The organism is Roseovarius sp. (assembly GCF_040219995.1).
Classification (GTDB): domain Bacteria; phylum Pseudomonadota; class Alphaproteobacteria; order Rhodobacterales; family Rhodobacteraceae; genus Roseovarius.
This window is the reverse complement of sequence record NZ_JAVJUC010000022.1, coordinates 1-110,064: the sequence shown is the minus strand read 5'-3', so window position 1 is coordinate 110,064 and position 110,064 is coordinate 1. Positions and strand designations below refer to the sequence as shown.

Genomic DNA, 110,064 nt, shown 5'->3' with positions numbered 1-110,064 from the left:
ATCGTGGCCTCGATATCGGCCACCGTCAGCACCAGATGATCCAGCCCGCTCACTTCAGGTCGCATCGTGATACGCCCTCCTCACACGATCTGCCCGCGGCACCGCCAAGCGTTCTCGAAAACGCTTGGCCAAGGCCCTACAAGGGCCTTGCCCCCGCTCACAATGATGCCTCCGGTCTGAACCCATCCGGGATGCGATCGACCCCGTCGAGCATCAGGTCGGCCATCACCTCGCCCAGTTTGGGGGCCATGCCGAACCCGATCTTGAAGCCGCCATTGGCGATGAACGCGCCCGCGTGCAGCGGATGCGCCCCCAGCATCGGCGCGCGCGAGCGTGTCCGGGGCCGCACCCCGGCCCAGCGCTCCAGCACCCGCGCGCCCGCAAGCACGGGCACCGCCGCGCAGGCCCGCGCAATCACCGCGTCCAGTTGCGCATCGGTGCTTGTGGCGTCGTCATAGTCGCGCTCCGAGGTCGAGCCGACGGCCGTGGTCCCGTCCTCATGCGGCACGATATGCACCGTATCGGCGAAGAGCTGCGGCAGGTCGCGCGCGTCGAAATCCAGCACCGCGCCCTGTCCCTTGACCCCGTTGCCCACCTGCCGGGAATGACCCGCGTTCAACGCCTCCAGCCCCGCGACGCCCGTGGCCCATAGCACCCGGCCCGCATCCGGCCCCTCGCGCAGCACCTCGCAGCCGCGCGCGCGCAGCGCCGCCACCAGCGCCGCACAGGCCCGGCGCGGTTGCAGGCGCGCGCTCAGCGTGTCGCGGATCACATACCCGGTGGGGCTCTCCGGGCACCACGCGCCGCCTGCCGCCTCCACGCGCCACTCCGCCTGCCCCTGCCACAGCGTCGCCGCGCTGGCCTCTCGCGCGCGGGCCAGCGCCAGCCCCGCCTCATCCATCACCGGCTGCACCCGGCCCAGCCGCGCATAGCCCGGCAAGACGCCCCCGGCCTCGGCCACCTCGGCCCAGAACGGCCCGGCCATGATCAGGCTCTCGAATTGAAACGCCTTCTTGTCGTTCCAGTTCTCGGGCACATGCGGGGCCAATGCGCCGACCACCCCGCCCGAGGCCCCGGCGCCGGGGCCGAACGGGTCGATCACCCGCACCCGCGCGCCCCGCCGCGCGCAGGCCCAGGCCACCGACAGCCCGAAAATACCTGCTCCCCTGACCGTGATATCGACCATTGCCAATCCCCTTGCCGCGCGCCATGGTCGCGCGCATTCGCCCCCCGTTCTAGAGGATCACCGCATGCAGGACCATCCCGCAGACCTTGCCTGGCGTGACGGCGATGTGCCGGTCTCGACCCGCTTCGACGATCCCTATTTCAGCCTCGAAAATGGCCTCGCCGAGACCCGCCATGTCTTTCTTGCGGGCAACGGCCTGCCCGCCCGGTTCCGCGACGGCTTTCATATCGCCGAACTGGGCTTCGGCACCGGGCTGAACCTGCTGGCGGCACTGGCGGCATGGCGCGCCGCTCAGGCCCCCGGACGGCTGCATTTCACCTCCTTCGAGGCCTTCCCGATGGCCCCTGATGACATGCGCCGCGCGCAAGGCCGCTTTGCAGAGCTTGCACCGCTGGCGGCGGATCTTGCCCCGCATTGGCAGGGCCAGGCGCAGGAAATCACCCTGCCGGACCTGCAATTCACGCTGATCACCGGCGATGCCCGCGATACGCTAAAGCCTTGGCCGGGCACGGCGGATGCGTGGTTTCTCGACGGCTTTTCCCCCGCCAAGAACCCCGAACTCTGGCAGCCCGACCTGATGACCGAGGTCGCCCACCACACGGCACCCGGCGGCACGGCGGCCACCTACACGGCCGCGGGTTTCGTGCGCCGGGGGCTTGAGGCGGCGGGGTTTTCTGTTACCCGTCAGGCGGGATATGGCCGCAAACGGCACATGACCGTGGCGGTGAAAGGCGAGGGATGACAGACCAGAATACCCGGCTCGGCATCTGGCTGATGGTGCTGACCACCTTCATCTTCGCGGTGCAGGATGGCATCTCGCGGCATCTGGCAGGCGAATACAACGTCTTCATGGTGGTGATGATCCGCTACTGGTTCTTCGCCGCCTTCGTCATGACCATCGCCGCGCGCAAGGCGGGCGGCCTGCGCAGCGCCGCCGCCACCTCGCAACCCCTGATGCAGGGCTTTCGCGCGGTGCTTCTGGTGGCAGAGATCTGCGTGATGATCTACGGCTTCACCCTTCTGGGGTTGGTCGAGAGCCACGCAGTCTTTGCCGCCTACCCGCTTCTCATCGCCGCCCTTTCAGGGCCGGTTCTGGGCGAAAGCGTGGGCTGGCGCAGATGGGCAGCAATCGCCGTCGGCTTCGTCGGCGTGACCATCATCCTCGAGCCCGGCTTCGGCGTGTTCCAGCCCGCGGCCATCATCCCCTTCATCGCGGCACTGATGTTCGCACTCTACGGCCTGCTCACCCGCTTTGTCGCCAGGCGCGACACGGCGGCCACCTCGTTCTTCTGGACCGGCACCGTGGGCTCGGTCGCGATGACGGCGGTCGGCGCGTGGTTCTGGGAACCGATGACCGGCCCCGACTGGGTCTGGATGGGGGCGCTCTGCATCACCGGCGCGGCGGGGCATTACACGTTGATCAAATGCTACGAGGTCGCCGAGGCCAGCGCGGTGCAGCCCTTCGCCTATCTGCAACTGGTCTTTGCCAGCACGCTCGGCATCCTGGTGTTTTCCGAGACCATCCGCCTCAACGTGGCGCTTGGCGCGGCGCTGATCGTGGGGGCGGGGCTCTTCACCCTCTGGCGGCAACGCCAAAAGGGCTAGGCCGCCCCACCCGCAGGCTTGACGAAATTTGCATCGCTGGCTAACCTTTTCCTGCGCGGTCACTTCATTACTCGCTCCCGCGCTTGATTTTGGACGAGTCCGGCCATTCAGGCCCGGGGATTTCGATGTGTTGAGCATAGGCGCACTCATGGCAGGTTTGCGAAAGGTCGGTGTCGCACCGGCCCTTCTGATCCTGCTGCTCAGCGTGCGCGTCGCCACCGCCGCCGCCGTCGACTGTCAGCACGAGCTGGCCGATGCCGCCCGCGCCGCCGAGCGCGCGCAAGAGGCGCTGCGCGTCGAGGCGCTGGCACTGGGTGGTGAGCTATGCCTCGTCGAGGACCATGCCGCAGAGCCCGGCCCGACTGAGGCCGCGCATGATCACGACGGCCCACATCTCAGCACGCCCTGCCCGTTCTTCAAATCACCCGCCGCGCTGACCGACATTGTGGTCGACCCGGCAGCGCGGATCGTCGCCTTTTCCTACATCACGGCGCGCACTGACGTGCCCTGCGCCGCCGCGCAGACCCCCTGCGCGGCCTACAGCCCGCGCGCACCGCCCCTGCCTGCCCAGGGATAACTGGCATGCGCGCCTGACGGGCCCACCCGTGCATCCGTTCCCCCACACAGGGACGGCATGCATCTCCAGCGGGACATCCGGTGCGGGGGGCTTTCCCCATTCAGGTTCTCGACCGCGACGCCCTCTCCAGCGGGCAGACGGACACAATCGAGAGCAGGGATGACCGGCCCGAACGGGCCCATGCCAGCCCCTTACGGCCAGATCACCCAATCCATTTTCACGAGGAATTCCGCAGGCGCCAGCCGGGCCACTCGCCTAGCCCCGCGCGCCCATCCGACGGACCCCAACAAAAGAGACCAAGACCATGACACAGGTTTTCCTGCGCGCAGGTGCATTCTGCGCGACCCTGACGCTTTGCTTTTCGACACTGCCCGCGACGGCGCACGAAGACGCGCCACCTGCCCCCGGCGACGGGCTGCGCGTCAGCGCGACCGACCTTCCACCGCTGCGCGCCGATGGTCACGCCCCGATCGGCGTGATGGGCGAACACCGCCACAAGACCGGCGAGGTGATGCTCTCCTATCGCTTCATGCACATGGACATGCAGGGCAATCTCATCGGCGACGACAATGTCAGCCCCGCCACCATCGCAACCACCGTGCCCAACCGCTTCTTCGGCGCGCCGGGCCAGCCGCCGACGCTGCGGATCGTGCCCACCGACATGCAGATGCAGATGCACATGTTCGGCGCGATGTACGCCCCCAATGACCGCATCACCCTGATGGCGATGCTGCCCTATGTCGAGAAGAAGATGGACCACATCACCTTTCAGGGCGGCGCGGGCACGAACGTTCTGGGCGGCTTTCGCACCTCCTCCGAGGGCTGGGGCGATCTCAAGGTGTCGGCCCTGATCGGCCTCGCCGAGCGCGGCAATCACAAATGGCACCTCAATTTTGGGGTCAGCCTGCCCACCGGCTCCACCTCCGAGCGCGGCACGATCCTCGCCCCCAATGGCGCCCGCCCCAATATCCGCCTGCCCTACGCGATGCAGATCGGATCGGGCACCTATGACCTGCTGCCGGGCATCACCTACAACGCCCGCTCGGGCAATACCGCTTGGGGCGCGCAACTGTCGGGCGTGATCCGCACCGGCAAGAACGAAGGCTACCGTTTGGGCCACGAGGCGCGGCTGACCGGCTGGGCCAGCATCCAGCCCAAGCCGTGGATCAGCCTCTCGGGACGGATCGAGGCCAAGACCGTCGGCGATATCAGCGGCCGCGATTCGCAAATCGCAGGCCCGGTGCAAACCGCCGACCCGGACAATTACGGCGGTGACACCATCACCCTCTTTGGCGGGGTGAACCTCGTCTCGCAGCGCGGTGCGCTGCGCGGCCATCGCCTCGCCGCCGAAATCGGCGTGCCGGTCTATCAGGACCTTAACGGCCCGCAGATGGAAACCGACTGGATCGCCTCACTCGGCTGGCAATACGCATTCTGAAGAACGGGGGGGCGCGGGGTTTCCCCGCGCCCCCCTGCGGCAAAACGGACCACGGGTCCGGCTTCGACTTCACAAATTCGTGATCATCCATATAACTGACCCGAACAAGTAACGGGCAGCTATGCGGACCATTCCCAAGATCTCGACCGCCTGGGCGCGCGGCGGCGTAGCGGTGCTTCTGGCGCTGGTGCTTGCCCTGCGGGTCGCGGCCCTGCCGATGGTGATGGCGGGCGGCGCCCCCGGCCCCGGCATGATGGCGATCTGCACCGGCACGGACATCATCTATATCCCCATCGGCGGCGACGGCCCGGCGGAACCGGGCGAGGGCACCGCCCACGATCCCTGCCCCGCCTTCGGGATCACCGCAGCGCTTGATCTGCCCGATCTCACCGTTCCGGCGCCCAGCGGGCGGCTGGTTGCGCGGATAGTCCGGCCCGGCCACCCCGCCCGCGTGACGCGGCCCACGGCACCCGCCCATCAGCCCCGCGCGCCCCCGATCGCCTGATCTGACCCTGACACCATCACGACAGATCACCGGGCCGCTCCTGCGCGCCCGTTCTCAAAGGACGACACAATGCTCAAACGAACCCTTGGCGCGGCTCTCGCCTGCGCCGGGCTGCTGGCCACCATGGCCACGGCCCAGACCATGCCAACGATGACCATGCAGACCGGCGGCAAGATGCCCCGGAGCCAGCACCATATGCACCATCACGGCCCCGTCGGCCTGCCGGGCCGCCACCAACTGCCCGAGGGCCGCGTGGTTCTGACCTACCGGCTGGGCGCGATGTCGATGGCGGGCATCCGCTCCGGCACCGATGATCTCGATGCCGCGACGCTGGTCACGACGGTGCCCAATGCCTTTGCCGGTATGCCCGGCCAGCCCCCCACCATCCGCATGGCCCCGGTCGAGATGACCGGCCAGATGCACATGCTGGGCGCGATGTACGGCGTCAGCGATCGCCTCACCTTGATGGGCATGCTGCCCTATATCCGCAAATCCATGACCATGCGCACCTATGCCGGTCCCACCGGCACCACGGTCCTCGGCCAGAACACTGCCAGCTCAGAGGGTCTCGGCGATCTCCGTCTCGGCGCGCTCTGGTCGCTGCACAAGGCCGGGCGCAGCCGCGCCGCGCTCGGCCTCGGGCTCAGCCTGCCCACCGGCTCGATCACCGAAACCGGCCAGATGCTCAGCCCGATGGGCACCACCCCCACCATGCGGCTCGCCTATTCGATGCAGCTTGGCTCGGGCACCTACGATCTGCATCCCAGCCTGACATGGGAGAGCGGGCGTGGTGCGATGAACTGGGGCGGGCAGCTGCGCGGCATCCTGCGGCTCGACCGCAATCACGCCGGGTATCGGCAGGGCCATGAGGCAGCCCTCACCGGCTGGCTCAGCTACCGCGCCGCGCCGTGGATCAGCTACTCGGGTCGGCTCGAATATCGCTATGCCGATCACATCCACGGGCGCGATCCGCGCATCATGGGGCCGTCACTCGGGGCCGATCCGCAGAATTACGGCGGGCGCTACGTGACGCTCTATGCCGGGGCCGACATCACACCCCGCAAGGGGCCGCTGAAAGGCCACCTGATCGGCTTTGAACTGGGTCTGCCGATCCATCAGGACCTCAACGGCGTGCAGTCCAAAACCGACTGGAGCTTCGCCCTCGCCTGGCGCAAGCCGTTCTAGAAAGGGGTGCGTAATGGCCTGGATCTGCCGTTGACGTGAGCCGCGCATCGACGGGCCGCGGTGCGGCGATCCAACATCAGATTTGTAGCGCTTTATATCAGCCAAGCCCGAAAAACATCCGCGCACAGAGCAGGTTGCAGCCAAATCGCCGTGCCGGGGGGCGGCCCGGCGATGCGCGGCGGGCTTCGCCCTTGTTCCGCGCAGGTGCTTCAATCTAACGTCAGCTTCAGGCCATTCCCACTCCATCACCCCCCATGACTGCGATCATACCCGTTGCGCGCCGGGCTCTGCCAGCCGCGCAACGCCCCCGCCACGGGCCGAAACACCTCGACCATCAGCGGGTAACACGCCGCCGCATCACTGGTATGTTCCGCCGAACAATCCCCGCCCGGGCAGGCACTCAACGCCCCCAAGAGGTCGATCTCGGCAAGGAACTCCAGATGATCGCCGGGCCGCACCGGGCTCGCCTTCATGAAATACTGCCCCGTATCGCGGGTGAACCCGGTGCACATGAAAACGTTGAGCACGTCATGCACATGCCCCTCCGCCTCGGCCAGCGACACCCCCAACTCATCGGCGACCGCGCGCGTCAGGTTGGAATGGCAGCAATGGTGATACTGCACGCCCGACAGCAGGTTGCCTGTATAGGGATCGCAACGCGTGCCGATCACGTCATGCACCGAGCCGCCGAAATCGTCGATTCCATACCACTCCAGCGTATCCGCGATGATCGTCGCCATGGCGCGCAGATGCGGAAAGGACGACCACAGCCGCTCGCCCCGCGTCACATGGGTGCCATGCAGCGCCCGCGTCTTGCCGGAATAGAACCGCTCCGACAGGTCATCCGCGTTCCACAGGTTGAGATCGCCCACCTGCGGCCCCTCGACGCTGCTGATCCGGAAAAACTCGCCCGCGCCCACGCGAAAGCAGGCCGCCTCACGCGGCGGCACCACCACCTCCGCAATCTTCTCCGCCCCCTCGCGCGCCGCTGCATAGAGCGCCAGTTCGGGCACCGGCAGTGTGTCATTGGGATAGCAGATCACGGGCGCCACGGCGCGGCGGGCGGCGGCATCGGCGGGGGCTTGGCTCATGGTGTCACGTCCTCTTGCGACCGGGGGCATGACAGACCTTCGGCGCGGTCCCGTCGGATGTAAAGACCTCCGCCCCGCAAGTCACGCAATGCCAGCGCCGCCGCAGATCGCAACCGCTCACCCGGTATTCCCGCCACCGGCACGCCCGCGTCGCGCGATTGGAAAAGATCAGCACGAGGATAAAGGCAACGATCAGCCCGACGACAACGATCATACGGTTCAGCCCTTGGCCATCGCCGCTACCATCTCGCCGAACTGGCTATAGCTGCGCGCCTGCGCTTCGGGAGAGGATCCCGCCGCCGGATGCCCCTCGGGCGCATCGGCATAATCGAAATTCACCCCCGTCCCCTCGACGATCCGGTTCATCATGTTAAAGAGCGCGCAGACCTGCACCGCCTCGTAAAGCGCGCCCTCCGACCAGCCCGCGTCATAGACGGCCCTAGCGTCCCGCTCCACCAGCTTGCTCGGCAGGGTGTTGAGCTTGGCCACATAGGCCAGCACCGGGCGCAGCCTGTCGTCCACCGGCGCGCTCTCCACATCCTCGATCAGCGCGTCGATCAGCGCGCTGTCGATCCCGAACACCTCGGCATAGGCACGATGCGCGCCTGCACAGAACGTGCAGGCATTGAGCGCCGAGACATAGGTGGCGATCAGTTCCCGCTCACCCACGCTCAATTCGCCCTCGCCGCGCAACAGCCCGTCGGTATACTCCATCAACGGGCGCACATTCTCGGGAAAACGCGCGTAGAGGTCCATCAGATGCGCGGGGTCGGGCAGGCTCGGCAATAGCGGCATATCAGTGTCTCCTGTGTTGCGCGTGATCCTCTGACATGGGGCGGCAAATGAAAACCCCGGTGCACGTCGCCGGGCGATCACATTGCGGTGCTGACGCGCACCGGCACGGCTTTCCCGGCGCGCGCGGGCATGACAAGATCAAGCGGAAACAGGGGACAGCGACAGAATGCAGATCACATCCGGCAGCACGGGCCGCGAGACCGACATCGCCGATCTCTTCAAGTCCACTTTCACTGCCTCCGAGGGCGCTGAGGAAGGCGCATCAATCGGCAGGCTCGCCCGCGACCTGATGACGACGACCGACGCGGATGACCTGCACGTCTTTACCGCCGACAATGGCGGCCTTGTCGGGGCCTGCATCTTCACCCGCCTGCGCCACGCGGGCGAGACGCGCCGCACCTGGCTGCTCTCACCCGTTGCCGTGGCCCCCGACCGGCAGGGTCAGGGCATTGGGCAAAAGATGATCACAGAGGCCCTCACGGCACTGCGCGCGGCGGGCGCAGAGGTCGCGGTGACCTATGGCGATCCCGCCTTTTACGGGCGGGTGGGCTTTGAGCCGGTCACGGTGCACGACCTGCCCGCCCCCTACCCGCTGTCGCAGCCCGAAGGCTGGCTCGCGCAATCACTGACCGGCCAGCCCCTCGCGCCGCTCACCGGGCGCGCCACCTGCGCCCCCGCGCTCAGCGACCCGACCTTCTGGTAAACGGCTCAGCCGTCGTAATAGGCGTACATCTGCTCCAGCACGCTCAGGGTCGGCGCCTCGGGCCGGTTCGCCGGGGCCTCGGGGGTGTAATAGGCCTCGACCCAATCGGGCAGCGCAGGGATCGGGGTCAGGGGTTTCTCGACCGGGTAAGCCATGGTCTTTTCTCCATATTTCGGACAAGGCAAAGATAATCCTCTGCGCTGCAGCGAAAAACCGACAAAGCTGCATTCTGGCCATGCAGGAATTGCAAGCCAACCGTCGCGGCGGACCCTGTCGCGCTCAGCCCGCCTGCTGCATCACCTCGACCGACAGGACGGTCGGCAGGTGTCGCGCAATCTCGCGCCAGCTTTCACCGGCATCGCCGCTCGCGAAAATGGACCCGGTATTGGTCCCGAAATAGACACCCGCCGGGCTGTCCTTGTCCACCGTCATGGCCTGTCGTAGCACGGTGAAATAACAGTTCTGCCCCGGCAGGCCGTCGCGCTTGTCCGCCCAGCTTTGCCCGCCATCAGTGGATTTCCAGACGGCGGCAGACGCATCGGGCGGATAGCGCCCGGCAATATCGCCATTGAGCGGCAGCACCCACAGCGTCTCGGGGTCGTCCGGATGCACCGCAATCGGAAAGCCGAAGGTCGAGGGCAGCCCCTCGGTGATGTCATGCCAGTTTCGCCCCCCGTCCGGGCTGCGATAAACGCCATGATGGTTCTGCTGATAGAGCAGGTCACGCCCCGCCGCTCGCACTAGGTTGTGGACGCAATGCCCGGTCTCGCCATCACGCGGCGCCGCCGGATGGGCGTGCTGCGCGCAGCCCTCCTCGTTGGACAAGCGGTTGCGCCGTTCCCATGTCGCACCATCGTCCTCGGTGGCAAAGACACCGGCGGCCGAAATGCCCAGCCACAGCTTGCCGGGGCGGTCCGGGTCGCTGACGATCGTATGAAGCACAAGCCCCGCCGCACCGGGGTTCCAACTGTCGCGCGACGGGTGGTTGCTCAGCCCATCGACACGCTCCCACCCCTGCCCGCCATCCCGGCTGGCAAACAGCGTGGCGGGCTTGGTCCCAGCATAAAGCGTGCCATGCGCATGATGCAGCGACCAGACCGCCGTGACCTCGCCGTCAAACGCCGCCTCGACCGGCTCCCAGCCGAACATCTCGGCCATTTGCGGATCGTTGGCGGCCCATTCATCGAACTGTCCGTTGGACAGCTTCGACAAACTCCAGCGCGCCCCGTCCTCCGACCGCCAGACCCCCGCGCCGTGCCAGTCGCCACCACCGGCGGCCCAGATACATCCGCTCTCCGGGTCGCCGATCACGTGGTTGATGGGCCAGCCGTCACAGAGCGGGCCTTCGACGGTCCAACTCTGCCTGCCGTCCCCGGATCGCAGAAGAAAGGCCCCCTTGGTGGTGCCAATCATGAGCGTCGTCGACATGACCCTGTCCCTCCCGTTTTGCGGCAGAGATTATCACAGGCACATCGTATTCCCCAAAACGCTTTCGAGGGTCGGCAGCCTCTTGCCGCCCCGGGCCGGGCGTCGCCGTCACACGTGCCGTTCGACCATCATCTTCTTGATCTCTGCAATCGCCTTGGCGGGGTTCAGGCCCTTGGGGCAGGTCTTGGTGCAGTTCATGATCGTGTGGCAGCGATAGAGCTTGAACGGATCCTCCAGATCGTCCAGCCGCTCGCCCGTCGCCTCATCGCGTGAATCGATGATCCAGCGATAGGCGTGCAGCAGCGCGGCCGGCCCCAGATACTTGTCGCCGTTCCACCAATAGGACGGGCAGGAGGTCGAGCAGCAGGCGCACATCACGCATTCATACAGCCCGTCCAGCTTTTCGCGGTCCTCGATCGACTGCTTCCATTCCTTCGCGGGCCGGTTGGTCTTGGTCTCCAGCCACGGCATGATGCTCTCATGCTGCGCATAGAAATGCGTGAGGTCGGGGATCAGATCCTTGACCACCGGCATATGCGGCAGCGGGTAGATCTTCACGTCGCCCTTGACCTCGTCCATCCCGTAGATGCACGCGAGCGTGTTGATCCCGTCGATATTCATCGCGCACGATCCGCAAATCCCCTCGCGGCAAGAGCGGCGAAAGGTCAGCGTCGGGTCGATCTTGTTCTTGATGTAAATGAGCGCATCCAGAACCATCGGCCCGCAATCGTCGAGATCGACGAAATAGGTATCGACGCGCGGGTTCTGCCCGTCATCGGGGTTCCAGCGATAGATCGTGAACTTGCGCATCGTGCCACCCGTCTCGGGCTTGGGCCAGGTTTTGCCCGTCACCATGCGCGAATTCTTGGGGAGTGTGAGTTGAACCATTTTCTACTCCTTTCAGCCGCCCAGCAGGGTCAGGCTATTTGCGGCGATGCATTGCACGGCCTCGGGGCGCTGTGCGATGCTGACAACCTCTTGTGCCACCTCGGGGGTCACCCCGGTGACACTCGCTCCGGCGATCCGGACAATCTCGCGGGCCGAGGCCGCATCGATGATGCAATCCGTGACAGGCGCGGCATTCACACCCGGAAACCGCTCTGCCACGACCGTGTTGACCACGCTCTTGGCCCGCTCACGCGCAATATCATCCGCCACCTGATTGGTCGCCTCGCAGGCTCCGAGGGCGACCACAGCCAGACATAGAAACGCGCGTCGGATCATTCTGTCAGTTGCCCTTGATGCAATAGCTCGAACCGCGAACAAAGATCGCGGCGTGCTTCGGGCACCGGCTGTAGCGACGCTCGACCCTCCGCTGCTCGCCCGAGGCAAAACGCGGCGTCGGGTTGCGGCCCAGCCGCTTGTCGGCGCATTCATTCACCCGGTCGGTCTGCGCCGGGCTCAGGTTCGGCCCCGGCACGATCCACGAGACCGTCTGCCCGCCGGGCGGCACCTCCGGCCATTCGGCGGCAAAGCGCGCCGCACCGCGCAGCCCCATCTCGTAGCGGCAATCCAGGATCGCCGCGCGTTGGTCGCGCACCGGGATATACCGGTTGGGATCGGCAAACGAGGCCGTGACGCTCGCAAGGCTCAGACCGAGACCGAGGACGGCGGAGATCACTCCCTTGGTAAAAATCCGCATCAGAATGTCCTTTCCTTCGGTGCAATCTTCTTGAGGCTGATGCCGCCCTGATCCTCGGGCGTGATCGGGTCCTCGATGATCGGGCGATAGCTCAGATCGACATCCGTCTCACCGATCCGCGCAATCGTGTGCACGCGCCAGGTCTCATCGTCGCGGGTGCTGAAATCCTCATGCGCATGCGCGCCCCGGCTTTCCTTGCGCGCCTCGGCACCAAAGATCGTCGACAGCGCACAGGGCATAAGGTTGGTCAGTTCCAGCGTCTCCATCAGGTCGCTGTTCCATACCAGGCTGCGGTCGGTGACCTTGATATCACCCATCTTGGCGGCCACACCCTTCATCTTCTCGACCCCGTCGGCCAGCGTCTTGGAGGTGCGGAAGACGGCGGCATCCGCCTGCATCGTCTTTTGCATCTCCAGCCGCAGATCGGCGGTCGGCACCGCGCCATCCGCATGGCGCAGCTTGTCAAAGCGATCAAGCGCGCGGTCCACCTCGGCCACATTGGTCGCAGGCACCGCACTCTCGGGGTCCACCACCTTGCCCGCCCGAATGGCCGCCGCACGACCGAACACCACCAGGTCGATCAGCGAATTCGAGCCCAGCCGGTTCGCCCCATGCACCGAGGCACAGGCCGCCTCGCCCACGGCCATCAGGCCGGGCACCACGGCGTGCGGATCGTCCTTGGTCGGGTTGATCACCTCGCCCCAGTAATTCGCCGGAATGCCGCCCATGTTGTAATGCACCGTGGGCAGCACAGGAATCGGCTCCTTGGTCACATCGACCCCGGCAAAGATCTTGGCGCTTTCGGAAATCCCCGGCAGGCGCAGGTTCAGCGCCTCGGGCGGCAGGTGGCTCAGGTTCAGGTGGATATGATCGCCCCCCGACCCGACACCGCGCCCTTCGCGGATTTCCATCGTCATGCAGCGGCTGACATAGTCGCGCGGGGCCAGATCCTTGTAGTTGGGCGCGTAGCGTTCCATGAACCGCTCACCCTCGGAGTTGGTGAGATACCCGCCCTCGCCGCGCGCGCCCTCGGTAATGAGGCAGCCCGCGCCGAAAATGCCGGTCGGGTGGAACTGCACGAATTCCATATCCTGAAGCGGCAGACCCGCCCGCGCCACCATGCCATTGCCGTCACCGGTGCAGGTATGCGCCGAGGTCGCCGAGAAATACGCCCGGCCATAGCCACCCGTCGCCAGCACCACCATCTTGGCGTTGAAGACATGCATCGTGCCATCGTCTAGTTTCCAGCAGACGACACCGGTGCACGCCCCATCGGTCATGATCAGGTCAATCGCGAAATACTCGATGTAGAACTCGGCCTTTTCCTTCAGGCTCTGGCCGTAAAGCGTGTGCAGGATCGCGTGGCCGGTCCGGTCGGCGGCGGCACAGGTGCGCTGCACCGGCGGGCCTTCACCAAACTCGGTCGTATGGCCGCCAAAGGGACGCTGATAGATCTTGCCTTCTTCGGTGCGCGAGAACGGCACACCGTAATGCTCCAACTCGTAAACCGCCTTGGGCGCCTCGCGCGCGAGATATTCCATCGCGTCGGTATCGCCCAGCCAGTCCGACCCCTTGACCGTGTCATACATATGCCACTGCCAGCTATCGGGCCCCATGTTGCCAAGGCTCGCCGCGATGCCACCCTGCGCGGCCACGGTATGCGAGCGGGTCGGGAACACCTTGGTCACGCAGGCGGTGCGCAGCCCCTGTTCGGCCATGCCGAGCGTGGCGCGCAGCCCGGCCCCACCGGCCCCCACGACCACGACGTCGTAATCATGCGTCTCGTATTCATAAGCAGCCATTTAATCAGTTCCTCACAGCGCAATCTTGGCGAGGGCGAAAAGCCCGGTGGCGATCATCCCGTAACTTAGAACGGTCACCGCGATAATCAGGGCCCGGCGCGTCATGCCATGGGCATAATCCTCGATCATCGTCTGCGCGCCGCCCGCGAAATGGCGCAGCCCGAAAAAGATCATCAGGCCGGTGAGGATCGCCATGCCGGGATGCGAAAAGGCGTCCAGCACCTCGGCGCGGTCCCCGCCGAGCGCGCGCCCGAAGGCGACCAGAAAGACCGGGGTGATGATCGCAAGGCCCACACCCGACATCTTCATGTACCAGAAATGCTCGGTTCCGGTGCCAGCGGCACCCTTGCCTTCGGCCCGTTTACGTGCGGTCAGATAACGCATCTTTCCCTCCTCAGACCAGAAACAGCGTGATGACGGTCAACACGACCGAGCCGATGATGCAGCCCCAGCCCAGCTTTTCCGCCGTGGGAATGTCGAGGCCCTTGCCCGCATCGAAATAGAAATGCCGCAGCCCCGCGAGATAGTGATACCAGATCGCCCAGAGCGACAGCGTCATCACCAGATCGCCAAACCATGAGGTCAGCACGGCATTTGCCATCGCGAAATAGTCATCCGAGGTCGAGGCCGCGAGTAGCCACCACACAATCAAAAGCGCCGCCACGACGAGCGCGTTCCCGGTGATCCGCGTCAGGATCGAGGTGATCGAGGTCAGCTGCGGGCGGTAGACCTGCAAATGCGGGGACAGTGGGCGTTCTACCTGTTCGGTGCGGGCCAGATCGGTTTCGGCCATGGAGAACCTCCTTTACAGATGGCGGCGGCGCATGCGCCGGCTCAAGCTGCCCCTGTTTTGAAACTTTTTCAGGGCGCTGTCACCTGTCACGAAGTAGAATTCCTGACAATCAGGGCAATTCGCCGCAAAAACTTTGGCTTTGTGATCACATCATTTATCGTGTGATCACAATTTCCAGATGATGTATGCCCAACAAAACGCGCCGCCACACTGAGTCTTATCCCCAAACCCAGAGACTGCCTGCAAGTCACACTCCTCAAAGCGTTGATTTTGTGATCACAAGACATCAGCCGACAAGAAAAAGCCCGATCCGTCGCCGGACCGGGCCATTCAAACTCTCTGCCAGAGCCCTCAGTGAAGCTTGGCTTCGACCTCGGCGATGCCGTTGTCGATCAGCGTATTGCCCTCGGCGGCGGTCATCTGCTTGGCGATCACGTCGCGCGCGGCGGCCACGGCGACATTCACCGCCTGATCCCGCACATCCCGGATCGCCCGCGCCTCGGCGCTCTTGATCTGGTCTTCGGCGGCCTGCAAACGGCGCGCGATCGAGGCCTTGATGTCATCCTTGGCCTCGGCGGCGGCCTGATTTGCCTCCTCCTTGGCCTGGGCGATGATGCGATCGGCCTGGTCCTGCACTTCCTTCTGCTTGCGCTCATAGCTCGCCAGCAGGGTCTGTGCCTCCTCGCGCAGCGCACGCGCCTCGTCGAGTTCGGACTTGATGCCCTCCGCCCGCTCGTCCAGCTTCTTGCCGATCAGCCCCGGCACCTTCATATAGGTCAGGAAGCCGACGAACAGCAGGAACGCCAGCAGCACCACGAAATCGGTGTTGCTCAGCGAAAAGAACGGCCCCGACGCGGCCAGCGCCGGGCTGGCGATCCCGGATGCGGCGACGGTCAGTGTCAGCTTGCGCATGGCTCTCATCCTTTCATCCGGGCGTTGATCGCAGCGGTGACACTGCGGCCATCGGCCTTGCCACCCATGGCCGAGACGATCTCGGCAGCCGTGTCCTTGGCCACCTCGCGCACGCTCTCCATGGCACTTTCACGGATCTCCGCAAGCTTCTTCTCGCCCTCGGCGGTCCGCTCCGCGATCTCGGCATCGGCCTCTTCATTGGCCTTGTCGAGATCGGCTTTGATCTCGGCCTTGGTCTCGGCGATGATCTTCTGCGCCTCGGCACGGGCATCGGCCAGCGCCTTGTTATACGCTTCCTCGGCCTCGACGGCCTTGGCCTTGAGGTCTTCGGCAGCGGCAAGATCGTTGGTGATCGTCCCCTGACGCTCGGCCAGCACTGCCGCGATGCGCGGCAAGGCCACGCGCGACAGGATGAAGTAGATCACGACCAGTGACACCAACAGCCAGAAGATCTGGTTGGAGAATGTCGTGATATCGAGCTGAGGCAAGCCCGTTGCGGCTTCGGCCCCTTGCGTTTCGCTCGCCATGTCGTCCTCCCTGGGGAATGTTCCGGTTACACCGGAAGGCGGCGCATCGCCGCCCTCCGGCCGTAAGGATCAGATACCCGTAAGGCTCAGACGGCGAACATCAGCAGAAGCGCGATGAGGAACGAGAAGATCCCCAGGGCTTCGGCGAATGCGATGCCGATGAACAGCGTCGCGGTCTGACCGGCGGCAGCCGACGGATTGCGCAGCGCGCCCGCGAGGAAGTTGCCGGCCACGTGGCCCACACCGATTGCGGCAGCACCCGAACCGATGCCTGCGAGGCCTGCACCGATGAATTGACCCAGTTGTGCGATATCGCCTTCCATGAGATGTCTCCTTACGTTGGAATTGGCATTGCTAGGTTAGTCGTGAGGCGGGCGAACCCGCCGTCGTCTGGTTGTTCGATGAGTGGGGGATGCCCACAGTTACCCTCAGTGATGCGGATGCAGCGCGTCCTTGAGATAGACGCAGGTGAGGATGGTAAAGACATAGGCCTGGATGAAGGACACCAGCACTTCGAGCCCGTACATCGCCGACACCGCGAGGATCGACAGCGGGGCGATCATCGCCACCTGGCTGAAGCCCGCGAACACCTTGATCACGGCGTGACCGGCCATCATGTTGCCCGCCAGACGAATGGAGTGGCTGACCGGGCGCACGAAGTAGGAAATCAACTCGATGATCGCCAGAATGGGCCGCAGTGCCAGCGGCGCGGAACTGACCCAGAAGAGGCTCAGGAAGGCCGCGCCGTTCTTGACGAAACCGAGGATCGTCACCGTCAGGAACACCATCATCGCCAGCACCGCCGTCACGGCGATATGGCTGGTGGTGGTGAACGCCATCGGCAAGAGCCCGAGGAAGTTGGCAAACACGATGAACATGAACAGCGTCATGATATAGGGGAAAAAGACCAGCGCTTCCTTGCCCGCCACATCCTCGACCATCTTGCGCACGAAATCATAGGCCAGTTCGGCCACCGACTGCATCCGCGACGGGATCGTGGCGCGGCCCGAGGTGCCCATGACCAGCAGCGCAAAGATCGCGAGGATCGTGATCGCCATCCACAGCGTCGCATTGGTCAGCGTGAACATCCCCACTTGGCCGTCACCAAAGAGCGGCTTGACCAGGAACTGATCCATCGGGTGGAATTCCATGCCGCCTTCGGCCCCCTGCGCTTCAGTCGCCATCCTTGTCCCTCTCTTCCGCGCCCGTCTTGGGCGTCATCGCGTCCTTTTGGATCTCCTCGGCGCTGCGCATCATCGTCTTTACGCCGGCCGCGAGGCCCAGAAATGTGAATATGACAAGGAATATCGGAATGGTGCCGAAAAGCTGATCCAAACCGTATCCCATGCCAAAGCCGATCAGCAGACCGGCCACCAGTTCGATCACCATCCGCCAGGCAAGCTGCGCCTGAGAATAATGCTCTTCCTGATGGGGCTTCGGCGCATCCTTGCCTTTGAGCTTTGCAATCCTCGCTTCCAGCTTTGCCAGTCGCTCGCTCTGCTCGGGATCGGTCACGCGGGGCCCCTTCGATATGTTGCGCCTTTGCTATGGCGCAGGGGGCCATGAGTCAAGCACCATACGCGCCAGCGCATCTCAGGCTCAAGCCATTGTTTTAATGAGTATTTTTGCCATAAAGAAACAGCAGTGTCCTTCTGCCGCAACCGCCCCACCGGACCAATGGGGCGGTTTGCCCATATTCAACTTTTCGGTTGAGTATCAGCGCACCACGAAAACCGAGCACTGTGCATGCTGCGCGATATAGCCGCCATGCGAGCTGAAGATATGCTCCAGAAAGCCGGGCTTGTGGCTGGCCATGATCACCAGATCGGCCCCGGTCTTGTCGATCGCCTTCATCAGTTCCGCAGTGGTCTCGACCGCCGGATCATGCGCCATCAGCGGATCGGCCTTGACGGTGACGCCGTATTTCTCGCGCAGCTCATCCGCAAAGCCCTGCAGGCGGTCGCCGAATTCCTGCGGCGTGTGTCCCAACTCGCCGGGCAATTCACCGCCCACGCTGACCACGTCGATCGACGCGCCATGGCGCTTGGCCATGTCACCGGCCACATCGAGCGCCTTGCCCAACGTGTCCTTGTGAACCAGATCGACGGGAACCATGATTTTGGAGAACATATTCTTTCCTTTCGCGTTTCCTTGGATCGCTTTTTGAGCCTAACGGCACCAGCCTGACACTGCTTTGTCCCAGATCAAACCCCTTTTCCGGCCAAAAAACCCGGAAAAACGGCGCATTTGCGATGCGTCCACCCGCGATGGCCGTTGACGCGCGGGGCGCGCTCGGGCTTATGAGCGGCATGGACAAGGCCACCGCCCTCGACACCGTTTTCGCCGCCCTCGCCGATCCCACCCGGCGGGCGATCCTGTCGATGCTGCTCGAGGATGACATGGCCGTCACCGATGTGGCCGAACCGTTCGAGATGAGCCTCGCCGCGATTTCCAAGCATCTCGGCATCCTCAGCCGCGCCGGTCTGATCAGCCAGGAGCGGCGCGGCCGCGTGGTCTGGTGCAGGCTGGAGCCCGACGCGCTGCGCGACGCCTCGATCTGGATGCAGGGCTTCGGCCAGTTCGAGGCGGTGCATCTCGACGCGTTCGAGCGGTTCCTGCGCACGGAACTGCCCGATGACACCTGACGCCCGCAGCCTCCCCGAGGCGCAGATCACTTATATCAAGCAGGCCACCCTCCTGCCGATGCCCGGCGCGCAGGACCGCGCCTGCGGCATACTGGACGCGGACGGCGCCCCAGTACACGCCGCGCGCACCCTGCTTTCGGCCAGCCGCTTTACCCCCGATCCGACACCGTCCGAAACACCGGCCACCCACCTGCCCGGCCGCTGGCTCTTTGCCGGGGTCGGGCGGCATCATTTCGGGCATTTCCTGCTCGAAGCGCTCCCGCGGCTCTGGGCGCTCGACCACCTGAGCACCCGGCCCGACGGCATCGCGCTCATCCCGATGGCCGGGCGCGACATCGCCGCCGTGCTGCGCCGCCGCCTCGGCCCGCTGCTGGACATTCTCGGGCAGCACCTGCCGGTGCATCTGGTGGAAACCCCGGTGCAGGTCGACGAGGCGATCATCCCCTCACAAGGCTTCGGCCACCTGCACTGGACTCACGGCACCCCCGAGGCGCGCAGCTACATGCGCACGCATCTCTGCGCCGCCGTGCCCGCCGACGGCCCCGAAAAGCTCTATGTCTCACGCCGCAGGCTCAAGACCCCGGCGCAACAGGTCCCGCATGAGCAACAGATCGAACGCTGGATGTCCCATGCGGGGTTCACCATCTTTCACCCCGAACGCCACACCGTCACCGAACAGATCGCCCGCTACCGCGCCGCGCGCGTCATCGTCGGCCCCGACGGCTCAGCCTTTCATCTCGCGCCCTTCGTGATGCAGCCCGGCACCCGCGTCGGCCTCATTCAGCGCCGCACCCGCCAGCACGTGTTCGACGCCATCGCCCGCCAGATCACGCAGATGGGCGAGGCCGATCTATGGACCAGCGCCGCGCTCTCGCACCTGACGGACACCCCGGATGACAGCACCCTGCCCCCCGAACTGCACCGGTTGCGCGCCGACTTGCGCGCAGGCGGCTTCATCTGAGCACGGCTACTCCACCTGCCAGCCGCTCGCCCGCTCCTTGAGAAACGTGAGGAACGCCTGCACCTTGGTGGTGCGATGCAAATCCATATGCGTGACCAGCCACAGCGGCGCCGCCCATTCCGGCTTGGGCTCCATCACCTGAACCAGCCCCGGCACCTCGGCGGCCTGCAACACCGAGGTGAACCCGATCCCCGCCCCCGCAAGGATCGCGTTGCGCTGCGCATGCACGTCGCCGGAACGGAACACGATATTCTCGCCCGGCACATTATCCTGCAACCAGCGGTGAAACGGTGCGCGCGTCTTGGGGTCATCCGCCCCGATAAAGCGATGTTGCCCGAACTCCCCGCAGCCCTTGGGCAGGCCGTGCCGGGCGGCGTAACCCTCACTGGCATAGAGCGTGAACTGCTGCTGAAAGAACGGCTGCACCACGTTGTCGGGCTGATCCGGCACCGCGCCTGCCCGGATCGCCACATGCGCCTCGCCATATTCCAGCCGAAAGAGGCGATCGCCGGTCAGGTAGCGCACCACCAGATCGGGATAGCCCTGCTGAAACTCCGCCAGCACCGGGGCCAGAAGATGGCTCAAGCCGCCGATCGAGGTCACCACCAATTCGCCCGACACATCATTGCCGCGCCCCTTGATCCGCCCGGCCAGTTGGTTGAACTGATCGTCGGTGGCCTGCGCCACGCGCAACAGGTCATCGCCCGCCTCGGTCGGCGTGTAACCGCGCGCATGCCGCTGAAAAAGCTTCACCCCCAGCCGCTCCTCAAGCGCGTCAATATGGCGGATGACGGTGGCATGATGCACGCCCAGCACCTCCGCCGCCCCGCTCACCGTGCCCACGCGCGCCACGTTATAGGCGGTCCGCACCTCATCCCAATTGTCCATCACCGCCCGCATCCTTGCGCCCTGTGCATCCCTCAACATGAGAGGCCGCATTCAATCTATACGTTCGCGCGCGAACTACAACAGCCCTCCCCGCCCGCTTGACTCGCCCGCCCCGCGCGCGTAAACGCCACCCCAACACCCCGGAAGCCGCATGCTTCCGGTCCCGGGCGCGGTCCGGGATCGCCCCCCGTCAGCGCGTTGCGCCCACGGGGGCGTTTATCGTTTGAACCGTTGCCCCTATATCGGGTGACAGACAGGAACCGGCGAAGGAGCCCGAGTGATGTTTGAAAATCTGTCCGAACGCCTCTCCGGCGTCCTCGACCGGCTGACCAAGCAGGGCGCGCTTTCCGAAGAGGACGTCAAGACCGCCCTGCGCGAGGTGCGCGTCGCGCTGCTGGAGGCCGACGTCTCGCTGCCCGTCGCCCGCGAGTTCATCAAAAAGGTCGAATCGCAGGCCACCGGTCAGGCGGTCACCAAATCGGTGACGCCGGGCCAGCAGGTCGTCAAGATCGTCCATGACGCCCTGATCGAGACGCTGCGCGGCAGCGAAGACCCCGGCGCACTCAAGATCGACAACCCGCCCGCGCCGATCCTGATGGTCGGCCTGCAGGGCTCGGGCAAGACCACCACCACCGCCAAGCTTGCAAAGCGCCTGAAAGAGCGCGACGGCAAAAAGGTGCTGATGGCCTCGCTCGACGTCAACCGCCCGGCGGCGATGGAACAGCTGGCCATTCTCGGCCAGCAGATCGGCGTCGACACCCTGCCCATCGTCAAGGGCGAAGACCCGGTCGCCATCGCCAAACGCGCCAAGACGCAGGCCTCCCTGGGCGGCTATGACGTCTACATGCTCGACACGGCGGGCCGCTTGCATATCGACGCTGACCTGATCGCACAGGCGGCAGCGGTGCGCGACGTCGCCAATCCGCGCGAAACCCTGCTCGTCGTCGATGGCCTCACAGGTCAGGATGCCGTCAACGTCGCCACCGAATTCGATGACAAGATCGGCGTCTCCGGCGTCGTCCTCACCCGGATGGATGGCGACGGGCGCGGCGGTGCCGCCCTCTCGATGCGCGCCGTCACCGGCAAGCCGATCCGTTTCGTGGGCCTCGGCGAAAAGATGGACGCCATCGAGACGTTTGAGCCCGAGCGCATCGCCGGTCGCATCCTCGGCATGGGCGACATCGTGGCGCTGGTGGAAAAGGCGCAGGAAACCATCGAGGCCGAACAGGCCGAACGCATGATGCGCCGGATGCAGAAGGGTCAGTTCAACATGAACGACCTGCGCAGCCAGCTTGAGCAGATGCAGAAGATGGGCGGCATGCAAGGCCTGATGGGGATGATGCCCGGCATGGGCAAGATGGCGAAACAGGTGCAGGAGTCGGGCTTTGACGACAAGATGATCCTGCGCCAGATCGCCCTCATCCAGTCGATGACGAAAAAAGAACGCGCCAATCCCGCCCTGTTACAGGCCAGCCGCAAGAAACGTATCGCGCGGGGCGCGGGGCAAGAGGTGTCCGATCTCAACAAGCTTCTGAAGATGCACCGGCAGATGGCCGACATGATGAAGAAGATGGGCAAGATGGGCAAAGGCGGCATGCTCAAGCAAGCCATGTCAGGCATGTTCGGCAAGGGCGGCATGCCCGACATGAACGACCCCAAGGCAATGGAAGAGGCCGCCAAGGCCATGGGCGGCAAGCTGCCCGGCGGAATGGGCGGCGGCATGGGCCTGCCCCCCGGCCTCTCCGGTTTCGGCAAGAAGAAGTGATCCAATGACTTCATCTTGCCAAAAATACTCGATTATCCCGGAGGCCCGCCCATGAGCCTCACGCAAGCCCCTGTGCTCGACAGCACCCACCTCATCCTGCGTGGGCCTGAACCGCGCGACTTCGAGCCGCTCGCGGCCTTCTTCGCCGATCCCGACCGCGCCTGGGGCTTTGGCGGGGCCGAGACGCGCCCCGACGCCTGGCGCTGGTGGGCCTGCAATATCGGCCACTGGCATATCCATGGCTACGGCTATTTCACGATCGAGGACAAGGCCACCGGCGCGCCCGCAGGAATCTGCGGCATCTGGAACCCCGAAGGCTGGCCCGAACCGGAACTGGGCTGGGTCGTGTTCGAGGGTTTCGAGGGGCGCGGCATCGCCCATGAGGCCGCGCTGCGCGCCCGCCGTTACGCCTACGAGGATCTGGGGTTCACCACGCTCACCTCCAACATCCTGCCGGGCAACACCCGCTCCGTCGCCTTGGCCGAACGCCTCGGCGCATGGTTCGAGCGCGAATATGAGAACGTCTCGATGGGCCGCGACATGCTCTACCGCCACCCCGGTCCCGACGCCGCCACCGACACCGCCCTTGGCCGCGACGATGACGGCTCGGTCGAAGCCTACGCATGAGCAACTATCCCGACATCCCGGTGATCGAGACCCGCCGCCTCGTGCTGCGCGGCCCCGAGGCCGGGGACTATCCCGATTTCAAGGCGACCTTCGCCTCCTACCGTTCGCGTTTCATGGGCGGGCCGCTCAACGGCTACGAGGCGTGGATGCTCTACGCCGCCGAGATCGGCCATTGGGCGGTGCGCGGCTTCGGCATGTGGATGATCCACGACAAGCTGACGGACGAGACCTACGGCATGGCCGGGGGTTGGTTCCCCGCCAAATGGCCCGAGCGCGAGATTGCCTGGATCATCTGGCCCGACAAGGCCGGTCGCGGCTATGCACTTGAGGCCACCCACGCCGTGCGCCGCCATTTCTACGAGCGGCAAGGCTGGGAGGGGGCGGTCAGCTATATCGACCCCAAGAACCTCGACAGCATCCGCCTTGCCGAACGTCTCGGCTGCACCAAGGATCGCGAGGCAGCAACCATCGACGGCTCGGATGCGGTCTATCGCCACCCGTCCCCCTCCGCCGCCGCCTCGGGGCAGTTGCGCGACGGGATCGAGCTCGAGATCGCCCATTATTGCGACCCGATGTTCAAGCCGAAGGGGATGCCAATTGACTGACATGACCCTGACCCGCGCACCGACGCGATACCGACAGAATACCGACGTGATACAGCCCCGCATGTTCGCCGCCCGGGAGACCCGCCATGACCAATGACGCCACCCGCGCCGCCGCCCTTCTGGCCGAGCACCGCGAGAGCATCGACCGCCTCGACGCGATCCTCGTCTTCACCCTGGCCGAGCGGTTCAAGCACACCCAGGCGGTGGGCAAGCTCAAGGCCGAACACGACCTTCCCCCGTCCGATCCCGCGCGCGAAGCCGCGCAGATCGAGCGGCTCGAAGACCTGGCGAAATCCGCCGACCTCGACCCGGAATTCGCCCGTGAATTCCTCAACTTCATCATCGCCGAGGTGATCCGGCATCACCAGAAGCACCAGTCGTAGGGTGGGGTTCAACCCCACCAAACCCCCGCCATTAAAGGAGAATATCAAATGGCCATGAAAATCCGTCTCGCCCGTGGTGGCTCGAAAAAGCGCCCCTTCTATCGCATCGTTGCAGCGGACAGCCGCATGCCGCGCGATGGCCGCTTCATCGAGAAACTGGGCACCTACAACCCGCTCCTGCCCAAGGACAGCGAAGATCGCATCAAGATGGACGTGGAGCGCATCCAGCACTGGCTGGCGCAGGGCGCACAGCCCACCGACCGCATCAGCCGCATGCTCGAAAACGCAGGCGTGATCGCCAAGAAAGAACGCGCCAACCTGAAAAAGGCCGTGCCGGGCAAGAAAGCTCAGGACCGCGCCGAAGAGAAAGCCGCCAAGGCCGCCGCAGCAGCCGAAGCCGCGAACGCCCCTGCTGAAAAGGCTGCGGCCGAAGAGGCGACGGCAGAAGAGTAAAACAGGCAAGGCACTGGAATGTCAGAGTTTTCCAACGACTTCCAGACCAACCTGCGCGATCTCATGCGGTGGCGGCGCGACGTGCGCCGCTTCCGCACCGATCCCGTGGACGAGGCAATCCTGCGCGATTGCCTCGACGCGTTTCTGTTGGCCCCCTCCGTGGGCCTCAGCGAACCGTGGCGCGTGATCGAGGTGCAATCCCCCGCCGCCCGCGCCGCCGCCCTCGCCAATTTCAGCGCCGCCAACGCGCAGGCGCTCGACGGCTATGACGGCGAAAAGGCGCAGCTTTACAGCAACTTGAAACTCTCGGGCATGCAAGAGGCCCCGGTGCAACTGGCGGTCTGGTGCGATGACAGCACCGACAAGGGCGCGGGACTCGGGGCGGCCACCATGCCCGAAACCCGCCGCTATTCCGTGGTGGGCGCGATCACGCTCTTCTGGCTCACCGCCCGCGCAAAGGGCCTCGGTGTCGGCTGGGTGTCGATCCTTGACCCCGATCAACTGGCACATGATCTTGATATTCCAAGCGATTGGTCGCTCGTCGCCTATCTCTGCGTCGGCTGGCCCGAGGCCCGCAGCGACACACCCGAGCTGGAACAGGCCGGATGGGAGACACGCCGCCCCACCCTGCCAACGGAGACCCGCTGATGTGTGCCAACCCTTTGCATCGGCGTGATTTTCCCCTAGCCTGCAATGCAGGTCACAACCGTGAGAGAGCAGCATGAGCGACGATCACCGCATCTGCGTGGGGGCCATCGCCGGAGCCTTCGGCGTCAAGGGCGAATTGCGCCTCAAGAGCTTCACCGCCTCCCCCGAGGACATCGCCGACTATGCGCCACTCAGCACCGAGGACGGCAGCCGCAGCTTCGATCTGACCCTGACAGGCCAGACCAACAATGCCCTCACCGCGCGCTTTCCCGGCATAGCCACCAAAGAACAGGCCGACGCCCTGCGCGGCGTGCGGCTCTACGTGCCCCGCGACCGATTGCCAAGCCTGCCGGATGACGAGTTTTACCACGCCGACCTGATCGGGCTCGACGTGGTCGACACCGGGGGCACAGCGCTTGGCCGGGTCAAGGCGGTGCTCAACCACGGCGCGGCAGATCTCTTGGAAATCCACGGTCCCGGCCTCAAATCCACGGTGCTTTTGCCCTTCACCCGCGAGGCGGTGCCGACGGTCGATCTGGCGTCAGGCCGGATCGTCGCGGACCCGCCCGAGGGGCTGTTCTGAGCGATGCGCATCCTGCTCCACCCCGGTTTTCACAAGACCGGCACGTCGAGCCTGCAACGCGGCGCGACGGCGCAAATGGACATGCTCGGGTCACGTCTGCAACTGATGCTCACCCCCGACCTGATCGAGGCCGCCCGCGCCGCGCGGCACTATTCCGAGCGGCGGACGGATGAATATCTCGATCATTTTACCACGGAATTTCAACACGCTTTCGAGGCGCGGGACAGCAGCGATCGCCGGCCGCTCCTGATCAGTTCCGAGGTGCTGAGCGGGCATTTGCCGGGCCTGAGGGGCGTCAAGACCTACGCCGCCACCCCGATCCTTGCCCGCTCTGCAGTCAACATTCTGCACCGCTATTACGGCCCAGAGGCGCAGATCACCGTCTGGTTCACCACCCGCACGCCCGAGACGTGGCTGCGCAGCCTCTACTGGCAGAACCTGCGCGCGCAACGCCTGACCGAGGAGTTCGAGCCGTTTCGCGACCGCATGGCCCCCGCCGCCGATCATGCCCGAATCGTGGGCGAGGCACGCCGCTGCATCGGCTCTTTGGCACAAGTCGAGACTGACCGCATCGAAGACATCGGCCCCGAACCGCTCGGCCCGCTCGGCGCGGCATTACGGCACCTCGGCGTAACCACCGAAGGGCTGGGCGCCCTGCCCCAACACAACACGCAGCCCGAAAACGCGGCACGCGACTTTCTCGCGCTGAACCGCTCTGCCATGGGCGACAAGGCCCTGGCCGAGGCCAAGCGCAAGGTGCTGCGCCGCTACCGTCGCGCCGAGCAGTCCGATAGCTGAACCACGCAAAACCCCTTGCCTGCCCCCCGCACCAGAGGCTAAGCGGCAGCATCATGAGCGACACACCCAAATCCCACGGGCGCAAATCCATCCGCGCCACCCTGCAACCGCGAGAGCTGATCACCCCCACGCCGGAGCTTGCCCGCGCGTGGAAGGCGCAGGTGATCACCCTTCTGCCGCAGGCTTTCCCGGGTATCTTGGGTGAAAGCCTGACGGGCCGCGCGCTCAAGGACGGGCTGTGGTCGCTCACCCCGATCGACCTGCGCCCCTTTGGCGAGGGCAAGCACCGCAATGTCGATGACACGCCCGCAGGGGGCGGTGCGGGAATGGTCCTGCGCGCCGACGTGATGGGCCGCGCCATTGACCGCACGCAGGATAGCGCACCGCGCGGCGCGCCGCTCATTTACCTCAGCCCGCGCGGGCGGCGCTTCGATCAGGCCATGGCGCAGCGCCTCGCCCAAGGACCCGGCGTGACGCTGATCTGTGGTCGGTTCGAGGGGCTGGATGAGCGCGTGATCGAGCATTACGGGATCGAAGAGGTCTCCTTGGGCGATTTCGTGATGACCGGGGGAGAGATTGCGGCACAGGCCCTGATCGACGCCTGCGTGCGGCTCTTGCCAGGCGTTCTGGGCAATGCCGAGAGCGCCGTCGAGGAAAGCCATTCGAGCGGCCTTTTGGAACATCCGCACTACACCCGCCCCGCGGAATGGCAGGGCCGCCCGATCCCCGAAGTACTGACTTCGGGCGATCATGCGAAGGTGGCGGCGTGGCGGCGCGAGATGTCCGAACGCCTCACTGCCACCCGCCGTCCGGACCTCTGGGACCGTCACCTGAAATCGCGCCGCGACAAGGCTTGATCCGCCCCCCGATTGCGCCTATACACCGCGCAGTCTGGAATCGGCATCGCTGTTCCGGGCATGTTTCATATGGCACATCAGACCGCCCGGCCTTCTTCGGCCTTGAGGGGTGCCCGAAGAAACGACTGAACAAGACAAGGACGACCCTGATCTCTGGCGGGCGCACATGCGGACCCGGAAGAAGACCAAGAGCTCTGAGGGACGCAAACCACCTTTGCGGGGAAAACCGCAAGCAGATCAGGAGAATAGCGATGGATATTATCGCTCAGTTGGAGGCGGAACAGATCGCCTCGCTCGGGAAGACCATTCCCGATTTCAAGGCCGGCGACACGATCCGCGTCGGCTACAAGGTGACCGAAGGCACGCGCACCCGTGTGCAGAACTTCGAAGGCGTCTGCATCAGCCGTAACAACGGCAAGGGTATCGCAGGCTCGTTCACCGTCCGCAAGATTTCCTTTGGCGAAGGCGTGGAGCGCATGTTCCCGCTCTACTCGACCAATATCGAGCATATCGAGGTGGTGCGCCGTGGCCGCGTCCGCCGCGCCAAGCTCTACTACCTGCGCGCGCGCCGCGGCAAATCGGCCCGTATCGCGGAAGACACCCATTACAAGCCCCTCAAGGGCAAGTCGGCGTAAGGACTGGCAAGATGAAAAAAGAAATCCACCCCGATTACCACCTCATCGACGTCAAGCTGACCGATGGCACCGTCGTGCAGATGCGCTCGACCTACGGGGCCGAGGGCGACACGCTCTCGCTCGACATCGACCCCTCGGTGCACCCGGCCTGGACCGGCGGCTCCTCGCGTCTGATGGACACCGGCGGCCGCGTGTCGAAGTTCAAGAACAAGTATGCCGGCCTCGGCTTCTGAAACCACGGACAAGACGCACACAGATCACGCCGTCCTCCGTGGCGGCGTTTTCTTTTGGCTCGGGCCGCGCTTTACTTTTTGCTAAGGAATCGGCAGTATATTGATCATTCGAAAATTGTTTTCAGTCTGAGCACCGAAAACGTGACCCTGCGGAGCGCCAACTCTGCAGGGTCTTCTTTTTCAGGAACTCAAAGTCCCGTCAAAAGCCGGATGACCGTGACCAACAGCGTTCCCGCTGCAAGAAAGACCATCCATCTTCGAAAATTGCTTTCATTCAGCCTGATCACCTCCTTCTGCTGCAATGGATTGCAACAAAAGTACACCACCGGGCCGACGTGAAGGAAAGGTTAAAATACGTCGCAAATGCGCACGAAATTGCTCACGCCACCATGGCTTCGGCCTTCTTGAGGTCCACCGAGACAAGCTGACTGACCCCCTGCTCGGCCATGGTCACCCCGAAGAGCCGGTCCATCCGGCTCATCGTCACGGCGTGGTGGGTGATGATCAGGAACCGCGTCTCGGTGCGGCGGCACATTTCATCCAGCAGGTCGCAGAAGCGTGTCACGTTGGCGTCATCGAGCGGCGCGTCCACCTCGTCGAGCACGCAAATGGGTGCGGGATTGGCGAGGAATACCGCAAAGATCAGCGCCAATGCGGTCAGCGTCTGCTCGCCCCCCGACAACAGGCTCAGCGTCGACAGCTTCTTGCCCGGCGGCTGGCACATAATCTCGAGCCCCGCCTCCAGCGGGTCATCGCTCTCGACAAGCACGAGATTGGCCTCGCCACCGCCGAAGAGATGGCGGAACAGCAGCGTGAAATTGGAATTGACCTGCTCGAAGGCGGTCAGCAGACGCTCGCGCCCCTCGCGGTTGAGGCTGGCAATCCCGCCCCGCAGCGTCTTGATCGCCTCTTCCAGATCGGCCTTTTCCGTGACCAGCGTGTCATGCTCTTCCTGCACCTCTTTGGCATCCTCTTCGGCGCGCAGGTTCACCGCGCCGAGCGCGTCGCGTTGCCGTTTGAGACGGTTCACATCCCCCTCGATGGCGTCGGAGCCGGGCATGGTGTCAGGGTCGGCCCCAAGGCTTTCGAGCAGGGCGTCGGGCGTGGTGTCCATGGCCTCGCCAATCCGCTCGGCGGCCAGATCTCGGGTCTCGCGCGCGGCATCGACACGCGCCTCGGCGCGGGCGCGGGCCTCGCGGGCCTCCGACGCCTGCCGCTCGGCCTCGCGCTCATTGAGCCCGGCCTGCCGCGCCGCCCCTTCGGCGGTCGAGAGCGCATCGGCGGCCTGTGCCCGGCGCGCCTCGCTGCGGGTGATCTCTTCGCTCAGTTCCGCGCGCTTTGCGGCGAGGATCTCCGGCGTGGCACTCGCCTCGGCCAGTTCCGCCTCTGATGCATCCTTGCGCTCTGCCAGCTCAGCACTGCGTTTCTCGGCGGTCTCCAGCCGGTGTCGCCAACCGCTGATTTCCTTGGCGATTTCCTGGCTGCGGCGGGTCCGACGTTCTCCGTCGCGGCGCAACTCATCCGCTGCCGAGCGGCGCGCCATCATCGTCATGCGCGCGGCCTCGACGGTCATCTTGATGTCTTCGAGATCGGCGCGCGTGGCCTCCAGATCGCCCAGCCCGGAGAGCCCCTTTTCGGCCTCTGCCAGCCCCTTGCGCGCCGCCATCGCCTCTTCCTCGTGGCGCGTTACCGCGAGGCTCGAGGACTCGAGCCGCGATCCGGCAAGGTTGCTGTCGGCCTCGGCCCGGCTCAGGGCGCGATTGGCCTCGTTGACGGCGGCATCCGCTGCCCGGCGCGCCTCGCGCGCAGCACGGTCCTTTTCGGTGCAGGCTGCCAGTTGCTCACGCAGCGCCTCATGCGCGCGCATCGCCCCGTCGGCGCGCGCGGTGGCATGTTCCAGCTGCTGCTTCAACTCTTCCAGTCGGTTCAGTTGTTGCAGGCGGAGTGCCGCTGCCGAAGGCGCATCCTCGGCCCAGGCCCGAAACCCGTCCCACCGCCACAGATCACCCTCGGTGCTGACCAGCCGCTGACCGGGTTTCAGGAGCGGTTGCAAACGCGGCGCATCCTCGGCATCTACCAGACCGATCTGCGACATGCGGCGCGCCAGAACCTCGGGCACCGAGACGTGGTTGGTTAGCGCGGTGACCCCCTCGGGCAGGGGCTGCGGCGTCTGGTATCCCGGCAGAATGGTCCAGCCCGAGGGGCCATCGGCCTCGACCTCGGGCGCGCGCAGATCGTCGGCAAGCGCCGCACCAAGCGCTTTCTCGAAGCCCTGCTGCACCTGCAGGCGGTCCATGATCTGCCCGCCCTCGGCGGTGTCGCGCTCGACCAGTTTCGCCAGCGCCGTGACCTCGGCGCGCAGGGCGTTGACCTCGCCCTCGGCCTCGGACCGGGCCGCGCGGGCCTCGGCCTCGCGGGTCTGCGCCTCTGCGCGGGCCTCGTCGGCGGTGACAAGCGCGGCCTCGGCGGCCTCTGCTGCCGCCACCGCCTCGGCTTCGGCCTTGGCCGCCGCCGCCTGATCGGTCTCGGCCTTGCGCAGCGCCTCGCGCGATTGGCTCTGTGCCGCGCGGGCGCGTTCGGCCTCGGCCTCGCTCTTGGCCAGCGTCTTGCGGCAATCCTCGATCAGGCGCTGCGCCGATTGGTGCCGCGCCGAGAGCCGGGCCATGTCCTCTGTCATCTGGCTCAGATCGCTTTCGCGCTGCTGCAACACGCGGGCGGCGTCGCGCGCTTCCTCCTGCGCGGCCTCTAGGCGGGCCTCGTGCCCCTCGGCCCCCTTGGCCAGTTCCGCCGCCTCCCAGTCGAGGCGTTTGATCGTCTCGCCGGCATCGTGGTTGAGGCCGGTCTCACGCTCGATATCGCGGGCAAGCTGCGCGATGCGTCCCTCCAGCGTCTCGATCCGGTCGCGGGCATTGGCCTCTTGTTCCGACAGGGTGTCGCGCTGCACGGTCAGCCGTTGCAGGATCGCCCCCGCGATCGCCTCTTCCTCGCGCAGGGCGGGCAGGGCGTCGTCGGCCTTTGCACGGGCGCGGGCGGCAGCACGCGCCGCCGTTTCGGCGCGTGCTGCCGCCGTGGTGCGCTCGCGCAATTCCTCCTCGGCCCGCGCGCGTGCCTGATCCGCCTCTTTCCAGCGGCGATAAAGTAACAACCCCTCAGCCAGCCGCAATTCCTCGCCGATCTGGCGATAGCGCGCCGCCTGCTTGGCCTGCCGCGCCAGTTGCGCTAATTGCGCGGCCAGTTGTTCGACCACATCATCGACGCGGGTCAGATTGGTCTCCGCCGCGCGCAGCTTCAACTCCGCCTCGTGGCGGCGCTGGTAGAGTCCAGAAATCCCCGCCGCCTCTTCCAGAATACGCCGCCGCGATTTCGGCTTGGCGTTGATCAGTTCCGAGATCTGTCCCTGCCGGACCAGCGCGGGCGAATGCGCGCCGGTCGAGGCATCGGCAAAAAGCATCTGCACATCGCGCGCGCGCACATCCTTGGTGTTGACTTTATAGGCGCTGCCCACGTCACGGGTGATCCGGCGCACGATTTCCAGATGATCGGCATCGTTGAACCCGGCCGGGGCCAGCCGGTCGGAATTGTCGAGATGGATCACCACCTCGGCAAAATTGCGCGCCGGGCGCGTCGCAGCCCCGGCAAAGATCACGTCCTCCATCCCGCCGCCGCGCATCGCAGAGGGGCGGTTCTCGCCCATCACCCAACGCAGCGCCTCCAGCAGGTTCGACTTGCCACAGCCGTTCGGCCCCACCACCCCGGTCAGACCATCGGCGATGATCAGGTCGGTCGGGTCGACAAAGCTCTTGAAGCCGGTCAATCGGAGTTTGGAGAACTGCACGCGCACCTCGGGTCTGGCGATTCCATCAAAGCAGAATGTGACCAGCCCGCCGCGATTCTGTCAACGACCAACCACAGGATATGGGGCGAGTGGGCCAGTTATCCACATGATATTGCGGATTTCCGCCGGCAATGCATCACTTGCACCCCATGGCGGGCCTGCTAATCTTGCCCACACTTCCCATTGAAGAGACCGCAAATGCCCGTGCCCGTCACCGAAACACCGTACCTTATCACCGCCGCCGACCCCAGAGAGCCAGGCGCGACCGCGCTGCTCAACGCAAGCCACACGCTGATGCAGTCGCTGTTCCCGCCCGAGGACAACTTCTTTCTCGATATCGACGCGCTCTGCGCGCCCGACATCCGGTTTTTCACGGCGATGGAGGGGGCGACCTGCCTCGGCACCGGCGCGCTTGCCCTGCGCGACGGCTATGGCGAGGTGAAATCCATGTTCGTCGACGAGGCCGCGCGCGGGCGCGGGGTGGCCGACGCGATCCTGCGCCGCATCGAGGAGGAGGCCCGTCAGCATGGGCTTGCCGCGCTGAAGCTTGAAACCGGCAACGTGCTGCATGCCGCGCACCGTCTCTATGCCCGGCACGGCTTCACCCCCTGCGGGCCGTTCGGCGACTATCCCGATGCGCCCTCGTCAATCTTCATGGAAAAAGCGCTTTAGGCCTTCTTGGGGGCCTGCGCCTTGGACTTGAGCCGCGCCACAAGCTCTTCCTTGGTGGGTCGCTTGCCGAACGGGTTCTTTTGCGACCCGGGGGCGTTATGCTCCTTGTGACGCGGGGCATTGCTGCCTTTCTTCGGCGCGCCTGCTGCCTTGTAATCCATGATTCTGGCCCTTTCGGCTCTGCAAACCCAACGGGGCTCACGATGCGGTTCTTTTGGCGGCAAACCCGCGCACGATCAAGCCGCATATCGCGGCGGCAAGCAAGGACAGGGATCATCGCATGGCTCATGGCAAACCCTGCCCCCGTAACGGTTGACAAAGGCGTGTCACGCGCGCCGAAAACCCTTGCACACCTGCGCATCTCGGCCAAAAGTCCCCCGCAAAGCACCGAGACGCAGGAGAGAACGCATGGCCCTCGACCCCGAAGTCCACAAGGAAAAGATGAAGCGCATCAAAGCCGCCCGTGACAAGATCATGGCGACCAAGACCGAGGAAAAGGGCCTGATCATCGTCCATACCGGCAATGGCAAGGGCAAGAGCAGTTCCGGCTTCGGCATGATCATGCGCTGCATCGGAAACGGCATGCAATGCGCCGTGGTGCAGTTCATCAAGGGCAGCATGCCAAGCGGTGAGCGTACCCTGCTCAAGGACCGGTTCAGCGATGTCTGCGCCTTCCACACCATGGGCGAGGGTTTCACCTGGGACACGCAGGACCGCGAGCGCGACACCGAAATGGCGCAGGCCGCCTGGGAAAAGGCCAAGGAACTGATCCGTGACGCGGCCAACAAGATGGTGCTGCTGGACGAGATCAACATCGCCCTGCGCTACGACTATCTCGACCTCGACGACGTGCTGCTGTTTCTGGCCGAGGAAAAGCCGCCGATGACCCATGTTGTGCTGACCGGGCGCAGCGCCAAGCCCGAGTTGATCGACCTCGCCGATCTCGTCAGCGAGATGAAAGAGATCAAGCACCCATTCCGCAGTCAAGGCGTCAAGGCGCAGCCGGGGGTGGAGTTCTGATATCACGCCGCTTGCCGCAAAGAAATATTGGTCATATCGTATAACCAATTTTTAAGGGGCGCGCGTATGCCATTTCAAAAGGTAACACCCGAGAAACTCTCTACTGCGGTGACACGGCAGATCGAGAAATTGATCCTGCGCGGGATCCTGCGCCCCGGCGAACGCCTGCCCGCTGAGCGGGAATTGGCCGACAAACTGGGCGTCTCGCGCCCGTCCCTGCGCGAGGCCATCGCCGATTTGCAGGACAAGGGCCTGCTGACAACCCGCGCCGGGGCGGGCATCTATGTCGCCGATGTCCTCGGCAGCGCCTTTTCCGACGCGCTGATCCGGCTTTTCGCCGATCACGACGAGGCGGTGTTCGATTATATCGGCTTTCGCCGCGATCTCGAGGGGCTGGCCGCCTGCCGCGCCGCGCGCCTCGCCTCGGATACCGATTTGCAGGTGATCCAGACGATCATGGACAAGATGGAAGCCGCGCATAAAAAGACCAATCCGGCGGATGAGGCGCGGCTCGATGCCGAGTTTCACATGGCGATCATCGAGGCCAGCCACAACGTGATCATGCTGCACATGATGCGCTCAATGTTCCAGCTTCTGCGCGAGGGTGTGTTCTACAATCGTCAGGTGATGTTCAAGCAGCGTACCACGCGCGGTGCCCTGCTCGATCAGCACCGCGCGATCAATGTCGCGATTCAGGCGCGCGATCCCGATGCTGCCCGCGCCGCCATTAACGCCCATCTCAACTACGTGGAAAAGGCCCTCGCCGATCAGCAAAAGGCCGACCGCAACGAGGCGATCGCGCGGCAGCGCTTCGAGCACGAACAATCCCGCTGAAAAATCAGGCCGGTGCCCTGGCGCGGGACAGATGTCTTATGACACGTGCAACCCCTGACTGTTCCCGGTTCGAGGTTCATCTTGAGGGGCCAACCCGCAACACATACTACATGTTGTCCCAGAATCCGGCCGCACGTTCAAAAACTCGTTGCAAACGAATGCTTTAAAAGAAAACCCTATTGTGCTATCGTTCAATAATAAAACAAGCCAGCCGAAAAATCGGCGGCGCGAGGCAGTAAAAGAGCGGTTCTATGAAAACACGGGGCAGGCAGCCGATCCGTTGGGGGTTGGTGGCGTTCGCGACCTTCTGGATGTTGGTGATCGTGCCGTTGAGCGCGGCTGCAGCACCCTACGCGGGTCTGGTGATGGATGCACGCAACGGCAAGGTGCTTTATGCGCGCAATGCCGATACGCGACTGCACCCCGCCTCACTCACCAAGATGATGACGCTCTATGTCGTGTTCGAAGCGGTCGAGAACGGCGAGATCAGCCTTGACGACAAGGTGCGGATTTCCAAATTCGCGGCCAGCGAACCGCCCAGCAAGCTCGGCCTGCGCCCGGGCCAGACCATCGCCCTGCGCTACCTGATCCGCGCGGCGGCGGTCAAATCCGCCAATGACGCCGCCACTGCCCTTGCCGAGGCGATCGAGGGGTCCGAGGCACAGTTTGCCCGGCGCATGAACCGCACCGCCAAGGCGCTCGGGATGACACGCACCACGTTCAAGAACGCCCATGGCCTGACCGAGAGCGGGCACTTGTCCACCGCGCGCGACATGACGATCCTGGGGCGGCACCTGTTCTACGACTATCCCGACTATTACAATCTCTTCTCGCGCATCACGACGCATGCGGGCGTGCGCTCTGTCAGCCATACCAATCGCCGCCTGCTCCAGAGTTACAGCGGCGCGGACGGGATCAAGACGGGCTATACCCGCGCGGCGGGCTTCAACCTCACGGCCAGTGCCGAACGCGGCGGCGAACGGATCATCGCCACGGTTTTCGGCGGCAATTCGACCACTTCGCGCAATGCCAAGGTGGCGGAATTGCTCGACCTGGGCTTCGGCAAGGCACCGAGCCGCGTGGCCCTCGCCCGCCCGGCCCGCCCGGCCTATCTGGGCAAGATGGGCAGCCAGCCGGTTATGATCGCCGCAGGTGGCGCGCGCCCTGAGCTTGCCGGCAAAACCGTGCGCCTCGCCGCTGCCGCCGCCGTCCGCAAAAGCCTGCGCCCCCGCCCCCGACCCGGCGCAGAGACCACACCGGTGCTCATCGCCGACAGCGGCGACATCGAACGCGCGCTGCTTGCGGCGCAGAACAGCACCGTCGAGACTGGCACTCCGGACGAGACCGCCACCCAAACCGCACAGGGCAGCACAGCTATCGCCGAGGCTGTAAATGCTGCCATCCGGCCAGAACCTCGCCCCAAGGACGTCACGCTTGCCAGCGCCGAGGCCACGGACCCGGTGGCAGAGGTCGTGACCCGCGTCTCCACTTCCGGCGGGCGGCATTGGGGCGTGAACGTGGGCCGCTTCCCCAGCGAGTACAAGGCCCGTCAGGTGCTCTTGCAGACCGCTCTCAGCGAAATGGCCACGCTCGACGGCAGCCTGCGCAAGGTCGTGAAACGGCCCACCGGGTTCGACGCAAATTTCATGGGCATGACCCGCGACAGCGCCGACCTCGCCTGCCGCCGGTTGCAGGCCAAGCAGATGACCTGCTTCATGATCGGGCCAAGCTGATTACGGGGTGATTGGGGGCCAGCCCCCAAACCCCCGGGATATTTACGGCAAGATGAAGACGGCTCAGGGTTTGGGATGGTCGTCCCAGTCATCCGACAGGATGCGCCGCGCGTCGCCCTCGGGATCGTCATACTGATTGCTGCGCACCGTGTACACAAAGGCAACGAGGCCAACCCCCCCCAGGATGAGCGATATCGGGATCAGGTAGGTGAGGATATTCATCGCTTACCTCAGTCGCAGGGCATTCAACGACACCGTAATCGAACTGAGCGACATGGCCAAGGCCGCGATCAACGGCGTCGCCAGCCCCGCCACCGCCAGCGGCACCGCGATAATGTTGTAGACCGTGGCGATGCGGAAATTCTCACGGATGCGGCGGGTGGCGGATTTCGCCGTCTCGCAGGCCGCCCCGATGGGCGAGAGGTCATTGCCCAGAAGCACGATATCCGAGGCCACCCGTGCGGCATCAAGCGCCGTGGCAGGCGAGATCGACACATGCGCCGCCGTCAGCGCGGCGGTATCGTTGAGCCCGTCACCCACCATCAGCACATGCGCCCCCTCACCGCGCAGCGCCTCGACGCGCGCCGCCTTGTCGGCAGGCAGTGCCTCGGCCATCCAATGCGGGATACCCAGACGCTGCGCCAAGGCCTCCACCGCCGGGGTGGTGTCGCCCGACATCAGGATCACGCGCTTGCCCTGTGCAACCAGCGCCTGCACCGCCTCTTCCGCGCCGGGGCGCAGGGCATCGGTGAAGGTCAGCGCCAGCGGGGCCGCATCGCCGATCTTCAGATAGGTCGCGGTTTGCGACAGCCCCTCGGCCCCGGTCCAGCTTGCGCGCCCAAGCCGCACCTCCTGGCCGTCAATCAGCCCTTTGGTGCCATAGCCCGGCACCTCGGTCACGTCGCGAACCTCCGCTGCGGCAAAGCCTGCATCGCGCGCCGCCTTGGTGATCGCCTGCGCCAGCGGATGCGACGAGCCCTGCGCCAATGCGAGCGCCGTCTCCATCGCCGCGCGCGGCAGGGCGTCGAGATTGGTCAGATGCGGCGTGCCGGTGGTGAGCGTGCCAGTCTTGTCGAACACCACCGTATCCACCTGCGCCAGCCGTTCCAGCGCTGTTTCATGCTTGATCAGCATCCCCCGCCGAAAGAGCCGCCCAGAGGCCGCCGTGGTCACCGCAGGCACTGCAAGGCCAAGCGCGCAGGGGCAGGTGATGATCAGCACCGCAGCCGCGATGTTGAGCGCCGTGCGCATGTCCCATGTATAGAGATACCAGCCGATGAAGCTCAGCCCCGACAGGATATGCACCCCCGGCGCATAAAGCTTTGCCGCCCGGTCAGCGAGCGAGGTGTAGCGCGAGCGCCCCGATTCCGCGATGGCCACCAGATCGGCCATCCGGTGCAGCGAGGTCTCGGCCCCAACGGCACTGGCACGGATGGTCAGCGGGCCGGTGAGATTGACCTCGCCCGCGCTGACCGCCTGCCCCTCGCCTGCAAAGACCGGCAGCGTCTCGCCGGTCAGCAGCGAGCGGTCGATCTCCGACGTACCGCTGACGATCTCGCCATCCACCGGCATCCGCCCGCCGGGCCGCACGAGGATCAGATCGCCCACCGCCAGTTCCGCGACATTCACCACGTCTTCGACGCCGTCCCTGACCCGCGTCGCGCGCGGCACTTCGAGCGCGGTCAATTCCTCCGCCGCCGAACGGGCAATCGCCCGCGTCCGGTGATCCAGATAGCGCCCGGCCAGCAGAAAGAACGTCAGCGCAAGGGCGGCGTCGAAATAGGCATGCTCGCCCGACAGCATCGTCTCCCACAGCGAGGTGACGATGGCCAGAACGATGGCCAGAACGATCGGCACATCCATATTGAGCCGTGCGTTGCGCAGCGCAGCCCAGGCATTGCGAAAGAATGGCACGCCGGAAAAGGCAATCGCGGGCAGCGTGATCGCGGCCGAGATCCAGTGGAACATGTCCCGCGTCGCGTCCTCTGCCCCCGACCAGACCGAGACCGACAGGAGCATGACATTCATGCTGGCAAAGCCCGCAACAGCCAGCCGCATCAACAGATCGCGCCCCGCGCGGTCCGTCGCGGTGGCATTGAGCGTGCCCGCATCAAGCTCATGCGCCTCGTATCCAAGCCCCTCGACGAGCGCACGCATCTCCTCTGCCGTCACCTCGGGCGCGGCGTCGATGCTGGCGCGCTTGAGCGTGAGGTTAACACGCGCCGAATTGACCTGCGGATGATCGTTCAGCGCCCGCTCGATCTTGGAAATGCAGGCCGAGCAATGGATCGTCGGCAGCGACAGGGCGATCTGCGCATTGGGCAGGTCGCGCGCCGCCAATGCCTCTGCCGCCGGGGCGGCGGAACAGGCCGGACAGGCCGAGGGCGTGGGGCGCATGGTGGCGGTCATACCCTAGTCCTTGTGCAGAACGACCCGCTGCTGAAAGAGCGTACCGGCCTCGTCCCACGCCTTCATGCGGATATTCCAGTTGCCATCGCCAAGCGCCACAGGGGCGACATAGGCGCTGCCGTCAAAGCGAAACTCGGGTGTTTGGTCGTCCTGCACATGCGTGGCGCGCCCGACCGTGGCCTCCAGCCTTGCGACCTCGACGGGTTCCCCCGCCTCATCGGTGATCCCGAGGGTCAGCATCCCATCAGCATGATCCGCCGCGATGGTCCAGCCCAGACCCTCCTGTGCGGCCTTGCGGTCGTTGAATTCCTGGCTCGCGACATAGGAATTCTTGACCTCCAGCCCCGGAAAGGTGCGCACCGCCGAAAAGGCCAGCACTAGATTGACCCCGATGATGATCGCAAAGGCCGACGCGAAGCCGATGAACACGTGTTTTCCGGTGATCTGACGCTCGGTCATCAGTTGTCCTTTCCGTTGAATACCGTGTCCTTGTAGGCGCGCTCGCCGTTCAGCGTGTCCTCGATCCAGAGCCGCACATCGGTACGCTCGTCCCGCGCCGCTTCCGCCCCCGGAGGCGCGATCAGGTAGACCCTTTGCAGGCGCATCTCGTCGGCGGGCACGGTGATGGAACTATAGGGCGTGCCTTCGAGTTGCAGCCGCACCGCCGGATCACCCGTCACCGCAAGGTTGAAGCGCCGCTCCTCGTGGTGCTTATTGCGCAGCCGGACCTCATAGGTGTTGCGGATCGAGCCATCGGACAAGGTGACATAGGTCGGGTTGCGCACCGGGGCCACGGTCATGTCGATATCCGAGCGGATGAACAGCGCGACCACGAGGCCGATGCCGACCAGCGACCACAGCGCAGTATAGAGCATCGTGCGCGGTCGGAACACGTGCTTCCAGATCGGCTTGGGCGCGCCGCCCGCACGTTCGGATTGCTCATCGGTGAAGGCCATGTAGTCGATCAGCCCGCGCGGCTTGCCGATCTTGGCCATGATGTCATCGCAGGCGTCGATACAGAGCGCGCAGGTAATGCATTCCAGCTGTTGCCCGTCGCGAATGTCGATCCCCACAGGGCAGACATTGACGCAGGCCATGCAGTCGATGCAATCGCCCTGCTCAGCCCCGTCCCTGACCTCTTCGGAATTCTTGCGCGGCTCGCCCCGCCATTCGCGGTAGCCGACGGTCAGTGTGTCCTCATCCATCATCGCGGCCTGGATGCGCGGCCAGGGGCAAGCATAGATGCAGATCTGCTCGCGCGCGAACCCGCCGAAGAAAAAGGTCGTGCCGGTCAGGACGGCAATGGTTGTATAGGCGATCGGATGCGCATCGAGGGTAAAGAGATCGACCAAGAGCGTCGGCGCATCGGTAAAGTAGAACACCCACGCACCCCCTGTGGCCGCCGCGATCAAGAGCCACGTGACCCACTTGGTCAGCCGCAGCCGCACCTTGCGCACATCCAGCTTATTCTGCCGGTGCAGACGCAGACGGGCGTTGCGGTCGCCCTCGATCCAGCGCTCCACAAGAATGAAGAGATCGGTCCACACCGTCTGCGGACAGGCATAGCCGCACCAGACCCGGCCCAATGCCGAGGTGAACAGAAAAAGCCCCAGACCGGCCATCACCAGCAGACCGGCCACAAAATAGAATTCATGCGGCCAGATCTCGATCCAGAAGAAGAAGAACCGCCGCTCCGCCAGATCGAGCAATACCGCCTGATCCGGCAGGCTGGGCCCGCGGTCCCAGCGAATCCACGGGGTGACATAGTAAATGCCCAAGGTGACGATCATGATCACCCATTTCAGGTTGCGAAACGGGCCGTAGACCTTCTTGGGAAAGACCGGCTCACGCGCGGCATAGAGGGATTGGGGGGCGTCTGGCTGGGAATCGGCCACGGAGGTACTCCGATATCTTGCGTCTGTTGATCGTCTTTTGGCAGGGCGCGGGGTCAAGAGCTTTGACCTGCATCAAATTCTGACTCCTGAATCGATCTATTCACATGAGACCGTCTGCCGCGCCTGTCTGCGCAACCACGTCACGAATGCCTTGGCCGGCGGGCGGAGCACGCCAGGGCGGGTCACCACATAATAGCCTGTATCCTCGCTTTCCTCGAATAGCAGCCGCAATCGCCCCGCCGTGATATCCTGACGCACCCATTCGCGCACTGTCACCGCCACCCCCTGCCCGTTGCGCAAGCCGTCGAGCAGCAGGTTGCCCGGCACCTGCACGAGGCCTGCGGCGCGTTCCTTGACCACACCACGACGGCGCAGCCAGTCGCTCGCCTCGTTGGTGCCGAATTCCTGCAACCAGGGCAGTTCCGCCAGATCGGCAGGGCTGCCGATTCGCTTGCCCTCGACCAGCGAGGGTGCAGCGACCGCCACGATCGGCGAGCGGAACAAGAGCTCCGCCTCCAACCCCGGCCAGTGGCCGGTGCCATAGCGCAGGGCGATGTCGATCCCGCCCGGCTCCATCTGAACGATCTGCGGCGTCGGATCGATCATCAGGTCGATCTGCGGATGCGCCTGCCGGAATTCACTTAGGCAGGGCATCAGCCAATGCGCGGCGAAACTCGGCGTCGTCGAGATTTGCAGCGGGCGGTCGGCATCGGCACCAGTCAGCGTCTCGACCGCCCGCGCAATCGCGCCAAAGCCTAAATTGAGCGCATCCGCCAGGTCGCGCCCCTCGGCGGTCAGCCGCAACTGCCGCCCCGTCCGGTCCACAAGCGCCACGCCAAGATGCGCCTCGAGTTGCTTGACCTGTTGGCTGACAGCGGCGTGGCTGACGTTCAGCCGCGCCCCTGCCGCCGCCGTGCCACCGGTCTCGGCCAATGCCGTAAAGGCGCGCAGCGCGGTCAGAGGGGGAAGGGTCTGCCAATCCATGATGTTAGCCTAACTTACAAGTTAAAAATTTTCCAGAGTCGCGTGTGATGCCATCCTGCCCCATATTGAGCGCATAACAACAGCACAGGAAAGGATCACACAATGCTAGGAATTTTCGCGAATACTTTCAGGACCGCCACCCGCCTCAACGTCGGCCCCGAAACCCGCCACCGCCATCAGGGGCGCGCTCACTGGCCCCCGGCAGAGCGTTTCGACGCCCGCAGCGGCGCTGAGTTGGAGGCGCATCTAACCGCGCGCCGCCGCGACTGAACCAAAACGACAAAGCCCCCGCGAAGGGGGCCAGCTTGACAAATCGTCCAATCCGCAGATGTAATCGGTACCGGTCCTTCCAGGAAACGCGCGAACAGGACGGAAAGACCGGTACCATCCCCCGGGCCTTGCGGCCCGGGGTATTCTTTTGGGGTTACTCGCCGCCGCCCAACTGGTGGACATAGAGCGCGACGGCGCGAATCTCGGCCTCGCTCAGGTCAGCCCCGCCCATCGGTGGCATGACGCCGTAGCGCGAATTGACGACCGTGTATTTCACCGTCTCGTAATCCCCACCATAGAGCCAGATCGCATCGCTGAGATTGGGTGCCCCCTGATAGATATCGCCCTGCGCCTGCTCGCCATGACAGGCGGCGCAGTTGTCCATGAAGACGGTCTCGCCCTCGGACACCAAAGACGCATCCTGCGGCTCACCCGAGAGCGACATGACGTAATTGACGACCTCTTCGATCTGCGCGGGCTCCAGAAGATCACCGAAGGCCGGCATCTCGGAATAGCGCGCATCGGCGTCTTCCTCGTTCCGGATGCCGTGGGCCACGGTGTAGTGGATATCCTCGATCGTACCGCCCCAGAGCCAGGCGTCGTCCTGCAGGTTGGGATAGCCCTTGGCCCCGGCCGCCCCCGATCCGTGGCACTGCGCGCACCAAGTCTTGTAGACCGCCGCCCCGGCAGAGGTCGCATAGCCCTGCAACTCGGCGTCATCCGCGATCGCGGTCAACTCGGCAGAGGCCAGCCGCGCGTTGATCTCGGCATTGGCGGCCTCGGCCTCGGCCAATTCCGCAGCCACATTGGCGCGGGTCGACCAGCCCTTGTAGCCCGCCGTCGCCTCATTGATCAGCGGCCATGCGGGATAGGCGACGACATACCAAAGCGCCCAGACGATGCAGGCGTAGAAGGTCCACAGCCACCAGCGCGGCAGGGGGTTGTTGTATTCCTGGATACCGTCCCACTCGTGGCCAGTGGTATCCGGTTCCTGTTTCTTGGTTGGTTTCTTGGCCATGTCTTACGCCTCCTTGGCGTCGGCATCCCGTGCGGGTGCCGGTTTGTCTTCGTGCCGGAAGGGGATGTTCGACGGGTTCTCGTAGGTCTTGCTGGCACCGGGCCGAAAGACCCAAATCACCACCCCGATGAAGAACGCGAACAGCACCAGCAACATCCAGCTATCGGCGAATTGGCGCAGCAGGGAATAGGTTTCCATGATCTGTCCTCCTTACCGGTTTGCCACGGGCGTGAAGGTCGAGAAATCAACCAGCGTGCCCAGCATTTGCAGATAGGCGATCAGCGCATCCGCCTCGGAAATCCCCGGCTGCCCGTCGAAATTGCGCACCTGCGCCTTGGGATAGCGGGCGAGCAGACCATCGGTGTCGCCGAACGGATCGACCTGCACATTGAAATCGGCCTTGGCGTTCTCGATCATCTCGTCGGTATAGGGCACGCCCACAAGGCGATGCGTTCCCAGCAGATCCTCGATATGCTCCGGCTCAATCATCCGGTCCTCTAGGAAGCCGTATTTCGGCATCACCGATTCCGGCACCACGGATTGCGGATCGCGCAGGTGATCGACATGCCACTCATCCGAGTAACGGCCGCCTACGCGGGCCAGATCCGGCCCCGTCCGCTTTGAGCCCCACTGGAACGGGTGATCGTATTTCGATTCTGCCGCCAATGAGTAATGCCCATACCGCTCAACCTCGTCGCGCATCGGGCGGATCATCTGGCTATGGCAGACGTAACAGCCCTCACGCACGTAGATATCGCGCCCGGTCAGTTCCAGCGGGGAATAGGGGCGCATGCCCTCTACATCCTCGATGGTGTTTTCGAGCCAGAACAGCGGGGCGATCTGTACGATCCCCCCGATGGTGACCACGAGGAAGGCAAAGATCGCCAGAAGCGTGACGTTCTTTTCCAGGATTGCGTGTTTGTCCAGAATTGCCATCTCTCCGGCCCTCCTTATTCAGCCGGGACTGCGCTGTTCGTGGCTTCGACAGCCGGCGAACGCTTCACAGTCATCCAGAGGTTGTAGCACATGATGAGCGCCCCGCTGAGGAACAGCACCCCGCCCAGGCCACGCACGATATACATCGGCAGTTTCGCAGCCACGGTATCGGCGAATGAGTTCACGAGGAAGCCGTTGGCATCCACTTCGCGCCACATCAGGCCCTCCATGATCCCCGTCACCCACATGGCGGCGGCGTAGAGAATGATGCCGATGGTCGCGAGCCAGAAGTGCCAGCTCACCAGGCTCAGGCTATAGAGCCGCTCGCGGTTCCACAGCTTGGGCACGAGGAAGTAGAGCGCGCCGAAGGTGATCATCCCGTTCCAGCCGAGCGCGCCCGAATGCACGTGCCCGATGGTCCAGTCGGTGTAATGCGACAGCGAGTTCACCGCGCGGATCGACATCATCGGACCTTCAAAGGTCGACATGCCGTAGAACCCGATGGAAATCACCATCATCCGGATGATCGGATCGGTGCGTAGTTTGTCCCACGCGCCCGAGAGCGTCATCAGACCGTTGATCATTCCGCCCCAGGACGGCATCCACAGCACGATCGAGAACACCATGCCGAGGGTCGAGGCCCAGTCCGGCAGCGCGGTGTAATGCAGGTGGTGCGGACCGGCCCAGATATAGATGAAGATCAGCGCCCAGAAGTGGATGATCGACAGCTTGTAGGAATAGACCGGGCGTTCCGCCTGCTTCGGCACGAAGTAATACATCATCCCGAGGAATCCGGCAGTCAGGAAGAAGCCCACGGCGTTGTGCCCGTACCACCACTGCGTCATCGCGTCCTGCACGCCCGAGAAGACCTGCACGGACTTGGAGCCGAAGACCGAGACCGGAATGCTCAGGTTGTTGACCACATGCAGCATCGCGACGGTGATGATGAACGACAGGTAAAACCAGTTGGCCACGTAGATATGCGGCTCTTTGCGCTTGACGATAGTGCCCAGGAACACGGCCAGATAGGCCAGCCAGACCACCGTCAGCCACAGATCGACATACCACTCGGGCTCTGCGTATTCCTTGGACTGCGTGGCACCCAGAAGATAGCCGGTGGCAGCCAGCACGATCACAAGCTGATAGCCCCAGAACACGAACCACGCGAGGTTCCCGCCCCATAGCCGCGCGGCACTCGTGCGCTGCACCACGTAGAACGAGGTGGCGATCAGCGCGTTGCCGCCAAACGCGAAAATCACCGCCGATGTGTGTAGCGGACGCAACCGCCCGAAATTCGCATATCCTTGCGCCCAATCGAAATTGAGCTGCGGAAAGGCAAGCTGAAAGGCAATGAACGTGCCCGCGAGAAAGCCCACGACACCCCAGAGGGCCGTTGCGACGACCCCGGCGCGCACGACACCGTCCATGTATTCGCCCGACAGGTCGATATTGGCCTTCGGTTCATCGGTGTGGCGCAGCGTCCACAAAAACAGCCCGCCGGCCACCAGCGCCACCGTCAGCGCATTGACCAGATAGGCCAGATCGCGCGCGTAATTGGCCGCGATCAACGCGAATAGCGTGATCAGACCAAGCACGATCAGCTTGATATAGTTCGTCATGTTGCGTCCCTTCGTCTCTTTCCGCACGAGTCGCTGACCCGCACGGGCGCGTTTAGACTGTGCCCCGTAATGATAGGATCGGAGTCAACTATCCTTGATCTGTATCAAAACCTGAATGGCTATCTCTTGATCCGCGTCAAGGCGCCACCCCATATCGACTCATATGCTGCATTCAAACGCAACACGGTCAAAGGAATGCGACATGACCTATAACAGCCTGTTCACAGTATTGACCGACGAGTCGCTTGTTGACGAAACCCTCGACCATGCCATGGCCGCCGCCACCGAGCATGACGCGCATCTTGACGTGCTCTGTCTCGGCGTGGACCGTAGCCAGTCCGGCTATTACTACGCTGGGGCGAGCGCCATCGTCCTGCAGGAGACCATCGCCCGCGCTCAGGAAGAGTCCGAGGCGATCGAGGCCAAGGCCCGCAAGGTTCTGGGCGGGTCCGCCCTCCGCTGGGGCGTTGAGGTCGGCGTCAGCCAACTCGCCGATCTGGGACGCCATGTCGCGGCCCGCGCAAGGTTCTCCGACATGGTCATTCTGCCGCAACCCTACGCCGAAGGGCGCGGGGCCGAACTTGAGCCGGTGACCGAATCGGCCCTCTTCGAAGGCCGCACCCCGGTCCTCGTGGCCCCCAAGGGCGGCACGCCCGTTCCGCGCCCGGCGCGCATCATGCTGGGCTGGAACGAAAGCAGCGAGGCACTTGGCGCCGTCCGCGCCGCCCTGCCCCTGCTGAAGCGCGCGGATGTGGTTCACGTTGTGGTCATCGACCCGCCCAGCCACGGCCCCAATCGCTCCGATCCCGGTGGGCTCTTGTCGCAATACCTCGCCCGCCACGGCATCAAGGTCGAGATCGACGTGCTCTCCAAGACCCTGCCGCGCGTCTCGGACGTGCTGTTGCGCCACGCGGGTGACATGGATGCTGACATGGTGGTGATGGGGGCCTATGGGCATTCGCGCTTTCGCGAGGCGATCTTCGGCGGCGCGACCCGCTACATGCTGGAACAGGCCAACCTGCCGGTGTTCATGGCGCACTAGACGATCAGGATAATCAGCCGGGACAGTAAACCCGACCCCGGCTGACCGGCACGGCGCTGCCGCCGACATGAATTTCGGCCAACGCACCGTCCCGTGTAAGAATTCGAAGGTCAATTACAGAGGCGCGTCCCATCTCCACCCCCTGATGCAGGGTCAGTCGGGTCTCGCCCTCTTGCACCACACCGGCGGCGCGCAGTTGTGCGGCCATGATCGCAGCCGCAGAACCGGTGGCCGGATCTTCGGGAATTCCAGCGGTGGGCGAAAACATGCGGGCGCGGAAATCCGCGCCCTGGCCAGGTGGCAGGGGCGCATAGAGATAGATGCTATCGGCTGCGGCTATCTCCATTGCGCGGCTCCATGCAGGTTCGCTGGGGCGCGCGGCGGCCAAAGCCTCAAGGTCGCGTACGGGCACGTAGAGATAGCTTGGACCGCCCTGCCACAGGCCCGGCCTGTGTGCGCCGGTCCCAATCATTTCCGGGTTGAGCCCCACCGCAGCGGCCAATATCCCGACGTCGGGCAGGGCCCCGTGCTCGGGCGGGTGGGGCAGAACCGGGGCACGAAACTCCGCCTGCAATCTTTCGCCGATGCGCGAGACCCGGACCGGCACGAGGCCGGCGACTTCCTCAAGCGTGATCGCAGTCTCGAAATCCCTCTCCGGTGCCGATTTGAGCGCGAGGTGAATGGCACAGCCGATAGTCGGGTGCCCGGCAAATGGTATCTCGGCTGTCGGAAAGAAGATGCGCACTTTTGCGTCATGCGCAGGGTCATCGGGCTGTTGGACAAAAATCGTCTCCGAGAGGTTGAACTCGCGCGCGATGGTCTGCATCTGCGCCGTGCTCAAACGGTCGGCCTGTTCAACAATTGCCAGCGGATTGCCTGCAAATCGACGCGCGCTGAACACGTCGTAGGTGGCGAAGGGCAAAGTGTCAGGCAAGCAGCCCGCCATCGCTGTCATCGCCCGCTTCGTCCAGTAGCCGGTTGAAATCAGCGATCGTCACGCGGCGCTTGCCTTCGAGTGCGATCACCCCGTCCTTCTTGAGCGCCGAGACCTGACGACTGACAGTTTCCAGCGTCAGCCCGAGATAATCGGCCATCGCCTCACGCGTCAGCGGCAGATCGACCGTCAAAGGCCCGCGCATACCGACCATGTTCAGGGCCGCATCGCGCCGCGCGATGATCGCGATCAACGAGGCGATCTTCTCCCGCGCGGTCTTGCGTCCCAGCACCAGCATCCACTCGCGCGCTGCATCAAGTTCATCCAGCGTCATTTCCAACAGGCGCTGCGCGATATGCGGGGTGCGCACCATCATCTCTTCAAAGGGTTTCTTGCGGAAGCAGCACATCACGATATTGGTCGTCGCCACCACGTCATAGGCCGCGCTATCACGCCCCGGGCGACCCACGAAATCACTGGGCAATAGCAAGCCCACCATCTGCGTGCGCCCGTCCTCCATGGTCTGGGTCAATGTGGCGATGCCGGTGACGACCGAACCCACGAAATCCATATGGTCGCCGGACCAGATCAGCGTCTGCCCGGCCTCGAAACTGCGATAATACTTTATTTGATCCAGCAGCTCCAACTCGTCGGATTCACACCGCGCACATACCGCGCGATGGCGGATCGGACAATCCGCACATTCATGCGGTGCACTGGGGGCGGGTTCTTTCAGCATCAGGGGGTCACTTTTTTCGCATTTTGATCTGGGTCAAGGCTTCGACCCCGGGCCACACGTAATCCTAGGCACATGGATACGCAAACTCAACTAGGCAAACTGGGTCTTTTTGACGCCAAAGTGCCACGCTACACCAGCTACCCGACCGCGCCTCACTTCAACCGCGTCGTGGGTTCCGGCCATTTTAGCAGTTGGATCAAGGCTATACCAGAGGGCGCGGAGGTTTCTCTCTACGTGCATGTGCCGTTCTGCCGAAGGCTCTGCTGGTTCTGCGCCTGCCGCACCCAGGGCACCCAGAGCGACAAGCCGGTGCAGGCCTATCTTGAAACGCTGAAAACCGAGATTGCCATGCTTGGCGCGCACCTGCCCAAGAACGTGCGCCTGTCGCGGCTGCATTGGGGCGGAGGGACGCCCACGCTCCTGTCGCCAGGCATGATGAGTGAACTGGCAGGTGCCATTCGGGATATTGCCCCTTTTACCGACACCACGGAATTTTCGGTCGAGATCGACCCGAACGAAATCGACGGTGCGCGCCTCGACGCACTTGCCGCGGCGGGCATGAACCGCGCCTCGATCGGCGTGCAGGATTTCGACGAGGAGATTCAGAAAAGCATCGGCCGTCTGCAAGGCTATGACATCACCCGTTGGGCCGCCGAAGAGATCCGCGCGCGTGGCGTGGCCAGCCTCAACGCCGATATCCTCTACGGCTTGCCGCACCAGACCAAGGCCCGGATCACCGAGAGTGTGCAGAAACTCCTGTCGCTCAACCCCGATCGCGTCGCCCTTTATGGTTATGCGCATGTGCCGTGGATGGCCAAGCGTCAGCAGATGATCCCCTCGGATGCCCTGCCCACCCCGCAGGAACGGCTCGCCCTCTTCGACACGGCCCGCCGACTGTTTCTCTGGGACGGCTACGACGAGATCGGAATCGACCATTTCGCGACCAAGGATGATGGTCTGAGCGTGGCACAAAAGGCCGGTCGACTGCGGCGTAATTTCCAAGGCTATACCGACGACAGCGCCGATGTTCTGATCGGGCTCGGGGCGTCGTCGATCTCGCGCTTTCCGCAAGGCTACGCGCAGAACGCCCCCGCCACCGGGGCCCATACCGGGGCGATCCGCGAGGGGCGCTTCTCGACCACACGGGGGCATGTGTTCTCGGACGACGACAGGCTGCGGTCGCGGCTGATCGAACAGCTGATGTGCGAATTCCGCATCGACGCGGCCGAGATCACCCGCGATTTCGACATCTCAAGCGCGGCATTACACGACATGCTCTCGAAGGTGGCGCGCGCCTATGCCGGACACTTGAAGCTTGATGATAACGGCCTGTTCATCCCGCAAGAGGCGCGCCCGCTGACCCGGATGATCGCACGGCAGTTCGACACCTACGAGATGAACGAACAGGGTCACAGCTCGGCGATCTGACCGGGCTGTGCCTCTGCCCGCCCTTCCATCGAGGCGGCCAGCAGGGTGCGCGCGTACTCGGTCTGCGGCGCGGTAAAGAGGATCTCGGCCTCACCCGCCTCCACGACATCGCCATCCTTCATCACCAGTACCCGGTGGCTCATGGCGCGTACCACGTGCAGGTCATGGCTGATGAAGAGATAGGCCAGCCCGTATTTCACCTGCAAATCGCGCAACAAGTCCACGATCTGCACCTGCACGGTCATATCAAGCGCGCTTGTCGGCTCGTCCAGCACCACCAGCTTGGGCCGCAGGATCATGGCGCGGGCGATGGCGATGCGCTGCCGCTGCCCGCCGGAAAACTCATGTGGATACCGGTCCATCGTGGCGGGGTTGAGACCCACCTCCTCCATCACCTCGGCGACCAGATCGCGCTGCGGCCGCCCGCCCGGATTGCCATGCACGCCCAGCCCCTCAGCGATGATCTGCGCGGCGGTCATGCGGGGGGAAAGGCTGCCGAACGGGTCCTGAAAAACGATCTGCATCTGCGCCCGGCGCTTGCGCAACTCACGCGTCGACCAGCCATGCACATTCTCACCGACAAAGCCAATCTGCCCCTGCGACGCGATCAGCCGCATGATGGCGAGCGCCAGCGTCGTCTTGCCCGACCCACTCTCGCCGACGATACCAAGCGTCTCCCCCGCCCTGACCTGCAATGTGGCGGCGTTGACCGCCTTCACATGGCCGACGGTACGCTTGAGAAACCCCTTTTGAATGGGGAACCACACGCGCAGGTCATGGGTTTCCGCCACCACCTGCGCGCCCTCGGGCACCGGCGCGGGCTTGCCGACGGCCTGCGCGCCCAGCAGTTTGCGCGTATAGTCATGTTTCGGCGCGGCAAAGACCTCGTCCACCGTGCCCGCCTCGACGATCTCGCCATCCTTCATCACGCAGACCTTGTCAGCGATGCGCCGCACGATCCCCAGATCATGGGTGATGAACAAAAGTCCCATCCCCTCGTCGCGCTTGAGATTGGCCAGCAGGTCGAGGATCTGCGCCTGAATGGTCACATCGAGCGCGGTGGTCGGCTCATCCGCGATCAGGATGTCGGGCTTGTTGGCCAGCGCCATGGCGATCATCACGCGCTGCCGCTGCCCGCCCGACAGCTGATGCGGATAGGCGCCGAGACGGCTCTGCGCGTCCCGAATGCCGACCCGCTCCAGCAACTCCACGATCCGCGCGCGTGCCGCATCGCCGGTCAGCGCCTGATGCAACTCAAGGCTCTCGCGCAGCTGCTTTTCCAGCGTGTGCAGCGGGTTGAGCGAGGTCATCGGCTCTTGGAAGATGAAGCTGATATCGTTGCCGCGCACCTGCCGCAGGCGCTTGTCATCCGCGCCGATCATCTCCTGCCCCGCATAGGTGACGCTGCCCGTCACCTCCGCCGAGGCCCCCAACAGCGACACGGTCGAGAGTGCCGTGACCGATTTGCCCGAGCCAGACTCGCCCACCAGCGCCACCGTCTCACCCCGGTCGACGCTGAACGAGACGCCCCTGACCGCCGGGATCAATTGCCCGTCCTGCCGGAAACTCACCCGCAGATCACTGACCGTCAGCACACTCATTCAAACGTCTTTCTGGGATCGAACGCGTCGCGCACGCCCTCAAAGATGATCACCAGCAGCGACAGCATGATGGCAAAGGCGAAAAACGCGGTGAAGGCGAGCCAAGGCGCTTGCAGGTTCTGCTTGGCCTGTAGCGTTAGCTCCCCCAGCGAGGGCGACGACGACGGCAGCCCGAAGCCCAGGAAATCCAGCCCCGCCAGCAGCGAGATCGTGCCGGTGATCACAAAGGGCAGCATCGTCAGCGTCGCCACCATCGCATTGGGCAGCATGTGGCGGAACATGATGGTGATGTTGCTGACACCAAGCGCCTTGGCCGCCCGCACATATTCGAGATTGCGCGCACGCAGGAACTCGGCCCGAACCACGCCCACAAGCGCCATCCAGCCAAACAGCACCGTGATCACCACCAACAGCCAGAAACTTCGCGGCAGGATCGCGAAGAGGATGATGATCACGTAAAGCTGCGGGGTCGAGGCCCAGATCTCAATGATCCGCTGAAAGATCAGGTCCGTTCGCCCGCCGAAATAGCCCTGCACCGCGCCTGCGAAAACCCCGATCACCGACGACAGCAGCGTCACGATCAGCGTAAACATCACCGACAGGCGGAACCCGTAGATCACCCGCGCCAGCACATCGCGCTTGGTATCATCGGTACCCAGCCAGTTCTGCTCGTTGGGCGGCAGGGGTGCCGCACCGGGCCGGTCCACGGTGGTATCGTAGCTATAGGGAATGGGTGGCCAGATCGCCCAGCCCTTCATGATCTCTTCGCCGTCAACCAGCCCATCCTCGGCATCCGCGATCACGCCTTCGGGGTCGTCGAAACAGACATCCATCCCGCCGCTCGCGATCAGGCATTGCACCTCGGGGTCGCGATAGATCGCCTCGGTCTGGAAATCCCCGCCAAAGGCGGTCTCGGGATAAAACCTGAAAATCGGCGCGTAGAACTCGCCGCGATACTGCACGAGGATCGGTTTGTCATTGGCCACAAACTCGGCAAAGAGCGTGATGGTGAAGATCACCGAAAAGAGGATCAGCGACCAGAAGGCCCGCCCATTGCGCCGGAAATTGCGCCAGCGCCGCTGATTGAGAGGAGACAGCCGGATCACGCGCTCAGCCCTCCCGCTTCTCGAAATCAATCCTGGGATCGACCAGCACATACATAAGATCCGACAGGATGCCGACGATCAGGCCGATCAGGCCGAACAGGAACAGCGTGCCGAACATCACCGGGTAATCGCGCCCCACGGCGGCCTCAAAGCCGAGCCGCCCCAGCCCGTCGAGCGAAAAGATCGTCTCGATCAGGACAGAGCCACCGAAAAACACCCCGATGAACACCGCCGGAAAGCCCGCGATCACGATCAGCATGGCGTTGCGGAACACATGCCCATAAAGCACCCGGCGCTCGCCCAGCCCCTTGGCCCGCGCGGTCATCACGTAGTGCTTCTTGATCTCGTCAAGAAAGCTGTTCTTGGTGAGTAGCGTCAGCGTCGCAAAGGCCGAAATCGTCGAGGCGATGACCGGCAGCGCGATATGCCAGAGGTAATCGGCGATTTTACCAAACAGGCTCAATTGCTCGAAATTATCCGAGGTGAGGCCACGCAGCGGGAAGATCTGAAAGTAACTTCCCCCCGCGAAGAGAACCAGCAACATGATCGCGAACAGAAAGGCCGGGATCGCATAGGCCACGATGATCAGCCCGCTGGTCCATGTATCGAACCGCGATCCATCCTGCACCGCCTTGCGAATGCCCAGCGGGATCGACACCAGATAGGCGATGACCGTGGACCACAACCCGAGCGTGATCGAGACCGGCATCTTCTCCAGCACCAGATCCAGCACGTCGATCTTGCGGAAATAGCTCTCTCCGAAATCGAAGCGCATGTAGTTCCACATCATGTTGAAAAACCGCTCCAGCGGCGGCTTGTCGAGGCCGAATTGTTCCTCCAACTCGGCGATCAGTTCCGGTGGCAAGCCGCGTGCACCGACATATTGCTCGTTGCCGCCTGCACCGCCGCCCATATCCTGCCCGGTGTCGGAACCGGAGCCCGAGAAACTCTCGAACACATTGCCCTGCCCCTGCATGTTGGCGATCATCTGTTCGACCGGGCCGCCCGGCACGAACTGCACCAGCGCAAAGTTGATGACCATGATGCCAAAGAGCGTCGGCACGATCAGCAACAGCCGCCGCAGGATATAGGCCCCCATCTCAGTGATTCTCCAAAATCTTGGCCCGGATCAAAGCGCGCCCGCGTCTTTCAGCGCCTGCGCCTTCTCTTCGTCATACCACCAGAAATCCAGCACGCCGGTGGCATAGGCGGGCAAGGGCTCGGGATAGTCATACATGTCCCAATAGGCGACCCAGCTCTTGTCGAGATACCAGGTCGGGATCATGAAGAACTCATGGCGCAGCGCCCGGTCGAGCGCGGTCAGCGCGACGTCCTGCTCTTCCTTGCTGCCCGACTCGAGCGCGCGATCGATGATCGCATCGACCATCGGGCTCGCCAGCCCCGCCGGATTGAACAGGCTGAACTCGGCCTCCTGGCTGCCATAGCGCTGATGCAGCCCGGTGCCCGCTTCCAGAAAGGCGATGTAACTGTCAAAGATCAGGTCGTAATCGCGGTCGCGCTCGCGGGCGGTATATTGCGCCGCGTCGATCTTGTCGAAGCGCGCGTCGATGCCCATAAGTTGCAGGTTCGACACAAAGCTTTCGACCACCGCCGACATGGTGGCGGAGCCTGAGGCCGAAATCGGGATCTCGATGGTCAGCAATTCGCCATCCGCATTGCGCCGCTTGCCGTCGTCACCCACCGGCCAGCCCGCCTCGTCCAGCAGTTTCATCGCACGGCGCAGGTTGCGCCGATCATTCAGCCGGTCACCATTGGACTCGTGGGCCATGACCGCAGGCTCGGTCAGCATCTCTTGCGGCACCAGATCGCCAAGCGATTTAAGCAGCTCCAATTCCCCGCCCTCGGGTACGCCCTCGGCCTGCAACGGCGTGTCCTGCACAAAGGAATGCCGTTGCTTGAACAGGCCGTATTGCAGCGATTGGTTGGTCCATTCGAAATTGAACCCGAGCGCGATCGCCTGCCGCACCCGCTTGTCCTGCAACACCTCGCGCCCGAGGTTGAAGACAAAGCCCGAGGGCGTCGGCGGCAGCCCGTCGGGCAATTCCTCTTTCACCACGTATCCCTGATTGGCCGCCGGGAAATCATAGCCCGTCGCCCATGTCTTGGAATTGCCCTCGGGGCGGAAGGTATAGATGCCCGCCTTGAATGCCTCGAAGGCGGCATTGTCATCGGCGAAATACTCGATCCGGATGCGGTCGAAATTGTGCCGCCCCTTGTTGATCGGCAGGTGCCAGCCCCAGTAATCGGGGTTGCGCTCATAGACGATATTGCGGTTCACCTCCGAGCTTTTGACCTGATAAGGGCCGGACCCCGGTGCCGCTTCCAGCCGGGGCTCATCCAGCCGCGCGTCGTTTTCCTCATACCACTTGCGCGGAAAGACCGGCGTGCCACCGACCTGATCAATCAGGGACCGACGCGAGATGCCCTCGGCAAAGGTGAACTTGACCCGGTGGTCATCCAGCGCCTCGGCGCTCAGCACCCGGCGCTTGACCGCCTCGGCATAAGAGCGCAGCCCCTGCTCCAGAAAGAGGTTATGCGAGAACACCACATCCTGCGCGGTGACCGGCGTGCCATCGGCAAACCGCGCCTCGGGCCGCATGTGGAAGATCACCCAGGTCTTGCCCTCGTCATATTCCAATTTCTCGGCCAACAGCCCGTAACTCTCGTTATAACGATCCCCGGGCAGCGGCTCTCCGGTGGCCTCGGACCCGCCCAAGAGGCTCTCATAGACCATCCACGACAGCCGCCCGGCGCGCCCCTTGCGCGAATAGGGGTTCATCGAATCGAACGTGCCGGGCGCATAAAGCGAGATTTCACCGCCCTTGGGCGCGTCCGGGTTCACATAATCGAAATGCTCGTAATCGGCGGGATATTTGAGATCGCCAAAGAACGAATAGCCATGCGAGGTGATGACCTTTTCATGCTCATCCGCCGCTGCCGCCTGCGCCATGAGCGCCGCGATGCACAGCCCCGTGAGCAGGACCACCCCGCGCCAGATCGCGAAAATGTCGAAACTCGGGGCCTTGGCCGGGGCTTGCTGTCCGGTCATGTCATCCTCCTGCTGTCGCACCTATTCTGTATCTGGCGCTTGATCCGTCCCCGGCAAGCTAAGGAGGGGGGGCAGCTTGTTCAAGCGCCGATAGCCGTGGCCCATGAAAAAGGCCGCCCCCTGATTGGGGAGCGGCCATTCTCACGGTATCGTGTTCGGCTCAGTTGCCGATGGTCTGGAGATAGGCCATCAGGTCGGCGCGGTCCTGCTCGTCCTTGAGCCCGGCAAAGCCCATCCGGTTGCCCGGCGCGAATTCCCGCGGGTTCTCGATCCAGGCGCTGAGTTGGTCGAGCGTCCAGGCGCCATCAATGCCCTTGAGCGCGTCGGAATAGTTGAACCCGTCGACACCGGCGATCTCACGATCCACGACACCGTAGAGATGCGGCCCGACGCCATTCGCGCCATCCTCTAGCTTGTGGCACGCCTGGCAGCGACGATAAAGTTTCTCGCCGTTGCCCGCATCCGCGGCGGCAACCATGGCGGCAAATTCAGATCCGCCTGCATCCGCGCTTTCGGTCTCCTCAGTGGCGGCCTCCTCAGTGGCGGCCTCTTCGGTGGCGGCCTCTTCGGCCGGCGCTTCCTCGGCAGCTGTTTCCTCAGCAGCGGCTTCCTCTTCGGTCGCAGCTTCCTCGGCGGGAGCCTCTTCGGCCGCAGTTTCCTCTGCAGGGGCTTCCTCGCTGGCGGCCTCTTCTGCAGGAGCTTCCTCTGCGGGGGCCTCCTCAGCCGGGGCCTCCTCGGTCGCAGCCTCTTCAGCCGGGGCCTCTTCTGCCGCAGCCTCCTCTGCCGGGGCTTCAGCGGAGGCTTCGATGGATATATCGGTCTCACCGTCGCTTTGGTCGAGATAGGCGATCACGTTGGCGCGATCCTCGGGTTTGCCCAGACCGGCAAAGCCCATGCTCGTGCCCGGCGCATAGCCAGCCGGGTTTTCCAGAAAGGCAAAGAGCTCCTCGGCCCCCCAGACATCCGCCGCCTCGCTCAGCGCGCCGGAATAGCCGAACCCATCGACAGACCCGACCTCGCGACCAACCACGTCATAAAGATGCGGGCCAACCCCGTTCGCGCCATCCTCGAGCACGTGGCACGCCTTGCACTTGTTGAACACGCGCTCGCCCTTGGAGGCATCCGCCTCTGCAAAAAGCGCCGCAAGATCCGGGCCTTCGTCCTCGACCTCTTCTTCGGCCTCGTCCCCGCCGGTGTCGATCACGTAGCCTTGTGCGTGATCCTCACCATGCCCGCCGCCCATGGAATAGATCGACTCGGCCGCCCAGTTGCCCAGCAGAAAGATGAGCAGGGCCCCGCAAAACGCCCCGGCGGTCTTGGTCAGTGTCATTGTGTCGAACATTGGCTCGCTTCCGTTTGCTCTGTCGCTTGGGCGCGTATCTATCCGCTTCCCCTACCGCCGCGCAAGGTGTAGTTTCCGCGACCAAACGCCCTTCCGGGCCGAAATTACGGAAAAACCGCATGACAAACCGCATCGCCTTTCAGGGAGAGCCGGGCGCCTATTCGCATCAGGCCTGCGTCGAGACATATCCGGAGATGGAGCCGCTGCCCTGCCGCACCTTCGAGGACGCGATCGCGGCGGTGCGCGAGGGGCGCGCCGATCTTGCCATGCTGCCAGTCGAAAACTCGACCTTCGGACGGGTCGCCGACATCCACCACCTGCTGCCCGAATCGGGGCTGCATATCGTGGGTGAGGCCTTTGTGCGGGTGCATATAAACCTGCTCGCCCTGCCCGGCGTGCGGCTTGACCAGATCGAAGAGGCGATGAGCCACACCATGCTTCTGGGCCAGTGCCGCGCCTTTCTGGAGCGCCACGGCATCCACCGCGTGACCGGCGCCGACACCGCCGGATCGGCCCGCCATGTGGCCGAAAAGGGCCGCCCGGAACTGGCCGCGCTGGCCAGTGAACTGTCGGGTGAGATCTACGGTCTCGAGGTGGTCGCGCGCCACATAGAGGATCACGGCACCAACACTACCCGCTTTCTGGTGATGGCGCGCGAGCCCGATTTCGCGCAGCGCGGCGAGAACGGGATGATGACGACGCTGGTGTTTCGCCTGCGCTCGATCCCGGCAGGGCTCTACAAGGCGCTTGGCGGCTTTGCCACCAATGGCGTCAACATGACCAAGCTGGAAAGCTACATGATCGGCGGCAATTTCAACGTCGTGCAATTCTACGCCGATATCGAGGGCCACCCGGACGAGCCCGCCGTCGCGCGCGCGCTCGATGAGTTGGATTACTTCACCTCGGACATCACCATTCTCGGCGTCTATCCCGCCGATCCGCGCCGCCACGAGGAAAACTGACGCCAAAACGACGAAGCCCGGCACGGGGCCGGGCTTCGCAGGTCTCTCGCGTTCGCATCACACCAGATGGGACGTCCGACAGCGGACAAAGTAGATGATCCCGCCCAGAATGGCCCCGATCACCCAAGCATAGCCCGCAAGCTGGCTCAACGCGGGCACCCAGACCGTCGCAACCGAGAACACCGCCGCGATCCCGAAAGCGATCAGCGCATTGCGGTTCCAGCCGCCGCTGTAGTGATAGGTGCCGCCCTCCATGTCATAGAGGTCATCGCGCTTCAGCGCCTCTTTGCGCAGCAGATAGTAATCCACGATCATGATCCCGTAGATCGGCGCCAGCGTCGCGCCCAGCGTGTTGACGAAGCCGCTGATCCCGAATTCGCTGATGAAGCTGGTCCAGAACCCGCCGATCACCAGGGCAAAGACCGATGTGATCAGCCCCGCCTTGCGGAACCCGATCCTGGAGGGTGCAAGGCTGGCGATGCCGTTCACCGCCGGGATGAAATTGGCCACGAGATTGATGCCCACCGTGGCCGCGAAAAAGGTGATCGCGGCGATCACGCCCAAGAGCACGCTGTCGGTGCGGCCCACGATCTCGGTCGGGTTGATGATCGCCTCGCCGTAGACCACCGCCGCGCCCGCCGTGGTCAGCAGCGCCAGCGCCGAAAACAGGATCATGTTGAACGGCAGCCCCACGAGGTTGCCCACGACCATCGCGCGCTTGTCCCGTGCATAGCGCGAGAAATCGCTGAAATTGATCATCACGGCGGCGAAATAGGCCACCATCGTGCCGATGATCGCGATAAACCCGTTGAACTCCGTGGCCCAGGTGGCATCGGGATTGGCAAAGATCGTCTGCGCCTGCGACAAAAGCTGGCCGTCGGATTTCACCCAGAGCACCGCCAGAAGCCCGATCATCACCAAGTAGACGAAGGGCCCGGCGATATTGAGAAAGGTCTCGACCCAACCCATGCCGCGCCAGAAGATCACGATGTGAAAGGCCCAGACCAGCACGAAGGACAGCCAGTCAATACCCGTCAGCCCGAGGATTTCCGTGCCCCCCGTGACGCCTGTCACCGAGCGGATCAGCAGCGCCAGCGCGGTCGAGGCGAAATAGACCTGCACCCCGTACCAGAACACCGCCACCGTGGAGCGCAATACCGCCGGCAGCATCGCCCCCGCCGTGCCCATGCTGGCGCGGGCGAAGACCGGATAGGGAATGCCGTATTTCTCGCCCGCCGCCCCCGAGAGGTTCACCAGGAACATCACGAACAGCCCCGCGCAGATCAGTGCGGCAAACGCCGTCCAGCCGCTCACCCCATAGGAAATGAACAGCGAGGCCACCAATGAGTAGCCAAACAGCGATTGGATATCATTGGCCCAGACGTTGAAGATGGCGAACCAGCCCCATGTCTTCTGATCCGGCGTGACCGGGTCGAGTGTGTCGTCGCCGCCTTGCGCGGCCTGTCCGTCGAGTGTCACCGTCTGCATCTCAGAACTCCCTGTTTTGGCCGCGCATGGCGATGTTGCTCATCGCACGTGGTTGATTGGCGGCTGAGATCGCGCGTCTTACATTGCATCTGAAATGTTAGATATTATGTTAGGTTTTGATAATGCGTGAATTGAGAAAGGACTTTCAAGGATTGCAAGATACTCGCGCCGCCTCCACGACTTTTACCCCGCGCTCCAACGCGGGTGACGGTCTGACATACAAGGCCCATCAAGCCCTGCTGGAGCGGCTACGCGACGGCCGTCTGGCCAGCGGCAGTTTCCTGTCGATGCCGATGCTGATCCAAGACCTCGGCCTGCCGATGGCCGCCACCCGCGAGGCCGTGAAACGCGCCGAGGCCAGCGGCCTGCTCAGCATCCTGCCCAAGCGCGGGATCACGGTGATGGATGCGGGGCCCGAAACCACCCGCGAATGCCTTGAACTGCGCGCCATGTTCGACTGTGAAGGTGCGCGGCGGATCATCGAAACCGGGGCAGACTTTCCGCTTGCCAGGCTGCGGGCCGAGCACGAGCACTTGCGCGACGCTGCCGCGACCAGAATGACCGCCGGTTTGCCCGACGAGGCCATCCGGACCGATCTTTCCCTGCACGATGCCCTCGCCCACGGGCTCGACTCGGCGCTTGCACGAAAACTCTATGCCGAGAACCGCGACCGGATCGCCGTCATCCAGAACACCCGGCCCTTTCTGGCCGACCGGATCGCATCAGCGATGCAGGAACATCTTGCCATTCTCGATGCGATCGAGGCACGTGATGTCGCACGCGCGACGTCCGAAATCCGCGATCACCTGCGCCACACCCTGCGTTGGTGGGGCGTCTATCTAGAGTGACCGGCGGACAACGGGATCATGCGCTCCGCTTGTAGCGGTCCTCCAGATCGACGGCATAATCCGCAATTCTCAGACGGAACCGCTTGCTCAGGTTGTTGCGCGCCAGTTTAAGCGACTGCACCAACAGCCGCCCGGACATACTGCGCGGCTCGAGATTCAGATCGACCGAAAGCCGCGTCCGGCCACGCGACAGCGCCACCAGATCGACCCGCATGCGCCCCAGAACGGCGGACGAGCGCGCCTCAAGCTCAATCCCGTTAGGCGGGTCATACGCCACAAGCTCGACATCCATCTCGCGCTTGCGTCCACGCAGCATGAACCGCGCGTGCCAGCTCATACCGACAGCCGGGACGTCGAGCGCGTCTGTGCGCTGCACCTCGGCACCGCGCCGCAGCGCAGAGCGCTCGAAGGATTGAAAATCGGTTATTTCCCGAAACACGGCGTCGATGGGCGCCTCGATGTCTTCCTTGCTGCTGAACTGCATGACCTGCTTTCCCGCCTGTATTCCGCCTGCCCAAGCCTTATCGGCAGTGTCGCCTCAATCCAGCGTATCGGCAAGCCAGTTCTGCAACAGGAAATGCGCGATCGCCCCTTTTCGGGCGGGCAGGACTTCCGGGTTCTCACCGGCGAAGGCCGCCAGAATTTCTTCCCGCGTCATCCAGCGGGCGTCCTCGATCTCATGCGGGTCGATGGTGATCTCGTGGCTCAACGCCTCGCCGTGACAGCCAAACATCAAGGACGCCGGAAACGGCCAGGGCTGACTTGCTAGGTAATCCACATGCCCGACCCGAACGCCCGCCTCTTCCCAGACCTCGCGGCGCACGGCGGCCTCGATCGTCTCGCCCGGTTCAATAAAGCCTGCCAGCAGCGAATACATGCCCTCGGGCCATCCCGGCGAACGCCCCATGAGCACCGAATTCCCCTGCGTGATCAACATGATGACCACCGGATCGGTGCGCGGGAAATGCTGCCCGCCGCAATGGTCGCAGGCGCGCTGCCATCCGGCGCGGATCATCCGGCTTTCCTTGCCGCAGCGCGCGCAAAAGCGATGCGTGACATGCCAGCCAAAGACCGCCTTGGCGGTGGCCGCAAGCTCGGCCTCGCGCGGGCCAAGATGCGACATCACCCGGCGCAATTCGGCAAAGGCGCTGCCCTCGGGCAGGTCGGGATGGACCTGCTCGGTCGCATCCAGAAACGTATCGAGCTGATCGGGCGCAAGCCCCGGCGGCACCCACGCGGAAATGTCATGCGCAAGCAGCAATTCACCGCTCTCGGCACGGCCCAAAAGGATCGGAGGAACATGATAGCGCGCCAGCACCGGATGATCGGCGGCGACATAGATCAGGCGATCCAGCGTCCCGGCGGCCATCAGTGGCTTGCCGCGCCAGAGCACGACCGCGCGCGCACGCCCTTCGGCCACCGCCGCCGAGATCGCGCCCGCATCGCCGCGCAGATCATCCGCCCGATCCAGCCCCGAGCCGCCGAATGTCACCTGTTCCGCCCGACGCATTCCAGTATTCCCTGTCCGTTTGACTGACCCCAATTTCACGTCCCGCGCCCGGAAGACAAGCACATGTCCTGCCGATCCCGGCACGGGCGAGAGGTAAACACACGAATTTGCAACCTTTAGTGTATTGAAACGCGGGTTTTTACACCCATAGAATTGTGAAGTGACTTTTGTTGTGTGAATCGTGATCGGGTGTTCTCCGGTCGAACCGTACCCGTGCAACAAGTGTAGCCACTGAATTTGACCCAGAATTTTCCAGACCCGCGCGATACCATAGCCGACGACGAGACGGTGCACCTGCGCGTGATGGTCACGACGGATGTGCATGGCCATATCCTCCCCTTTGATTACTTTACCCGACGCCCCGACCAGTCCTGCGGCCTCGCCCGCATCGCCACCCTCGTGCGCGCGGCGCGGGCCGAGGCTGGCGCAGAAAACTGCATCCTGCTCGACAATGGCGATTTTCTTCAGGGCACCGCGCTCAGCGATCTGACCGCGCAGCCCGGACACGGCTGGCGCGGGCATCACCCGGTGCTGCGCGCCATGAACCTCATGCGCTATGACGCCGCCACGCTCGGCAATCACGAGTTCAATTTCGGCCTCGCCTGGCTGGGTGAAACGCTGCAACAGGCAACCTTTCCGCTGACCTGCGCCAACGCCGTGACCACGCCCGGAGCACGCCCCGACAAGGACGAGACATTCCTGCCGCCCTATGTCGTCTTGTCCCGCGATCTGCGCGACAGGGCAGGCGCGCTACGGCGAATATGCATCGGCGTGCTCGGCCTGACCCCACCCCAGATCACAAAGTGGGACCACGCCCACCTGTCAGGCCGCCTGCAGGCGCGCGACATGCTCGAGACCGCCCGCGCATGGGTTCCCGTCATCCGTGCCGCGGGGGCCGACCTGATCATCGTCCTTGCACATAGCGGCATCGAGGACGGCCCTGAACGACCGATGATGGAAAATGCCGCCCGCGCGCTTGCCCGCATCCCGGGCATTGACGTGATTTGCGCGGGCCACAGTCACAGGATATTTCCCGGCCCCGACCATCGGCCCACGCCGGGGGCCGATATCGAGCGCGCCACCCTGCACGGAACACCGTGCCTCAATCCGGGATTTGCCGGATCGCATCTCGGTCAGTTCGACCTGCAATTGACCCGCGTTGCGGGCGCATGGCGCATCGCCGATCACCACGCCACGCTCATATCGGCAACAGATGCACCACCTTGTCCGACCCTGACCAAAGCGCTCGCCCGCGCACATGCCCATACCCGGCGTCTCACGGATCAGGTGCTCGGCGTAACGACGGCCCCGCTGCACAGCTATCTTGCGCTTCTGCGCAACGACGCGGCCACGCAGCTTATCAATGACGCGCAGCGCACAGCCCTCAGCGCGGCGCTGCGGGACACGCCGCATGGCGAGTTTCCCCTCCTGTCGGCCGCCGCTCCGTTCAAGACCGGTGGGCGCGGCGGGGCCAATCATTATGCCGACATTGCCGCCGGGCCGCTACGCCTCGGCAATATCGCCGATCTATATGGCTTTCCAAACGTGCTTTGCGGGCTGCTCGTCACGGGCGCGGACCTGCACGACTGGCTGGAACGAGCCGCGATCTGCTTTAGCCAGATTACACCCGGCAGCGTGTCGCAGCCATTGTTCGACCCGCACGTGCCCGGCCACCATTTCGACGTGATCGACGGGCTCAGCTACAGGATCGACCTCGCACAACCACCGAGATACGACCTGACCGGCACGCTGATCAACCCAGAGGCGCGGCGCATCCGGGACCTGCGTCACGCAGGCCGTCCCGTGTCGGACGATGATCGCTTCATTGTCGCGACCAATACCTATCGCGCGGGGGGCGGGGGGCCTTTTCCGGCCCTCGCAGCACAAGTCGCTGTCCATTATGGCAGCCGCCCGATCCGCGACCTGATCGCTGATCATGTGGCAGCGCTCGGCACCCTCACCCCGCAGGCCCGTGACACATGGCACTTTGCCGCCCTGCCCGAGACATGGGCCGAAATCGCAACCGGGCCGGGCCTGCGCGCCTATCCGCAAGAGATCGCAGCACTTGGGGCCACCGATCTCGGTCTGACCGACGCGGGCCTGTTGCGCTTGCGCGTTCCCCTATTTTCACATGTGAAATCGACCTCCCTTGCGAATCCCGACCCGGACGACTATGTCACCGTTCGAGAGGTTGGCGCGGGCAGGCACCTCGCCAACCCGGTCAGATCCGGAAGGAAGCAGCCGTAACGAGCCACGCTTGGGTCGTTGTCCAACCTCTCACCCTTTTTTCGACATCGGCAAAGGCTTAGCCGCGCAACGCCCAAGCCATCTGCGCCTCGGTCTCGACTGCGCAGGGCCGCACCGACCGCAAGCGACGCAGCGCAGCGTCGGGTGCTTCTCCGGTTTCGATCATCAGGCGCAACGCCACCATGCCGGATCGGCCACACCCGCCCCGGCACTGGACAAGAACCCGCCCGCCCCCGTTCAGTGCAGCGCGGGCCGCCTGGCTGGCGTTGCGCCATTCCATGTGTTGATCAGGGCTCGGCACACCGAAATCCGGCAACGGAAAGGCAATCCATCGCGTGCCGGTGTCCTGTAGGTCCGCACCAAACCCGGACGCCCCGGCCGTGGCACGTTCCATTTCCTCGGTCAGGCTGATGACGAGCGCCGGCTTCCAGTCCCGTATATGGCTGAGGTCAGACGCATAATCCCCCGCAGCCCCGGGCAGCGGCGCAAGCGCCAGCGTGCCTCCGCCCACGTGCAGGGCATGGATCACGAAGCCCGTCACGATACCACCTCTTGCAACAGCGTCAGTCATAACCACCCCCAACTCGCACGCACATAGCTTTGCCACGGCCTGCGCAAAAAGCAAGGTGGACGCCCCGCCTGCCCCGCTTTACCTTGCCCCAGACCCCCGAATCCGAAAGGCCCGCGCATGTCCGACACACCCAAGACCGGCTATCAGGTTCTGGCCCGCAAATACCGGCCCGAGACCTTTGCCGATCTGGTCGGGCAGGATGCGATGGTGCGCACGCTCAAGAACGCCTTTCAGGCCGACCGCATCGCGCAAGCCTTCATCATGACCGGCATTCGCGGCACCGGCAAAACCACCACCGCGCGGATCATCGCCAAGGGGATGAACTGCATCGGCCATGACGGCGCAGGCGGCCCGACAACCGATCCCTGCGGAGAGTGCGAGCATTGCCGCGCCATCATGGAGGGCCGCCATGTCGACGTGATGGAGATGGACGCGGCCTCGAATACCGGCGTGGGAAACATCCGCGAAATCATCGACTCGGTGCATTACCGGGCCGCCTCGGCGCGCTACAAGGTCTACATCATCGACGAGGTGCACATGCTCTCGACGGGCGCGTTCAACGCGCTGCTGAAGACGCTGGAAGAGCCGCCCGCGCATGTGAAATTCATCTTCGCCACCACCGAGATCCGCAAGGTGCCGGTCACCGTCCTGTCGCGCTGCCAGCGGTTTGACCTGCGCCGGATCGAGCCCGAGGTGATGATCGCCCTGCTGCGCCGCATTTCGGACCGGGAGAGCGCAGAGATCACCGACGATGCGCTCGCCCTGATCACCCGCGCCGCCGAAGGCTCGGCGCGCGATGCAACCTCGCTACTGGATCAGGCGATTTCCCACGGCGCAGGCGAAACCAGTGCCGAGCAGGTGCGCGCCATGCTTGGGCTGGCCGACCGGGGCCGGGTGCTCGATCTCTTCGACATGATCATGAAGGGCGATGCGGCGGGCGCGCTCTCGGAGCTTGGCGCGCAATATGCCGAAGGCGCCGACCCGCTAGCCGTGCTGCGCGACCTATCGGAAATCACCCACTGGATTTCCGTGGTCAAGATCACCCCCGACGCCGCCAACGACCCCACCATCGGCCCCGATGAGCGCGCCCGCGGGCAGGAGATGGCCGAGGCCCTGCCGATGCGCATCCTGACGCGCATGTGGCAGATGCTGCTCAAGGCGCTCGACGAGGTGGCCGACGCCCCCAACTCCATGATGGCCGCCGAAATGGCCATCATCCGCCTGACCCATGTCGCCGACCTGCCCACGCCCGAAGACCTCGTGCGCCGCTTGCAGGACAGCCCGCCGCCACAACCGGGCGGCGGAGGCGGCGCGCGGCCGCAGGCACAAGGCCAAAGCACCTCGGCGCAGGGCAGCGCCCTGCCCCGCCCCACCCATTCCGGCCCCTCGGGGCCGAGCGCACGGGGCACTGGACAGGTCACGGCTCTCGCGCAGGACGCGGAAGAGGCGCTCGCCCATTATCCCACCTTCGAGCATGTGCTCGACCTGATCCGCGCCAATCGCGACGCGAAACTGCTGATCGAGGTCGAAGGCTGCCTGCGCCTCGCCGCCTACCGCCCCGGGCGGATCGAATTCACGCCGACACCCGACGCGCCGCAGGACCTCGCACAACGTCTTGGCGGCGCGCTGCAACGCTGGACCGGCAACCGCTGGGCCGTCACGCTGGTGAATTCGGCCACAACACCCACGATCCGCGAATCGCGCCATGCCGAACAGGATGCGCTTGAGGCCGAGGCAAAATCGCACCCGCTCGTGCGCGCGGTGTTCGAGGCCTTCCCGAAGGCCGCGATCAAGGAGATCAAGACCGCCCGTGACATCACCACCGATGCCGGGGTTGAGGCCCTGCCCGAGGTCGAGGATGAATGGGATCCCTTCGAGGAGGACTGATCCCGCCGCTTGCCTGTCGCCTTTGTCATGCCAATATGCTTAAAGACGGCGAAATCTTTCCCGGCCCGCCAAAACGGGCCACGATCCAGAGGAGATCATATCATGTTCAAGGGTTTGGGCCAGATGGGCGACATGGCCAAGATGATGAAGGCCGCGCAGGAAATGCAAACGAAAATGGCCGACCTTCAGGAAGAGATGCACAACATCATGGTCGAGGGCGAAAGCGGCGCCGGCCTCGTCAAGGCGACCTGCACCGCCAAGGGCGAGTTGAAGGGCCTAGATATCGACCCCTCGATCTTCAATTCCGACGACAAGGAAGTGGTCGAGGACCTGATCCTCGCCGCCATTAAGGACGCGCAATCCAAGGCCAGCGACCGCGCCCAGGAAGAGATGAGCAAGCTGACCGAAGGCATGGGCCTGCCCAAGGACATGAAACTGCCGTTCTGATACCCGGCATCCATCTTTCCGGAAATCACGCTCGCTCGACGCGCGGCAGCCCACCACACGGATGTGAAGATTGAATAGCACCCGCGACATCGACGCCCTGATCGACATGATGGCGCGCCTGCCGGGGCTTGGGCCGCGCTCGGCCCGGCGGGCGGTGCTGCACATGATCCGCAAGCGGGCGCTGCTGCTCACGCCGCTGGCGGATCTGATGCAGACCGTCGCCGCCACCGCCCGCGAATGTATGACCTGCGGCAATATCGGCACCACCGAGACCTGCGATATCTGCGCCAGCGAGAAACGCGCCAACGGCCAGATCTGCGTGGTCGAGGACGTGGCCGATCTCTGGGCGATGGAGCGTGGGCAGGCCTTCAAGGGGCGCTATCACGTCCTCGGCGGCACGCTCTCGGCGCTCGATCAGATCGGGCCAGAGGCGCTGCGCATTCCGCAACTGGTGGACCGGGTCGAGACCGAAGAGATCACCGAGGTGATCCTTGCGCTCAACGCCACGGTGGATGGTCAGACCACCGCGCATTACATCGCCGATCAACTTGAAGGCAAAGTTACGCTCACATCTCTCGCACAGGGTGTTCCCATTGGCGGCGAGTTGGATTATCTCGACGACGGGACCATCAGCGCGGCGCTCTCGGCGCGCAAAAGCCTCTGAGCCGCCGCGTCACGCGGCACCTGACACACTCAAATACCTGAAAATATTGCCATGTCTCCGCTTACTCTTGCCCTCACCTACCTAATCGGGCTGAACATTGTTACGCTCGGTCTGTTCTGGTGGGACAAGCAGTGCGCGATTCACAGACGCTGGCGCGTGCCCGAAAGCACGATGCTGACGCTGTGCCTCGTCGGCGGCTCGTTCGGGGCCAAGACGGGACAGGCGATGTTCCGCCACAAGACCCGCAAGGAGCCGTTCCGCACCTCGCTGAACGCGATTATCGTGCTGCATCTGGGGGTTTTGTCGGCCCTCGTACTTCCCGGGTTCCGCGCCTCTGTGGTGGCCATGCTGCATGACGCTTCGGCGGCACTCTTCGGATGAGACCGCTCAGCTGACCTCTTCCTGAAGGTGCAGTTTCATCTCGATCAGCACCTGCTGCAATTGCGTCGTCTCGCGCAACAGGCGCTTGGCCTCGTTCACGGTGATCCGTCCATCCTCGATGCTCTGCTGATATTCGGCCATCAGCATCGCGAACCGCTGTGACAGGGCGATCACGTCGCTGTTTACGTTGGCCTTCTCATCGGCGTTGCGCCGCTCTCCGCTCAGGCTCAGGTGAATGCCCTTCAACTCGGCAAGGGCACTGGTGACATGCGGATAGCTGGATGCCTCCTCCAGTGCCGCCACCGCATCGACCGGCATGAAGCGATCCGCATGTTCCTCGTGATCCGAATAGTAGCGGCCCAGCGTAGCCTTGGACTTACCTGTCAGCCTGCACGCCGCCTCAATGCCCACGTCCTTCACGAGCGCCTCGGTGTGCTTTTTCAGGTAGCTTTCCATCCTAGACATGAATCATCCCCAACTCTCCCCAAAACCAGGGGAACCCAAAACATCTTTTCCCATTAATGACTTTGCCGGGGAATGTCATTTCCAAATTAATCCCGGGGCTTACTCGGGGTGCTGGCTGCTTTGCGCGGGGCTGCGACCTCGGGTCGGGCAGGGGTGGGGCCGATAGGTGCAGGTATTCCCCCCTGCCCGGTCGGGACCGTGACGGCGGGGCCGCAATCATCCCCGGGCAGTTCTGTCCAGCGGCTTTGCCAGTGCCGGTTCCGGGGCCTCACCCACGGCCCGGCGCATGGCTCACGCCCGTTCCACCAGCACCGAGCCCACAGAATAGCCTGCGCCAAACGAACAGATAAGCCCCTTGTCGCCCGGTACCAGATCATCGGAATACTTAGAAAACGCGATGATCGACCCGGCAGACGAGGTATTGGCGTAATCCTGCAGGATATTCGGCTGCTCGCCCGCCTCGGGTACACGGCCCATCACCTTGCGGCCGATGAAATCGTTCATCGTCTTGTTGGCCTGATGCAGCCAGAGGCGGCGCAGGTCGTCGGCCTTGACGCCGTCACCCTCCAGGTGCCCCAGGATATGCGCCGAGACCATCGGCAGCACCTCCTTGAACACCTTGCGCCCCTCCTGCATGAACTGCATGTCGCGCCGGTCTGCCACCCCATCCGGGCGCGTGCGCCGCAGAAAGCCATTATTGTTGCGGATGTTGTTCGAGAATTTCGTCGCACAGCGCGTCGAATGGATCAGGAAATGCGCGCCCTGCGCCTCCTCCGCCGCCTCGATCACCACGGCGGTGCAGACATCGCCAAAGATGAAATGACAATCCCGGTCGCGCCACTCCAGATGACCCGAGCAGATCTCGGGGTTGACCACCAGCGCCCGCCGCGCACTGCCCGCGCGGATCATGTCCGCTGCCGCCTGAATCCCGAACGTGGCCGAGGAACAGGCGACATTCATGTCGAAGGCAAAACCGCCCGCGCCCAGCAACTCCTGTATCTCGATGGCAATCGCCGGATAGGGCCGCTCGTGGTTCGAGGCGGCGCAGATGATCAGGTCGATCTCCGCCCCCTCGCGCCCCGTCTGCGCCAGTGCCTTGCCACAGGCATCGAGCGCCATTTCCGCCATGATCCCCGGCTCGTCATCGCTGCGCTGACGCAAGAGCGGATGCATCACCTCCGGATCGAGCACACCGCTCTTGTCCATCACATGCCGCCGCTCGATCCCCGAGGCGTTGTGAATGAACTCCGGCGAGGACAGGCCCTTGGCCTCGACCTCGCCCTCCGCGATCGCCTCGGCATGGGCCGCGTTGAAGCGCTCGGCATAGGCGTTGAAGGCCTCGACCAGTTCCTCGTTGCTGATCACGTCGGCGGGCGTGAAAACACCCGATCCCGTTATCGCGGGCTGCACCATATCGCACTCCTCAAGGTTCCGGCCAGATCACCGCAGGGCATCCCGAAGGTCAAGCGCAACGTCGCGCAAAACCGGGCGACCGGGGTTTCTTCTTGGCAAAAATACCCAAAAACACCCGTCGCGGTTCAGTTCACCTGATTGGGCGGGGTCTCGCCGTCAAAGAACGCGCGCAGGTTCTCCACCGCCATCAACCCCATGGCCTCGCGCACGTCCAGCGCGGCGGTCCCCAGATGCGGCAGCAGCGTCACGTTCTCCATCGCCTTGAGTGCATCCGGCACCACCGGCTCGCGCTCGTAGACGTCGAGCCCCGCCCCCGCGATGCGCCCCTCTTGCAGTGCTGCGATCAGGGCCGCCTCATCCACCACGTCGCCGCGCGCGATATTCACGAGATGCCCCGTTGGCTTCATCGCGGCCAGCACCTCGGCATTGATGATATGCTTGGTCTCGGCCCCTCCGGGCAGCGCGATGACGACGATATCCGCCTCTGCCGTCACGTCCTCGATCCGCGGCAGTTGCCGGGCCTCGAACTCCATCTGCTTGTCCGAGCGGTTGTAATAGACCACCTCCATGCCAAAGCCGAAATGGCAACGCCGCGCGATGGCCTGCCCGATGCGGCCCATGCCGATGATGCCCACGGTCTTGGCCGTAACATGCAGCCCCAGCATCTGCGTCGGGTTCCAGCCCGGCCATTTGCCAGCCCGCACCAGCCGCTCGCCCTCGCCCGCGCGGCGCGCGCTCATCAGGATCAGCGTCATCGCGATATCGGCGGTCGCATCGGTCACCGCACCGGGCGTGTTGGTGACGGCAATGCCCACCTCCCGCGCGGCGGCCGCGTCGATATGGTTATAGCCCACCCCGAAATTCGCCAGAATCCGGCAGCGGCTGCCCTCGGCCTCGGTGAACACATCCGCGCTGAACATATCGCCAAGCGTCGGCAGGATACCGTCATAAAGCGCCAGCGCCCCGCGCATCTGCCCCAGCTTGAGCGGGGTGTTGTCGTCGCGCATCTCCACATCGAAATGTTCGCGCGCGACGTCGAGCACGCGGGCGGGCATGGGCCGGGTGATCAGGATCCGTTTCAATGCAGTCTCTCTCCGATGGGAACGTCCATGTCAGGGCGTATCAGAACGATATCGCCCTTGCTATCGCTGAGCCCCAGAACCAGCACTTCGGACAGAAACTTGCCGATCTGCCGGGGCGGGAAGTTGACCACCGCCAGCACCTGTTGGCCGATCAGCGCCTCAGGCTCATAATGCGCGGTGATCTGCGCGCTCGATTTCTTCTCGCCAAGCTCCGGGCCGAAATCCACCCAGAGCTTGATCGCGGGCTTGCGCGCCTCGGGGTAGGGCTCGGCGCGGGTGACACGGCCGACCCGGATATCGACCTTGAGAAAGTCGTCAAACGTGATCTCAGCCATTGCGCAATTCCCGCGAACGATCAGTGGCAGCCTTGACCGTGCGCACCATCAGCGGCGGCAGGCCGGCGTGCTCGTCCATCAGCACCTCCAGCCCCGCCTGCGTGGTGCCGTTGGGGCTTGTGACGTTCTGGCGCAATTGCGCGGGCGTCTCATCCGCCGCCTCGGCCAGCGCCCCAGCGCCCGCCACGGTCGCTTGCGCCAGTTGCATGGCAAGTTCCGGTGATAGCCCCTGCGCCTCGCCCGCCCTGGCCATGCATTCGATCATGTGAAAGACATAAGCCGGGCCAGAGCCCGAGAGCCCTGTGACCGCGTCCATCTGCCCCTCATCCTCCAGCCGCACGGCCTGCCCGACGGCCTGCAACAGCATATCGGCCAGATCGAGTTGCTCAGGCGTGGCATGGGCATTGCCGATGATCGCGGTGATCCCGCGCCCCACGGCGGCAGGGGTATTGGGCATCGCCCGAACGATCGGGGTCTCTGCCCCAAGCGCCTGCTCGAATGCGGAAATCGGTGTGCCCGCTGCGACCGAAACAAACAGCGTCGCGCCATTGCCCCGGTCGCGCAGCACCGGCAGCGCCTCACCCATCATCTGCGGCTTGACCGCGACCAGCACGATGGCAGGCGCGTCAGGCAGATCAGCGTTGATCTGCACGCCGGTGCCGCGCAGCCAGTCCGACGGATTCGGGTCGATCACCCAGACCGAGGCGGGCGGCAATCCGTCCGCCAGCCAGCCCTGCAACATGGCGCTGCCCATCTTGCCGCAACCCAGTAAAACAAGGCCGTTTTCGGCCACGTGATCCATGGTCATGGTGATCCCCCGCGTTTGATTACACCTCTTCGCGGGGGTCAGTGTTACGCGCGCCCGTAGGCCTCTGCAATGGCGACTTGCATCGCCTGTTGCGGGGTCTGATCGCCCCAGATTGCCAGTTGAAACGCCGGATAATAGCGCTCGGCACTCAGGACAGCGGCGCTCAGCAGGGTGTCGATTTGCTCGGGCGACGGGGCCTGTGCGCCCGCCATGACAAGGCCGTAGCGATAGACCATCAGCTTTTGCTCACCCCACCAGGTGAACGCGCCCGACCAGCATTGATCGTTGATTTCATTCAGGATTTCATAAAGCGCGGGCAGCTTGTCCTCGGGCGGCTCCATGTCAAAGGTGCACACGAGGCGCAAGGTCTCGTCATGGTGCGACCAGGCGAGGGTCAGCGAATAGGTCCGCCATTGTCCCTCGACCGCCATGGCGATCTGATCGTCGCCGATCCGATCGAAATCCCAGTCGTGATGTTCGGCGATATGCTCAACAATATCAATGGGATGGAGATCTTCTTGAAAGAAGCTTTCGGAAAGTGCCATGGCGCCGCCTCATTTGCTGTAGCGCGGGGATGGCGATGCACCCCCAACGCTAGGTGCCTGCTCTACGGGCGGGGGCCATTCCCACCGCCCATACAAGATATGGTGCGGGCATTCTGCCCCCCTGTAAAGCAATTTGTTGGGGATACATGCAATATGTTGTGGATGAATTCGCCGACGCCTCAAGCAGAGACACCTGCAAAAGGCGACATGGTGCCACTCGTTCGGGTCCGGGGGTTGAGTTCCGCCCTCGCTTCCCCCACTCTTGACGCTTGCCGGGTCAGGCCCGTCACCCTGATGAAAGGGACCAATGCGCGACGCAACGGACGAACTGGACGATCTGATCGTCTGCCCGACCTGCGATCTGGTCTATCGGGCGCCCACCGTGGCGGCGCGCGAACGGGCCTATTGCGCACGCTGTCATACCGTGCTGATCGCACCCCGGCGCAAGGCCGGTACGCAACTGATCGCGCTGGCCCTCACCGTGCTGATCCTGATCGCGGCGGCGACGGTGTTTCCGTTTCTCGCCATCGGCGCGGGCGGGGTCCGGCACGAGGCCTCGGTGCTCGATACCGCCTTTGCCTTTTCGGGGCTGCTGTCGGTGCTTGCGGTGGCGGTGCTCCTGTTCATCGTGATCATCCCGGCGCTGCGGCTGATCCTGCTGATCTACGTGCTCGCCCCGATCATCCGCGACCGGCCGCCCGCACCGCATGCAAAGGCCGCGTTTCGCCTCTCGGAGAAGCTCTTGCCTTGGTCGATGGCGGAAATTTTCGCGCTTGGCTGTGCCGTGGCCCTTGTCAAGCTGAGCGATCTGGCCGAGGTGTTCTTTGGCCCTGCGGCCTGGCTCTTTGCCGCGCTCGTGGTGATCGTGGTGGCGAGTGACCGATTGATGTGCAGGTATTCGATATGGACCTCCCTGAAGGAGTGAACACCGCACGGGGGCAGGGGCTTGTCGGCTGCACCCGCTGCACCCGCCCCTCGCCCGCAGGCACCGCGCGCTGTCCGCGTTGTGGCAGCCGCTTGCAGTCGCGCGATGCGATGTCGCTGCAAAAGGTCTGGGCATGGTGGCTTGTGGGGCTGGGCTGTTATATCCCGGCCAATCTCTACCCGATGCTGGAAACCCGCACACTGGTCAGCACACAGAGCGATACCATCGTCGGCGGCGCGGTCGATCTGGCGCGGCATGGCAACTGGGGCGTGGCTGCGATCATCCTGATTGCCAGCGTCCTCATCCCGGTGGGCAAGTTCGTCGTCCTCGCCGGGCTCGCCATCGGGGTCCGGCACGGGCCGCAGATCTCCGAGGCGTGGCGGCACCGGCTCTACGAGGTGGTGGAATATATCGGGCGCTGGTCGATGATCGACGTTTTCGTGGTGGCCATCCTGTCCGCGCTGGTGCAGCTTCAGGCGCTGGCCACGATCACGCCGGGACGGGCAAGCCTGTTCTTCGCCCTATCTGTAATATTCACCATGCTGTCGGCGCAAAGCTTTGACAGCCGCCTCATCTGGGACAGCGCCGAGGGCACGCGCCCTGCCCGAAAACCGAAGGAGCGTACCGCGTGAGTGACAAGACCACATCCCCGCCCGAGGCCCCGGTCTCCCCGGCCGGCCGGCCGGTCTGGCAACGGCTGTCGATTGTCTGGATCGTGCCGCTCGTGGCCCTTGTCGTGGTGCTCGCCATCGCGTGGCAGAACTACGCGGATCGCGGCCCACTGATCGAGATCGGCTTCGAGAACGCCAGCGGCGTGCGCGCGGGCAGCACCGAATTGCGCTATCGCGACGTCAAGGTCGGGCTGGTCGAAGAGGTGGGCTTTGCTCAAGGCCTTGAGCAGGTGCTGGTCAAGGTGCGGCTGGATCAGGATGTGGCACCTTACGTGGACAGCGATGCGAGCTTTTGGGTGGTGCGCCCGCAGGTCACGACGCAAGGCGTCTCAGGCCTCGACACGGTGCTGTCGGGCGTCTTTATCGAAGGGTTGTGGGACAACGAACCGGGCCCGGCGACCACGCGTTTCGAGGGCTTGGCCGACGCCCCGCTGGAGCGGTTGGGCACCCCCGGGCTACGCCTGACGCTGCGCGCCTCGGGCGGGGCCGCGCTGACCGAGAATGCACCGATCCTCTATCGCGGGATCGAAGTGGGACGCATCGGCAAACCGGTCATTTCAGACGAGGGCAGCACCGCCGAGGCCGAGGCCGTGATCTACGCCCCACATGACCGCCTGATCAACAGCGCGACGCGGTTCTGGGATGCCTCGGGGTTCTCGTTTTCCTTCGGGCCGGGCGGCGCTGCGGTCGATTTCTCGTCCATCGCCTCGCTGGTCTCGGGCGGCATCACATTCGATACCATGCTGTCGGGTGGCACCTCCGTCGATCCCGGCGCACGGTTTACCGTGTTCGCCGAGCAATCGGCGGCGCAGGCCAGCATCTTTTCCGGCAACGAGGGCGAGGCGCTGACGCTTTCGGTGCTTTTTGACGATAACATCACCGGCCTGTCCACAGGCGCACCGGTGGAATTGAACGGGCTGCGCATCGGCGAGGTCGAGGCGCTCAACGGCATGGTGGACGAGGCGCGGTTCGGCGATGGCAACGTGCGCCTTGCCGTCACTTTGGCGATCCGGCCCGGGCGGCTTGGCCTTGATGGCGAGAATGGTGCCGAGAACGCGCTTGATTTCCTGCGCGAGCGGGTGGCCGAGGGGCTGCGCGCGCGACTTGCCACGGCGTCGATCCTCACCGGCGGCCTCAAGGTTGAACTTATCGAGGTGCCGAATGCCCCCGAGGCGCAGATCACCCAGACCGAGGGCGCGCCGCCGGTCCTGCCCACCACCGAGAGCGAGATCGCCGATGTCTCGGCCACCGCCGAGGGCGTGTTCGAGCGGATCAATGCCCTGCCCGTCGAGGAGGTGATGGCGCAGGCCATCACCCTCATGCAGAACGCCAACACGTTGATTGCCAGCGACGATACACGCGCCGTGCCCGGCAACGTCAACGCGCTTCTGTCTGAGGCGCAGGCCCTGCCTGCGCGGCTCGATACAACACTGTCGGAACTTGAAACGCTGATCGCGCAGATCAACGAGCAGGCGCTCGCGGCCCGCGTCTCCAGCCTGCTGGACGACGCGGCAGAGGCCGCGCGCAGCGTCGGCACCGCGACCGACGGCCTGCCCCGGCTCATCGACCGTCTCGATGCGGTCGCCGCCCGCGCAGGCGAGGTCGAACTTGATGTGCTGGCCGCCGATCTTTCTGCGCTGCTGGCCAGTGCCGATGCCCTGATCGGACAGGACGACACCCGCGCCCTGCCCGGACAGCTCAATTCCACGCTCGGCGAACTGGCCCTCGTACTGGAAGAGTCGCGCGCGGGTGGCGTCGTCGACAATGCCGTCGCCGCGCTCGATTCGGCCCGTAGCGCGGCCGACACTTTCGCCGAAGCGGGCAACGATCTGCCCGGCCTCATCGCCGAGGCGCGCGGCGTGCTGGCCCGCGCCAATACCACGCTCGAAGGCTATCAGGCGCAGGGCGGGGTCGGGCGCGACGCCCGCGCCGCCCTGCGCGAGGTCGAGGCCGCGGCCAAGGCCGTCGCGTCGCTCGCCCGCGCGCTCGAGCGCAACCCAAGTTCCCTGATCCGAGGACGCTGAGCCATGTTCAAATCCCTATCCATCATCTGCCTCACCGCCCTGCCCCTGCTGGCCGCCTGCGCCTCGGCCCCCGAAGAGCGCATCGCCGTGCCCCGTGCGCAAACCACTGAAAAACAGCGCATCGCCTATGCCACGGTCGCGCTGCGCAACGTCTCGCTGCCGACCTACGCGGCGGGCGAGGCGATCTTTACCGCCGACGAGACCGGCCGCCTGCGCGACAATGGCGGGCTGTTGTGGGCCGACGATCCAAGCCGCGCGATGACATTGGAACTGGCGCGACATCTGACCGGGATCACCGGCGCGCGCGTCGCCTCTGAACCTTGGCCGTTTCTCGATCCGGCGGCGGCAGAAGTCGAAATTCGCGTCGAGGACATGCTGGCGCGCGCCGATGGCACGTTTCAGTTCTCGGGGCAGTATTTCGTCACATCCGAAGAGGGCCGCGACCGCGCACGTCTGTTTGACCTGACCACCCCAGTCGCCGGTGAGCGAACACCCGCCGATCTGGCGGATGCGCGGGCCCGGCTGGTGCGCGATCTGGCGCTGGACGTGGTGCAACGGGGCCTGAAGTGAACTTTGACGCCCGGCAATACTTGATTTCCGCGCGTCAAAGCGGTCACATGAACGTGACTTGAGGTTGCGCCCTTTGCGATCCGGCCCGAGGCACCTACATCTGTAGGCGAGGCTGGCGCGCGCGGCGCGCCCTGTTTGACACGAACCAAAGGAGATATTGGCGTGAACCTCCCGATGATATCCACGACACGATCCCGGGCGACGCCGCTCAGGTCGCTCTGGCTGATGGCCCTGGTTGTGGGCCTTCTGCTTGCACAGGCGATCGCGGCGCAGGCGCGCCCGGAGAGCTTTGCCGATCTGGCGCAAAAGGTCAGCCCGTCGGTCGTCAACATCACCACCTCGACCGTGGTCGAGCGCGGCACCGGCCCCTCGCCGATGGTGCCCGAAGGCTCGCCCTTCGAGGATTTCTTCGAGCAATTCCGCGACCGCATGGGCGAAGGCGACCGCCCGCGCCGCTCCTCGGCGCTCGGCTCTGGTTTCGTGATTTCCGAGGACGGCTTCGTCGTGACCAACAACCATGTCATCGAGGCCGCCGACGAGATCAATGTCGAGTTCTTCTCGGGTGAGACCCTGGCCGCCGAAGTGGTCGGCGTCGATCCCAAGACCGATATCGCGCTTCTGAAGGTCAAGGCCGACAAGCCGCTGCCCTTCGTCAATTTCGGTGATAGCGACACCGCGCGTGTCGGCGATTGGGTGCTCGCCATGGGTAACCCGCTCGGTCAGGGCTTCTCGCTGTCGGCGGGGATCGTCTCCGCTCGCAACCGTGCGCTCTCGGGCACCTATGACGACTACATCCAGACCGACGCAGCCATTAACCGGGGCAACTCGGGCGGCCCGCTCTTCAACCTCGACGGCGAGGTGGTGGGCGTCAACACCGCGATCCTCAGCCCCACCGGCGGCTCGATCGGGATTGGCTTCTCGATGGCCGCGAACGTGGTCAAGCGCGTGGTCGACCAGCTTCAGGAGTATGGCGAGACACGGCGCGGCTGGCTGGGTGTGCGCATCCAGGACGTGACCGATGACGTGGCCGAGGCCATGGATCTCGAGAAGACCGCAGGCGCGCTGGTGACCGATGTGCCCGAGGGCCCCGCCGCAGAGGCTGGCATGCAGGCCGGCGACGTGATTACCTCCTTCGACGGCAAGGAGGTCGAGGATACCCGTGGCCTCGTGCGGCAGGTGGGCAACACCGCCGTGGGCAAGACAGTCCGCGTGGTCGTGTTCCGCGACGGCAAGACCACGACGCTCAAGGTCACGCTTGGCCGCCGCGAAGAGGCCGAGAACGCGGTCCCGGTGGCACAGCCCGGCGAGGATCCGTCCGAACCGCAGCAAAAGGACATCTTCGGTCTGACGGTCCAGCCCCTCGATGACGAGCTGCGCACCCAGCTGGAACTCGACAGTGACGCGACCGGGCTGGTGGTCACAGATGTGGACGAGTTGTCTGAGGCCTATGAAAAGGGTCTGCGCGCCGGTGACGTGATCACCGAGGCCGGGCAGCAGAAGATCGCCTCGATCGGCGATCTCGACGACCGCATCGCCGAGGCCCGAGAGGCAGGGCGCAAATCGCTCCTGCTGCTGATCCGCCGCGCCGGCGAGCCGCGCTTTGTCGCGCTGACACTCGAAGACAGCTAAACCACAGTTCGACCATAGCTTGAAAGGGGCACCCTCGGCGGTGCCCCTTTTCATGTCCGGGCGGTCTCATCTTTGCGATGCAGGCTTCTCACAACCTGAAGGATTGGCTATCAAGGCAGCGCAACCATATTGGTTTCCCGGAGTGTCAGATGAGAGTTTTGCGTGTTGTGTTGATCGGGATCGTCGGTGGCGTGCTTGCGCTTGTCGTCGCCGCACTGTTGATGGCACCAGGGACCGAACAGGCAGCCCCTGCCTCGGAACACCCTGCAACAAAAGCCCCCGAAATCCGACCCGGCACGCTGATCGAACGGCCGCGTGGCTTTCTCACTCCCGCGATTCCAGATAGTTTCGACTATACCCCCTCTGCCGAGATCGCACGGCAGAGCACCCGGTATCAAAGCGACGGGCTGTCCTGGCACGCCCTCGTGCCGCCCGGCAATGCGGCGGCCCCGGTGGTCGTACTATTGCACGGCGCCAATCGTGACGGCCTGTCGATGCTCGACATGTGGCAGCGGGTGGGGCGCACGCGCTCGGTGGTGCTGATCGCCCCCGACGCACCTGGCAAGACATGGGCGGCACAGGATATCACCGCCCCGCGCATCGCAGCCATGCTCGACACCGTCGCCGCGACGCGGCCCATCGACCGCGCGCATGTCTACCTGTTCGGTCACTCGGCCGGGGCAAGATACGCCGCCCTGCTCGTCAATCGCGGCATCGGTCCCTGGCGTGCCGCGGCGCTGCATGGCGGCTATGGTCCGCCCGACCAGTACCGCCCCACGCCCGAGGCGCCCCCGTTGCGGCTCTATCTCGGCGAGCGCGATCACATCTTCTCGGTGGAAGGCGCGCAGGCGGCAGCGGCGGCGCTTGTGGCGGCAGGGCATGACACGGAACTGCACCTCATCCCCGATCACACCCATTGGTTCTACGAAATCGGCCCCAACCTTGCCGCCGATGCCTGGGGCTGGTTCGACAGCCTTGACGATCCCTCCTGACCCGCCACGTCAGTCCAGCGCGGGGAAATCCATCAGCGCAGTATCCTTGCGCAGATAGAGCGGATGCTTGGCCGAACCGTCCTTGTTCAGCCCCAGGCATTTGAGCGGGCGGCCAGTCTCGGCAACGGCGCGCAGGACACCGCCCACCACGCCCGCGTAGCGCGCGTGCAGCTTGCCAAAGGCCATCACCACGCACTCCGCCTCTCGCGCCATATCGACGAGGGCCGGGATGTTCGCAGCGCTGCACGCCAGCGCCGGGTCGGGCGGAAGGTCGCGCGGCGAGGTGGCCCGCCAATCCAGCACATTGCCCTTGAGATAGCGGGTAAAGCCCCAGTCGCGGGCGAACATCAATTCCCGGTGGCAGGTGGGGTCGGATACCTCCGCCCCGGCCACCGACGGGTTCATCCCCACGAAAAGCACCGCGCGCGCCGCCTCTCCCTCGGGCGTCCAGTCGCGGGTCAACGCCTGCCGATAGCGTCCGCAGTCGGAAAACGTCGCCCCGCCGATCACCCCGTCGGGCAGGCGCAGCCGCACCTTGCCGCCCGGATCATGCAGGTGGTCGGGGGCGTTTCCGGTCATTGGTTGAACACGCGGCTCGGGTGCAATTCGCCCGCCTTGAACCGGCCCACGGCCACCGCGCGCCCGTCCTGCGCGGCCCAGCATTCCTCGCCATATTCCACGTCATTCGCGATCACCATGCCGGGGTTGCCATTGCGCAACCGTGCCGCGCCCTCTAGCGTGGCGGTAACCATGGGCAGGTCGCTCAGCCCCTCTTCCAAGGGCCGCAGATACGTGTCGAGATCGGGCGACTGCGCCATCGCCTCGATCTGCTCGATGCTCAGCGCGCCCTCAGTCTCGAACGGGCCAGACCAGACCCGCCGCAGCGCCACGACATGGCCGTAACACCCAAGCGCCGCCCCAAGATCCCGCGCGACCGAGCGCACGTAACCGCCCTTGCCGCAGACCATTTCCAGCACCGCGTGATCGGCATCCGGCCGGTCGACCAGCAGCAATTCCTCGACCCAGAGCGGGCGGGCGGCGACCTCGAAGGTCTCGCCCTCGCGGGCCAGTTTATAGGCGCGCTGTCCGTCGATCTTGACGGCGGAATATTGCGGCGGCACCTGCATGATATCGCCGACGAACGCCCCGAGCGCGTCTTTGATCTCGTCATCCGTGGGGCGCGTGTCGCTGCTGGCGATCACCTCACCCTCGGCATCGTCGGTATTGGTGGCCTGCCCCAGCCGGACGGTGAATTCATAGGCCTTGAGCGCGTCGGTGATGTAGGGAACCGTCTTGGTCGCCTCGCCAAGCGCCACCGCCAGAACCCCCGTCGCCTCGGGGTCGAGCGTGCCGGCATGGCCCGCCTTTTTTGCCTGCAGGGCCCATTTCACCTTGTTCACCACGCTGGTCGAGGTCATGCCCGCAGGCTTGTCCACCACCAGCCACCCGTTTACGTCGCGCCCCTTGCGTTTGCGTGCCATCTGCGGCCTTTTCCTGCTTTTGAACGAAGCGCAGGGCTAATCCAGCGGGGTCTCCGCGTCAACCACAAGCCCCACCATCGGCCCCAGTGGAAACCCGAGGTCATTGCGGCCCAGCCCCGGCGCGTATAGCCGCGACACCTTGCCATCGAAATAGAGCGCCTGCGCGGCGCCCAGATGATCGCGGAACACCCGCCCGAAGCGATGGAAATTCACCGGTTCATCGGAAATCACGAACCACACCCGCCCGTCGTCGGACGTGCCCACGCCGTTGCGGATATAGCGGCTGTCGCTGTCTACCAGAAAGCGCGGATGCAGCGCGCCGTCGATCACCAGCATCGGGCCGGATTGGCTGGCATAGCGGCAATCGGGCCGCTCCTGCGCATAGCGCAGCGTCTCAATCACCGCCGCACGCCCGTCGCGCAGGCAAAAGACACCATTGGGCAATAGCCCGAAATTCCCGGGGCCCTCGCGGGTGACCAGCGGCGCAACTTCCCGCCCGTCTTCGATATAAAGACCCACAGGACGGCGATCACCGTGATACATGCCCGCATTCATCGCAAAGGCCAGTTGTTCGCCCGCCTTCGCCAGATGCGCATCGACCCCGGCGAAACTGCCAAGCAGCGTGTCCGTCTCGGGGTCGTTCAGAAAGAGCCGAAGGTCGGCCCCCGCCTCGACCGCGCAGATCACATAGCCCTGCCCCTCGACTTGCTCAGCCCGGCACTCCGCCACCGCAGGGGCCGCCAACAGACAGGCCCCGAGGGCGGCGCAGAGCCTAGTCCTCCACATCCCGGCGCACCTCGTCCTGCTCGAACAGCCTGCGCGTCTCGTCAATCTGATCGAAGGTCTCATCAAGCCGAAAGCGCAGATCCGGGGTGAATTTCAGCCCCGCCTTGCGCCCGATGATCCGGCGCAGCTCGGCCTTGTTGCGGGCCAGAAGCTCGATCACCTCGCCCTGTCCGCTGCCGCCAAGGGGCATCACATAGGCGGTCGCGATCTTGAGATCGGGCGAGGTGCGTACCTCGCCCACGGTGACCGACAGACGGTTGAGGTCCGGGTCATGGATATCGCCGCGCATCAGCACGTCCGACAACGTCCTGCGGATAAGTTCGCCGACACGAAGCTGGCGTTGCGAAGGGCCGGGCCCGTCATTGAACTTGTTCTTTGCCATGTGACGCATCTAAGCCCTGACAGGCGACATTCCAAGCATAGAATATCCGCAGAGAAGGTTTGAGGAGAGGTGCATTTGTTTGCCGGAGTGTGGCTTGGCCCGTGGCGAACCACGTCCCACGCGTTCAAAAAAGAAAATTCAAGGTCGTGGCCCGGCCGGTTTCATTTTCTGTGCTCCTCGAACGCGCGGTCCCGGGACGGCAGCCCGACAAAAGCATCTGTTCGGGATGTCGTATTCTGCAAGAGGATATCGCAAACCTGCACGTCAAACGCCTCCACCCCTCCCAGACTAGGACGGGAAGGAGACCCGCCATGACAACCCTGACCAAACCCCGCGCCCGTGCCGGGGGCCGCGCCGCGCGGCGCAGCATCCGCAGCGCGCCGAAATTCGACATGCTGCCCGGTCTGACCCGCACTCTGCCCACCTGCGAGGTGATGGACCCCGATCAGATCGCGCGCATTGATGCGGCCTCCATGAACATCCTCGAAAACGTCGGCGTCGTGTTCCGCGACGAGATCGCGCTTGCGGATTGGCGTCGCGCGGGCGCCAAGGTGGTGGGCGAGCGCGTTTATCTCGACCGTGGCCTCGTGCGCGACCTCGTTGCCACGATCCCTGCGGATTTCACCTATCACGCCCGTGATCCACAAAAGAACGTCCGCCTCGGCGGGCCGCATTCGATCTTCGTGCCGATGACCGGCGCGCCCTATCTGCGTGATCTCGACGACGTGCGCCGCAATCCCACGCTCGCCGATCTCGCGATGTTCCACAAGCTGAGCCACATGATGCCCGCCCTGCATTCCAGCGCGCATCACATCGTGGAGCCCTACGACCACCCGATCAGCCAGCGGCACCTGCGGATCACCTATTCCTCGATGAAACACTCGGACAAGACCTTCATGGGGATGACGACCAGCCCCAAGAACGCCGAGGACGTGATGGAGTTGTGCGCCATCCTCTTCGGCGCGGATTTCATGGAGGATCATCCCGTCACCACCGGCAACTGCAACGGCAACTCGCCGCTGGTCTGGGACGAGACGATGCTGGGCGCGATGCGCGCCTTCTGCCGCCGCAACCAGCCGGTGCTGTGCTCGCCCTTTGTCCTCGGCGGGGCGAATACACCCGCCTCCGTCCCCGCAACGGTCGCGCAACTCAATGCCGAGGCGCTCTCGGCACTGGCCTATACCCAGGTGATCCGCCGCGGCTGCCCGGCAATTTATGGCCATTACCTCTCGACCGTGTCGATGCGGTCGGGCGCACCGATGGCAGGCACACCCGAGATCTCCCTCATGAATTTCATGATCGGCCAAATGGCGCGGTTCTACGGCGTGCCATGGCGCACCTCCAACACGCTGGGCGGGGCCAAGACCTTTGATGCGCAGGCAGGCTATGAGAGTGCCACGACCCTGTCGGCGGTGATCCATGCCGGTGCCAATTATATCTGGCATTCGGCGGGCTGGAACGAGGCCGGGATGCACTGCTCCGTCGCCAAGTTCGTCGTGGATGCCGAACAATGCGCGATGGCGCACCGCATGGCCTCGGGCCCGCAATGGGGCGATTTCGACGCGGCCCTCGCCGCGATCCCAGATGTCGGGCCAGGCGGGCATTATCTCGGTCATCCGCACACGCAGGAGAATTTCCAGATCGCGTTCTTCATGCCCGATCTCTTCGACAACAACTCGATCGAGCAATGGGTGGCCGATGGATCGAAGGAGATCACCGAGCGCGCCCTCATCCACGCGCGCCGCCTGCTCGACGCCTATGAAGAGCCGACACTCGACGCAGGCGTGAACGAGGCACTGCTCGACTATATTGCGCGGCGCGAGCGCGAAATCCCCGCCGCCGACGCGCTTAATCAAGACTACTGAAACATTCTCCCTGACCTGGCCCGCCCCTTGTGGCGGGCCTTCTTTCTCAGCTTCATCTTGCCTGAAATATCCCGGGGGAGTCGCCCGCATGGACGACGGGGGCAGCGCCCCCACTCACTCCGCGCCCGCGCGCCATTCCTTCCAGCGCAGCACCGCATTAGCCCCGATCTCGGCAAAGGGCTGCGGGGGCAGGCGCTTGGGCTCTGCCTCTGCGGTGAAATGTCGGGTGATGGCGCTGGTCTCACCACAGGCCAGTTCCGCAGCACCCATTCCCGTCAGCGTGCCGCGCGCGGTGCCAAGACCGTTCTGCACGCAGCCCGCGTAGAGCCCCGGCTCAACCTCGCGCATCACCGACACGCCATTCAGGCTCAGGCACAGGTGCCCGGCCCAGGCGTGTTCCATGCGCAGTCCTGCCAGTTGCGGAAAACGCCGGTCGAACTTGCGCTGCATCACGCGGGCGGCGCGGGTCATGTCCGAGCCGCGCACCTGCATGCCGGGGCGCAGCACCGCGCAGGTGCGGGTGATGATCCGGTTGCCGCCCTGCGCGCTGTCTATGCGCCGCATGGTGGTGCCCATCGGGTCCGACGGCGTGACACCCCAGCGGGGCTGCCCGCCGAGGCGGGCGAGCGTGTCGGCGTCAAGCTCGGGCGTCATCGTGGCGAAGAGAAAGACCTGCATCAGCCGCCCGCGCGCGATCCCGAAGCTTTCCAGATGGCCATTCACCGTCAATATCACCTTGCCCGCACTCAGCCGCCCCTTTGGCGTCTCCACCCGCCACGCGTCATCCTGCCGGGTAAGGCCAGTGACGGGGCTCTGCTCATGAATTGCCACGCCGTCGCGCCGCAGCCCATCCGCCAGCCCGCGCACATAACCCGCAGGCTGGAGCATCACCGTGCCGGGAGTATAAAGGCCCGAGCGGTAATGCGGGCTGCCCGTCAAGTGCTGCATCGCCTGCGCGTCGAGCATTTCCGAGGCCTCACCGAGACTGGCAAGATGGTTTGCATAGCTTTCGTTATGAGCATGCGCCGCCGCGCTCGCCGCGCCGTTCACCTTGCCCGCCGGATCAAAGAACGCGGGGTCGATGCCATATTCCGCCACCGCGTCGCGCCCGAAATCCTGCGCCACGCGGTTCAATGCGATCATCGCCCGATCATCCCCCGCCCCGGCATAATCCTCGCTGGTCAGTTCATGCGGCAGGTCGATCATGAAACCCGAATTGCGGCCCGCCGCACCCTCGGCCACACGCCCCGCCTCCAGCACGGCGATGCGCGCGCTGGGGGCAAGCTGTGTCAGCCGCCGCGCCGCCGACAGCCCGGCAAAGCCCGCGCCGATCACCGCGAAATCGGCGCTGGCGTCACCGTCGTGCGGGGTCGCCGGGCCCTGCGCGGGCAGGATCGAGTTCCACGCGGCGGGGCCTGTTTGTCGCGGGGTGGTTCGCGCGCGGTAGCCGCTCAATCCACCGCCTCATCCGCGTCATCGGCCAGATCAAGCCAGATGGTTTTCACTTGGGTATACTGATCATGGGCGTGCAGTCCGTTGTCGCGCCCGCCAAAGCCTGATTGCTTGTAGCCACCAAAGGGCGTCGAGATATCGCCCTCGCCAAAGCTGTTGACCGTCACAGTCCCCGCCCGCAGCATCCTTGCGCCACGCAGCGCGCGCTTGGGGTTCGCGGTGAAGAGCGCGGCGCAGAGGCCGTAATCGGTGTCATTGGCCACCGCGATGGCCTCGTCAAAGCTGCTCACCTCGATCACGCTCAGCACAGGGCCGAAGATTTCCTCGCGCGCGAGGGGATGGTCGTTGCCCGGCAGCATCACCACCGTCGGTTCGACAAAGCCCTTTTCCGCCGTGCCGCCGAAAACGACACTCTCCGCCTGCTCCAGATAGCCGCAGACCTTGGCAAAATGCCCCTCGCTCACCAGCGCGCCGACGCGCGTCTCGGGATCGAGCGGGTCGCCCACCACCCATTCGCGGGCATGCGCCTCGATCCGCGCGAGAAGCGCGTCCTTCACATCGCGATGCACGATAAGCCGCGAGGTGGCGGAGCAATTCTCGCCCATGTTCCAGAACGCGCCCTGCACGATATGCGCCGCGACGCGGTCGAGATTTTCCGCGTCGTCCATGACGATGGCGGGGTTCTTGCCGCCCATCTCCAGCACGATTTCCTTGGCGTTGCTCTCACCCGAATAGCCGAGGAACCGTTTGCCGGTGACGGTGGAGCCGGTGAAGCTGACCATGTCCACGTCCATGTGGCGGCCCAAAGGCTCACCCACCTCCGGCCCGCCGCCGGGCAGCACGCTGAGCACCCCGCGCGGCAGCCCCGCCTCATGCGCGAGTTCCGCCACGCGCAGCGCGGTGAGGCTCGTCTCCTCGGCCGGTTTCACGATGACTGAGCAGCCCGCCGCCAGCGCCGGGCCGATCTTCCACGCCAGCATCAGGAGCGGGAAATTCCACGGCAGGACGAGGCCCACCACGCCGATAGGTTCGCGCACAATCATGGCGATGTGATCGTCCGAGGCAGGCGAAACCTGATCGTAGATCTTGTCGGTCGCCTCGGCGTGCCATTTCAGGCAATGGATCGTCTCGGGCACGTCCACCGTCTCGCAATCGTAGATCGTCTTGCCCGAATCGAGGCTTTCCAGCACCGCCAGTTCCCGCGCATTGCGCGTCATCAGCTTGGCGAGGCGGATCAGCACCTCCTTGCGCGCGGAGGGGGGCAACCGCGACCAGCGACCATCGTCAAACGCCGCGCGCGCCTTGGTCACCGCGAAATCCACGTCCTCGGCGCCGCAGGCAGCCACCTCGGCCAATGTCTCGCCAGTGGCCGGGTTCACGGTAGCAAATGTCCTGCCCGAGATCGCCGGGCGATAGCCGCCGTCGATGAACGCCCCCGTCGGCAGGTCGAGCGTCGCGGCAATCGCCGCATATTCGTCGCGTGTCAGCAAGCTCATGTCTCAGCCCTCCGCCGTGATGGTTGCGATGGTGGTTTTCAGCACGCGCACCACCTGTTCCAATGCGCGCTTGTCGTCCTTGTTCAGGCCTTTCAGCGGGGCGCGTACCTCGCCCGCGTCGATGCCCGTCATGGTCACGCCGTGCTTGATCGTCTGGATGAACTTGCCGCCCTGCTCCAGCACATGCATCAGCGGCAGCATCGCCGACATGATGCGCCGCCCCTTGGCGAAATCACCCTCGACCACGCAGGCCTGATAAAGCGCCACATGCTCGGCTGGCAGGAAGTTGGAGCCGCCGCAGACCCAGAACGGCGCGCCCCAGGCAAAAAACTCCAGCGCCTGATCGTCCATGCCGCAGCCCAACTGGATATGCGGATAATCGCGCGCCAGCAGATGCACCCGATTGATATCGCCCGAGCTTTCCTTGATGCCGCAGAAATTGCGGCTACGGCCGACACGGTCGAGGAATTCCGCGCCCATCATCGTGCCGGTGCGCCCGGGGTAATTATAGAGCATCACCGGCAGACCCGCCGCCCGATCGATGGCGAGCGCGTTGAGCGCATTCTCGCGGTCCGTGGGCACGGCATAGGGCGGTGAGGCGAGCAGGATCGCATCCGCCCCGATCTCGCGCGCGGCCTGCGCCAATATGATGGAATCGTCGGTCAGAATCGCGCCGGTGCCCATGACCAGCGGCACGCGGCCCTTGATCAGCGCATGTGTGAGCTTTGCAAGCTCCACCCGCTCGGCCACGGTCTGGGCATAGTTCTCACCGGTGGAGCCGCCGGTGATGATCCCGTGCACGCCGCTGGCGATCAGGTGCTCGATCACCTCGGCCAAGGCGTCACGGTTCACCGTACCGTCAGCGTGGTAGGGGGTGATGACCGGGGTATAGATCCCGTCAAAGCGAAAGAGTGGGGTCATTGCGGTCCTCATGCGGGGCTGGAGCGTGTGATCTGGCCCATCGGCACTTCGAGGGCCGTGGGCATCACGAAGCGTTCGATCTCGTGGCGCGAGAGGTTCCAGTGATCCTCGGCCAGTTGCGCGGACTGCGCCTCATCACGGGCCGCAATGGCGTCGATGATCGCGTCATGCTGGCGGCTGGCCTCGGCCACGCTATCGGCCATGGTGGCGTTCTCCGGGCGGTAAAAGGTCATCGAGATGCGCGCGTGGTCGATCAGCAGGCGATGGAACGACGGCAGGAGATAGATATTTCCCGCCATCTCGCCGGTGATCTCGTGAAACCGGTTGTTGGCCAGCGTGCGATCCGGGGTCGATCCGTCGCGCAGGGCGGCGCGGAACCTCTCTTGCGCACCGCGCAGCGCCTGTATCTGCACATCCGTGGCATTGCGCGCGGCAAGGCGCAGGATCGCGCCATAAATCATCGGCGCGGCCAGAAAGAAATCGCGAAGCGTGGTGTGCGTGAGATCCGCGACACGCGGCCCGCGATTGTCGCGCAGGTCGATATAGCCAAGACCCGCCAATTCGCGGAACACCTCGCGCACCGGGGTGCGCGACAGCCCGAACTCGGCGCAGATCGCCGCCTCGTCGAGATCGGCACCGGGTTGACGCGCCGTCGTGAGAATTGCGTGTTTGAGATGTGTCGCGAGCGTGGTCTTGCGGTCTTTGGCGGCCATGTCCAGGCCTCCTCTGGCATGAAATTCATCTTGCCTTCTATAGTATACAGAATGTATACGCAATGAATAATTATTGTCTCCCGGCGAAATCACCGTCAGACAGATCACAGCCCGCCGATGGACATGCCATGACCACACCCCAGCATTTCACCTTTGTTCTGGTCGAGGAGTTCTCGCATCTCGCATTTTCCTGCGCGGTCGAGCCGTTGCGCATCGCCAACCTCCTGAGCGGCGAGACGCTCTATCGCTGGTCCTTCGCGTCTGAGGACGGGCAGAGTGCCACCTGTTCCAACGGATCGGTCACGCTGGTGCATCACGGGCTGGACACCCTGCCCAAATGCGACCGGCTTTTCATCCTGTCGGGGATCAACATGCGCACGCATGTGACCAAGCCACTCCTGACCATGCTGCGCCGCGAGGCGCGGCACGGCACGCCCATCGGGGCGCTGTGCTCAGGCGCGTGGATCCTGGCCGAGGACGGATTCCTCAACGGGATGAAGGCGGCGATCCACTGGGAATTCCACGACAGTTTCATGGAGCGGTTTCCCGAGGTGAATCTGGTGCGCAATGTCTTTGTCGCCGACGAACGGCACCTCACCGCCTCGGGCGGAACGGCGACGGCGGACCTGATGCTACACCTGATCGAGCGTGATCACGGCGCAGACCTGTCGATGGCGGTAGCCGACCAGATGGTCTATAGCGCCGCGCGCGAGGCGACGGCGGCACAGCGCGTCTCGCTGCAATCGCGCAACGGCATCCGCAACATCCACCTGACCCGCGCCATCCAGCGCATGCGCGAGACCATCGAAGACCCGCTCAGCCCTGCGCAGATCGCCGCCGAGATCGGCATTTCGACGCGACAGTTGGAGCGGCTCTTCGGCAAGTTTCTCAACACTTCGCCCAAGAAATATTTCATGGACCTGCGCCTCGAACGGGCGCGCCACCTGCTGATCCAGACCGAGGCGTCGGTCATTGAAATCGCACTGGCCTGCGGGTTCGAGAGCTCCGGGCATTTCTCCCGCGTCTACCGCGCCGCCTTTGGTATAGCCCCGATGCAGCAGCGCGGGCGGCTAAGCTGACCCTTGGCCTCAGACCAGACGGTCGCCCGGCTCTCGCCCCGCAAAAAACGCATCGAGGTTGTCGAGTGCGCGGAACCCCATCGCATCGCGCGTCGCACGCGTGGCGCTGCCGATATGGGGCAGCATGAAGATGTTCTCATGCGCCGCAAACGCCGGGTTGCCGCCCGGCTCGACCTTGAAACAATCAAGACCCGCAGCGGCGATGTGGCCCGATTCGATACCCGCGACGAGCGCGACTTCATCGACCAGCGCACCACGCGCGGTATTCACCACGACCGCACCCTTGGGCAGCTTGGCGATACGTTCGGCATTCAGCAAATCGACCGTGTCGGGCGTCGCCGGGCAATGGAGCGACAGGAAATCGGCAACCTCCAGCAGGCTGTCCACATCTTCGTGAAAGACTGCGCCCTGCTCGACATCCGGGGCAAGTCGCGAGCGGTTGTGATAGTGAATTTCCATGCCAAACCCGCGCGCCTTTTCGGCAAAGGCGCGACCGACGCGGCCCATCCCCACGATGCCCAGCCGTGCGCCGGTCACCTGGTTGCCGACCATGAACGAGGGCGACCAGCTATCCCATTCGCCTTGCCGCACAAGGCGATCACCGCGCACCGCATGGCGCGCCGCGCCCAGCATCAGCAGCATGGCGATCTCGGCGGTCGCGTCCGACAGCACGTCGGGCGTGTTCGTCACCACCACGCCCGCGCCCTTCAGTGCCTCAAGATCGCAGTGATCGACGCCCACCGAATGGTTCGCCACGATCTTCAGCCGGGGATCAAGCTGCGCCACCACATCCGCGCTGAAATGCTCGGAGTGACACGGGATCATCCCGTCCACCATTGCGCTCATCGCGATGATGTCCTCGGCACTGCCGGGGGTATCGGCCTCGTTCACGATCACCTCGTAATCGCGGCGCGCGCGCTCCAGCGTCGCATCCGACAGGCGGCGCGGAATCCAGATCACCTTCTTGGACATGGCTCAGCTCTTGTTCTTGCTGGAGGTGATGAAATCATAAGCCGCCAGCCCGGCGGCAAAGACGGTCACGATCCAGAGATCGATCGCACCGATCTCGCTTGCCAGAATATAGAGAAACGCGGCCAGAACCGCGAAGGCGAAGAGTGCCAGTAGCCTGTTCATGTCGTCATCCTTTCGTCATTCCCCGGCCTCGAGCAGCCAGGATTGAAACCAGTTCGCCGTGCGCAAAAGCCGTGCGTCATGCCCGCGCGCCGCGACCATCTGCACGCCCATCGGCAGGCCGTTCTCGGCAGTGAAGGCAGGCACGGTCACGGCAGGCACGCCGGTCAGTGTCCAGAGCCCGTTGAAGATCGCGTCGCCGGTAAACTCAAGCCCCTCGGGCGCGGGGCCGGTGGCGGCGGGGCACAGGATCGCGTCGCACCGCTCGAATATCTCGTCGAGCCCGGCATAGAGCACATCCGGCCAGTCAAGCGCCGCAAGGTAGTCGCGCGCTAGGATCGCGTTGCCCTTGTTCAGCGCATCCTGCGTGCGAGGTCCAAGCGTGTCGATATGCTTGCCGTAGCGATAGTAATAGCGCGCCATTTCAGCGAAATTGATCCGCTCGCGCACCGCAGCGGCCTCCTCGAACGCCTTGGGCAAGGGCGCGTCGAAAACCTGATCTCCAAGCGCCTCGGCCAATTCGTCAAAGGCGGCATGGAGTTGCGGGTCGGCCTCGTCCCAACCGGGTGGTTTTACCAGCGCAAAGATCGGCGTTACCAGTGGATTCGACTGCGCAATGCTCAGCAGCGCCGGCGTCGGGTGCGGCGATGTGGCCGTGTCCCCCGCATCATGCCCGAACAGCACCTCCGAAACGAGCGCCGCATCGGCAGGCGTGCGGGCAAACACCCCAACGGTGTCGAGCGTTGGCGATTGCATCAGCACGCCGCTGCGCGGGATCGCGCCAAAGCTAGGCTTGAACCCGGTCACGCCGCAGAAAGAGGCAGGCCGGATCACCGAGCCACCCGTCTGCGTGCCCACGGCCAGCGGCACCATCCCGTCGGCCACGGCCGCCGCAGACCCCGAGGACGAGCCGCCGGGCGTATGCGCGAGGTTATGCGGATTGCGGGTCTTGCCCGCCTGCATGAAGGCCAGTTCGGTCGTGACCGTCTTGCCCATGATCACCGCACCCGCCGCCCGGAGCCGTTCGACCAGCGCCGCATCCTTGATCGGCACGCGCCCCTGATCGAGCGCGCAACCATTCTCGGTGGGGATTTTCGCGGTGTCGATCACATCCTTGAGCGCCACCGGCAGCCCATGCAGCGCGCCAATCGGCCGCCCCGCCTGCCGATGCGCATCAAGCGCCCTGGCCTGGTGGCGGGCAAAGTCGGGATCGAACCACGCCCAGGCCTGCACCTCGGGTTCACGCGCCTCGATCCGGGCGATGCAAGCCTCGATCAGGTCAACAGCCTTGATCGCGCCCGAGGCCAGACGCTCACGCAAGGCGCAAGCGTCCAGGCTCAGCATGTCGATCTTATCCGCCATACATCAGCTCCGGCAGATAGAACACGATCTGCGGATAGATGTACATCAGCGCCATCGAGATGAAGACGCAGAACAGGAACGGCATCACCCCCGAGAAGATCTGCGTCAGCTTGATTTCCGGTGGCGCGATCCCCTTGAGATAATAGGCCGACATCGCCATCGGAGGGGTCAAAAAGCTGGTCTGAAGGTTGAGCGCCACGAGGATGCCGAAGAACAGCGGATCGACCTCGAAGAACTGCAACAGCGGCAGGAAGATCGGCACGAAGATGATGATGATCTCGGACCATTCCAGCGGCCAGCCGAGCAGGAAGATGATCAACTGCGCCAGAAGCAGGAATTCCAGCGGGCTCAGGTCCAGCCCCTGCACGAATTCCGAGATGATATGCTCGCCGCCCAGATAGGAGAACACCGCCGAGAAAGTGTAGGAGCCGACAAAGAGCCAGCAGACCATCGCCGTGGTGCGCACCGTAAGATAGACGCTTTCGCGCATCCGCTGCCATGTCATCGCCCGGTAGACGAAGGCGAGGAAGATCCCGCCAAGCGCGCCGATCGAGGCCGCCTCGGTCGGCGTCGCCAGACCAAAGAGGATCGAGCCGAGCACCGCCATGATGAGAAACGCAAGCGGGACAAAGGATGTCACGATCATCAGGATGAGCTTGGTCATCGGGATGTCGGGCACTTCCTCCTTGCTGGGTTTCGGCGCGACCGAGGGCTGAATGATCGAGCGCCCGATCACGTAGGTCAGGTAAAGCCCGACCAGAACCAGCCCGGGCAAGAGCGCCGCCGCGTAAAGCCGCACGATCGACACGTTCGAGGCCGCCGCATAGACGATCAGCATGATCGACGGCGGAATGAGAATGCCCAACGTGCCGCCCGCGCAGATGATGCCGGACGCAAACGACGGATCATACCGCGCCTTGAGCATCGCCGGCAGCGCCAGCAGCCCCATCAGCGTCACAACCGCGCCGACAATGCCGGTGGCAGTCGCGAACAGCGCGCAGGTGATCAGTGCGGCCACACCCATCGAGCCGGGCATGTTCTTGGCTGCAACGTTGAGCGTGGAGAACAGCCGGTCCACGATATTCGCGCGTTCCACGATATAGCCCATGAACAGGAACAGCGGCACGGCGGTCAGAACCTCGTTCGACATCACCGTAAAGGTCTGGTTCACGAATAAATCGAATATTCGGTTATTGAAGAATCCTTCCAGCCAGAGGGACCATTGATCCCATGTGCTGGCCAGCTCCTCGTCGAGGCGGTTGTAGTCACGCCACATCCGGCGCTCTTGGAAATAGGCGTAATAGCCAAAGCCGATGCCCATGGCCATCAGTGTGAAAGCAATCGGAAAGCCCAGAAACACGAAGACGATGAACAGGCCCAGCATCATCAGGGCGATTTGGGGATCGGTCATGGATGTGCGTCCTTTTCGGCCTGCGAGGCCTTTTGCATCAACAGGTCTTCGGTCTCGAAGACATCCTCGTCAGCGGGCAGCCATTCATTGGTGCGCATGCAATGGATGCAGCGGCAGACCTGTGCAATGCCCTGAATGAACAGCAGAATACCGGCCGCGACGATCACCGTCTTGAACTGGTAGATCGGCACGCCCGCCGGGCTGTTGACCGACACCTCGCCATAGGACCATGACTTTGCGGCATATTTCCAGCCTGAAAAAATCAGCGCGGTGACGCCCGGGAAGAAGAACAGGATATAGAGCACCAGGTCGATCTTGGCCTGATTGCGCGGCTGCCACAGGCGATAGAGGAAATCACCCCGCACATGCCCGCCGCGCGACAGCGTGTAGGCCCCGCCCATCATGAACAATGTGCCATACATGATGAAGGACACATCGAGCGCCCAGGCCGTCGGCGCGTTGAAGAGGTAGCGCGAGACCACCTCATAGCCGGTACCCACCGACATCAGGATGATGAGCCAGGCAAAAGCCTTGCCGAACCAGGCCGACAGGTTGTCGGCGAAGCGTATGAAACCGATCACGAGATGCCCCCGTTAGTTGGAAAGCGGCCCCGGCGTTTTTGCGCCGGGGCCTGTTTCAATCAGGTCTTTGCCCGCACTCAGAGATTGAGCTTGCCGGGGAAATAGTGATCGTAGGCCAGCTCAAGATCAGGCGCGTTCATCAGCTCATAGAAGGTGACCTGCTCGACCCAGGCACGCTGGCTGTCGAGGGTCTTCTTCATGAACGGATCCTGCTCCAGTTCCGGGATCAGCTTGTCCCAGGCTTCGAGCTGTGCCGCCAGGATGTTTTCCGAGGTGCGGTGCACGGTGACACCCGCCTCTTCCTGCAGCCACTTGAGGTCGGCCGAGTAACGACGCATCGCCTTGGCGGTGTTCGCAGTCGACACGGCCTCGACGCCGTATTTCAGGATCGCGCGCAGATCGGGGTCCAGCTCTTCCATTGTGAATTTGGAGAACAGGAACTCGAAGCTTTCCGAGGCCTGGTGGTAGGAGGACAGGTAGTAGTTCTTCGCCACGTCATGCGCGCCGAAATCCTTGTCCGAGGACGGGTTGTTGAACTCGAACGCGTCGATCACGCCACGCTCCATCGCGGGGACAATCTCGCCACCCGGAAGCTGTGCCACCGACATGCCCATGCTCTGCAGCAGGTCCGCCGCAAGGCCCACGGTGCGATACTTGAAGCCGTTGAGGTCTTCGGCGGTGTTCACCTCTTCCTTGAACCAGCCGAACGGCTGCGCGAACATCGGGAAGCCCATGTAGCCATCGACGTCCATGCCCAGAATGTCCTGGGTCAGTTCGTCATAGAGCGCCTTGCCGCCACCCTCGTAGAACCAGCTCAGCATCGTGGTGGCCGAGCCACCAAAGACCGGGCCGGTGCCAAAGAGCGACGCGGCCTTGTTCTTGCCGTACCAATAGACCGGCACCGAGTGCGCGGCATCGAGAACGCCGTCATTCACGGCATCGAGAACCTGGAATGCGGCCACGACGGCGCCAGCCGGCAGAACGTCGATCTTGAGACGGCCACCAGACATTTCCTCCACCCGGTCGGCATAGTCCTGTGCGAATTCCTGCCAGATGTTCCCGGCACCCCAGGATGTCTGCATTTTCAGCACGATCGGCGCTTGCGCCAATACCGCCGGTGCCGCGAGCGTGCTCGCAGCCGCCACCGGTGCCCCTACCGCTGCGCGGCGCAGGAACGAACGGCGGTCAAACTTCGCCTTATCTGTCATGTTATCCTCCCATTTATGCGTATGCATCAATCGTGTCGGATGGCAGGCGCACGTCAGTTGCAAAGGCGATTCGGTGCTGAATGCCTACCACACGCAGGCCATCGTAAAGATTGGCGATGCAAAAACAAGTATTCTGGTAAGATAATCTGACCAAAGACCCTGATTCAGGGGTTTTCCTAGGTTTCAACCGCAATTTGCGCCCTGTGCACGCAGCCCTGGCTGGTGAAAGCCGCAAATACTTCGCGCATAGGCGGTAATTGGTCCACCGCCCGGCCTCAGGCCTCGCGCGGCGGCACCACGCCCTGATCCGCGAGGCGCTGAAAGAACCCAAGCACCTCGGCCTCGTCCGTCCGCTCGATGGCCCCGACCCGCACGTCCTCGATGCTCCAGACCCAGCTTTGCGCCGGATCGTCGCGCATCGCCCAGCCGGGAAACAGCCGGGCCTCGATCGGCCGCTCGACCAGCCGCGTCACCTCGACATGACGGTCATCGCGGCGAATCCGCTGGTAGGCCGCCTCGACCTTGTCGCGCGGCCCTTCCAGCAGCTGCAGGTAAAGATCATGCCGCGCGATCAACGCCCCGGTGATGTCGTCCCGCGCATTGGCGCGGCGCGCATCCATCAGGATCGCCGACAGCACCGCCTGATCAAACCCGAAGGGCCGCGAGGCATAAACAAGCTGGATCAGCGGCATGAGGCGACTCCTTTTCAAGCAGAGCCTAGAGGGCTTGCCGCGACCTGTCGATGCGAGAAAGTGAAACGTCCTGCCATGACAGACCGGGCGCGGAGCAAGGGCGAGGCGTTGAGTTACCGCGACAACCCGCCATGCAACGTCGGCACGTCCAAACTCGCGAACCCGTAATGCCGCAGCCAGCGCAGGTCTGAATCAAAAAACGCCCGCAGGTCCGGTATCCCGTATTTCAGCATCGCGATCCGGTCGATCCCCATGCCGAAGGCAAAGCCCTGCCACTCGTTCGGGTCGATATGCCCGGCCTCAAGCACCTTGGGATGCACCATGCCGCTCCCGAGGATTTCCAACCAGTCATCGCCCTCGCCGACCTTCAGCGTGCCGCCTTCCCAGCTACAGCGGATATCCACCTCGGCAGACGGCTCGGTGAACGGGAAATGCGACGCGCGGAAGCGCAGTTCCACGTCATCCACCTCGAAAAACGCCTTCACGAACTCCTCCAGCACCCATTTGAGATTGGCCATCGAGATATCGCGGTCAATCGCGAGCCCCTCGACCTGATGGAACATCGGCGTGTGGGTCTGGTCGTAATCCGCACGGTAAACACGGCCCGGCGCGATCACCCGAATGGGCGCGCCCTCGGCCTGCATGGTGCGGATCTGCACCGGGCTGGTATGGGTCCGCAACACATGCGGCGGCCGGTCATCCCCGTCCGCGCGCTGCGTATAGAACGTGTCCATCTCGGCCCGCGCCGGGTGGTGGCCGGGGATGTTCAGCGCGTCGAAATTGTACCAGTCGCTTTCGATCTGCGGCCCCTCGGCCACGGCAAAGCCCATGTCGGCAAAGATCGCCGTGACCTCTTCGGTGACCTGGCTGACGGGATGAATCGTGCCCTGCCGGCGCGGCCGCCCCGGCAGCGTCACGTCCAGCCACTCGCCCCGCAGCCGCTCATCGAGCGCGGCATCGCCCAGCGCCTGTTTCTTGGCCGCCAGCGCCGAGTTGATCTCGTCCTTGAGCGCATTGAGCGCCGGGCCCGCGACCTGCCGCTCCTCGGGCGTCATCTTGCCCAACTCGCGCATCTTCAGGCTGATCTCGCCCTTCTTGCCCACGGCCTGCACCCGCAGATCCTCGAGCGCGGATTCGTCGCCCGCATTGGCAATCGCCGTCAGATATTTGTCCCGCAGATCGTTCATGGCTCTTATCCCGCTGATGTCAGGGGCGAGTTACCGCGCCTTGCCCGTGCGTGCAAGCATATGGGGCGGTCACGCGATATTGCGCAGCGAGACCTCAATCGCATGCAGGAAGGAATTGGCCGAGGAACTCGCCGATAACAGCAGGTAGTCATCATCCCCTGTGCGCAGGATCAGCACCCCCAGATGCTCCATCACCGTGCGCGCGGCGTGATCCATGCCGAACACGTCCGGGTGCAGGTCGATCGGGCAGATCCTCTCCAGCGCGCGCCTTGTGTTGCCCCCCGAAAGCGCCAGCGCCACCCAGACATCGGTCTGATCGGTGGTGTAGACCGCACCCTTCAGCCGCTCCGCCACGACGCGCTCGGCATCGGGGGTCGCGTGGGGGAACAGCGCAAAGGCCAGATCCGGGGCCAGCCGGATAAGCCGCGTGCCATCCCCGGCCACAACTGACCGCCCGATTCCGGACAGGGCCACGCCATAGGCGGCCCGCACTGCCTGCTCTGCCGCCGCTTCGCCCCCCAAAGGCAGCGCCAGCGACACCAGCGCCAGATCATTGGGTGCCCAGAGGCGCACGCCCGCAATCTCCATTTCCGTGCCCGCCAGGGGCGGCTCCGCCTGCAAGGTATACTCAGCCACGCAACCGCTCCCCGTCCGGGTTGATGAAATGCGCCGAGACCACCTCGACCTCCATCTCCCTGCCATGCACCGGGCTGACCGCGCGCAGGATTTCCCCCATCCGCGCATCGCCCCGCTTGAGAAAGCCCAGCCCGATGGAATGCCCCAGGCTCGGCGAATAGGCGACCGAGGACATCCAGCCCTGATCGTTCTCCATCGTGGCTGCGTCCCCCTGCCGGATGAAATGCGACCCGGCAATCAGCCCCGTCGCGCGGTCCACGGGCCGGAACCCCACCAGCTTGACCGCATCCTCGTGCAGCATCTCGGGCCGTTGCGACAGCACGTTGCCGATGCAGTCCTTCTTCTGGCTGACCATCCGCCCCATGCCGAGGTTATGCGCCGTGGTCTGACCGTTCAGCTCGTTGCCCGCCGCATGCCCCTTTTCGATCCGCATCACGCCCAACGCCTCGGTGCCGTAGGGCACGGCGTCGAATTCCGCGCCCGCCTCCATCAGCACGCCCATCATGGCATTGCCATAGCGCGCGGGCACCGCGACCTCATAGGCTAACTCGCCCGAAAAGGAGATCCGGAACAGCCGCGCCGGCATGCCGCCGCAAACCGTGACCTCAGCGCAGGCCATGAAGGGGAACGCCTCGTTCGAGAGGTCATGTTCGGTATCCACCACCTTGCGCAACAGCTTACGCGCGTTCGGCCCGGCGACGGCGAATTGCGCCCAGCCGTCGGTGGTGGAAATCAGGTGCACATCCAGATCGGGCCACAGGCATTGCCGTGCAAATTCCAGCCGCCGGAACACCGTGACGGCATTGGCGGTGGTGGTGGTCATCACGTAGTGGTTCTCGCCCAGCCGCGCGGTAGTGCCATCGTCATAGGCGATCCCGTCCTCGCGCAGCATCAGCCCGTAACGGACCTTGCCCACCGCCAGCGTGGCGAACCCGTTGCAATAGACCCGGTTCAGAAACTCCCCGGCATCGCGCCCCTGAATGTCGATCTTGCCCAGCGTGGTCACGTCGCAGATGCCGACCGACCCGCGCGTCATCAGCACCTCGCGGTCCACCGAATCGCGCCAGCCCTGTTCGCCCTCGCGCGCGAACCATTGCGCGCGCAGCCAGTTGCCCACCTCGACAAAACTTGCGCCATGCGCCTCGGCCCAGCGATGCGATGGCGTCAGGCGATAGGGCCGGAAGTCGCGGCCCCGCGCGCGGCCCGCCAGCGCGCCAATAGGCACCGGCGTATAGGGCGGGCGAAAGATCGTCGTGCCGGTCTCGGGGATCGTGCGGCCGGTGCAGTCTGCCATGATTGCCAGCGCCGGGATATTCGCTGTCTTGCCCTGATCGGTGGCCATGCCCAGCGTGGTGTATCGCTTGAGATGCTCGACCGCGCGAAACCCCTCCTGATGCGCCTGTTTGACGTCCTTGACGGTCACGTCGTTCTGCAGGTCGAGCCAGGCGCGCGCGCGGCTTTGCGGCACGTGCCAGACGGGGGCACACTCGCGCGGCTCGTCCTCGGCGCGGGGCAGGTCGCTCTTGTCGGCATAGCCCAGCGCCTCGGCCGCCGCGAACCCCTCGCGCAGGGCCAACGCCAGCGTCATCGCGCCATTAGCCGCGCCTGCCACAACCATGCCGGGCGGCAGATCTCGCCCTGGCACAAACGCCGCCAGATCGTCGCGCCACGCAGGCCGCCCGCGCTGATGGCAGGTCAGATGCACATTCGGGTTCCAGCCGCCCGACACGGCGAGGCAATCAACATCGATCATCTGCCCGTCAGTCAGTGTAATCTGCCGCAGCCCCTTGCGCCCGCGCGTGTCCATCACAGACGCGCCGCGCACATGCCGTGCACCGGGCACATCGCAAACAGCGGGCGCGTCGCGCGTGTCGATCACGGCGGGCACCTCGATCCCCTTGGCAGCAAGGTCGGCGGCGGTCCGCCAGCCATCGTCGTTATTGGTAAAGACCGCCACGCGCCGCCCTGGGGCCACGCCCCAGCGATTGGCGTAGGCGCGCACCGCCCCGGCCAGCATCACGCCGGGCCGGTCATTGTTGCCAAAGGCGATGGGGCGCTCCGTCGCCCCCGCCGCCAGCACCGCGTGGCGCGAATAGACGCGCCACAGCACCTGCCGGGGCTTGCCGCCGCTCGTGGCCAGGTGATCGGTGCAGCGCTCCAGCACGCCATAGGTACCGTGATCATAGGCGCCGTAGACCGTGCTGCGCGGCATCAGGCGCACGTTTTCCATTGCCGCCAGTTCGGCCACGACACCGGCGGCCCAGTCGGCCCCGGGCCTCCCGTTCACCTCCAGCGTCTCGGCATTGAGCCGCCCGCCCATGACGAAATCCTCGTCCGCCACGATCACCCGCGCGCCCGCGCGCGCTGCGGTGCGCGCCGCCATCAGCCCGGAAGGCCCCGCGCCGATCACCAGCAGGTCGCAATGCAGATAGCCCTTGTCGTAGGTGTCGGGATCCTCCTCCATCGTCAGCCGCCCCAGACCGGCAGAGGCGCGGATCGCGGGCTCATACAGCTTTTCCCAAAAGGCGCGCGGCCACATGAAGGTCTTGTAATAAAACCCCGCCGACAGGAACGGCGACAGCAGGTCCGTCACCGCCATCAGATCGAATTCGAGCGAGCCGCGGTGATTCTGGCTGCGCGCTTCCAGCCCGTCGAAGAGTTCGGCCACCGTGGCGCGGGTGTTGGGCTCCTGCGCGGCGCCCTTGCGCAGTTCCACCAGCGCGTTGGGCTCTTCCGACCCGGCGGTGAAAATACCGCGCGGGCGGTGATACTTGAACGACCGCCCCACCAGCCGCTGCCCGTTGGCCAGCAGCGCCGAGGCCAGCGTATCGCCCGGATGCCCGCGCATCGCCTTGCCGTTGAAGGTAAAGGTGATCTCTGTCGCGCGGTCGATGAGGCCGCCACCGATGCGATGGATCTGACTCATCGGCCCCGCCCCCGGGCGCGGGCCACGTCGCGGGCGAGTTCCACCGCTGTGATCTCGTGGCTCACCGTGTCGCGCGTCACCACCAGCCAGGACCGGTCGCCCTGCTCGTGATACCACAACTCGCGGTGCACCCCCGCCGGGTTGTCGCGCAGATAGCCATAGGCGTGGAAGGCCTCGGCGGCATCCTCGGCCTGCCAGTCGGGCCGGTCGATCAGCGCGGCATCGCCCAGATAGACGAACTCGGCGGCATCGCGCGGGCCCAGAAGCGGGTGATTGATGATCATGGCGTCGCCTTTTGAGTATTTTTGGCAAGATGAAGCATGGCGCGCGCCCCTCAATGCAGGTTGGGCTGGTTGCCCACGCCCTTTTCGTCGATCAGATGCCCGCGCGCGAACCGGTCGAGACGCATCTCGGTGGCGACCGGGTGCGGCGCGTCCTTGGCCAGCAGATGGGCGTAACACAACCCGCTCGCCGGGGTCGCCTTGAAGCCGCCATAGCACCAGCCGCCATTGAAATAGAGCCCGTCGACAGGGGTGCGGTCGATGAAGGGCGAGCCGTCCATCGACATGTCCATGATCCCGCCCCAGCTGCGCAACAGCCGCGCCCGCCCGATCATCGGCATGATCGCCATGCCGCCCTCGGCCACGTCCTCGACCACCGGCAGGTTGCCGCGCTGCGCGTAGGAATTGTAGCCGTCGATATCGCCGCCGAAGACCAGCCCGCCCTTGTCGGACTGGCTGACATAGAAATGTCCCGCCCCAAAGGTGATGACGCCCGGAAGCACCGGCTTCAGCCCCTCGGTGACGAAGGCCTGCAGGACGTGGGATTCAATCGGCAGGCGCATCCCGGCCAGCGCCATCACCCGGCCGGACGAGCCCGCGACACAGACCGCCACCTTGCGCGCGCGGATGGCCCCGCGCGTCGTCTCGACACCCCGGCATTTGCCCTCGCGGATGTCGAAGCCGGTGACCTCGCAATTCTGGATGATATCGACGCCGCGCGCATCGGCACCGCGCGCATAGCCCCAGGCTACCGCATCATGCCGCACCGTGCCGCCGCGCCGCTGGAAAAGCCCGCCCTTGATCGGAAAGCGGGCATTGTCGAAATCGAGAAACGGCAACTCGGCGCGCAATTGATCGGCATCGGCCAGTTCCGCATCGGCGCCTGCCAGAAACATCGCATTGGCGCGGCGCACGAAGGCATCGCGCTGCGCGTCCGAATGAAACAGGTTCAGGATCGAGCGTTGGCTGACCATCGCGTTGTAATTGAAATCCTGCTCCAGCCCCTCCCACAGCTTGAGCGACATCTCGTAGAACGGCTCGTTGCCCGGAAGCATGTAGTTGGAGCGGATGATCGTGGTGTTGCGCCCGACATTGCCCGAGCCGATCCAGCCCTTTTCCAGAACCGCGATATTGCGCAGCCCGAATTCCTTGGTGAGGTAATAGGCGGTGGCCAGACCATGCCCGCCGCCGCCGATGATGACGATATCATATTCGGGTTTCGGGTCGGGATCGCGCCAGACAGGTTTCCAGCCCTTGTTGCCGGTCAGCCCCTCGCGGAGGATTTTCAAGGCGGAATAGCGCATCGGGTCTGTCCTGTGGCTCGCTCTGGCGCGATCATCGCCGATCCGCGTGGGCTATACTTGTCCTGAAAAGTCAATTAGATGACGAATATGGACAAACACGCTCCCGGCCCGCATCGAATCGGCATCCTGCCGATCCCCGGATTCGCGCTGATGTCATTCGCCGCCACCGTCGAGCCGCTGCGCGCCGCCAACCTGCTGGCCGGGCGCACGCTCTACGAGGTGATCCATATCGCTCCGACGCCTGACCCGGTGTGCAGTTCCGGCGCGGCGCAGGTCAGGCCCGAGGCGGGGCTTGCCGACGATCTCCACCTCGACCACCTCTTTCTGGTGGCGGGCGGCGATCCGGCGACCTATCCGGCGCGCGCGCTTACCCCGTGGCTGGCGCGGCAGGCACGCGCGGGCGTGGTGCTGGGCGGTGTCTCGGGCGGGCCAATCATCCTGGCGCGCGCCGGGCTGATGGGCGACCGGCGGATGACCGTGCATTGGGAATATGCCGCCGCCCTGGCCGAGGTCGCGCCCGACCTGCGCATCGAACGCACGCTTTATGTCATCGACCGCGACCGCATGACCTGCGCCGGCGGCACCGCGCCGATGGACATGATGCACGCGCTGATCGCCACGCATCACGGCCGCGCCTTTGCGCGCGAGGTCAGCGACTGGTTCATGCATACCGAAATTCGCCCGCCCACCGGGCCGCAACGCTCAGGCCTGGTGGAACGGGTCGGCACGCAAAGCCCGGCGATCCTCGATGCGGTCGAGGCGATGGAGGGCAATATCGCCGACCCGCTATCCCTGCCGCATCTGGCACAGATCGCCCGGCTCTCGCCGCGCCAGCTCAACCGCATGTTCCGGCAGCATCTGGGCCAGACCACCCATGGCTATTACCGCCGACTGCGGCTCGAAAAGGCGCGCAACCTGTTGCGCAATTCGGCGCTCTCGCTGACCGAGGTGGCGCTCGCCACCGGCTTTGCCAGTTCGTCTCATTTCTCGCGCGCCTACCGCGCGGAATATGGGCAGCCGCCGTCGCGCTATCGCTCGTCCTGATCGCGCCGCTCACGAATGAGCGCCTCGAGATCCCCCAGCCGGGTCAGAACCTCGTCGCGATAGGTGTCGGTCTTTTCCGCGTCCTCGGCGTGGTGCGCGTCCTGCATCGAGTTGACGATGAGACCGACCAGAAGGTTCACCACGGCAAAGGTGGTGACCATGATGAAGGGCACGAAGAAGGCCCAGGCATATGGAAACACCTCCATCACCGGGCGCACGATGCCCATCGACCACGATTCCAGCGTCATGATCTGGAAGAGCGAATAGGCCGAGCGCCCCAGATCGCCGAACCAGTCGGGAAAGGCCGCACCAAAAAGCTTGGTCGCCATGACCGAGCCGATGTAGAAGATCATGCCCATCAGCAGGAACACCGACCCCATCCCCGGCAGCGCCGTCACCAGCCCCTCGACCACCCGGCGCAGCGACGGCGCGACCGACACCACCCGCAACAGACGCAGGATGCGCAGCGCGCGCAGCACCGACAAACCTTGCGTCGCGGGCACCAGCGAAATGCCGACGATGATGAAGTCAAAGATGTTCCAGCCGCGCCGAAAGAACCCGGCAATGCCCCGCGCATAGAGCTTGGCCACGATCTCGACCACGAAGACCGACAGGCACAGCTTGTCGAGCAGGGTGATCACCGGACCGGCCTGCGCCATGATCGGATCAGAGGTTTCCATCCCAAGGATCACCGCGTTGAACAGGATCACCCCTAGAATGGTGTTCTGGAACATAGATGTGTCGAGAATGGCGCCGATACGGCTTCGAAATGTCATGGCCTGCCTGTTGGGTTCGCGCTGCAATCGCCGGACATATGGGCGCGGCAAGACGGCACCGCAAGCGATTGTGCCTGTCACCGCCTCAGAAGCCGCAATACTCCGAGCCGTAATAGCGGTAGGTGAAGGGATTGCGCCTCAGAACTTCGATATCCTCGCGGTTCGAAACTGCGATCACCGCGTTGTTTGCCCCCATCAGCCCATATCCTGCGGCGCTGTAGATCTCCAGAAGCTGCGCCTCGGTCAGGACGCAATCATTCACTTCGAAAATATAGCGCACGAAATCGTCAGGGTCGTTGGGCTTCGGCAATGGGCGGTTCGCTGCACCGGCAAGGGTGGCCACGGCAATCAGGCTGAAAACGGGCAGGTCAAGACGCATTAAACATCCCTCGCATGTTGGGTACAAAAGGGAGCATGCCGCGATTCGCGTGACCCGCCCAAGACAATCCTGCCTAGATCTTTTGAAGCATCCGCCCCAGCGGGCGCCCGCCAATGATATGCAGGTGGAAATGCGGCACCTCCTGCACGCCGTGCTCGCCGGAATTGGTGATCGCGCGGAACCCGCCATCGCCAAGCTGCACACCGGACTGACGGCAGATCTCGGCCACGGCGCGGTTGAAATCGACGATCTCGGCATCGCTGGCCTCAGCCGCGAAATGATCATAGCTGACATAGGCCCCCTTGGGGATCACCAGCACATGCACCGGGGCCTGCGGCTGGATATCCTCGAAGGCGAGCGTATGCTCGGTCTCCAGCACGGTCTTGTTCGGAATCTCGCCGCGCAGGATCTTGGCAAAGATGTTCTGGTCGTCATAGGCATAAGACATGGGGCGTCCTCAATCTGCAAAAAGATGGTCGAGTGCGGCGATTTCCTGCGCCTTTTCGGGGGGAATATCAAGGAACCGCGACAACAGATCCGGATAGCGCGCGGCATCGTCGTTCTCGCGCAGGATCAGATGGTTCTCGAATTCGGAATCACGGATCTGATCGCTCTCATGGGTCATGTCCCCGCGGATCGTGGGCAACAGCCGCTCCAGCGTCTCGGGCGGGGTCTGCTCGCCGGCAAGGCCCACGCGCATGGCGTGCCCGGTAAGATAGGAATCGGTGAAATGGCACTGGATTTCCAGCAGCTTGGTCACCGACCGGTCGCCGCAGAAATCCTGCAATAGGTCGATGCTGCCCGGGTCCATGCAGACGATCAGGCGGTCGGTCTCGTAATAGTCGAACAGCATCCGCATCAGCGCGCGGCGATGGCGGGTGCGCTTGGCCAAGGTGCCCTGGATACCGCCCAGATCGGGCAGGGCGGTGCCCTCCTCGTTAAAGAGATACTCGATCGCGGGCAGGTTGGTGACCTGCCGGATCCGGTCGAGCAGACGCTTGGCGACGTGCCATTTCTTGCACACCACGATCATCAGCTCACGCTCGCGGCCCAGCGTGCTCTCGGTCTCCCAGAAGCGCTGGGCGAACCGCCGCCCCTCGCGCCCGCGCCCGGAGAGGAACTTGAACAGGCTGCGCCCTTCGTTCGAAATCTGGAACTCGGCCCGCGTGTTGTTATAGAGCGCGCCGAGGCGGCGCTTGAGCTCAAGCGCCTCGGGGCTGATCTTGCGGGCAAAGAGATAATCCTGACTGAGCAGCAGGTCGTAATGGTCGTTGTAGAACGTGACCGGCATCCCGTAATCGGTGAACATCAGAAACGTCAGCGTGCGCGTCTCGATCTCGGTCTCGGGCACGAGATGACGCACCAGCGTCTGAAAGAACGTCTCGTCAGGGATCCATGTGGTACGGAAAAACCGCATCACGTCACGCCGCCGCCGCGTGAAATCCAGGATCCATTCCACCGTGCGGCGGCGCAGGCACCACCACTGGCTGCCGATCTGAACCTGAATATCATGCGGAATCTCGCGCGTCAGCCGCAGGCGCTTTTGCGCCTCGAACGCGGCATAGAAACGCTTGGGCTGTGTCCGCTCGTTAAAGAAATGGCGATAGATCAACCGCTCTTCCTTCATCCCGGTCTTGATCCAGTCGCTTTCGAAATAATCAAAGCTTTCGACATAATCGACATCGCGCGCATCGAGATATTCATGCGCGAAACGGGCGGATTTGATCGGCGCGCAATCGCCCGACAGCATGTAGAAATGCGTGGCGCGCGGAAACTGGTCAACGGCGGCCTCGACGGCATAGAGCGTCGCCTGCACCAATGACCACTCACCCCAGCCGCATTTGATGCGCTTCTTCGCGAAAGTCACATTGGGATTGTCCGCCAGCGCCTCACGGATCTGCCGGAACGCTTCAGGCTTGGCGCGGGCATCGAAATGGATCGACATGTAATCCCCGGCAGCCGTCAGCATCTCGGCCTGACGGATGATCGCCTCGGGGTCTTTATGGCACAGCAGGATGAACGCGATTTTTGCCATATCAGAAACTGTGCAACCCTTTTTTCAGAGATTGTGTATAGCAATACCCGTGAAGGTCGTCTGAATAAACAGGCTTTCTTTGGTTTTTTGAACAGGTTACAAAGCATTGAGCCCATAAAAACCGGGCCGGGACGTGCGGAGGCAGCGACAATGGGCTTTCCAGGGACATGGATGACCGAAAGCGAGAGCGTGGTCTACCGCGTGGTGCCGAAATGCGCCTGCTCGACTATCGGGCAGATCATGTATTACTCTGATCACGGTGATTTCTTCGACGGCGACATCCACGATGCCACCACCGGGCTGCATAAATGGGCGCGCGAGGACAGCCAGAAACTGATCAACGCCAATGTGCGCACCCATACCTCTTATGCCTTCACCTGCGTGCGCAATCCCTACACCCGCATCCTGTCCTCCTTCTTCGACAAGATCTGCGGCATCCAGCGCAACGGCAAACGCTATCGCGGCAAGCTGGTGCCGATGCTGATCCAGAAATACGGCATCGAGGTCGGCGGCGAGGACGGCAAGCAGGAGTTCGACCAGATCAAGAGCTTTCGCCGCTTCCTGCTTTTCGCGCGCGACTCGATCCGCTTCAAGCGCCCGATGGAGCCCGACATCCACTGGTCGGCGCAGGCGGGCCACGTCTCGACCTTCATCGTCAACGGCGGCACCTATGACAAGATCTTCTGGACCGAGGCCTTCAACGACGGCATGGCCGACGTTCTGAAATCCATCCAGACGCCGCACAAGGTCAATCTCAAGAAGATCCCGCGCTTCAACGAATCCGAAGGCCACGGGCCCAAGCGCGCCCACCCGGTCGAGGACTATTTCGACGACCTGTCGATGCATCTGGTCTACGAGATCTACAAACGCGATTTCGAGGTCTTCAAATACGATTTCGAGAATCCCGCCAACAAGATGCCGATTGGCGAAATCGACCTCGAAGAAGTCCACGCCAAGCTGGGCGAATAGCCGGGGGCTTGCATTCCGCACCAAACGGCGTAAAAGGCCCGCCATACATGCGCGTGATGCCCGCTCAGGCAAGAATCATCACCCCGGAGATCGGGGGCCCGGTTGGGTATCCGTGCGTCACACCTAGATACCGAACCTTGAAAGGGTCTGATTCACATGGCCAACACACCCCAGTCCAAGAAGCGCGCACGCCAGAACGAAAAGCGCTTTGAAGTCAACAAAGCCCGCCGGTCGCGGATTCGCACATACCTGCGCAAAGTCGAAGAGGCGATCGCCTCGGGTGACAAAGATGCCGCAGTTGCCGCACTCCGCGCCGCCCAGCCCGAGCTGATGCGCGGCGTCACCAAGGGCGTCTTCCACAAGAACACCGCGTCGCGCAAGGTTTCGCGCCTTGCATCGCGGGTCAAGTCGCTCGGCTAAGGCTTTCAGCTAAGTCGTTGAAGGATAAAGGCACCGCCGCGCGCGGTGCCTTTTTGTTTTTCCAGCACCCTTCGGGGGCGGATAGATTCTTTTCTGCCAAAGCCGCTGTCAAGCGCATTGATCAGTTGCCCAGACAGCTGCGACGTTGCTAATTTCAGACCTGCGATTCACGCTTGGGGGGACAGGCTGCACGGAGGCAGGATCAGACGAGATTGATCCGATCCGCTTCTGAAACGAGCATTTCTGCTTTGGCTTTGTCCATGTAAACGTATTTTGGATGCCGGAAGAACCCGCGGTCTCTTGGGACAGGCCGTCGCGCTCTGCCGCTTTCGGAATGCACGGTGATCTGTCTGAGGATCCTGCGGCTGTTGCCCTGCGCAACAGTGGTGGTCGTCCTTTGCCCCCATCCGGTGAGCGCGCGTAAGAGTGAACCGACCAGTGGATCAGCCGCTGGTTGGATACGAGAGAGCAGCGGAACGGGATATCATGACGCAAGAACAATGGGGACGGCTGAAACAGAAAATCCAGGACTCGGTCGGGCAGAGCAATTACCGAAACTGGATCGAACCTCTGGAACTCGCCGAGGTTTCGGGCGGCATTGCGACGTTTCAGGTGCCCACCAGCTTTCTTGGCAACTATGTCTCGCAGCATTACGGTGATCTGATCCTCTACCAGATCTCGAGCATCGACCCGAAGGTGCGCCGCCTGAATTTCCGTGTCGCCGCCAATTGCGCGGCCCGCCCGTCACAGCCCGACGCGCCGAGGACCGCCGCCGCCGTGCAGCCGGTCCGCACCGACGGTGCCCTGCCCTCCGCCCCGCTGGATGAGCGGTTCCGCTTCGACACCTTCGTCGTCGGCAAGCCCAATGAGCTGGCCCATGCCGCAGCCAAGCGCGTCGCCGAAGGCGGGCCCACCACCTTCAACCCGCTGTTTCTCTATGGCGGCGTCGGTCTGGGCAAGACCCACCTGATGCACGCCATCGCCTGGGATCTGACCACCGCGCGCCCCGACATGAACGTGCTCTATCTCTCGGCGGAGCAGTTCATGTACCGGTTCGTGCAGGCCCTGCGCGACCGCAAGATGATGGATTTCAAGGAGATGTTCCGCTCGGTCGACGTTCTGATGGTCGATGACGTGCAGTTCATCGCCGGCAAGGACAGCACGCAGGAGGAATTCTTTCACACCTTCAACGCGCTGGTCGATCAGAACAAGCAGATCGTGATTTCCGCCGATTGCGCCCCCGGCGAGATCGCCAATCTCGAAGACCGGATCAAGTCGCGCCTGCAATGCGGTCTGGTCGTCGATCTGCACCCCACCGATTACGAACTGCGCCTCGGCATCCTGCAATCCAAGCTGGACCGCCACCGCGACCAATATCCCGACCTTGAACTCAACGAGGGCGTGCTCGAATTCCTCGCCCACCGGATCAGCACCAATGTCCGCGTGCTCGAAGGCGCGCTGACCCGGCTCTTCGCCTTTGCATCGCTGGTGCGCCAGCCGATCACGCTGGAACTGACGCAGGACTGCCTTGCCGACGTGCTGCGCGCCTCCGAGCGCAAGGTCTCGGTCGAGGAGATCCAGCGCAAGGTTTCCGATCACTACAACATCCGCCTTTCCGACATGATCGGGCCCAAGCGCCTGCGCGCCTTCGCCCGGCCACGTCAAGTGGCGATGTATCTGTGCAAGCAGATGACCTCGCGCTCGTTGCCCGAGATTGGTCGTCGGTTCGGCGGACGCGACCACACCACCGTGATGCACGGGGTCAAGCGCATCGAGGAGTTGCGCATTCAGGACGCTCAGATCGCCGACGATCTGGAGCTTTTGCGCCGCACGCTCGAAGGCTGAGCGCGGCTTTACCGCCGCAAACGCCCCCCGCGCGGCATGCTGCGGGGGCTGTGGCCCTTGACGCTGCCAGATTTCCAGCCGAAAACACGATAAAGCGCTTGAGCCGCAGGGGAATATTGCTACCGTGCCCCTCCCGGCGCAAGACCGGCACCTGACAGGAGCGAGGGCATGAAACTCAGCATCGAACGCGGCACGTTGCTCAAGGCCGTGGCACAGGCACAATCCGTGGTCGAGCGGCGCAACACCATTCCGATCCTCGCCAATGTGCTGATCGAGGCCGAAGGCGACGCGGTGCATTTCCGCGCCACCGATCTCGATATCGAGGTGGTCGACAAGGCCCCCGCACAGGTCGAACGCGCCGGTGCCACCACCGTCTCGGCGGTGATGCTGCACGAGATCGTGCGCAAACTGCCCGATGGCGCGCTTGTCACGCTGGCCGATGACGGTGCCGCCGGGCGCCTCACCGTGCAGGCGGGCCGGT

At 64.2% G+C, this 110,064-nt stretch carries 119 protein-coding genes, 1 other RNA gene and 2 pseudogenes (1 of these 122 only partly in view); 50 read left to right on the top strand and 72 right to left on the bottom strand.

The annotated features are described in order from the left end of the window. Nucleotides 1-65: the beginning of a VOC family protein gene (locus RID11_RS11550; protein WP_350139146.1), read on the bottom strand. 337 nt of this gene lie to the left of the window's left edge; the window shows 65 of its 402 coding nt (coding positions 1-65); the start codon lies at nt 63-65; its stop codon lies off the left edge, out of view. A gap of 92 nt (nt 66-157) precedes the next feature. Further along, complete coding sequence (locus tag RID11_RS11545) at nt 158-1,186, bottom strand: NAD(P)/FAD-dependent oxidoreductase (RefSeq protein ID WP_350139143.1); 1,029 nt, start codon at nt 1,184-1,186, stop codon at nt 158-160. A gap of 64 nt (nt 1,187-1,250) precedes the next feature. On the opposite strand from RID11_RS11545, the gene mnmC2 reads away from it, so the two are divergent. The 6 genes from mnmC2 to RID11_RS11515 all read left to right on the top strand — a co-directional run bounded on the left by mnmC2 (nt 1,251) and on the right by RID11_RS11515 (nt 6,496). Further along, nucleotides 1,251-1,928 (top strand): tRNA (5-methylaminomethyl-2-thiouridine)(34)-methyltransferase MnmC2, encoded by a 678-nt coding sequence (gene mnmC2, locus RID11_RS11540; RefSeq protein ID WP_350139141.1) that lies wholly within the window; start codon nt 1,251-1,253, stop codon nt 1,926-1,928. Further along, entirely contained in the window at nt 1,925-2,791 is an 867-nt protein-coding gene (locus tag RID11_RS11535) for a DMT family transporter (protein WP_350139139.1), read from the top strand. The genes mnmC2 and RID11_RS11535 overlap by 4 nt, the downstream gene beginning before the upstream one ends. A gap of 148 nt (nt 2,792-2,939) precedes the next feature. Next, a complete protein-coding gene (locus RID11_RS11530; protein WP_350139136.1) occupies nt 2,940-3,368 on the top strand; it encodes a hypothetical protein in 429 nt (142 codons plus the stop codon). 304 nt (nt 3,369-3,672) lie between these two features. Further along, complete coding sequence (locus RID11_RS11525) at nt 3,673-4,806, top strand: transporter family protein (RefSeq protein ID WP_350139134.1); 1,134 nt, start codon at nt 3,673-3,675, stop codon at nt 4,804-4,806. A gap of 121 nt (nt 4,807-4,927) precedes the next feature. Beyond that, nucleotides 4,928-5,311 (top strand): hypothetical protein, encoded by a 384-nt coding sequence (locus RID11_RS11520; protein ID WP_350139132.1) that lies wholly within the window; start codon nt 4,928-4,930, stop codon nt 5,309-5,311. A 69-nt stretch (nt 5,312-5,380) separates the two neighbouring features. Continuing rightward, on the top strand, nt 5,381-6,496 hold the full coding sequence (locus RID11_RS11515) for a transporter (protein ID WP_350139129.1): 1,116 nt from the start codon (nt 5,381-5,383) through the stop codon (nt 6,494-6,496). 245 nt (nt 6,497-6,741) lie between these two features. Here the strand turns inward: RID11_RS11515 and RID11_RS11510 are convergent, their stop codons facing one another. From RID11_RS11510 to RID11_RS11500, 3 genes are read right to left on the bottom strand one after another with little or no spacing between them, the layout of a single operon-like run. Then, nucleotides 6,742-7,587 (bottom strand): urea carboxylase-associated family protein, encoded by an 846-nt coding sequence (locus RID11_RS11510; protein WP_350139126.1) that lies wholly within the window; start codon nt 7,585-7,587, stop codon nt 6,742-6,744. 4 nt (nt 7,588-7,591) lie between these two features. After that, nucleotides 7,592-7,801, bottom strand: coding sequence for a hypothetical protein (locus RID11_RS11505; RefSeq protein ID WP_350139123.1), 210 nt, complete (start codon nt 7,799-7,801; stop codon nt 7,592-7,594). A 5-nt stretch (nt 7,802-7,806) separates the two neighbouring features. Then, complete coding sequence (locus RID11_RS11500) at nt 7,807-8,382, bottom strand: carboxymuconolactone decarboxylase family protein (RefSeq protein ID WP_350139120.1); 576 nt, start codon at nt 8,380-8,382, stop codon at nt 7,807-7,809. 166 nt (nt 8,383-8,548) lie between these two features. On the opposite strand from RID11_RS11500, the gene RID11_RS11495 reads away from it, so the two are divergent. After that, on the top strand, nt 8,549-9,085 hold the full coding sequence (locus RID11_RS11495) for a GNAT family N-acetyltransferase (RefSeq protein ID WP_350139117.1): 537 nt from the start codon (nt 8,549-8,551) through the stop codon (nt 9,083-9,085). Nucleotides 9,086-9,090: 5 nt separating this feature from the next. Here the strand turns inward: RID11_RS11495 and RID11_RS11490 are convergent, their stop codons facing one another. The 8 genes from RID11_RS11490 to sdhC form a co-directional block, all read right to left on the bottom strand. Further along, nucleotides 9,091-9,240 (bottom strand): hypothetical protein, encoded by a 150-nt coding sequence (locus tag RID11_RS11490; RefSeq protein WP_350139115.1) that lies wholly within the window; start codon nt 9,238-9,240, stop codon nt 9,091-9,093. Nucleotides 9,241-9,364: 124 nt separating this feature from the next. Next, the gene (locus RID11_RS11485; protein ID WP_350139113.1) at nt 9,365-10,513 is read right to left on the bottom strand and encodes a WD40/YVTN/BNR-like repeat-containing protein; all 1,149 of its coding nucleotides are present in this window, start codon (nt 10,511-10,513) and stop codon (nt 9,365-9,367) included. A 108-nt stretch (nt 10,514-10,621) separates the two neighbouring features. After that, on the bottom strand, nt 10,622-11,401 hold the full coding sequence (locus tag RID11_RS11480) for a succinate dehydrogenase iron-sulfur subunit (RefSeq protein ID WP_350139111.1): 780 nt from the start codon (nt 11,399-11,401) through the stop codon (nt 10,622-10,624). Between the two features lie 12 nt (nt 11,402-11,413). Next, a complete protein-coding gene (locus RID11_RS11475) occupies nt 11,414-11,737 on the bottom strand; it encodes a succinate dehydrogenase (RefSeq protein WP_350139108.1) in 324 nt (107 codons plus the stop codon). A 4-nt stretch (nt 11,738-11,741) separates the two neighbouring features. Next, the gene (locus RID11_RS11470; RefSeq protein WP_350139106.1) at nt 11,742-12,155 is read right to left on the bottom strand and encodes a hypothetical protein; all 414 of its coding nucleotides are present in this window, start codon (nt 12,153-12,155) and stop codon (nt 11,742-11,744) included. Then, nucleotides 12,155-13,957 (bottom strand): succinate dehydrogenase flavoprotein subunit, encoded by a 1,803-nt coding sequence (sdhA, locus tag RID11_RS11465; RefSeq protein WP_350139103.1) that lies wholly within the window; start codon nt 13,955-13,957, stop codon nt 12,155-12,157. The genes RID11_RS11470 and sdhA overlap by 1 nt, the downstream gene beginning before the upstream one ends. 12 nt (nt 13,958-13,969) lie before the next feature. Then, nucleotides 13,970-14,341, bottom strand: a complete 372-nt coding sequence (sdhD, locus tag RID11_RS11460; protein WP_350139100.1) for a succinate dehydrogenase, hydrophobic membrane anchor protein — start codon at nt 14,339-14,341, stop codon at nt 13,970-13,972. 10 nt (nt 14,342-14,351) lie between these two features. After that, nucleotides 14,352-14,750 carry a succinate dehydrogenase, cytochrome b556 subunit gene (gene sdhC, locus RID11_RS11455; RefSeq protein WP_350139097.1) on the bottom strand — a complete coding sequence of 133 codons (399 nt, stop codon included), beginning with the start codon at nt 14,748-14,750 and terminating at the stop codon, nt 14,352-14,354. 18 nt (nt 14,751-14,768) lie between these two features. On the opposite strand from sdhC, the gene RID11_RS11450 reads away from it, so the two are divergent. Continuing rightward, nucleotides 14,769-14,915, top strand: coding sequence for a hypothetical protein (locus RID11_RS11450; RefSeq protein WP_350139095.1), 147 nt, complete (start codon nt 14,769-14,771; stop codon nt 14,913-14,915). A 186-nt stretch (nt 14,916-15,101) separates the two neighbouring features. On the opposite strand, the gene RID11_RS11445 is transcribed toward RID11_RS11450, so the two are convergent. The 6 genes from RID11_RS11445 to RID11_RS11420 form a co-directional block, all read right to left on the bottom strand. After that, entirely contained in the window at nt 15,102-15,662 is a 561-nt protein-coding gene (locus tag RID11_RS11445; protein ID WP_350139093.1) for a F0F1 ATP synthase subunit B, read from the bottom strand. A gap of 5 nt (nt 15,663-15,667) precedes the next feature. After that, nucleotides 15,668-16,189, bottom strand: coding sequence for a F0F1 ATP synthase subunit B' (locus RID11_RS11440; RefSeq protein ID WP_050661408.1), 522 nt, complete (start codon nt 16,187-16,189; stop codon nt 15,668-15,670). An 86-nt stretch (nt 16,190-16,275) separates the two neighbouring features. Continuing rightward, nucleotides 16,276-16,512, bottom strand: a complete 237-nt coding sequence (locus RID11_RS11435) for a F0F1 ATP synthase subunit C (protein WP_009816528.1) — start codon at nt 16,510-16,512, stop codon at nt 16,276-16,278. A 105-nt stretch (nt 16,513-16,617) separates the two neighbouring features. Next, nucleotides 16,618-17,373, bottom strand: a complete 756-nt coding sequence (locus RID11_RS11430) for a F0F1 ATP synthase subunit A (RefSeq protein ID WP_350139089.1) — start codon at nt 17,371-17,373, stop codon at nt 16,618-16,620. Continuing rightward, nucleotides 17,363-17,704, bottom strand: a complete 342-nt coding sequence (locus tag RID11_RS11425; protein ID WP_350139087.1) for an AtpZ/AtpI family protein — start codon at nt 17,702-17,704, stop codon at nt 17,363-17,365. The genes RID11_RS11430 and RID11_RS11425 overlap by 11 nt, the downstream gene beginning before the upstream one ends. Before the next feature lie 201 nt (nt 17,705-17,905). Then, nucleotides 17,906-18,319, bottom strand: coding sequence for a universal stress protein (locus RID11_RS11420; RefSeq protein ID WP_350139085.1), 414 nt, complete (start codon nt 18,317-18,319; stop codon nt 17,906-17,908). Nucleotides 18,320-18,456: 137 nt separating this feature from the next. On the opposite strand from RID11_RS11420, the gene RID11_RS11415 reads away from it, so the two are divergent. Together RID11_RS11415 and RID11_RS11410 are read left to right on the top strand one after the other, a co-directional pair. After that, nucleotides 18,457-18,834: an ArsR/SmtB family transcription factor gene (locus RID11_RS11415; RefSeq protein WP_350139083.1), complete on the top strand. Its 378-nt coding sequence runs from the start codon at nt 18,457-18,459 to the stop codon at nt 18,832-18,834. Beyond that, nucleotides 18,824-19,795 carry a glycosyltransferase family 61 protein gene (locus tag RID11_RS11410; protein ID WP_350139081.1) on the top strand — a complete coding sequence of 324 codons (972 nt, stop codon included), beginning with the start codon at nt 18,824-18,826 and terminating at the stop codon, nt 19,793-19,795. The genes RID11_RS11415 and RID11_RS11410 overlap by 11 nt, the downstream gene beginning before the upstream one ends. A 6-nt stretch (nt 19,796-19,801) precedes the next feature. Here the strand turns inward: RID11_RS11410 and RID11_RS11405 are convergent, their stop codons facing one another. Then, nucleotides 19,802-20,683 (bottom strand): LysR family transcriptional regulator, encoded by an 882-nt coding sequence (locus RID11_RS11405; protein ID WP_350139079.1) that lies wholly within the window; start codon nt 20,681-20,683, stop codon nt 19,802-19,804. A 280-nt stretch (nt 20,684-20,963) separates the two neighbouring features. Here RID11_RS11405 and ffh point away from each other — a divergent pair, with 280 nt between their 5' ends. From ffh to RID11_RS11345, 12 genes are all read left to right on the top strand, one after another. Then, nucleotides 20,964-22,448 (top strand): signal recognition particle protein, encoded by a 1,485-nt coding sequence (ffh, locus tag RID11_RS11400; protein ID WP_350139076.1) that lies wholly within the window; start codon nt 20,964-20,966, stop codon nt 22,446-22,448. Nucleotides 22,449-22,499: 51 nt separating this feature from the next. Continuing rightward, nucleotides 22,500-23,075, top strand: coding sequence for a GNAT family N-acetyltransferase (locus RID11_RS11395; protein WP_350139074.1), 576 nt, complete (start codon nt 22,500-22,502; stop codon nt 23,073-23,075). Next, the gene (locus tag RID11_RS11390; RefSeq protein ID WP_350139072.1) at nt 23,072-23,680 is read left to right on the top strand and encodes a GNAT family N-acetyltransferase; all 609 of its coding nucleotides are present in this window, start codon (nt 23,072-23,074) and stop codon (nt 23,678-23,680) included. Before RID11_RS11395 ends, RID11_RS11390 begins: the two co-directional genes overlap by 4 nt. A gap of 86 nt (nt 23,681-23,766) precedes the next feature. After that, nucleotides 23,767-24,063 carry a chorismate mutase gene (locus RID11_RS11385; protein ID WP_050661400.1) on the top strand — a complete coding sequence of 99 codons (297 nt, stop codon included), beginning with the start codon at nt 23,767-23,769 and terminating at the stop codon, nt 24,061-24,063. Nucleotides 24,064-24,111: 48 nt separating this feature from the next. Beyond that, nucleotides 24,112-24,516 carry a 30S ribosomal protein S16 gene (gene rpsP, locus RID11_RS11380; protein WP_074785152.1) on the top strand — a complete coding sequence of 135 codons (405 nt, stop codon included), beginning with the start codon at nt 24,112-24,114 and terminating at the stop codon, nt 24,514-24,516. A gap of 18 nt (nt 24,517-24,534) precedes the next feature. Further along, nucleotides 24,535-25,164: a 5,6-dimethylbenzimidazole synthase gene (bluB, locus tag RID11_RS11375; RefSeq protein ID WP_350139067.1), complete on the top strand. Its 630-nt coding sequence runs from the start codon at nt 24,535-24,537 to the stop codon at nt 25,162-25,164. A 73-nt stretch (nt 25,165-25,237) separates the two neighbouring features. Beyond that, nucleotides 25,238-25,747, top strand: a complete 510-nt coding sequence (rimM, locus tag RID11_RS11370) for a ribosome maturation factor RimM (protein ID WP_350139065.1) — start codon at nt 25,238-25,240, stop codon at nt 25,745-25,747. Between the two features lie 3 nt (nt 25,748-25,750). Further along, entirely contained in the window at nt 25,751-26,545 is a 795-nt protein-coding gene (locus RID11_RS11365; protein WP_350139063.1) for a hypothetical protein, read from the top strand. 53 nt (nt 26,546-26,598) lie between these two features. Then, complete coding sequence (gene trmD, locus RID11_RS11360; protein ID WP_350139061.1) at nt 26,599-27,402, top strand: tRNA (guanosine(37)-N1)-methyltransferase TrmD; 804 nt, start codon at nt 26,599-26,601, stop codon at nt 27,400-27,402. Nucleotides 27,403-27,653: 251 nt separating this feature from the next. Beyond that, on the top strand, nt 27,654-28,037 hold the full coding sequence (gene rplS / locus RID11_RS11355) for a 50S ribosomal protein L19 (RefSeq protein WP_050661394.1): 384 nt from the start codon (nt 27,654-27,656) through the stop codon (nt 28,035-28,037). Nucleotides 28,038-28,048: 11 nt separating this feature from the next. After that, nucleotides 28,049-28,270, top strand: coding sequence for a 50S ribosomal protein L31 (gene rpmE / locus RID11_RS11350; RefSeq protein ID WP_050661393.1), 222 nt, complete (start codon nt 28,049-28,051; stop codon nt 28,268-28,270). A gap of 141 nt (nt 28,271-28,411) precedes the next feature. Then, entirely contained in the window at nt 28,412-28,609 is a 198-nt protein-coding gene (locus RID11_RS11345) for a hypothetical protein (RefSeq protein ID WP_350139057.1), read from the top strand. Between the two features lie 40 nt (nt 28,610-28,649). Here RID11_RS11345 and smc read toward each other — a convergent pair whose 3' ends face one another. Beyond that, entirely contained in the window at nt 28,650-32,105 is a 3,456-nt protein-coding gene (gene smc, locus RID11_RS11340; RefSeq protein WP_350139055.1) for a chromosome segregation protein SMC, read from the bottom strand. A gap of 198 nt (nt 32,106-32,303) precedes the next feature. On the opposite strand from smc, the gene RID11_RS11335 reads away from it, so the two are divergent. After that, nucleotides 32,304-32,777, top strand: a complete 474-nt coding sequence (locus tag RID11_RS11335; RefSeq protein WP_350139052.1) for a GNAT family N-acetyltransferase — start codon at nt 32,304-32,306, stop codon at nt 32,775-32,777. On the opposite strand, the gene RID11_RS11330 is transcribed toward RID11_RS11335, so the two are convergent. Then, nucleotides 32,774-32,938 (bottom strand): hypothetical protein, encoded by a 165-nt coding sequence (locus RID11_RS11330; RefSeq protein ID WP_350139049.1) that lies wholly within the window; start codon nt 32,936-32,938, stop codon nt 32,774-32,776. The two genes, RID11_RS11335 and RID11_RS11330, sit on opposite strands and share 4 nt — an antisense overlap. A 247-nt stretch (nt 32,939-33,185) precedes the next feature. Between RID11_RS11330 and cobO the strand changes: the two genes are divergently transcribed. From cobO to RID11_RS11315, 3 genes are all read left to right on the top strand, one after another. Further along, nucleotides 33,186-33,797, top strand: coding sequence for a cob(I)yrinic acid a,c-diamide adenosyltransferase (cobO, locus tag RID11_RS11325; protein WP_350139046.1), 612 nt, complete (start codon nt 33,186-33,188; stop codon nt 33,795-33,797). 66 nt (nt 33,798-33,863) lie between these two features. Beyond that, a complete protein-coding gene (locus RID11_RS11320; RefSeq protein WP_350139043.1) occupies nt 33,864-34,631 on the top strand; it encodes an FCD domain-containing protein in 768 nt (255 codons plus the stop codon). 251 nt (nt 34,632-34,882) lie between these two features. Continuing rightward, the gene (locus RID11_RS11315) at nt 34,883-36,364 is read left to right on the top strand and encodes a D-alanyl-D-alanine carboxypeptidase family protein (RefSeq protein WP_350139040.1); all 1,482 of its coding nucleotides are present in this window, start codon (nt 34,883-34,885) and stop codon (nt 36,362-36,364) included. A gap of 63 nt (nt 36,365-36,427) precedes the next feature. Here the strand turns inward: RID11_RS11315 and ccoS are convergent, their stop codons facing one another. From ccoS to RID11_RS11290, 5 genes are all read right to left on the bottom strand, one after another. Then, a complete protein-coding gene (gene ccoS / locus RID11_RS11310) occupies nt 36,428-36,586 on the bottom strand; it encodes a cbb3-type cytochrome oxidase assembly protein CcoS (protein WP_037241323.1) in 159 nt (52 codons plus the stop codon). Between the two features lie 3 nt (nt 36,587-36,589). After that, on the bottom strand, nt 36,590-38,773 hold the full coding sequence (locus RID11_RS11305) for a heavy metal translocating P-type ATPase (protein WP_350139037.1): 2,184 nt from the start codon (nt 38,771-38,773) through the stop codon (nt 36,590-36,592). Nucleotides 38,774-38,776: 3 nt separating this feature from the next. Then, a complete protein-coding gene (locus RID11_RS11300) occupies nt 38,777-39,232 on the bottom strand; it encodes a FixH family protein (RefSeq protein ID WP_350139034.1) in 456 nt (151 codons plus the stop codon). Then, entirely contained in the window at nt 39,232-40,668 is a 1,437-nt protein-coding gene (gene ccoG, locus RID11_RS11295; protein ID WP_350139032.1) for a cytochrome c oxidase accessory protein CcoG, read from the bottom strand. The genes RID11_RS11300 and ccoG overlap by 1 nt, the downstream gene beginning before the upstream one ends. 96 nt (nt 40,669-40,764) lie before the next feature. Further along, complete coding sequence (locus tag RID11_RS11290) at nt 40,765-41,652, bottom strand: LysR family transcriptional regulator (RefSeq protein ID WP_350139030.1); 888 nt, start codon at nt 41,650-41,652, stop codon at nt 40,765-40,767. A gap of 102 nt (nt 41,653-41,754) precedes the next feature. Here RID11_RS11290 and RID11_RS11285 point away from each other — a divergent pair, with 102 nt between their 5' ends. Then, nucleotides 41,755-41,922, top strand: coding sequence for a hypothetical protein (locus RID11_RS11285; protein ID WP_160316345.1), 168 nt, complete (start codon nt 41,755-41,757; stop codon nt 41,920-41,922). A 154-nt stretch (nt 41,923-42,076) separates the two neighbouring features. On the opposite strand, the gene ccoP is transcribed toward RID11_RS11285, so the two are convergent. The 4 genes from ccoP to ccoN are packed head-to-tail and all read right to left on the bottom strand — an operon-like array spanning nt 42,077 to nt 45,495. Further along, nucleotides 42,077-42,940: a cytochrome-c oxidase, cbb3-type subunit III gene (gene ccoP, locus RID11_RS11280; protein ID WP_350139027.1), complete on the bottom strand. Its 864-nt coding sequence runs from the start codon at nt 42,938-42,940 to the stop codon at nt 42,077-42,079. Nucleotides 42,941-42,943: 3 nt separating this feature from the next. Then, entirely contained in the window at nt 42,944-43,138 is a 195-nt protein-coding gene (locus RID11_RS11275) for a cbb3-type cytochrome c oxidase subunit 3 (protein WP_350139025.1), read from the bottom strand. A 12-nt stretch (nt 43,139-43,150) separates the two neighbouring features. Continuing rightward, nucleotides 43,151-43,876, bottom strand: coding sequence for a cytochrome-c oxidase, cbb3-type subunit II (ccoO, locus tag RID11_RS11270; RefSeq protein WP_350139022.1), 726 nt, complete (start codon nt 43,874-43,876; stop codon nt 43,151-43,153). Nucleotides 43,877-43,890: 14 nt separating this feature from the next. Further along, on the bottom strand, nt 43,891-45,495 hold the full coding sequence (gene ccoN, locus RID11_RS11265; RefSeq protein ID WP_050661380.1) for a cytochrome-c oxidase, cbb3-type subunit I: 1,605 nt from the start codon (nt 45,493-45,495) through the stop codon (nt 43,891-43,893). 202 nt (nt 45,496-45,697) lie between these two features. Here ccoN and RID11_RS11260 point away from each other — a divergent pair, with 202 nt between their 5' ends. After that, nucleotides 45,698-46,537 (top strand): universal stress protein, encoded by an 840-nt coding sequence (locus RID11_RS11260; RefSeq protein ID WP_350139019.1) that lies wholly within the window; start codon nt 45,698-45,700, stop codon nt 46,535-46,537. 13 nt (nt 46,538-46,550) lie between these two features. Here RID11_RS11260 and RID11_RS11255 read toward each other — a convergent pair whose 3' ends face one another. Continuing rightward, on the bottom strand, nt 46,551-47,492 hold the full coding sequence (locus RID11_RS11255; protein WP_350139017.1) for a PhzF family phenazine biosynthesis protein: 942 nt from the start codon (nt 47,490-47,492) through the stop codon (nt 46,551-46,553). After that, nucleotides 47,464-48,210 carry a transcriptional regulator FnrL gene (gene fnrL, locus RID11_RS11250; RefSeq protein ID WP_350139015.1) on the bottom strand — a complete coding sequence of 249 codons (747 nt, stop codon included), beginning with the start codon at nt 48,208-48,210 and terminating at the stop codon, nt 47,464-47,466. Before fnrL ends, RID11_RS11255 begins: the two co-directional genes overlap by 29 nt. Before the next feature lie 72 nt (nt 48,211-48,282). Here fnrL and hemN point away from each other — a divergent pair, with 72 nt between their 5' ends. Then, nucleotides 48,283-49,638 carry an oxygen-independent coproporphyrinogen III oxidase gene (gene hemN / locus RID11_RS11245; RefSeq protein ID WP_350139012.1) on the top strand — a complete coding sequence of 452 codons (1,356 nt, stop codon included), beginning with the start codon at nt 48,283-48,285 and terminating at the stop codon, nt 49,636-49,638. On the opposite strand, the gene RID11_RS11240 is transcribed toward hemN, so the two are convergent. The 5 genes from RID11_RS11240 to RID11_RS11220 all read right to left on the bottom strand — a co-directional run bounded on the left by RID11_RS11240 (nt 49,620) and on the right by RID11_RS11220 (nt 56,757). Then, the gene (locus tag RID11_RS11240; RefSeq protein ID WP_350139010.1) at nt 49,620-51,239 is read right to left on the bottom strand and encodes an ABC transporter ATP-binding protein; all 1,620 of its coding nucleotides are present in this window, start codon (nt 51,237-51,239) and stop codon (nt 49,620-49,622) included. The genes hemN and RID11_RS11240 overlap by 19 nt on opposite strands. After that, nucleotides 51,236-52,342 (bottom strand): ABC transporter permease, encoded by a 1,107-nt coding sequence (locus tag RID11_RS11235; protein ID WP_350139237.1) that lies wholly within the window; start codon nt 52,340-52,342, stop codon nt 51,236-51,238. Before RID11_RS11235 ends, RID11_RS11240 begins: the two co-directional genes overlap by 4 nt. A gap of 7 nt (nt 52,343-52,349) precedes the next feature. Further along, the gene (locus RID11_RS11230; RefSeq protein WP_350139008.1) at nt 52,350-53,444 is read right to left on the bottom strand and encodes a microcin C ABC transporter permease YejB; all 1,095 of its coding nucleotides are present in this window, start codon (nt 53,442-53,444) and stop codon (nt 52,350-52,352) included. Nucleotides 53,445-53,474: 30 nt separating this feature from the next. Then, on the bottom strand, nt 53,475-55,415 hold the full coding sequence (locus tag RID11_RS11225) for an extracellular solute-binding protein (RefSeq protein WP_502949353.1): 1,941 nt from the start codon (nt 55,413-55,415) through the stop codon (nt 53,475-53,477). A gap of 160 nt (nt 55,416-55,575) precedes the next feature. Further along, entirely contained in the window at nt 55,576-56,757 is a 1,182-nt protein-coding gene (locus RID11_RS11220; protein WP_350139006.1) for a c-type cytochrome, read from the bottom strand. 119 nt (nt 56,758-56,876) lie between these two features. On the opposite strand from RID11_RS11220, the gene RID11_RS11215 reads away from it, so the two are divergent. Next, nucleotides 56,877-57,719, top strand: a complete 843-nt coding sequence (locus RID11_RS11215; protein ID WP_350139004.1) for a prephenate dehydratase — start codon at nt 56,877-56,879, stop codon at nt 57,717-57,719. A 57-nt stretch (nt 57,720-57,776) separates the two neighbouring features. On the opposite strand, the gene RID11_RS11210 is transcribed toward RID11_RS11215, so the two are convergent. Next, the gene (locus RID11_RS11210; RefSeq protein ID WP_350139002.1) at nt 57,777-59,207 is read right to left on the bottom strand and encodes an NCS1 family nucleobase:cation symporter-1; all 1,431 of its coding nucleotides are present in this window, start codon (nt 59,205-59,207) and stop codon (nt 57,777-57,779) included. A 152-nt stretch (nt 59,208-59,359) separates the two neighbouring features. Between RID11_RS11210 and RID11_RS11205 the strand changes: the two genes are divergently transcribed. Next, the gene (locus tag RID11_RS11205; protein ID WP_350139000.1) at nt 59,360-60,055 is read left to right on the top strand and encodes a GntR family transcriptional regulator; all 696 of its coding nucleotides are present in this window, start codon (nt 59,360-59,362) and stop codon (nt 60,053-60,055) included. 16 nt (nt 60,056-60,071) lie between these two features. Here RID11_RS11205 and RID11_RS11200 read toward each other — a convergent pair whose 3' ends face one another. Continuing rightward, nucleotides 60,072-60,539 (bottom strand): SRPBCC family protein, encoded by a 468-nt coding sequence (locus tag RID11_RS11200; protein ID WP_350138998.1) that lies wholly within the window; start codon nt 60,537-60,539, stop codon nt 60,072-60,074. A 54-nt stretch (nt 60,540-60,593) separates the two neighbouring features. Further along, on the bottom strand, nt 60,594-61,565 hold the full coding sequence (gene nudC / locus RID11_RS11195; protein ID WP_350138996.1) for an NAD(+) diphosphatase: 972 nt from the start codon (nt 61,563-61,565) through the stop codon (nt 60,594-60,596). Nucleotides 61,566-61,868: 303 nt separating this feature from the next. Here nudC and RID11_RS11190 point away from each other — a divergent pair. Beyond that, nucleotides 61,869-63,503: pseudogene (locus RID11_RS11190) on the top strand (bifunctional 2',3'-cyclic-nucleotide 2'-phosphodiesterase/3'-nucleotidase); the annotation flags it as partial. A gap of 247 nt (nt 63,504-63,750) precedes the next feature. Beyond that, an RNA gene (ffs, locus tag RID11_RS11185) (signal recognition particle sRNA small type) lies at nt 63,751-63,847 on the top strand. Nucleotides 63,848-63,870: 23 nt separating this feature from the next. On the opposite strand, the gene RID11_RS11180 is transcribed toward ffs, so the two are convergent. Further along, nucleotides 63,871-64,383 (bottom strand): protein-tyrosine phosphatase family protein, encoded by a 513-nt coding sequence (locus tag RID11_RS11180; protein WP_350138994.1) that lies wholly within the window; start codon nt 64,381-64,383, stop codon nt 63,871-63,873. Nucleotides 64,384-64,500: 117 nt separating this feature from the next. Between RID11_RS11180 and RID11_RS11175 the strand changes: the two genes are divergently transcribed. The 4 genes from RID11_RS11175 (at nt 64,501) to RID11_RS11160 (ending at nt 67,762) form a co-directional block, all read left to right on the top strand. Further along, nucleotides 64,501-66,270, top strand: a complete 1,770-nt coding sequence (locus RID11_RS11175) for a DNA polymerase III subunit gamma/tau (protein ID WP_350138991.1) — start codon at nt 64,501-64,503, stop codon at nt 66,268-66,270. Between the two features lie 102 nt (nt 66,271-66,372). After that, entirely contained in the window at nt 66,373-66,717 is a 345-nt protein-coding gene (locus RID11_RS11170; protein WP_350138988.1) for a YbaB/EbfC family nucleoid-associated protein, read from the top strand. A gap of 70 nt (nt 66,718-66,787) precedes the next feature. Further along, on the top strand, nt 66,788-67,381 hold the full coding sequence (gene recR, locus RID11_RS11165; protein ID WP_350138986.1) for a recombination mediator RecR: 594 nt from the start codon (nt 66,788-66,790) through the stop codon (nt 67,379-67,381). 51 nt (nt 67,382-67,432) lie between these two features. Continuing rightward, complete coding sequence (locus RID11_RS11160; protein WP_350138983.1) at nt 67,433-67,762, top strand: DUF1294 domain-containing protein; 330 nt, start codon at nt 67,433-67,435, stop codon at nt 67,760-67,762. A 6-nt stretch (nt 67,763-67,768) separates the two neighbouring features. Here the strand turns inward: RID11_RS11160 and RID11_RS11155 are convergent, their stop codons facing one another. From RID11_RS11155 to RID11_RS11130, 6 genes are all read right to left on the bottom strand, one after another. Then, the gene (locus RID11_RS11155) at nt 67,769-68,227 is read right to left on the bottom strand and encodes a phage regulatory CII family protein (protein ID WP_350138980.1); all 459 of its coding nucleotides are present in this window, start codon (nt 68,225-68,227) and stop codon (nt 67,769-67,771) included. 291 nt (nt 68,228-68,518) lie between these two features. Continuing rightward, on the bottom strand, nt 68,519-69,640 hold the full coding sequence (locus RID11_RS11150; protein WP_350138978.1) for a beta-ketoacyl-ACP synthase III: 1,122 nt from the start codon (nt 69,638-69,640) through the stop codon (nt 68,519-68,521). Between the two features lie 125 nt (nt 69,641-69,765). Next, nucleotides 69,766-70,722, bottom strand: coding sequence for a 2-hydroxyacid dehydrogenase (locus tag RID11_RS11145; RefSeq protein WP_350138975.1), 957 nt, complete (start codon nt 70,720-70,722; stop codon nt 69,766-69,768). Further along, nucleotides 70,719-71,057, bottom strand: a complete 339-nt coding sequence (locus RID11_RS11140; protein ID WP_350138973.1) for a tRNA-binding protein — start codon at nt 71,055-71,057, stop codon at nt 70,719-70,721. Before RID11_RS11140 ends, RID11_RS11145 begins: the two co-directional genes overlap by 4 nt. After that, on the bottom strand, nt 71,050-71,865 hold the full coding sequence (gene proC / locus RID11_RS11135) for a pyrroline-5-carboxylate reductase (protein ID WP_350138971.1): 816 nt from the start codon (nt 71,863-71,865) through the stop codon (nt 71,050-71,052). The genes RID11_RS11140 and proC overlap by 8 nt, the downstream gene beginning before the upstream one ends. A gap of 44 nt (nt 71,866-71,909) precedes the next feature. Next, the gene (locus RID11_RS11130) at nt 71,910-72,410 is read right to left on the bottom strand and encodes a type III secretion system chaperone family protein (protein WP_350138969.1); all 501 of its coding nucleotides are present in this window, start codon (nt 72,408-72,410) and stop codon (nt 71,910-71,912) included. A gap of 307 nt (nt 72,411-72,717) precedes the next feature. Here RID11_RS11130 and RID11_RS11125 point away from each other — a divergent pair, with 307 nt between their 5' ends. The 6 genes from RID11_RS11125 to RID11_RS11100 all read left to right on the top strand — a co-directional run bounded on the left by RID11_RS11125 (nt 72,718) and on the right by RID11_RS11100 (nt 79,221). Then, the gene (locus RID11_RS11125; RefSeq protein ID WP_350138966.1) at nt 72,718-73,335 is read left to right on the top strand and encodes a paraquat-inducible protein A; all 618 of its coding nucleotides are present in this window, start codon (nt 72,718-72,720) and stop codon (nt 73,333-73,335) included. Next, nucleotides 73,314-73,967, top strand: coding sequence for a paraquat-inducible protein A (locus RID11_RS11120; RefSeq protein WP_350138963.1), 654 nt, complete (start codon nt 73,314-73,316; stop codon nt 73,965-73,967). Before RID11_RS11125 ends, RID11_RS11120 begins: the two co-directional genes overlap by 22 nt. Beyond that, nucleotides 73,964-76,030 carry a PqiB family protein gene (locus RID11_RS11115; RefSeq protein WP_350138961.1) on the top strand — a complete coding sequence of 689 codons (2,067 nt, stop codon included), beginning with the start codon at nt 73,964-73,966 and terminating at the stop codon, nt 76,028-76,030. The genes RID11_RS11120 and RID11_RS11115 overlap by 4 nt, the downstream gene beginning before the upstream one ends. A gap of 3 nt (nt 76,031-76,033) precedes the next feature. Beyond that, nucleotides 76,034-76,600: a PqiC family protein gene (locus RID11_RS11110; RefSeq protein ID WP_350138958.1), complete on the top strand. Its 567-nt coding sequence runs from the start codon at nt 76,034-76,036 to the stop codon at nt 76,598-76,600. 225 nt (nt 76,601-76,825) lie between these two features. Further along, entirely contained in the window at nt 76,826-78,229 is a 1,404-nt protein-coding gene (locus tag RID11_RS11105) for a DegQ family serine endoprotease (protein ID WP_502949354.1), read from the top strand. Between the two features lie 149 nt (nt 78,230-78,378). Beyond that, complete coding sequence (locus tag RID11_RS11100) at nt 78,379-79,221, top strand: dienelactone hydrolase family protein (RefSeq protein WP_350138955.1); 843 nt, start codon at nt 78,379-78,381, stop codon at nt 79,219-79,221. 9 nt (nt 79,222-79,230) lie between these two features. Here the strand turns inward: RID11_RS11100 and RID11_RS11095 are convergent, their stop codons facing one another. Genes RID11_RS11095 through rbfA form a run of 4 tightly spaced genes read right to left on the bottom strand, consistent with a single transcriptional unit; the run spans nt 79,231 to nt 81,870 of the window. Next, nucleotides 79,231-79,800 carry a DUF1643 domain-containing protein gene (locus RID11_RS11095; RefSeq protein ID WP_350138952.1) on the bottom strand — a complete coding sequence of 190 codons (570 nt, stop codon included), beginning with the start codon at nt 79,798-79,800 and terminating at the stop codon, nt 79,231-79,233. Continuing rightward, complete coding sequence (gene truB, locus RID11_RS11090; protein ID WP_350138951.1) at nt 79,797-80,702, bottom strand: tRNA pseudouridine(55) synthase TruB; 906 nt, start codon at nt 80,700-80,702, stop codon at nt 79,797-79,799. Before truB ends, RID11_RS11095 begins: the two co-directional genes overlap by 4 nt. 36 nt (nt 80,703-80,738) lie before the next feature. Beyond that, entirely contained in the window at nt 80,739-81,488 is a 750-nt protein-coding gene (locus RID11_RS11085) for a phosphodiester glycosidase family protein (RefSeq protein WP_350138949.1), read from the bottom strand. Next, entirely contained in the window at nt 81,475-81,870 is a 396-nt protein-coding gene (gene rbfA, locus RID11_RS11080; protein WP_080458242.1) for a 30S ribosome-binding factor RbfA, read from the bottom strand. Before rbfA ends, RID11_RS11085 begins: the two co-directional genes overlap by 14 nt. Nucleotides 81,871-82,181: 311 nt before the next feature. On the opposite strand from rbfA, the gene RID11_RS11075 reads away from it, so the two are divergent. Further along, the gene (locus tag RID11_RS11075) at nt 82,182-83,735 is read left to right on the top strand and encodes a trimethylamine methyltransferase family protein (protein ID WP_350138947.1); all 1,554 of its coding nucleotides are present in this window, start codon (nt 82,182-82,184) and stop codon (nt 83,733-83,735) included. Between the two features lie 114 nt (nt 83,736-83,849). Here the strand turns inward: RID11_RS11075 and RID11_RS11070 are convergent, their stop codons facing one another. The 4 genes from RID11_RS11070 to RID11_RS11055 are packed head-to-tail and all read right to left on the bottom strand — an operon-like array spanning nt 83,850 to nt 88,317. Further along, nucleotides 83,850-85,190 (bottom strand): NAD(P)/FAD-dependent oxidoreductase, encoded by a 1,341-nt coding sequence (locus RID11_RS11070; RefSeq protein WP_350138944.1) that lies wholly within the window; start codon nt 85,188-85,190, stop codon nt 83,850-83,852. Continuing rightward, nucleotides 85,187-86,683: an aldehyde dehydrogenase gene (locus tag RID11_RS11065; protein WP_350138942.1), complete on the bottom strand. Its 1,497-nt coding sequence runs from the start codon at nt 86,681-86,683 to the stop codon at nt 85,187-85,189. The genes RID11_RS11070 and RID11_RS11065 overlap by 4 nt, the downstream gene beginning before the upstream one ends. A gap of 3 nt (nt 86,684-86,686) precedes the next feature. Then, on the bottom strand, nt 86,687-87,604 hold the full coding sequence (locus tag RID11_RS11060; RefSeq protein WP_350138940.1) for a dihydrodipicolinate synthase family protein: 918 nt from the start codon (nt 87,602-87,604) through the stop codon (nt 86,687-86,689). A gap of 8 nt (nt 87,605-87,612) precedes the next feature. Then, entirely contained in the window at nt 87,613-88,317 is a 705-nt protein-coding gene (locus tag RID11_RS11055; RefSeq protein WP_350138938.1) for a GntR family transcriptional regulator, read from the bottom strand. 128 nt (nt 88,318-88,445) lie between these two features. Between RID11_RS11055 and RID11_RS11050 the strand changes: the two genes are divergently transcribed. Next, nucleotides 88,446-89,396, top strand: coding sequence for a GlxA family transcriptional regulator (locus RID11_RS11050; protein ID WP_350138935.1), 951 nt, complete (start codon nt 88,446-88,448; stop codon nt 89,394-89,396). Nucleotides 89,397-89,405: 9 nt separating this feature from the next. Here RID11_RS11050 and RID11_RS11045 read toward each other — a convergent pair whose 3' ends face one another. From RID11_RS11045 to RID11_RS10990, 12 genes are all read right to left on the bottom strand, one after another. Further along, complete coding sequence (locus tag RID11_RS11045; protein ID WP_350138933.1) at nt 89,406-90,368, bottom strand: 2-hydroxyacid dehydrogenase; 963 nt, start codon at nt 90,366-90,368, stop codon at nt 89,406-89,408. Nucleotides 90,369-90,371: 3 nt separating this feature from the next. Continuing rightward, nucleotides 90,372-90,530: a hypothetical protein gene (locus tag RID11_RS11040; protein ID WP_350138931.1), complete on the bottom strand. Its 159-nt coding sequence runs from the start codon at nt 90,528-90,530 to the stop codon at nt 90,372-90,374. Nucleotides 90,531-90,545: 15 nt separating this feature from the next. Continuing rightward, nucleotides 90,546-91,889 carry an amidase gene (locus tag RID11_RS11035; protein WP_350138929.1) on the bottom strand — a complete coding sequence of 448 codons (1,344 nt, stop codon included), beginning with the start codon at nt 91,887-91,889 and terminating at the stop codon, nt 90,546-90,548. Next, nucleotides 91,879-93,300, bottom strand: a complete 1,422-nt coding sequence (locus RID11_RS11030; RefSeq protein ID WP_350138927.1) for a TRAP transporter large permease — start codon at nt 93,298-93,300, stop codon at nt 91,879-91,881. The genes RID11_RS11035 and RID11_RS11030 overlap by 11 nt, the downstream gene beginning before the upstream one ends. After that, complete coding sequence (locus tag RID11_RS11025; RefSeq protein WP_350138925.1) at nt 93,297-93,881, bottom strand: TRAP transporter small permease subunit; 585 nt, start codon at nt 93,879-93,881, stop codon at nt 93,297-93,299. The genes RID11_RS11030 and RID11_RS11025 overlap by 4 nt, the downstream gene beginning before the upstream one ends. Before the next feature lie 77 nt (nt 93,882-93,958). Further along, nucleotides 93,959-95,089, bottom strand: a complete 1,131-nt coding sequence (locus tag RID11_RS11020) for a TRAP transporter substrate-binding protein (RefSeq protein ID WP_350138923.1) — start codon at nt 95,087-95,089, stop codon at nt 93,959-93,961. A gap of 275 nt (nt 95,090-95,364) precedes the next feature. Further along, entirely contained in the window at nt 95,365-95,781 is a 417-nt protein-coding gene (locus RID11_RS11015) for a BLUF domain-containing protein (RefSeq protein WP_350138921.1), read from the bottom strand. 113 nt (nt 95,782-95,894) lie between these two features. Further along, nucleotides 95,895-96,968, bottom strand: coding sequence for a phenylalanine--tRNA ligase subunit alpha (pheS, locus tag RID11_RS11010; RefSeq protein ID WP_350138919.1), 1,074 nt, complete (start codon nt 96,966-96,968; stop codon nt 95,895-95,897). Nucleotides 96,969-97,037: 69 nt separating this feature from the next. After that, the gene (locus tag RID11_RS11005) at nt 97,038-97,604 is read right to left on the bottom strand and encodes a sarcosine oxidase subunit gamma (protein ID WP_350138917.1); all 567 of its coding nucleotides are present in this window, start codon (nt 97,602-97,604) and stop codon (nt 97,038-97,040) included. Next, the gene (locus RID11_RS11000; RefSeq protein ID WP_350138914.1) at nt 97,597-100,530 is read right to left on the bottom strand and encodes a sarcosine oxidase subunit alpha family protein; all 2,934 of its coding nucleotides are present in this window, start codon (nt 100,528-100,530) and stop codon (nt 97,597-97,599) included. Before RID11_RS11000 ends, RID11_RS11005 begins: the two co-directional genes overlap by 8 nt. Next, entirely contained in the window at nt 100,527-100,814 is a 288-nt protein-coding gene (locus RID11_RS10995) for a sarcosine oxidase subunit delta (protein ID WP_350138912.1), read from the bottom strand. Before RID11_RS10995 ends, RID11_RS11000 begins: the two co-directional genes overlap by 4 nt. A 50-nt stretch (nt 100,815-100,864) precedes the next feature. Continuing rightward, a complete protein-coding gene (locus RID11_RS10990) occupies nt 100,865-102,115 on the bottom strand; it encodes a sarcosine oxidase subunit beta family protein (protein WP_350138910.1) in 1,251 nt (416 codons plus the stop codon). Between the two features lie 87 nt (nt 102,116-102,202). On the opposite strand from RID11_RS10990, the gene RID11_RS10985 reads away from it, so the two are divergent. Then, the gene (locus RID11_RS10985) at nt 102,203-103,159 is read left to right on the top strand and encodes a GlxA family transcriptional regulator (protein WP_350138908.1); all 957 of its coding nucleotides are present in this window, start codon (nt 102,203-102,205) and stop codon (nt 103,157-103,159) included. Here the strand turns inward: RID11_RS10985 and RID11_RS10980 are convergent. The 4 genes from RID11_RS10980 to RID11_RS10965 all read right to left on the bottom strand — a co-directional run bounded on the left by RID11_RS10980 (nt 103,144) and on the right by RID11_RS10965 (nt 106,349). After that, nucleotides 103,144-103,935 carry an ion transporter gene (locus RID11_RS10980; protein WP_350138906.1) on the bottom strand — a complete coding sequence of 264 codons (792 nt, stop codon included), beginning with the start codon at nt 103,933-103,935 and terminating at the stop codon, nt 103,144-103,146. The two genes, RID11_RS10985 and RID11_RS10980, sit on opposite strands and share 16 nt — an antisense overlap. 85 nt (nt 103,936-104,020) lie before the next feature. Beyond that, nucleotides 104,021-104,314 (bottom strand): hypothetical protein, encoded by a 294-nt coding sequence (locus tag RID11_RS10975; protein ID WP_350138904.1) that lies wholly within the window; start codon nt 104,312-104,314, stop codon nt 104,021-104,023. A 73-nt stretch (nt 104,315-104,387) separates the two neighbouring features. Next, nucleotides 104,388-104,762 carry an HIT domain-containing protein gene (locus RID11_RS10970; protein WP_350138902.1) on the bottom strand — a complete coding sequence of 125 codons (375 nt, stop codon included), beginning with the start codon at nt 104,760-104,762 and terminating at the stop codon, nt 104,388-104,390. A gap of 9 nt (nt 104,763-104,771) precedes the next feature. Next, the gene (locus tag RID11_RS10965; RefSeq protein ID WP_350138900.1) at nt 104,772-106,349 is read right to left on the bottom strand and encodes a DUF5928 domain-containing protein; all 1,578 of its coding nucleotides are present in this window, start codon (nt 106,347-106,349) and stop codon (nt 104,772-104,774) included. A gap of 150 nt (nt 106,350-106,499) precedes the next feature. Here RID11_RS10965 and RID11_RS10960 point away from each other — a divergent pair, with 150 nt between their 5' ends. The 4 genes and pseudogenes from RID11_RS10960 to RID11_RS10945 form a co-directional block, all read left to right on the top strand. Continuing rightward, nucleotides 106,500-107,318, top strand: a complete 819-nt coding sequence (locus RID11_RS10960) for a sulfotransferase family protein (protein ID WP_350138898.1) — start codon at nt 106,500-106,502, stop codon at nt 107,316-107,318. Nucleotides 107,319-107,474: 156 nt separating this feature from the next. Further along, nucleotides 107,475-107,738 (top strand): 30S ribosomal protein S20, encoded by a 264-nt coding sequence (gene rpsT, locus RID11_RS10955; protein ID WP_350138895.1) that lies wholly within the window; start codon nt 107,475-107,477, stop codon nt 107,736-107,738. A gap of 486 nt (nt 107,739-108,224) precedes the next feature. Then, nucleotides 108,225-109,583: a chromosomal replication initiator protein DnaA gene (gene dnaA, locus RID11_RS10950; protein WP_350138893.1), complete on the top strand. Its 1,359-nt coding sequence runs from the start codon at nt 108,225-108,227 to the stop codon at nt 109,581-109,583. A gap of 168 nt (nt 109,584-109,751) precedes the next feature. After that, nucleotides 109,752-110,064 (top strand): annotated as a pseudogene (locus RID11_RS10945) (DNA polymerase III subunit beta); the annotation flags it as partial.

What these genes read in the sequence shown, in the direction of transcription:
- RID11_RS11545 (WP_350139143.1), bottom strand. Translation starts at nt 1,186, where the DNA reads ATGGTCGATATCACGGTCAGGGGAGCAGGTATTTTCGGGCTGTCGGTG.
- mnmC2 (WP_350139141.1), top strand. Translation starts at nt 1,251, where the DNA reads ATGCAGGACCATCCCGCAGACCTTGCCTGGCGTGACGGCGATGTGCCG.
- RID11_RS11535 (WP_350139139.1), top strand. Translation starts at nt 1,925, where the DNA reads ATGACAGACCAGAATACCCGGCTCGGCATCTGGCTGATGGTGCTGACC.
- RID11_RS11530 (WP_350139136.1), top strand. Translation starts at nt 2,940, where the DNA reads ATGGCAGGTTTGCGAAAGGTCGGTGTCGCACCGGCCCTTCTGATCCTG.
- RID11_RS11525 (WP_350139134.1), top strand. Translation starts at nt 3,673, where the DNA reads ATGACACAGGTTTTCCTGCGCGCAGGTGCATTCTGCGCGACCCTGACG.
- RID11_RS11520 (WP_350139132.1), top strand. Translation starts at nt 4,928, where the DNA reads ATGCGGACCATTCCCAAGATCTCGACCGCCTGGGCGCGCGGCGGCGTA.
- RID11_RS11515 (WP_350139129.1), top strand. Translation starts at nt 5,381, where the DNA reads ATGCTCAAACGAACCCTTGGCGCGGCTCTCGCCTGCGCCGGGCTGCTG.
- RID11_RS11510 (WP_350139126.1), bottom strand. Translation starts at nt 7,587, where the DNA reads ATGAGCCAAGCCCCCGCCGATGCCGCCGCCCGCCGCGCCGTGGCGCCC.
- RID11_RS11505 (WP_350139123.1), bottom strand. Translation starts at nt 7,801, where the DNA reads ATGATCGTTGTCGTCGGGCTGATCGTTGCCTTTATCCTCGTGCTGATC.
- RID11_RS11500 (WP_350139120.1), bottom strand. Translation starts at nt 8,382, where the DNA reads ATGCCGCTATTGCCGAGCCTGCCCGACCCCGCGCATCTGATGGACCTC.
- RID11_RS11495 (WP_350139117.1), top strand. Translation starts at nt 8,549, where the DNA reads ATGCAGATCACATCCGGCAGCACGGGCCGCGAGACCGACATCGCCGAT.
- RID11_RS11490 (WP_350139115.1), bottom strand. Translation starts at nt 9,240, where the DNA reads ATGGCTTACCCGGTCGAGAAACCCCTGACCCCGATCCCTGCGCTGCCC.
- RID11_RS11485 (WP_350139113.1), bottom strand. Translation starts at nt 10,513, where the DNA reads ATGTCGACGACGCTCATGATTGGCACCACCAAGGGGGCCTTTCTTCTG.
- RID11_RS11480 (WP_350139111.1), bottom strand. Translation starts at nt 11,401, where the DNA reads ATGGTTCAACTCACACTCCCCAAGAATTCGCGCATGGTGACGGGCAAA.
- RID11_RS11475 (WP_350139108.1), bottom strand. Translation starts at nt 11,737, where the DNA reads ATGATCCGACGCGCGTTTCTATGTCTGGCTGTGGTCGCCCTCGGAGCC.
- RID11_RS11470 (WP_350139106.1), bottom strand. Translation starts at nt 12,155, where the DNA reads ATGCGGATTTTTACCAAGGGAGTGATCTCCGCCGTCCTCGGTCTCGGT.
- sdhA (WP_350139103.1), bottom strand. Translation starts at nt 13,957, where the DNA reads ATGGCTGCTTATGAATACGAGACGCATGATTACGACGTCGTGGTCGTG.
- sdhD (WP_350139100.1), bottom strand. Translation starts at nt 14,341, where the DNA reads ATGCGTTATCTGACCGCACGTAAACGGGCCGAAGGCAAGGGTGCCGCT.
- sdhC (WP_350139097.1), bottom strand. Translation starts at nt 14,750, where the DNA reads ATGGCCGAAACCGATCTGGCCCGCACCGAACAGGTAGAACGCCCACTG.
- RID11_RS11450 (WP_350139095.1), top strand. Translation starts at nt 14,769, where the DNA reads ATGGCGGCGGCGCATGCGCCGGCTCAAGCTGCCCCTGTTTTGAAACTT.
- RID11_RS11445 (WP_350139093.1), bottom strand. Translation starts at nt 15,662, where the DNA reads ATGCGCAAGCTGACACTGACCGTCGCCGCATCCGGGATCGCCAGCCCG.
- RID11_RS11440 (WP_050661408.1), bottom strand. Translation starts at nt 16,189, where the DNA reads ATGGCGAGCGAAACGCAAGGGGCCGAAGCCGCAACGGGCTTGCCTCAG.
- RID11_RS11435 (WP_009816528.1), bottom strand. Translation starts at nt 16,512, where the DNA reads ATGGAAGGCGATATCGCACAACTGGGTCAATTCATCGGTGCAGGCCTC.
- RID11_RS11430 (WP_350139089.1), bottom strand. Translation starts at nt 17,373, where the DNA reads ATGGCGACTGAAGCGCAGGGGGCCGAAGGCGGCATGGAATTCCACCCG.
- RID11_RS11420 (WP_350139085.1), bottom strand. Translation starts at nt 18,319, where the DNA reads ATGTTCTCCAAAATCATGGTTCCCGTCGATCTGGTTCACAAGGACACG.
- RID11_RS11415 (WP_350139083.1), top strand. Translation starts at nt 18,457, where the DNA reads ATGGCCGTTGACGCGCGGGGCGCGCTCGGGCTTATGAGCGGCATGGAC.
- RID11_RS11410 (WP_350139081.1), top strand. Translation starts at nt 18,824, where the DNA reads ATGACACCTGACGCCCGCAGCCTCCCCGAGGCGCAGATCACTTATATC.
- RID11_RS11405 (WP_350139079.1), bottom strand. Translation starts at nt 20,683, where the DNA reads ATGGACAATTGGGATGAGGTGCGGACCGCCTATAACGTGGCGCGCGTG.
- ffh (WP_350139076.1), top strand. Translation starts at nt 20,964, where the DNA reads ATGTTTGAAAATCTGTCCGAACGCCTCTCCGGCGTCCTCGACCGGCTG.
- RID11_RS11395 (WP_350139074.1), top strand. Translation starts at nt 22,500, where the DNA reads ATGAGCCTCACGCAAGCCCCTGTGCTCGACAGCACCCACCTCATCCTG.
- RID11_RS11390 (WP_350139072.1), top strand. Translation starts at nt 23,072, where the DNA reads ATGAGCAACTATCCCGACATCCCGGTGATCGAGACCCGCCGCCTCGTG.
- RID11_RS11385 (WP_050661400.1), top strand. Translation starts at nt 23,767, where the DNA reads ATGACCAATGACGCCACCCGCGCCGCCGCCCTTCTGGCCGAGCACCGC.
- rpsP (WP_074785152.1), top strand. Translation starts at nt 24,112, where the DNA reads ATGGCCATGAAAATCCGTCTCGCCCGTGGTGGCTCGAAAAAGCGCCCC.
- bluB (WP_350139067.1), top strand. Translation starts at nt 24,535, where the DNA reads ATGTCAGAGTTTTCCAACGACTTCCAGACCAACCTGCGCGATCTCATG.
- rimM (WP_350139065.1), top strand. Translation starts at nt 25,238, where the DNA reads ATGAGCGACGATCACCGCATCTGCGTGGGGGCCATCGCCGGAGCCTTC.
- RID11_RS11365 (WP_350139063.1), top strand. Translation starts at nt 25,751, where the DNA reads ATGCGCATCCTGCTCCACCCCGGTTTTCACAAGACCGGCACGTCGAGC.
- trmD (WP_350139061.1), top strand. Translation starts at nt 26,599, where the DNA reads ATGAGCGACACACCCAAATCCCACGGGCGCAAATCCATCCGCGCCACC.
- rplS (WP_050661394.1), top strand. Translation starts at nt 27,654, where the DNA reads ATGGATATTATCGCTCAGTTGGAGGCGGAACAGATCGCCTCGCTCGGG.
- rpmE (WP_050661393.1), top strand. Translation starts at nt 28,049, where the DNA reads ATGAAAAAAGAAATCCACCCCGATTACCACCTCATCGACGTCAAGCTG.
- RID11_RS11335 (WP_350139052.1), top strand. Translation starts at nt 32,304, where the DNA reads ATGCCCGTGCCCGTCACCGAAACACCGTACCTTATCACCGCCGCCGAC.
- RID11_RS11330 (WP_350139049.1), bottom strand. Translation starts at nt 32,938, where the DNA reads ATGGATTACAAGGCAGCAGGCGCGCCGAAGAAAGGCAGCAATGCCCCG.
- cobO (WP_350139046.1), top strand. Translation starts at nt 33,186, where the DNA reads ATGGCCCTCGACCCCGAAGTCCACAAGGAAAAGATGAAGCGCATCAAA.
- RID11_RS11320 (WP_350139043.1), top strand. Translation starts at nt 33,864, where the DNA reads ATGCCATTTCAAAAGGTAACACCCGAGAAACTCTCTACTGCGGTGACA.
- RID11_RS11315 (WP_350139040.1), top strand. Translation starts at nt 34,883, where the DNA reads ATGAAAACACGGGGCAGGCAGCCGATCCGTTGGGGGTTGGTGGCGTTC.
- ccoS (WP_037241323.1), bottom strand. Translation starts at nt 36,586, where the DNA reads ATGAATATCCTCACCTACCTGATCCCGATATCGCTCATCCTGGGGGGG.
- RID11_RS11305 (WP_350139037.1), bottom strand. Translation starts at nt 38,773, where the DNA reads ATGACCGCCACCATGCGCCCCACGCCCTCGGCCTGTCCGGCCTGTTCC.
- RID11_RS11300 (WP_350139034.1), bottom strand. Translation starts at nt 39,232, where the DNA reads ATGACCGAGCGTCAGATCACCGGAAAACACGTGTTCATCGGCTTCGCG.
- RID11_RS11290 (WP_350139030.1), bottom strand. Translation starts at nt 41,652, where the DNA reads ATGGATTGGCAGACCCTTCCCCCTCTGACCGCGCTGCGCGCCTTTACG.
- RID11_RS11285 (WP_160316345.1), top strand. Translation starts at nt 41,755, where the DNA reads ATGCTAGGAATTTTCGCGAATACTTTCAGGACCGCCACCCGCCTCAAC.
- ccoP (WP_350139027.1), bottom strand. Translation starts at nt 42,940, where the DNA reads ATGGCCAAGAAACCAACCAAGAAACAGGAACCGGATACCACTGGCCAC.
- RID11_RS11275 (WP_350139025.1), bottom strand. Translation starts at nt 43,138, where the DNA reads ATGGAAACCTATTCCCTGCTGCGCCAATTCGCCGATAGCTGGATGTTG.
- ccoO (WP_350139022.1), bottom strand. Translation starts at nt 43,876, where the DNA reads ATGGCAATTCTGGACAAACACGCAATCCTGGAAAAGAACGTCACGCTT.
- ccoN (WP_050661380.1), bottom strand. Translation starts at nt 45,495, where the DNA reads ATGACGAACTATATCAAGCTGATCGTGCTTGGTCTGATCACGCTATTC.
- RID11_RS11260 (WP_350139019.1), top strand. Translation starts at nt 45,698, where the DNA reads ATGACCTATAACAGCCTGTTCACAGTATTGACCGACGAGTCGCTTGTT.
- RID11_RS11255 (WP_350139017.1), bottom strand. Translation starts at nt 47,492, where the DNA reads ATGACAGCGATGGCGGGCTGCTTGCCTGACACTTTGCCCTTCGCCACC.
- fnrL (WP_350139015.1), bottom strand. Translation starts at nt 48,210, where the DNA reads ATGCTGAAAGAACCCGCCCCCAGTGCACCGCATGAATGTGCGGATTGT.
- hemN (WP_350139012.1), top strand. Translation starts at nt 48,283, where the DNA reads ATGGATACGCAAACTCAACTAGGCAAACTGGGTCTTTTTGACGCCAAA.
- RID11_RS11240 (WP_350139010.1), bottom strand. Translation starts at nt 51,239, where the DNA reads ATGAGTGTGCTGACGGTCAGTGATCTGCGGGTGAGTTTCCGGCAGGAC.
- RID11_RS11230 (WP_350139008.1), bottom strand. Translation starts at nt 53,444, where the DNA reads ATGGGGGCCTATATCCTGCGGCGGCTGTTGCTGATCGTGCCGACGCTC.
- RID11_RS11225 (WP_502949353.1), bottom strand. Translation starts at nt 55,415, where the DNA reads ATGACCGGACAGCAAGCCCCGGCCAAGGCCCCGAGTTTCGACATTTTC.
- RID11_RS11220 (WP_350139006.1), bottom strand. Translation starts at nt 56,757, where the DNA reads ATGTTCGACACAATGACACTGACCAAGACCGCCGGGGCGTTTTGCGGG.
- RID11_RS11215 (WP_350139004.1), top strand. Translation starts at nt 56,877, where the DNA reads ATGACAAACCGCATCGCCTTTCAGGGAGAGCCGGGCGCCTATTCGCAT.
- RID11_RS11210 (WP_350139002.1), bottom strand. Translation starts at nt 59,207, where the DNA reads ATGCAGACGGTGACACTCGACGGACAGGCCGCGCAAGGCGGCGACGAC.
- RID11_RS11200 (WP_350138998.1), bottom strand. Translation starts at nt 60,539, where the DNA reads ATGCAGTTCAGCAGCAAGGAAGACATCGAGGCGCCCATCGACGCCGTG.
- nudC (WP_350138996.1), bottom strand. Translation starts at nt 61,565, where the DNA reads ATGCGTCGGGCGGAACAGGTGACATTCGGCGGCTCGGGGCTGGATCGG.
- RID11_RS11180 (WP_350138994.1), bottom strand. Translation starts at nt 64,383, where the DNA reads ATGACTGACGCTGTTGCAAGAGGTGGTATCGTGACGGGCTTCGTGATC.
- RID11_RS11175 (WP_350138991.1), top strand. Translation starts at nt 64,501, where the DNA reads ATGTCCGACACACCCAAGACCGGCTATCAGGTTCTGGCCCGCAAATAC.
- RID11_RS11170 (WP_350138988.1), top strand. Translation starts at nt 66,373, where the DNA reads ATGTTCAAGGGTTTGGGCCAGATGGGCGACATGGCCAAGATGATGAAG.
- RID11_RS11160 (WP_350138983.1), top strand. Translation starts at nt 67,433, where the DNA reads ATGTCTCCGCTTACTCTTGCCCTCACCTACCTAATCGGGCTGAACATT.
- RID11_RS11155 (WP_350138980.1), bottom strand. Translation starts at nt 68,227, where the DNA reads ATGTCTAGGATGGAAAGCTACCTGAAAAAGCACACCGAGGCGCTCGTG.
- RID11_RS11150 (WP_350138978.1), bottom strand. Translation starts at nt 69,640, where the DNA reads ATGGTGCAGCCCGCGATAACGGGATCGGGTGTTTTCACGCCCGCCGAC.
- RID11_RS11140 (WP_350138973.1), bottom strand. Translation starts at nt 71,057, where the DNA reads ATGGCTGAGATCACGTTTGACGACTTTCTCAAGGTCGATATCCGGGTC.
- proC (WP_350138971.1), bottom strand. Translation starts at nt 71,865, where the DNA reads ATGACCATGGATCACGTGGCCGAAAACGGCCTTGTTTTACTGGGTTGC.
- RID11_RS11130 (WP_350138969.1), bottom strand. Translation starts at nt 72,410, where the DNA reads ATGGCACTTTCCGAAAGCTTCTTTCAAGAAGATCTCCATCCCATTGAT.
- RID11_RS11125 (WP_350138966.1), top strand. Translation starts at nt 72,718, where the DNA reads ATGCGCGACGCAACGGACGAACTGGACGATCTGATCGTCTGCCCGACC.
- RID11_RS11120 (WP_350138963.1), top strand. Translation starts at nt 73,314, where the DNA reads ATGGACCTCCCTGAAGGAGTGAACACCGCACGGGGGCAGGGGCTTGTC.
- RID11_RS11110 (WP_350138958.1), top strand. Translation starts at nt 76,034, where the DNA reads ATGTTCAAATCCCTATCCATCATCTGCCTCACCGCCCTGCCCCTGCTG.
- RID11_RS11105 (WP_502949354.1), top strand. Translation starts at nt 76,826, where the DNA reads ATGGCCCTGGTTGTGGGCCTTCTGCTTGCACAGGCGATCGCGGCGCAG.
- RID11_RS11100 (WP_350138955.1), top strand. Translation starts at nt 78,379, where the DNA reads ATGAGAGTTTTGCGTGTTGTGTTGATCGGGATCGTCGGTGGCGTGCTT.
- RID11_RS11095 (WP_350138952.1), bottom strand. Translation starts at nt 79,800, where the DNA reads ATGACCGGAAACGCCCCCGACCACCTGCATGATCCGGGCGGCAAGGTG.
- truB (WP_350138951.1), bottom strand. Translation starts at nt 80,702, where the DNA reads ATGGCACGCAAACGCAAGGGGCGCGACGTAAACGGGTGGCTGGTGGTG.
- RID11_RS11085 (WP_350138949.1), bottom strand. Translation starts at nt 81,488, where the DNA reads ATGTGGAGGACTAGGCTCTGCGCCGCCCTCGGGGCCTGTCTGTTGGCG.
- rbfA (WP_080458242.1), bottom strand. Translation starts at nt 81,870, where the DNA reads ATGGCAAAGAACAAGTTCAATGACGGGCCCGGCCCTTCGCAACGCCAG.
- RID11_RS11075 (WP_350138947.1), top strand. Translation starts at nt 82,182, where the DNA reads ATGACAACCCTGACCAAACCCCGCGCCCGTGCCGGGGGCCGCGCCGCG.
- RID11_RS11065 (WP_350138942.1), bottom strand. Translation starts at nt 86,683, where the DNA reads ATGAGCTTGCTGACACGCGACGAATATGCGGCGATTGCCGCGACGCTC.
- RID11_RS11060 (WP_350138940.1), bottom strand. Translation starts at nt 87,604, where the DNA reads ATGACCCCACTCTTTCGCTTTGACGGGATCTATACCCCGGTCATCACC.
- RID11_RS11055 (WP_350138938.1), bottom strand. Translation starts at nt 88,317, where the DNA reads ATGGCCGCCAAAGACCGCAAGACCACGCTCGCGACACATCTCAAACAC.
- RID11_RS11050 (WP_350138935.1), top strand. Translation starts at nt 88,446, where the DNA reads ATGACCACACCCCAGCATTTCACCTTTGTTCTGGTCGAGGAGTTCTCG.
- RID11_RS11045 (WP_350138933.1), bottom strand. Translation starts at nt 90,368, where the DNA reads ATGTCCAAGAAGGTGATCTGGATTCCGCGCCGCCTGTCGGATGCGACG.
- RID11_RS11040 (WP_350138931.1), bottom strand. Translation starts at nt 90,530, where the DNA reads ATGAACAGGCTACTGGCACTCTTCGCCTTCGCGGTTCTGGCCGCGTTT.
- RID11_RS11035 (WP_350138929.1), bottom strand. Translation starts at nt 91,889, where the DNA reads ATGGCGGATAAGATCGACATGCTGAGCCTGGACGCTTGCGCCTTGCGT.
- RID11_RS11030 (WP_350138927.1), bottom strand. Translation starts at nt 93,300, where the DNA reads ATGACCGATCCCCAAATCGCCCTGATGATGCTGGGCCTGTTCATCGTC.
- RID11_RS11020 (WP_350138923.1), bottom strand. Translation starts at nt 95,089, where the DNA reads ATGACAGATAAGGCGAAGTTTGACCGCCGTTCGTTCCTGCGCCGCGCA.
- RID11_RS11015 (WP_350138921.1), bottom strand. Translation starts at nt 95,781, where the DNA reads ATGCCGCTGATCCAGCTTGTTTATGCCTCGCGGCCCTTCGGGTTTGAT.
- pheS (WP_350138919.1), bottom strand. Translation starts at nt 96,968, where the DNA reads ATGAACGATCTGCGGGACAAATATCTGACGGCGATTGCCAATGCGGGC.
- RID11_RS11000 (WP_350138914.1), bottom strand. Translation starts at nt 100,530, where the DNA reads ATGAGTCAGATCCATCGCATCGGTGGCGGCCTCATCGACCGCGCGACA.
- RID11_RS10995 (WP_350138912.1), bottom strand. Translation starts at nt 100,814, where the DNA reads ATGATCATCAATCACCCGCTTCTGGGCCCGCGCGATGCCGCCGAGTTC.
- RID11_RS10990 (WP_350138910.1), bottom strand. Translation starts at nt 102,115, where the DNA reads ATGCGCTATTCCGCCTTGAAAATCCTCCGCGAGGGGCTGACCGGCAAC.
- RID11_RS10985 (WP_350138908.1), top strand. Translation starts at nt 102,203, where the DNA reads ATGGACAAACACGCTCCCGGCCCGCATCGAATCGGCATCCTGCCGATC.
- RID11_RS10980 (WP_350138906.1), bottom strand. Translation starts at nt 103,935, where the DNA reads ATGACATTTCGAAGCCGTATCGGCGCCATTCTCGACACATCTATGTTC.
- RID11_RS10975 (WP_350138904.1), bottom strand. Translation starts at nt 104,314, where the DNA reads ATGCGTCTTGACCTGCCCGTTTTCAGCCTGATTGCCGTGGCCACCCTT.
- RID11_RS10970 (WP_350138902.1), bottom strand. Translation starts at nt 104,762, where the DNA reads ATGTCTTATGCCTATGACGACCAGAACATCTTTGCCAAGATCCTGCGC.
- RID11_RS10965 (WP_350138900.1), bottom strand. Translation starts at nt 106,349, where the DNA reads ATGGCAAAAATCGCGTTCATCCTGCTGTGCCATAAAGACCCCGAGGCG.
- RID11_RS10960 (WP_350138898.1), top strand. Translation starts at nt 106,500, where the DNA reads ATGGGCTTTCCAGGGACATGGATGACCGAAAGCGAGAGCGTGGTCTAC.
- rpsT (WP_350138895.1), top strand. Translation starts at nt 107,475, where the DNA reads ATGGCCAACACACCCCAGTCCAAGAAGCGCGCACGCCAGAACGAAAAG.
- dnaA (WP_350138893.1), top strand. Translation starts at nt 108,225, where the DNA reads ATGACGCAAGAACAATGGGGACGGCTGAAACAGAAAATCCAGGACTCG.